Below are 93,424 nucleotides of genomic sequence, written 5' to 3'. Positions count from 1 at the left end.
TGCTGCCACTGGCGTCTTCGCAGCACAAGGCTGCTCCTACAGGTCCGTGCTGACCGACGGGATAACCGCCTTAAATATGCGGCGACTCATAGGCATTCAGCTGCTCCACAAACCGCCAATGGCTCTTCTTGTCAAAACCCATCCAGCGCTTCAGGCGGATGTCCCAGCGCATGTGATGGTTGGCAATCCACGGCAGGGCAAACAGGTGCGCCCCGCGCCAAGGGATGAACGGGTTGCGCCGCAAGCTGGCGTAAATTTCTACCCGGTGGCTGGCCTGGTGGCTGGCGCAGCGGGCGTGGAAGCCGGATGTATCGGCCACCACCAGGGTATTGGCGGGCACCGCAAAGCGGCGCGGCTGCGGCAGGCCCAGGGCGGCGAGGTCGGGGGTGTCGATACGGAACGAGCCCTCGCGGTGCATCTGCTCGGTCGAGCGGGCAGCACCCAGGCTTTGCTGATACTCCCACGCCAGGCGCTCGGGCGTCAGGCGGTGCGACCCCGGCACATAACTGAACGGCCCCTGGTCGTCGGCCACGTCATCCAGGAATAACCACGCCTTGGCGGTGGGGTGGAAGGTGTCTGCGTGCAGGCGAGTTTGCGGGTCTTGGTCGGCATTGGCAGCATCGATGATGATCGACTGCAGCTGATAGGTAATGCCGCCCGTGTTGGACGATGCATAGGCAATCAGGTCGCGTACCCCACGGTCCGCCACAAACGCCGCGCTGGCCGGGTTGCTGGCCAGCACATCCTGATCAAGGCTGACCCGGCGGGTAACCGCACGCCCTTGGCGCATCTCCCAACCCGTGCTGCGCAAGGCACCCAACTCGGCGCGCAACGCCGCGAACTGGTCAGCGGGCAGGGCGTTTTCGCGGATGAAAAACCCGTTTTTCTCAAAATGCGCACGCTCGCCGGCATCCAGGCGCGATGCCAGGGCCTGGCGACGGTAGCTGGCCATGGCCATCGCCAATTGGCGACGCTGCACATGCAGGCCAAGCGCGTTGAGCCGCGCACTGCCGAGCACCGGGTTGTTCTCGAACGATTTCGCGTGGGTGGCCAGTTGCATGCAATGCCAGGGGAGCGCCGCATAGCGGCCGATGTCCTTGATCGATACGGGCATGTTCTAGTCCTTTGATGGGGCCAGTGGCCGGCCGCAGCCGAGCATGGTCCGGGAGTAATTGAGCAGCGGCGCCACGCGCCGGTGTTCGGCCAACCGCGCAGCGCGCGGCATCGACAGGCAAGCGAGGGCGTGCCAGGCATCGCAGGGCAAGTCTTGCTGAACGTCGGCATAGCTCGCATAGCGCATCAAGGCGCCGGCTACCAACTGGTCCAGGGTCAGGCGCCGGGTGCGGCGCGGCAGCGGCTGGTGGTCGTGGGTCAACCCCCAGCCGGCGTAGAACGGTGTGCCGTAGGTCACCACCGGCACGCCGCGCAGCAGCGCTTCGAAGCCAGCGGTGGAGCTCAAGGTGTGCAGCGCATCGACCTGGCCGTAGAGGCTGGCGATATCGACACCGCCCAACACCTGGTCAGCCAGGCCCGTCAGTAGCGCCGGGGCAACCTGGCCCTGGCGCTTGCCGGCCTCGACGTCCGGGTGGGGTTTGTAGATGATCCAGGCGTCCGGCAACTGCGCGCGCACCCGTTGCAGCAGGCGCAGGTTGCAGCCTGCGCCGCCGCCACTGCACAGCGCCGAAGCGTCATCTTCGACCTGGCCCACCACCAACACCCGTGCTTGGCCCGGCTGGCCCAGCAACGGCGGCACTGGCCCGCTGCGCAGGTTGAACTTGCTGGTGCCGCTGGCGACGATCTGCGCCCTTAACTGCGCGGCTTCGGCCAGGCTGGCGTCGTCGAAGTCGGTATTGAGCAGCAGCCATTCCAGGTCACTGTCCGACGCGGCGTCATAGTGAATGCCGCCACGGTCCAGCACCAACGACAGGGCCGGGCTGTTACTCACCCCCAACCCCGTGGACCGCATGAAGCCGTCCTCGACCCGCCAGATCGGCACCCCCTGCTGGCGGGCGCGTTCAGCCAGGCTGGCGGGCTCCCGCGCCGCCCACACCAGCAGCCGGCCGTTTTCTGCCGCCACCTGCTGCACCAGTTGCGGGCTATCCACGGTAAAGCGCAGCTGGCCCCAGCGGCTGGCAAAGAAGCGGCGAATGTTGTGCTGCTTGTGGCGCTTGACCCCCAGCACTGTGGTAGGCCCGGCAAATTCAGTGTCGCGTGCCTTTTTGCGCGCCAGCTGGCGAGCGACGGTCAGCGCATCGGTCAGCTGGCCGGTGAGCGGGTCGACATAGCGGCAATAACGGATGTACGCCGCCGCCACCAATTGCTCCAGGCTCGGCCGCGCCTGGCGACGGGGGATGGGCATGCGGTCGTCGGTCAGGCCCCAGCCAGCGTAAAACGGCAGCCCGAAGCAGGTCACCGCCACGCCTTGAATCAACGCCTCGAGCCCAGCCTGGCTGGTGCCCACATACACCCGCTGCGCCCGCTTGGCCAGCGACGCCCACGCCACTGGCCGTGCCTCCAGCGGCACGCCCCGGGCTTGCGCGGCGGCCAGCAGGCAGCTGGGTTTCTGCCCGCCCAGGCAGTCCGGGTGAATACGCACCCGCACATCGGCATCAGGGTGCTCGGCCAAAGCGACATCGAGCATGCGCACGTAGTCCGCTTCGCACAAACCGCCACCGGGGATCGAATAGTCGCCCGCCGTCTGGTCAACCACCAGCACCAACGGCCGCTCACGGCCCAGCGGGTCGTCTGCGGGCAGGTCCTGGGCATTGTTGTACTTGCCGATGCCCGTGCTGCGCATCAGCGAGATCAGTGCGTGCGCGCATTCCAGCTCGTGCTCGGTCAGCGCCTCGGGCTGTTGCAGGATGTTCTCGAGCAGCGAAGGCCGGTCTGCCAGGTAGTGAATACCTATCGGGTCAACCACCATCGACATCGGCGTGTCGCCTTCGATGCCCAGCGACGAAGACCGTAAAAAACCATCCTCCAGCGCGATATAAGGCAGCCCCCAGCGCTGGCACAACACGCGCGCCTGCGCAGAAGACTGTTTGTAGCCGATGCCGGCAATCGCCTTGAGCCCCTTCGGTGCCTTGCTACCCCGGCGCCAGAGCCAGAAGGGCGGGCCCTCGGGCCCAAGAAACTGCGGCAGGTGCAACACCTTCCAGGCAACCCACTGCGACATGATGCCGACCCAACCCGGGCCGTCCACCAGTGCTTGCAAGGCCACTGCTGCCGGCGCTTCAATACGGTTCATGGCACCCCCCGCCACATGCCACGCACCGGCGGGAACGGCACCCAACGCTTGCGGCGCAGGGCAAAGCCATTGTGCAGGTACAGCCGTTTGGCCCGTGGGTTGTTCAGCGGCACTTCCAGTTCGACCTGGGTAAAGCCCAGCTTGGCCGCATGCGTACAGCACGCCTGCACCAACGCCGCCCCCATGCCTTGCTGGCGAGCTGCTTTGCTCACGCGCAGCCCATACAACAAGAACGGGTAACGCCACTCGCGCAGCTCGCTCAGGCAAAACCCGGCAAAGCGCACCCAGCCACTGATTAGCCCGAACTCGCGAATGAACGGCCGCCAGTGCAACGCAAATGGCCCACGGCCGTCATGCTTCAAGGCGGCAAAACCCAGCGCCTGCTCGCCTTCGAAGGCCAGCAGCACGCGGTCCCAGTGGATGGCCCCGCCCAGCAGGCGATAGCGGCAAGCAGGGTTACCGATCAGAAACGCCAGCGAACCGCGCCCCTGGGTCAGCAACTGGGCCAAGGCAGGGTCTGCGGCACGCTCCGGCGCCAGGTCCGATCCCAGAACAATGCGCACCACGTCGTCAGGCTACCCCAGCCACGGCACTGTGCGCCGCCTGGCCCTGTGCGGGCGCCTGGGCGTGTGCCAGCAGTGCGCTGGACAGCTTGTGTACAGCGATGGGGCACGCTTGGCTGCCAGGCTGGCGCCGGTTGGACCAGATCAGGTAGTCAGTGTCGCCGGCCGGCGCGCCGACTGCCTGGTAAACCTCGGGCAGGATCGGTACATGGTCACCAAAGAAGCACAGCAGCGCCTCGTTCGGCTGGCTCAGTAACGTTTCGCGCAGCATGCCAAGCATGCGATCGGCATTGCCGATATGCCGCAGGTAAGGCGCCAGGTCTTGCATGCCCGGTTGCAACGGGCGGTCGAACCAGGCCGGCAGCTCGTGCTCGGCCACGCTTTCCAGGTGCAGCGGCCCGTGGTTTTCCATGGTGACCGCGTGGATGAACAACGGCTGAGTACGCCCAGGCGCCTCCAGCAGTTCGCGAATCTTCTGCGCCACCGCGCAATCGCCAATGAACGGCCCAGCCTTTTGCGACGGGTTGAACGCGCGCACATCGATGAACTCATCGAAGCCCAACGCCGGCAGCACTTTATTGCGGCCGTAGAACCCCCCGTCATACGGGTGAATGCACACCGTGCGATAGCCCAGCGCCTTCAGCCGCGAAGCGATGCTCGGCAAGCCCCGGCGCGCCAGTACGCGATAAGGGTTGAAACGGTGCACGCCAAGCCGCTCGGACGGTATGCCCGTGAGGTAGGCGAACTCGGTACGTACCGTGTTGGCCCCCCACGCCGCCACCTGCAGCTTGCCGCGCGCAAGTGCCTGGCTGGCCAGCACGTCATACTCGCCCAGCACCTCAGCCCGCACGCCAGGCCACAAGCCACGCACATCAAAGAACGACTCGCTCTGCACCGACACCAAGTCCGCCAGCCCATTCCCCGTGGGAGCGGCTTTGCCCGCGAATGCACCAGCCGCCCTGACACTACCCTCACAGTCAACCGGCGACCCCACCCCACCCCCATTCCCTGTGGGAGCGGGTTTACCCGCGAATGCACCAGCCGCCCTGACACTACCCTCACAGGAAACCGGCGACCCCAACCCATCCCCATCCCCTGTGGGAGCGGGTTTACCCGCGAATGCGCCAGCCGCCCTGACACTACCCTCACAAGCAAACGGCGACCCCAACCCAGCCTGATCAACCGGCGCCCGCGCCGCCCAAAAATACCGCCACAAACTAGCCGCCAACCCCCAGCCCCGCACATCGCGCTCGGCATCAAAGCTCGGCACCACCCGACGATGCCCCAACCGCAGCAACCCCAGGCCAATCACCACTGGCAGCAACGCCTCAACCCGCGCCCCCGGCACCTCGAAGCGCAAGCCCGCCCACAGGTAAACCAGAAACCCGACCGCCAGCACTGCCGCTTTACCAAACCCAAAGAACGGCAAATACAACCGCGGAAACTTCACCGCATCGCTGAAGTACTCGAAATCCGCACACACAAACGGTTCGCGCAGCGAGTGGTACTTCGAGTTGCTCACCAGCACGATCAGCACCCACAGCAACAGCAGGTTCACACCGCTGAACAGCGGCCGCGCGGTCAGCGCATACAGCAACCCAAACCCCACGCACCACAACCCCACATGCAGCATCCAGCAGTCAGCCGGGCGGCGCAGGGCAGGGCGGGGTATCAACAAGCGTTCGACCAGCACGGTCAGCATCAGGCCGATCAACGCAACCGGCAGCAGAGAAACATCAATCACTGTACTTCAGCCCACGCAGGATCATCGAAGAAAGCCACTGCGGGATCAGCCCCAGCAGCCAGGTGCCCAGGTTGAGCGGGAACGGAAAACTGATACGCGCCTGGTTCGCAGCCAACCCACGCTTGATGCGCTTGGCCGCTTTTTCGGCGGTCCACAAAAACGGCTTGGGCCCCGGCATTTCGAAGCACATCTTCGATTCCACGTAGCCCGGCACGATCACATTCACCTTCACCCCTTCCGGCGCCAGCCAATCGCGGATCGCTTCGCCATACACCCGAATCGCCGCCTTGCTGGCACTGTAGGTAGGCGTCACCGGCAGCCCACGCCAGCCCGCCAGCGAGCTGAACAGCGCAATCTGCCCATGGCCCCGGCTGCGCATGGCCGGCAGCGCGGCTTCCACAGTGGCCAGCGCCGCCATCACATTCACCTCGAGCAACGCCCGGCTGTCGTCCCAGCACTCGGCCTCGCCATTGGCGCCCACTGCCGTGTTGAGCCCGGCACCAACCAGCACCAAGTCTGGCTGATGCGCCTCGCTGACCCGCCGCACCATCGCCCGCAGGCCATCCAGGTCGCGCACGTCGATGGCTTCCAGCAGTACCTCGGCGCCCAAAGCGCGGCACTGCTCGGCCATCTCATCCAGGCGGTCCAGGCGCCGGCCTTGCAGAATCAGCGTCACGCCCGGCGCAGCATAGGCAGGCGCCAGCGCGCCGCCGATGCCGCCGGTGGCGCCGGTGATGAGGATGCAGCGGGGTGAAGCGGTGTGGTTCATAGGTATTTTTCGATTCTTGAAGTTTTCGCCATCAGCACTTCGAGGCAATTGGTGACCGCCATGTCGATGCCGCAGCCGGTGTAGAAACCGCCGTTGACCTGGGTGGTGTGGATGACTGTGTTGCGAAAACGATGAAAGAGCTTGATGTCTGGCATGTCCGGGGATTGCCAGAAATCGGCCAGCGCGCCTTGGTGAGTCAGGCCGGGCATGGCGTAGATTGGGTCGGCCAGCGTGATGGTTGGGCGGCCGTGGAGGATGGCTGATGCGCCGGCGGTGCTGTTGATGGTAATCATGCCGGTGATGTGAGAGAGCAATGTCGGCATGTGCCCGCTCTCCATGAATACGACGCGGTCTGCCACATCGTACTCGCGCGCCAGCGCTTCGGTGACCTTGCGGTAGTTGACTAGCCCCGGTGTCAACGGGTGGTTTTTGATCAACAGGCGTGCGTTGAACGGCGCGTTCAGCGAAAACGAGTCGATCACATGCCTGATGACCTGGGTCATGTTGGAGAATGGCGAGTGATCGCGAATCTGCGCATCACTGTCCAGTTGCAGCGGTAGTAAGAACGTTGGTTGGCGCTCACGGGCAACATCGGCCACGAGTGCGTCGTCGCGGCTGCGAGCGAGCAAAAGACGCAAGCCCTGGCGAATGAACCCCGCGTATTCCACTGCAGCGTTAAACGGCGCGTGGGTCTGGTATTTCGGGTAGAACAGCGGGTTCAACGCTCCGCTGGCGTGATACAGCACGTCGTGTGCCGCGCGGGCGGCAAAAGACAGCTTGAACGCGTTGCCGTTCTGGTAGCGGGGGATGTACTTGCCCACTTCGCGGTACCAGTCGGGGTCCCTTGGCAAGCGCGAGTTGTTATTGACGCCATCGCGCTCCAGGGTGATCCAGTACGGGCGGAAGTAGCCTTCCTCGAACACGTGCACACGAATGCCCTGCAACCGGGCCAGCTTCACTGCGGTGCGGTGCACGGGGCGGCAATCGCCGAACAGCACCAGGTCGGTGATGTCGAGCTGGCGAAAGACATGGGAATACCAAGCATCCAGGTCTTCAGCCTTTTGCGGGCAACTCATGTTTGGGCCATCAGCACCGTAAAGTTCGTCACCGACATTGAAACGTACACTGTGCACAGTTTGGCCAATGTCACGCAGCCCTTTGGCCAGGCGGCTGAAGAAAGGCGAACTGACACCCTGCAGGAACAGAAAATTGTGCGTAGGGATGCGCAGCAGTGGACCACGCGTCGCCCTCGTATTCAGCCGGTCGGGCGCTTCATGCCCAACAAACTGCTCAAGCGTCGTTTCAAGTCCTGCCATCTGGAGATTGCTCCGAGCTGCGGTAGCCCATGCCAATGTTGTAATTCGTAGAGAGTCTGTTCAGCAGTGGTAAAACGATTGGTGATGCGACTGACATAGGTGGGGTAGAGCAAAAGTGTTCCCGCTACCAGTTGATCAAGTGTCAATTTTCGCGACCTTCGCGCTTGAACCTGCGGTTCCAGTTCACGATCGTCGGTTAGCCCCCAGCCGGCATAGAACGGCTGCCCGTAGGTCGTTACAGGTACGCCGCGCAACAGCGCTTCGAAACCCGACTGCGACGTCAGTACATGCAATTCGTCAACCACTTCCAGCAACTGCTGCAGCGGCGTGTTGCCAATCACCTCATTGCACCAGTGAACTGTTTGCGCTTCGTCATCGCCCTCGGGTCGTGTGCCGGCGAGTACCTCTGGGTGCGGCTTGTACAGCACCCAGGCCAAGGGATTGGCCTCACGCACTGCACGTAGCAGTTGGAGGTTGCTGCGAATGCGCGCGCTGCCGTAGCGAATGGAGGCATCTCCCTCGACCTGGCCGGTGACGAGAATGACGCGTTGCGCCGCTGGAGGACGCTGCCAGGCAGTACCGGGTAGATTGTATTTGGTCAGGCCAGCACTACAGATGGCCATCCGCAAGTCTGCGGCGCGACTCAGGAGGGCGTGATCAAAGCTGCCGCTGGCGAGAATCTGCTCCAAGCGAGAGGGGCGAGTAGCGTCGTAGTAGATACCCAGGTCATCAACCACCCATGACAATGGTCGTGCTTTACCTGCGCCCAAGCCAACAGAGCGCAGAAAACCGTCTTCAACACGGTTAACCTGTTGTGGGTGGGCATGGAGTTCGGCGTCGTGTTTACAGCCCCAAGAGACGACGGGTAGCGACGGCGAAAGAGGCTTCTTTGGTTTGATGAAGCGAATCGCGCTGCCGTCGAAAAACAGTTTAGCCAGTGGCATTTTCCAGCGACTGAAACCACAGATTTGTACTTGTGGGGGCATTAAGCTGCGGTGATGTCGCTGTAGGCCTAGCCAGTTAATGAGTGCTTCTGGCGTGCAAGAGTCGCCGCGCTCCGGACAGACATATCGCGGATAGCGCACCAAACTGGCATGGATCAACTGTGCCAGGCACACGGGTGTGCGTCGATGAGGGGCAGGGAGGCGATCATCTGTCAGCCCCCAGCCGGCATAGAAGGGCATGCCCCACGTGTGTACCTGCACGTTCCAGAGCAGGGCGTCGAAGCCCAGTTGCGAGGTCATTACGTAAACTGCTCGTACGCGCGGCATCAACTCAGCGGGATGAATGTTCTGAGCAAGGATCCGGACCCGCGGGTGCTTGGCCACTTCGGTCAAGTCAAAGTGTCCTGTTTTTCGGCGTGCGACGACGTCGGGATGCACTTTGAGCAAGATGGTGTGTAGGGGGTAGCGGGCTAACGCCGCATCGAGCATCGCCTTGAAGTCGGCGGGCCCAGCACCTTGAAGTGAGGCATCGCCCCGGGTTTGGTCGGCGACCAGTACACAGTCGTTGGGAAGTGTCGGTGTCTCGATTCTGGCGTCGTTGTATTTTGATACCCGATTTCGCTGCCATAGTGCCTGAAGCGAAAGTGCACGCGCATGTTCTTCGGGCGAGAGTGGCTTGACGATGAGTTGCTCCAGGCGAGAAGGGTGCCCGGAATCGTAATAAACACCGACGTCATCGACGATCAATGAGAGTGGTGGGTCGTCCGCACCCAAACCGACCGAGCGAAGGAAGCCATCCTCCAGAGTCAAGACAGGTTTGCCCGCTTTCTTAGCCTCAGCAATGGCCTGAAGTGCACTAGGTTTACGGCCCCATGCCATTACCCAGTCCGTTTTCACGACATCACCCACGACACCGCTCTGCAGCGAAAAATCAGGCAGCAACGAGGGCAAAGTAGTGATCTGCTGAGCTCCCTTTGAGAGGATCAGCAGGCGTGGGCGAGGCAGAGCATCATCCATAAACGTGGAGCGGCGTTCCATGCGTCGGACAGCTGAGGGCTAAAAGCCCTTAGGGTCCAGTGAATTTTGAGGTCGCGAATCTTAATACAAATTCACGTTCATAGGATGACCCAAGTCGAAAATTTCCGATGAAATCCGAAGATTCCTACAGTTCCCCACGGATGACATCAAAATGATATCTGTTCACAGCAGAGTCAGCAGGTACTCGTATTTTTCTAGCAGCAGCGGCATGCGATTCTGCTCTTGGTATTCCTTGATGGTTTCTGGGCGCAGGCAGTGGTAAAGCGCAGTCTGCAAGAAGACATAGCGCTGGTTGCGTAATGCGTCTTCCTGGTCGAAGTGGGGAGCCAGCGCTTCACGGTAGGCTTTTTCGAATTGGGCTTGAGCTAAAAGGAACTCTGACATCTCCTTACGTCGGAATAGGCTACCCAGATAGGCGCCGCCGTCGAACCCGATCCTTCCAATTTTGGCCTCACTCCAATCGATGAGATAAAGGCGACGCTTGCGTATGAACAGGTTTTTGCGCAAATAGTCCATGTGGCTTATGCATCGGGGGCTGCGCCTTGCCTGAGATGCCAGCGTGCGAATTACGGGGGCAAATGCTCTGAGACGCTGCGCCAGCCCAGTAAATCGGGAGTCTTCGCGAGCCAAACGCTCTAGCTCAGGCAGGCAGCGTGTGAAGTTGAAACGTGGGCGCAATAGGAACCAAGGACGGAAAAAGTCCATGCTCCATAAGAGCAGGGTCTGATTTCGTGGCATTGCCTCGATGTAGGCGCTACTTCGTTCCTCTTGCTCGGCGATGCCTCGCCCCAAATGGCGGCCGATGGATTGCATACGGGGAGGGCGCCCTCGAATGTAGCGAGTGAAGATCAGGCTTTCCCATGGTGTCTCGATCACGCCTAGGCAGGGCGGATAGCGGAAATAGACGCTGCCTTGGAGCATCCCCTCAGCGCGGTGGAATCGTGCTTCCTGACTGCCAATGAATGCCACCTTGCGTATCGATTTCTCCACTACATCCATCGGTTTGCCGGTGATGGGGTCAATCAGGCGATGGAACCGAACATAGTTGACGAATGAGGCATTCGACTCCAGGTCGCGGCTGTGAATTGTCAGGGGGAGCCCGCCCCACTGAGGCATCAAGGTGTGGATATGGTGCTCGAGTGAAGCTCGCTGCCAGCGGAAGAAGGTCTTATGTTGGGCAGAGGGCTGGGTAGGGGCAGTCATTAGCTGTAGTCAGGTATAGCCGGGGGTCCGACCTGTATTTTTAAGGGGGCGGTATGCTGCGTCATAAGAGAACCACGCACAACGAAAAGTTTCGCAGCGCGGTCAATTGCTTGATGGCACAAGGCTAGTCTTAATGCCTGATTTTTGGGCGAATAGGGCGTAGGATGAAGCCTGAAGCCCGGTAGTCTGATTCCGGATCGTTCAGGAGAGCTTATCTTTGCTTAATGTTGCAAACCCCTTAATATTCGTGCCCTTGCAAACCTGCAGCATTCAGGGACGGACATGAATCATCTCACCATTGCCAAAGAAGCCCTCATCGCTCAAGCCCAGGCTGTCAGTCAGCTGGCTGACCGAATCGACGGGGAGTTTCAGAGTGCTGTCGACCTCATTCTTGCCTGTAAAGGGCGTACGGTCGTCTGCGGTATGGGCAAGTCCGGGCTTATCGGTCAGAAGATGGTGGCCACCTTCGCGTCTACCGGGACGCCCAGTTTCTTCCTTCATCCGGCTGAGGCCTTCCATGGCGATTTGGGAATGCTCAAGCCAGTCGATGTGCTTATCCTGATTAGCTACAGCGGCGAGACCGAAGAATTAATTAAGCTGATTCCTAGCCTGAAGTCTTTTGGTAACAAATTTATTGCAATGACTGGCAATGGGCAGTCAACACTAGCTCGGCATGCTGACATCTGGCTGGATATCTCTGTCGAGCGAGAAGTATGTCCGAACAACCTTGCACCCACCACTTCCACCATCGCCACCATGGCCATGGGGGATGCATTGGCAGTTGCGTTGATCGAGGCCATCCAGTTCAAACCGATGGACTTTGCTCGTTATCACCCTGGCGGTAGCTTGGGCAGAAAGCTCTTGACTCGTGTGTCAGATGTTATGCACAGCCCGGCTCCCTTCGTCAGTCCGTCCACCAGCTTCCATGACTGTCTGCTGATGATGACGCAGGGCCGCCTTGGCCTCACGTTGGTGAGTGACGAAGGGCGTCTGGTAGGGATCGTCACTGACGGAGACCTGCGCCGCGCTTTGCTAGATAACCCGGGGGTGGTAGGGGAGAAGGTTTCGGCGTTCATGACGGCTACGCCACACGAGATTGCCTCTGATGCGTTGATATCTGAGGCTGAAGGATACATGCATGAAAACAAGATCCGCGCGTTGGCGGTGAGAGATGCTTTGACGGGCGAAGTGAGCGGGATTGTGGAGATTTTTGACTGATCCCGAGGTATCAAAGGGCGTGTTTCAGCGTGTTCGAGCGCGCCTTTCGTCTATGGTTGTGAGCTGTAGTATTGCGGTTGACCCTGATTTTTTGGAAGCAGTGCTTGCCTGATACATAAACTGAAATATTCGGTGCCCTATGATCAATTCAGCTCAGTGATGACTATAGATCTTAGAGTGTCGATATTCGGAGGGTCAGGATAATGTTTCTAGTTGCCTTATTCGCGATCGCAATGATTTTTCTCTGCTCCAGCCTTGGGTGGTTATTGCATTTGGATGACTGTGAGGACTTTTAATGTCCAGTCGAGGGGTGCCCTTGACTTGAGCTAGGCACGCCCTGATACTCGTAGCTTTGCGGGCTTCGAGGTTTGGGTTTGGTATGGCGGTGAAATCGAAAAAAGTTGTACTAGGCTGTAATGTGAGTGATGCATTGTCGGATATTGGTGCATACAACTACTTTATGGTTGATCATTCGGCCTATCCTTCCTGTGATAATCTACTACATGTAAGTCGAAAAGACCCTGGCGCTAAAGAGTTGGTAGTTGCACTCGCTAATGCGGGTTTTAGTCTTTATAAATCGGAAGAGCATGTTTCGAAATTTGTTAGGAATAGCGAAATCGCAAATTTCTGGCATCGAGTAAAGGAAGGTGACTTTCTAACCTCAGACGGTCTGGTTTATCAGGTCGATCTTCCGGCAAATCCAGCGGTTTCTAAACTTTTGGTTGTTTTTTCCTCCATTGGTGAGGACATATTTATGTCTAGCCTGATGAGGATGTTTACCTTTAATTTTAAATCTATTGCTAAGTACATTCCAGCCGATGCCGCTGTTCTGCGAATTGCTGATGTTGGATCTGTGGTGGGAAGCTTCTATCTGAATAATAATTCGGATCGGACGTTCGGTGATCGTGTGACGGCCTTGATTCACAAGGTGAGTGATGATCTGAGGGTCTCTGCGGAAAACGTGACGTTGTACGGAGCGTCCAAGGGCGGAACCGCTGCGCTATATCATGGCGTCACAGGTGGGTTTAATGCGGTTGTTGTAGATCCAATAGTCTCAGATGAGTATTATGAGAGAGTTTTTGCGGACTCACATTTTACGCAGGGCACTTTTCCAGAAACTAAACAACAAACGTTCTCAAGGATTCTTGAGTCGGACAGGCTGTTGAAGCAGAAGATTTCGATTGTCTATTCAGCTCGTTCGCCGCAGTACAGTTACATTGGTAGTATTGTTCGTGAGTCGAAGCTGGGGAGGCAGTTCAATTATTTGAATTCGTTGAACCCTTTGATTAATGACCATCCTGATGTGGGCGTGCAGACTGTGAATATTGCTGTAATGCTAATCAATATGTCCATGTATCACCTTAAGCCAGACACTTATAATATAGAGGTTGTTTGACGCCTATTGGCGACTGCGTTCATTGTATGGAGTGGGGCCATCGGTGATGGCCCCTGTTCTATTAGTAGGCCTTGCCTGCTTTGTAGTAGTTCTCGAAGCAGAAGTTTGTTGCGTCAATGTACCCCTCTGCGCCCCCGCAGTCGAAGCGTTTGCCCTTGAACTTGTAAGCGATTACGCAACCGTTTCGTGCCTGTTTCATCAGGGCGTCAGTAATCTGAATTTCGCCACCTTTTCCAGGTTCAGTATCTGCGATGATGTCGAAGATGTCTGGGGTGAGTATGTAGCGTCCGATAATCGCTAGGTTGGACGGTGCGTCCTCCGGTTTCGGTTTTTCGACCATATTGGTGACGCGGAAGATATCGTCACGGATCATGTCGCCAGCAATAACTCCGTATTTATGGGTCTCTTGCGGGTCGACTTCCTGAATCGCAACGATTGAGCAGCGGAACTGTTTGTACAGTTTAACCATTTGCGTTAAAACACCATCACCTTCAGGGTTGACGCACAGGTCATCTGCCAGCACGACGGCGAATGGCTCATCACCGATCAGTGGGCGGCCTGTCAAGATTGCATGGCCTAAGCCCTTCATCTCAGTCTGGCGAGTGTACGAGAAGCTGCACTCCGAAAGCAGCCGACGGATACCTACCAGGTATTTTTCCTTATCGGTACCCTTGATTTGATTTTCCAGCTCATAGCTGATGTCGAAATGGTCCTCAAGGGCACGCTTGCCGCGGCCAGTGACAATGGAAATTTCGCTTAAGCCAGCGTCCAGTGCTTCTTCTACGCCGTACTGGATGAGAGGTTTGTTTACAACCGGCAGCATTTCCTTAGGCATTGCTTTGGTGGCTGGCAAAAAACGAGTGCCATAACCAGCGGCCGGAAATAAGCATTTCTTGATCATGAGTAACCTTAAATTGAGTGGCGCGAAATCTCAATGACTAGAGTTTTCGGTGGAGTGAATCATTTGAAAATATCATTCAGTACGTTGCCGAGCCGCAGGCCAGCGGCCAATAGTCGCTCGTCAACGATTTCCATATTTTCCTTGTAGTAATCCTTATCCAAGGAAATGGGGCGTCTAGATTTAGCTAAAGCATAGTTATCTCCATATATTATGCGTTTGGCAATGTCATGGCTCTCCATTGCCCATTGTTCTGGGGTGCCTTGTTGCACGGTTTTGTGTTTGGCAAGTAGTCGTTTAGCTATGGACTCGGGGCTCTGCTTAGAGCTTCGTATGATGATGGTATCCCAAACTTTGTGGAGTTCCCATTTCTGTCGGCTGGGCTGGGTGCGCATCGCGCCGGTTTCTTGTATCCCATGCAAAGGTTGGTGAACGTCTCCAATGTAGTGGACGAGAAACTTCAGAGCGCGCTGTTGCTCTATGGGGTCGGAGTCTTCGCGTCTGCCATCCTTTAATTCGCTCTCGGCTTTCAGGATGCCATAGACAACACATTTGTACTTCCCAGAACAGTCGCGTTTAGCTGAGTAACTTGTAGCTTTGAATGGGATTTTAACAACGTGGCTGATCTGAGGGCCAGGCTCTTTACCGCGAATTTTGTCGGCCCATGATGCAATGTCGGATATTTTGCCATTGGCATCTCGATGCATGATGATATCAATGCCGGCCCTGGCTTCCGGGGTGAGTTGTTGCTCGGCGATTAGAGCCACGACTTTGTGTCCTTCGACACCCCACCCGAACGAATGCTGGCAATAGGCCATGGAGAGGAGTGCGATAAGGGCTATTTTAAATCGATTGAGCATTTGGCCTCCTTTGGGCTGCCCAGGAAAGTCAATAAGCAGGCGCCATTAAATTGACGCACATTATCCTTTCCTGTTTAATTCATTGCGTGGCTAGGGTATCATTCATCGAAGATGAAGCAAGTCCGAATGAGAAGGACATCACGTTTTGAAAATTTCAGGGCTTTTAGTTTTCGCCGCTTCATCGGGTTGGAGCGTTTAGTAGAAATGGATAGCAGGCGATAATTAGATTCTTCTGATATTGGATTCATGGATTTAAGCATTTTAAAAGGGTTTGGGATGACTGAAGTTGTGAGTGTCGACGATTCGTTGCGGCTGTCTGAAGTTCTTCGTGTGAGCGGGAAGAGAAAGGTTCAACTGCTGGGGCATGATTCGGATAATCTGAAGCTTCTCCGTACGCAAATTTTTTCCCAAATCAAGTCGACAGGCGGCCGTCAGGTCGAATGGTTCGAGGCTCTACCAGAAGCTCTAGAAGGGGCTCTACAAGAGGCCTTGCCAGACGGTTTGCAGGCTGAGGATGGCGCGTGCCTGACCGTTTCGTTGTTTGCAGGCATTCCTGCTGACGTTTTCCTGATGTTCGATCTGGCGGACCGACAGCACCTCAATCAAATCCAAGCTGATGGTAAGTCAGCCCTTAGCAACTTTAAGAAAATTCTTGTTCCAGGGCAGTGGATGGCGCGCAGTCTGCTGGGCGACAAAAGGCTCGGCTTAAAGGCCACAGATGTTTTGGTTGTGGGGGCTCCTAGGATTGACTATCTAAGATCGCTGGCTGAGCAAGCCGGCGAGACGGGTGAGAGAACGACTCCCCGTGTTCTTTTTGCCCCGATTCATAGTAACTGGTTTGACGCGGCCGGAAACCCTATGAGCTCTAGCTCGGGTCTCCAGGAATACCTAGAGGAGCTTGGGCAGCACTGCGAGCTAACCGTTTCCGAGGACCAGCGAAATAAGATCAATAAACGGCCAGTAACGCGTGAGCTGATAGACGCTGATATTGTTATAACTGACTACACCTCCGTCGCATATGAGGCGTGGGCCCTAGGTAAACCGGTGATTTTTCCACGGTGGATCCTCGGGGATGCCATCTTGGAAAAGGCGCCAAACTCTGCAGAGGCGGAAATCTATCGGCGAAAACTGGGCTACCATCCTGAGAGTTTTGATGCGTTGCTCGAACTGATAGTTGCTGGCAGCAAGCTTGAAGTGAGCGCCGAGGTCAAAGATTTTTGCCGCGAGTATTTGAGCAATTTTGAAGAGTCAAATAGCGCCAGTAAGATTTGTGCTCATCTGGAATACCTAAGTGATCCGCAGTGGGAAGAGCGTGAAGAGAAAACGCTTGCGGATATTGAGCGATATTTGAAAGAGCATCAGTGGGCACAGGCCGAGTCTGCGCTCATGAGCTTGGTTTCGGTTTATCCTGAGGATGCCAGCCTCAATAATAAATTGGCAATTGCTTACCAAGGGCAGCACAAGTGGTGGCAAGTAGTTGCGACACTGCAAGCTGTTGTTCGCGTAGTGCGCAATAGCGCAGACATTTATCATCGACTGGGTGTTGCTGAGAAAAAAATGGGGCATTTCCGCTCCGCTGCGAACGCCTATGAGCATGCTATTTTGCTGAGTAAGACAGTGCCTGCGGAGTGGTACTACCGCCTTGGCTACTGCTATGAAACACCATGTCATGAGGGGCCGGCTGACTTGCCTGCTGCTATCAATGCCTATCAAAAAGCCTGTGAGCTGGACAAAAAGCACAATGCAGGTAAGTTTGGTATAGGCGTGTTTCATGCCGCCGCCGGTCGTTGGTCCAGAGCAAATGCTTCGTTTACCGAGCAATTGAACTTGGTGAAATTTGACTTCGATCTGCATTTCCGCCTTGGTCGTGCCCAGGAACGATGCTATCTATGGGCTGACGCTGAAGTATCGTTCCGGAATGCCGTTGGATTGCGGATGAAATCGGCTGAATCGCATTTCCGACTTGGCTTTACTCTGGAGCGTCAGAATAAGTTCGAGGCAGCCCTTTCTTCGTATAAGTACGCGATTACGCTCGGCGGAAAAAATATTGCCGAGTGGCGTTATCGGGCTGGTATTCTGCTCATGGAGTTGGGTAGGTTAGACGAGGCCTGTAATCTGTTTATGTCGATGCAGGGTAGCGGGGCTCACCAAGACTTTGACAGAAAGCGATATGAAGCATCGCTAATGTCAAATCGTATCGATACCATCAAAGCCGAGTTGGCCGACAACGCGGAGAAGAGTAGTGTTTGGTATGAGTTTTATGAGGCTAATCTACAGCTTGGGATGGCCGGTGCGGCAAGAGATAGCTTGGCAAATGCAGTGCGTTTCGCCCAAGAAGAACAAGTTCAGAAGCTTGTCTCTCTTTCGGGTTCGTTAAACACGAAGCTCGCCGAAGTTCAGTTTATTGAAAGCCGTTTGGAGAGAGATTGCACCCAGCCGGCCACTTGGATCTCCTACAGCAAGGCCCTTGTAGTCGTCGGGCAACTGGCAGCCGCGGCTGAAGCGATCCAGCAGGCTATCTGGCGTACGAATCAGCATGAAGCTGGTCTGTATTATGAGCTCGGAAGATTGTTGGCTCTCTCTGGTGCGATTGACAAAGCTTGTGAAGCGTTCCGTTCGTACAAAATTATCCAGCGTCCGACCAGTGCTTATGAAGACAAGTTCCTCACCGACAGCACGCTCAACTTCCATGCTACGTATAAAGAGTATATCGAGCTACTGCCGGTAATGGATGATTGCATCCTCTATGAGGTGCATAATGGGTCATCAATGGCGTGTAACCCGCTTGCAATTTTTGAGCATGTTCTCGCTAGTGAGGAATATGCCAATCATAAGCATTTCTGGGTGATTAACGATCTTACTAAAGTTGAGCAAAGATTTAGAAATTTAAAGAATGTATTCTTTGTCAAGCGGGGCAGTGCACTCTACCTTCGTTTGATTGCTTCGTGTAAGTATCTGATTTGTAACGGTACCTTTGCAGAGTACTTTGTCCGGAAGCCAGGTCAGCAGTACCTGAATACCTGGCATGGAACTCCGCTGAAGACGCTTGGCCGCGCAATGAATACGCCACCGTACACGCGTGCCAATACGGCGCGTAACTTCCTGCACGCGACTCATTTGATTTTCCCTAATGAGCACACTCGCCTAACTCAGATTGAAGGTCATAGCATTGATCGGATTGTGAGCGGCGCTCAGTTGATTAGCGGTTATCCACGAAATGATCAGCTTTACAAGATTGACCAGGAAAAGTTGTACGAAGTTCGTCGGACTTTGGGTATTTCAAGTCGCAAACCAGTTGTCCTGTTTGCGCCTACTTATCGCGGTAGCTGGAATACGCCTGAGCTAGAAGCTGAGGTGCTGATCGAGCAGTTGAAGAGCATTATTTCGGATGATTACACTCTGCTTTTCCGAGGCCATCATTTGGTCGAAAAGCAGCTGGTTGAGATGAAGTTGCCAGTAAAGCTGGCGCCTCAATCGATTGATACTAATGCCTTGTTGCCAGTCGCAGATGTTCTGATTTCCGATTATTCGTCGATCATTATTGACTACATGACGCTTCAGCGTCCTATCCTGCACTTCATTCCTGACTGGGATGAGTATAAGTCCGAGCGCGGCCTGTACTTCGAGCGCAGTGACTTGCCGTGGCCACAATGCCAGACGACAGATGAGCTCCGCGGCTTGATTCATAGTGCGTTGAATGATCCAGGCTTGTATGTCAATGCAACCTATCGAGAGTTCCATGAGCGCTTCTGTGGTGTTGAAGATGGTCGTTCGACTCAGCGAGTGGTCGAGTTCTTCTTCCAAGAAAGGGGAGTAGCGTCTCCGCGTAACGATAAAAAGCCGATTGTTGTACGATCTGCGCTTGGTACTATCAATGGTGTTGCGACTTCTGCAATTTCATTAGTGCAGAATCTTGCTGCACAAGGCAAAGATGTAGTGCTCCTTCTCGATACGGTAGAGTTGCGTAAGGAGGAGGCTGGGTTTGACGCGATACGCAAACTCGAGGAAGTGGCGAATGTGATCTTCCGAAGTGGTCGGACTTCCATGAGTCTCGAGCAGCAATGGGTCTCTGATAAGTTCAACGCTGAAGGTGTCTTCTATTCGCAAACAATGCGCGATGTGTACGAATCTGCGATGCAGCAAGAAGTCTATCGTGTGGTCGCGGGCCTAGAGGCTGAGATCAGTGTTGATCACCAGGGCTATCACCCATTCTGGGCGGGTTTCATGGCGGCTATTCCAGCTAATCGTCATTTGATTTACCTCCATAATGATATGTTGGAGGAGTCAGAGAAGCGTCTTCCCAATTTGAGAAAAGTTTTTGAGTTTTATAGAGACTATGATGCTTTCCTTAATGTGTCTGAAAGCTCAATGCAAACCAATCGTGAGAGTTTCAAGGGTATAAATCCTGGTATCGTTGATCAGTTCCATCTCGTTAGAAACGGCTTGGATGTAAATCGAATTATCACTGATGCAGAATTGGAGCCTGATGACGCTGGTTATCATTTGCTTAAATCTGATCCGAGATTCAAGATTGTCAACGTGGCGCGCATGTGGCCCGAAAAAAACCAAGTAAGACTTATCGAGATGGTCAAGTTACTCGTGGAAGAAGGGCATGATGTTGCTCTTTATATACTTGGTACTGGCCCGCTTCACGCGGAGTTGGAAAATCTGATTAAAGAGCTTGAGCTGAAGGATCGAGTGATACTGCTTGGCGTTCAGCGCAATCCTTTCCCGTTCGTGAAGGCTTCGCAGTGTCACGTGCTGTCTTCAGATTACGAGGGGCAGGGTATAGTTTTGCTTGAGGCGATGACGTTGGGTGTTCCCTGTGTCTCCACTGATATTCCTGGCCCTGACAGTGTATTGGAGAACGGTTTGGGTATACTCACCCCGTTGACTCCTGAGGGCTTGGCTGAAGGTGTTAAACAAGTTATCAAAGGGGAGTTTATTCCGCGACCGTTTGATGCTCGCGAATATAACGCGGTCGCTTATGGGGACTTTGCACTCGCTGCCCAGTAACGAAAAAACGCCGGGTTTTGTCCCGGCGTTTTTTTTTGGGGGGGAGGGGCACCGAGCTTATTCTAAGTGCCCCTTCTGATGCTGGCTTATTTCACTTTTTGATCGCAGCGTTTGGGTTGGGTTGCAGTGTGAATGTCTTCGGTTTGAAAACTTCGATCTCTGCCGCGTCAATTGAGTGCTGTAACTCGGTGCAAAACCTCTCTGCATCTTTAAAGCCTATTTGGCATATCTTGCTGGGGTCGTAATTCCACCACTGCAGCCGGAGCAGTTCGGCAATTATTTCCTCCGAGAACCGATACTTCAGAACTTTTGCAGGATTACCACCCACAACCGCGTAGGGGGGGACGTCCTTTGTAACCAGTGCACCAGCGGCTATCACGGCCCCGTCGCCGATTGTAATACCCATCCTCAATGTTACATCGCGACCAATCCAGACATCATTTCCAATTTGCGGATAGGCCTTTCTGTCATATTTGTGCCAGTTGTACTGCTTTGTCTGCTCTTCGTTAGTGAAGTCGCGGACGAGATCGTTACCAGGCCTAAACGTGATGATAGAAGTAGTCACGAGGTCCATGGGGTGATGAGAGTCAAGTATGACGAGGCCAGTCGAGATTGAGCAGTATCGCCCTACCTTCATTGATTCAGCCAGGGCTGAATATGAGTATGAGAGTGAGCCGATGGAGCACAGGCCGGAGTACTTGCCTCCTCCTATGCTGCCTCTGTATGAGCCTTTGTAAAGAGCTGAGTGGCTCTCTATTGTCACTGCCCGCCAAGAAGGAATCGGTTGGTCAAGGGTCAGCCAGCCGTACTTTTTCTGCGACGGTTTCGGAGAGTTGAGTTTGAAAAGAATTCGGTTATTCCAAAACTCTTGTGCCAGGGCTTGAGTTATTATCATTTTACTTCCTACTCATGCTGCGCGCCGGCAAGTGGCAACGTGGCGCGGTGTGGGGCCCGGCCAGCGTAGCCGAGCGTAGAGGTCGCCCGATGATCGAGTGCCTTTATAACTATGTCAATTATTCTTCTTAGAGCTAGAGAAGCCTCCGCAGGAATTTCTCAAAGTCCCAAGCCTATAAGTACATTCAAAGTGCTTAAAGAGTGCAGCATGGTCACCCAGTGGGCAACCCAAACTTAATGCCCCACCTGTTCACAGGTGGGGCATTAAGTACTTTAAACAGCGACCAAGGGAGGTGCTCCGCGGCTCGGTGCAAGAACTTTTTTTGCGATCCTGAGATTGCCGGATTCCCAGACCTCGTCTACCGCTTCCGCAATTAGCTTGTAGGATGAGCCGAGTGTGCGCCGGGGTAAGTAGGACTCCATAAACTGTAGTGTGCGTGCATCTGGGCAGGTGACCTGGCGGATCATGTCCACCATCTCATCAAAGCTGTTGGCATGCAGTCCTAGACGCTCATGGAATATATGGCTTTCCGCCGAGCCGAGATCGTCATAAAGGTTGCCTTCACCAATAAGCCAAGACGGGAAGATTACAGGTTTACCCAGCGCCCACGCTTCATAAACAAGTGTGCCACGATCGGCGATAACAACATCCGCTTCGATGAGCTTTTCAAAAGTCGGTTTTTTGGACTCTCGTAGGTTTGGATGGAGCGAGACATCGTAATCGAAGAGCGTACGCAATCTATCTTCGTAGTGAAGAATGCCCGGATAGCTGGAAATCACGCCAGCTTTGCTTTCAGCGTTATGCGTCGGCGCCCACAAGACCTTAATCTTGCGGAAGGGGGAGAGTTTTCCGAGCTTCTCCGCCAGCGTTCGTTCTGACAAGTACTTACGCTGGGCAGCCAGCAGCGTATCGATTCGTGGCCAACCTACGACCTTAATCTGATTAGCCGACAATTCCACGCCACGGGTTGTGAGCAACTTACGCTTGAGCCAATCACCCGGCACGCAGACCGTTCGATACTTGTTGATCTCAAAGCCCCGTTGAGGGTCGCGTCGGGTCAGGTAATTCTTATCGGCAAGGCCATGAGACATCATGACGTGTGCACGTCGATAAATGAAAAACGTTACGTTCACCGCGCCTGCCCGTGTTACCACGGGCGCTTGCGTTGATTCCCAGTCGGGCAGCTGTGCGTCGATGCCCGCAGCAAATTCCTGCTCCAGCAAGCGGAGATTTTCGCTGGCAACGTAGGTGTAATGAACCTGTTTGCGGTCACTCATCGCATCCGACCTCAGGCGACCGCAGGGGTCGCTGGGTTTTTCAGGTGAGATTTGATCAAGCTGCTGGAGATCTCTGGAGTGCGAGACAGATATACGACTTCGCAAATGTCGTTAAGGAAGTCGAACTTGCCCTGCCAATCATCCCCCATCACAAAAATGTCAACATTATGCGCGATGATGTCTTCTCGCTTCTGCTCCCAAGTGAGTTCGGGGATGACGAGGTCTACGTGACGGCAGGCTGCTACGAGTTGGCTTCTGTCGGCGTAACTAGAGTACGATTTTTTGCCCTTGCCTTCGTTGAAGCTGTCCTCGGAGACGGCCACAATCAAGCGGTCGCCCAGGGAGCGTGCGCGCTCGAGCAAGCGAACGTGGCCGACATGGAACAAGTCAAAGGTGCCGTAGGTGATTACGGTTTTAGCACGAGTGCTCATGTGATCTTCCTGATTATGAGTCGATAAAATGTTATCGAATGGTTAATGGACGAAGTGCTTCAAAGACTGTTGATAAAGTCTTTACATTCCTCATCGACTTTGTAACGTGATCGCGACCACGTTACCCCGTGCTTAATGACTTTTGCCGGGATGCCGACCGCGAGTGTGCACGCGGGTACATCTTTCGTGACCACGGATGCCGCGCCTATTATCGCACCTTGGCAGATTCTATTGCCCGGCAGAACGATGACGCGCTTGCCAAGCCAGACGCGTGGTTCAATGATGGTCTGAGCGTCTTCAGAGTTGATCAGCTCGAGCGTGTCGATATCGACGATGCCATGGGCATCATGGCCTTGTATGACGACATCTTCACCAATCAGGCATTGCTTGCCAATACTGATACCGGTGCCATGCACAGCGATGTGCATACCCCGTGAGGTAACAGCATCGCCCACGCAAATTGTCGGCTTGAGGTTGTTAAGGCGAATGTCAAACTTTCCTTCGCATTTCGCCCCAATGAATACCTTTGCGTGGCTCTGACGGAACATCACCCGGATCTGGGCGGTGTCACTGAGGATGACGAGTGTGCAGTTGACAACTTTCTTCTTTCCCAAGAACTTGATTTCGACATTCTTCTTTCGTTGGAGAATATCGTTGTAGATCTTGGCTGTGGTGAATAGCTTGCAGCTCGGCTCGAAGAAGTCCGGCAGTATCTGCTTGGCCGCCAACTCGCTCAGGGCATACTCCTTGATCGGGAGTGTGCGTGTCTCTACGTCCAGCATCGTATCGATGCTGGTTTCGGGAAACATTGATTTAAATAGCTTCTCAATCACTGGATTTTTCCTTGATCCTGGTCGTCTAGGCAAGCTTACGCACTAGGTGAGGGGCTATGACGCTCCCACGGGGCGCTTTGGAATAGACGCTGATCGAAGAAAATCTGAGTCTGATTCTTATAGGTGGTGTCTTCTGCGCTGCCATTGCCATCGTTAAAGCAAATGAGCTTGTACTTGAAGCGCTCTTTGTTGACCACTCGGGAGATATTGGTGGGGCGAATGATGATACCTGGAGCATCTGCCTTGACCGCCAGGCCCGATGCGTAGGCAAAGTGGTGATAGAGGAATGATGTTAGGTTGATATCATCCGGGCTACGGCGTTTGGCCGATCGTGTCAAGGTGAAGACTTCTGGGAATAGCCCTTCGATCTTTTCTAATACCGACTTTTTCAAGCAATAGGGTACATGCCGATGGAGGTTTTTGGCTTCGTAACTCGGGAAAACAGTCCGTAGCAACTTGCGTGAGTTGCTAGCAGCAACCAAATAGTCTGGTGTCTCTTCGTTGATTGCGTCACCGGCCATTCCGTAAGGTTCGAAGTAGGCAAGTGAGCGCCCGATCTCATCGAAGAAATCAGTCGGCAGGCACGGCTGGCCTAGGACAAAATCATCGTTTAGGTAGATGAAGTTTTCGCTAAGTCCTGGTATCCGATGCAGGCATGCTTCGATGGCGTGCGAGTTGAAGTTCGGAAGCACATCGGTATCTGGGAAGATCTCGTTGTGATCAACCCATACTACCTTTTTGTCATCGCGCAGCCATTCTGGTTTCTGGCAGTTAGAGACAACATAGATCTTGTTCAACCAAGGTGCGTACTTATTCAGCGAGCGTAGCGAATAGCGGAGCTCGTCGTTATTGGTATAGCGGTCTGGATCGAAGCCTTCTTCCGGGAAGGACTCTGTCCATAAGGTTTGCCAGTTTTCGTCTGTGTGGTTTACCCAGGTGTAAACCGCGTCGATGGTCTGATAATCCACGCGCTTGGCTTTGGGGGCGTAGATTTCTTCAAACATATCTATTGGGAAGCGGCGCTGCCATGCCCGGCCCGAGCGCATGGTGGCTTCACCCGTAGCGGCGAGGTCGTAGAGGTAGAAGTGCAGAACATGGGTCTCGCCAAGGATATTGCACAGTTCGACGACAAAATCTGGACGTTGCGCTAGCGCTGAACAGACTGCTTTCACATCAAAGCGGTCATCTGCACGCGAGGCTAGATTGAATCCACCGCCTAGGGTGTAGATTGTTACATTGGTCGGTGTGGATTCTTTTAGTCCGGCGATGAAGCTGATCAGGCCGTTGAGATACCCGCTCCACAGTACCAAGCTGTTAGGGTTGACGCCGTCCTCGGCGCCTATTCCAGCATTGAGATACTTGCGAATGTACTCCGGCAGCCCCAGGCGATTCACCTCTAAAAGGTCGACACTGCGTGTCACCGTCTGAGGTTTTGCTTCGGTCTTGGTGATAGCTGCAGGTGGAGCATCCTTGAAGACACGTTTACGAAACATGTCATAGAAAAACATGTTTGGGTCACGAAGAAATTTCCGTATTTTTTTGTACTTCACTGGCTTTTTATTCATTTAATAAAAATCTCAAACGTCGCTTGAAAGTATCGAATCTGTCTATGTGGCCTGGTTTGTTCTCGAAGAGCGCTGAGTAGTCGTCGACGCTTCGATCAGACAGGCGACAGGCTTCGATAAATTCTTCCAATAGGCTTTTGGAAATGTCGTCGCCCCAGTTCCTGTTGTGAGTTTCCACGAATCTTGAGTAATTAGATTCCCGTCTCTCTTTGTGCGCGATTACATTAGGTCGTTCATGATAAAGATGGAAAACAAAATCTTTGTTTAATAGAGCATCAAGAGAAAGGCGGCCTAGCGCGCGCCTGAACCCCGAGGTGAACAATGGCGAGCGCGCACTCTTGTTAGACATCATTTCTCTGCAGGGCTGCAATGATCCATAATGCTGCGCCAAACGCATCATGAAGTCGAAGTCTTCGTAACCATGCCCGCTGTAGGATTCGTTGAACTGGCCGATGGCAGCGTAGTCATCACTTTTCATCAAAGTGACAGACGAGGGATTCGCCAGGTGCAGGAATTCTTTTCGAGAAAACGAGAAGTATTTTTCTTTCAGTAAAGCTGGGGTTGTTTTCCCCTTGCAAAGGTCTTTTGACCCTTTGGCCGTCAGATACATGCAGGGGAGGAAATAGAACGGGGAATGCTTGGCGGCTATAAGGTCTCTGTATTTTTCCAGGAGGGAAAAGTCGGGCCAAATGTCGACGTCCAGTAAGGCAATCAGCTCCGTGTTCACCACTTCGAATGCTCTGTTTCGGAGCAAAGATGGGTTCACTGAACCTGTATAGTGCTTTTTGGCCAGCAGCGTAGTATAGCGGTTGTTCTCTAGGCTTTTTTTGAGGCGCCGGTCATTGAGGCTGTTCTGATCGTTGAGCGAGAAAATCAGAGGTATGCGCGCGCTCTCGGCAGCGTCCGACATCCGGACTGCTTTTCGCAGAATATCCAGCGGACGTTGTGATAAGTCGAGAGGTACGATAATCGAGATGTCATTCATCGTTCAGGTTGCTGTTTACTCAGGACTGACGGTTATGCCGGTGTATTCAAGAGTCGGTGACGATGAGGTGGTCCATCTGACTCGCTGCGCGTAATCATGCCCGGCTGCCCGGGCATGTTTACGCCAGCTATCAATTCACACCAGTCGCGCGTCCCAGAACCATGGTTTGCACGATCGGGGAGATGACTTTTTGCCACTCATACACGGCTGCGTTTGTTACGTAGATCGTATCGTCTGGTTTAACCATCACCTGGCGGGCATAGAAAATGGCCGCAGGGTCTCGCATGTTCAGGCGCAGGACGACAGGTTTCGGTTTGCCGGCCTCCATGCGGAAGACGAAGACGCCTTCTGCGTTGGCGCTGCCTTCGCGCAGGCCACCTACGCTGCCCAATGCATCGAGCAGGCTAGTATTGCGGTCGGGCAAGTCTTTCAGCCCTGGCGATGTTACAGCGCCCATGGCGACGAAGCGCTGTCGTGCCCTGTCAAGCACTACTTCAGAGTTCGGGCGCAAAACCATGTTGTTGCCTGCCAAAACTTCTTCATAGTTGAACTGTTGGACTTGGCTGCCGTTGCGCACAGTCACGTTAACCAAGTGAGGCTCGAGTACCGGGCCTCCCGCCTGGTTGACAGCGTCGAGCAGGGTCAGCGGACCCTGGAGGGTGCTGAAACGTCCTGGGGTTTTAACCGCGCCAGCAACCAGTACCGAGCCCGACAGGTCACCTACCAGCTCGACGTGAGTCTGCACGTCTGTAGTAATGCCTTTCAATTGACGATGGATCATGTTTTCAACTTGATTCAATGTCATGCCGGCGACGAATTGGCGGCCCACATAAGGGAGAGATAGCTTCCCTTCAGAGTCAATACGAGACTTGAGCTGTGTGCCGCCCGTAGCCAGCGGGGCGAACAGAGACGAGCCTTCCGGTGCGGTGTCAGCGATCAATACATTGAGTGTGTCACCTGCCATTAGCCGTACTTCCGGCGGCACGGGCTTGGTGACCGTTGCCAGCACCGGTGGAACAGCACCTCGCATGTAGGGCGCGATGGTCTTCGCGTCAATGTCGACGAGGGTGTAGGCCTCGGTTTTACTTTCGATCGCGCCTTTGTAAGGGCCTGCGCCGGAAATCGTACCGCCGCAACCGGCCAGGCTCAGGCTTGCCAGGGCCAGTGCTGCCAGCTTCAGGTTGAAGGTGCGAGAGACAGCCAGGGATTTAATCACGATGATCCTCGATCGAAGCCAGAATGAAGCGGGTGATGCCGTAGAGCATCAACAGGCCAAGCAAAATGGTCGCCAGGTTGTACCAACGTTCTGGGTACAGGGCGAGTTGTGGGGTATTTGGGCTAACAACTGTTACTAGCGTCCGAATTTTCTTACTAGCTTCGATGCGGGCGTTGTCAACAGCGGCAACAGCAGTCTTGTAGCTTTCTTCAGCGATCCCGGCATCCAGCGTCAGTTGTTGGAAGCGCGAGGCCACTACGTTCAACTGTGTACCTTGTGGGGAGGAGACCAAAAGGCGTTTTTCTTTACTCAGCTGTTGAGTAATCGATTCAACCTTCTGACGCTGCTGCCTGACCTGAGGGGCATCATTGCGCAGTTTGAAGGTCATCTCGGTAAGGAGGGCCTGCTCCTTCGTGTATTGGCTCTCGAGGTCGGCAATGATAGTTGCCCGACTTTGGGCTGTGGTGCCGCCGTCAAGAACCTTGTTCTCGTTCTGGAACGTCAGCAGTTGAGTTTTGCGTTTGGCGTAGTTCAGCCGTGCGGTTTCCAGTTCGCCTTGGGCGAACTTCATTTGTTCGCGTGCAATCTTATGGCTGACTTCGTTGACGAAGTGTTCGCTGGCTTGCAGGATGGTGCGAAGCATCTTCTCGGAAAGCTCAGGCGTGAAGGCCTGGACTTCTACGCGCAGCAGGCCAGTCGTTTCGTCGTAGTGGGCTGAAACCATGCGCTGGTAGTACTTGAGCAGGTCTTCACGTTCGGCATTCTCATCCAGCCAGAAGAAAATGTCGCTGCGCTGGGCGGCATACTGCTCAATCCAGTGCACGCGCTCTTCCAGTAGCAACATCATGTCTGTCGACGTTATGTACTCACGAAGGTAAAGCGTTTCCTCTCGCGACGCCGGGTTGGTCCCGGTCAAAAGAGTCGCGAGACCTGGGACCTGCGCTGCCTGGTTATTGCCGTCTTGACGCACCACCACTTGGGAAGAGCTGACAAAGCGGTCAACGGCGAACGCACCGTAGTAGACGACCGCCAGGACCATTGGTAGGGCGACCATTGCGATTGCTAGGCCCCAGCCCTTGAATTTACCCGTGCTGCTCATAATGTGATGCATCCTTGAATGGAACAGTCTTGCAAAAAAATATTATTAGGCGCTATAAGCTTTGATGCCTTCGATCACGTCTTCGTAAATCTCTATTTCGCCATCTTTCACGAGCAAAACGATATCGCAGAGTTTGCTGATTTCTGACATCGAGTGTGACACGAGTACAACATTGGAGGTCTTTAGCTTCTCGCGAAAAATCTTCCTGCACTTACGTTTGAACTGAGCGTCACCCACCGACATGACTTCGTCGATTAAGTAGTAATCGAAGTCAAACGCCATGCTTAGGCCAAAGGCAACGCGAGAGCGCATACCGGACGAGTATGTTTTAATCGGTTCGTCTATCCAGGTGCCAATTTCGGCGAACTCTTGGACAAAGCGAATCTTCTCGCGCATTGCTTCGCCTTCTGCGCCATAGACTCGGCAGACGAATTTGATGTTGTCCCTACCGGACATACTGCCTTGGAACCCACCCGTCAAACCAACCGGCCAGGAGATACTTCTGTCGGTGACAATCGTGCCCGAGTCAGGCACGTCGGCCCCACCTAGGAGCCGCATGAGTGTTGACTTGCCAGCGCCGTTACGGCCGATAAGGCCGATGTTCTTCCCAGGTGGAATAGCTAGCGACAGATTCCGAAAGACATATCGGCGCCCCTTGGGCGTCAGATATGACTTGGTGACGTTTCTCAATTCGAACACGGTAGCCGGGCCTTATCCATTCTTGGTGGAAATCAAATGCAGCCTGCGTGCCCTGTAGCTGCCCAGCGAAATGAACAACAGCACCAGGGTGAAGCCAGTCACGTAACCGATTGAGATGCCGTCGACCATTGCGTAATGCGGCAGTACCTCGCCGCGAATCAGTTCGGTCAAGTGAAGAAACGGGTTGAGCAGCAGGATCGGCATCAATGCGTGTGGCAGGTACGCCGCAGGGATGAGTACCCCTGATATGAAATAGAGGGGGAAGAAAACCATGCGTATGACCAGCTTCAGGCTAGGTAAGGCATGCGTGATCAGCGCCAATACCATGCCGAGACTGAATGCAAAAAGCAGGCCAAGCGCCAGTGTCATGAACCACATCAGTGGGTTGTTGATGGACATATCGAACCCCCACCAGGCAAAGCCGAACACGATAAGGGCGTAGACAAGCCCGCTGATGCAGGCTTCGACGATTACGCGTGCTATGTAGGTGTCGAGGGGTTTGATCTGTTTGTAGCCGAACAGGGATCGGTTCTCCCGTAGGCTGTCCATCAACCTGAGTGCCGTGTTGCGGTAGAGCAAAAACGGAGCCATGCCCACCAGCACGAAAACGGGATACTCGACCCCGGAGATCGTCCGGCCACGAATCATGGTGTACAGCAGTGAGAAAATCAGCAGATGGCAAATTGGCTCGATCAGGATCCAGACCGCGCCCATGCGTCGATCCCCAATGCGGGCTCGTGCCTCGCGCAGGACTAGGGCAAAGATGACTGATTTCTGAATCTGCAGCGACGAACGAGGCTTCAAGATGGTTACCGCAAAGCAAAGCAGCGCGCCTAAGCACGCCGGAATTCATCTTCACGAAAGGCCCGATTCCCTTGGCGGGTAGGCTGGGGATTTCCCGGATACTTCCATGTTCTAAGGTGCGCGAGGGTAATTCGATGAGACGCAAGCGTCAAGAAAATTGAGCGAATTTGCAATCTTAAGCCTGCTCGATTCACTCGATCTGTGGTGATAGCGACACAGTCACCTCTCTGCACATCTCAATAGTTGGCTGCAAGATCCGTATGTCGGCAGGGGCTAGATGGTTAGGAGCTGTAGCCCAAGAGCTGCATAGTTATGAGTGATGTCAAAAAGATATCACCTCGGGAGGTGCCAGCTTAAACGGTGGGTCCGTCTTGGCCCTTATAACGTCGATATCCACCGATTGCGCTGCCAATGCGATCTGCTCAATCGACTGTTATCTCAGCACAATTGCTACAAAATAGGACTCAATGCTGGCTAAAATTTATCCATTATGGCTATAGAATTCAGATGCTTACGGGCTCAGATGGTTCTTTGAGGCCTGTATGATTGGTTCGAAAGGCATCAATTGCGTCAGGTTTGAATAGGGCACGCGATGTCCCAGCTGTCTCTCCACAGGCAGATCGGCATTTTTTGGGGGCGATTGAGATCTGAAAGGAGGCTGACTAATAGAGTCAGTGTCACGATGGCGGCCAAGCTTACAATTTATCCCGCCAGCCATTCCCCTAGCGAGCACAGTGCCTATAATGCCCGCCGAAATTGGCAGCAGCTGGCTGTTGTTCATGGACAGATTATGCATCAAGGAAATCATTCGCAATGCCGTACTACCGTAACCCCCGTGATGTGACGGCCCTCCCTGCCTGGCAGGCGCTTCAGCACCACCGTGAGGCCATGCAGAACTTCAGCATGCGCGAAGCCTTCGCCGCCGATGCCAAGCGTTTTGTTCAGTTCTCCCTGAGCAGCTGCGGCCTGTTCCTCGACTACTCGAAAAACCTGATCACCGAGCAAAGCCGCGACCTGCTGGTGAACCTGGCCAACGAAGTCGGCCTGCAGGATGCGATCAAGTCGATGTTCAGCGGCGAGATCATCAACGCCTCCGAAGGCCGTCCGGTGCTGCACACCGCCCTGCGCCGCCCGGTGGGCGACAAGCTCAGCGTCAACGGCGTCAACGTGATGCCGGAAGTGCACAAAGTGCTTAACCAGATCACCGAACTGGTCGGACGCATTCATAACGGTCTGTGGCGCGGTTACAGCGAAAAGCCGATCACCGACGTGGTCAACATCGGTATCGGCGGTTCGTTCCTCGGCCCTGAACTGGTCTCCGAAGCGCTGCTGCCCTACGCACAACGCGGCGTACGCTGCCATTACTTGGCTAACATCGACGGCAGTGAGTTCCACGAACTGTCGGCCAACCTGCGCGCCGAAACCACCCTGTTCATTGTCTCGTCGAAGTCGTTCAACACGTTAGAGACGTTGAAGAACGCCATGGCTGCGCGCACCTGGTACTTGGCCCATGGCGGGGCTGAATCCGAGTTGTACCGGCACTTCATTGCCGTCTCCAGCAACAAGGCTGCCGCCGTCGCCTTCGGTATCCGTGAAGAGAACATCTTCCCGATGTGGGACTGGGTCGGTGGGCGCTATTCGCTGTGGTCGGCCATTGGCCTGCCGATCGCCTTGGCCATCGGTACCGCCAACTTCAAGGAGCTGTTGTCTGGTGCCTACACCATGGACCAGCACTTCCAGACCGCGCCGTTCGATCAGAACATGCCGGTGCTGCTGGCCCTGCTGGGCGTGTGGTATGGCAATTTCTGGGGCGCCCGCAGCCATGCGATCCTGCCGTATGACCACTACCTGCGAAACATCACCAAGCATTTGCAACAGCTGGACATGGAGTCCAATGGCAAGAGCGTCCTGCAGGATGGAACGCCGGTGAAGACCGAAACCGGCCCGGTGATCTGGGGCGGCGTTGGCTGCAACGGGCAACATGCTTATCACCAGCTCTTGCACCAGGGCACCCACCATATCCCTGCTGACTTCATCGTACCGGTAGTGAGTTTCAACCCAGTGGTTGACCATCATCAATGGCTGTACGCCAACTGCCTTTCGCAGAGTCAGGCGTTGATGCTGGGCAAGACCCGCGATGAGGCAGAAAGCGAGCTGCGGGAAAAAGGCCTGAATGAAGCAGATATCGAGAAGCTGGCCCCGCATAAAGTGATCCCGGGTAACCGCCCAAGTAACACCTTGGTTGTCGAACGCATTAACCCGCGCCGTCTTGGTGCACTGGTTGCAATGTACGAGCATAAAGTCTTCGTGCAGAGCGTGATCTGGGGTGTGAATGCCTTCGATCAGTGGGGGGTCGAGCTGGGTAAGGAGCTGGGCAACGGCGTATACGGGCGTTTAGTCGGGAGTAACGATGAGGCTGCTGAAGATGGCTCAACGCAAGGTCTGATCAATTACTTCCGTGGTCGCCACCGCGGCTGATTGTTTTTGCCGAGAAGTCATAAACGAATCGCTCGTGCCCATTGCTGAGAAGCAATGGGCACGAGCGATTTACGAATGCGGCCCCGCAAGTGCGCGTCCTATATCTACCCTAGTTAGGTGTCGAGTCTCGCTTTAAGGGGCGAACTACTTTGCTTGCGTTTTTGTAGGAATGTTCACAGTCAGAAGTCCGAATGTAAGTATTACCTTAAGGTACTTTTCGTGCAGGTTATAAAATATTTGGATTAAGGCTAGTCATCATGTGAAGTGTGGGGCCATGGCGCTTTATATGGGTATACGAAGCTCCGCTATTTGCTGTCCCATTTGGTAACGATTCATCGAGCCGCCTGTCTAGTTAGAACAATGGAATACCGCTAGGGTTGATTGCGCAGCCAAAGGAAAGCTGCTGCTAGATAAGACCAACCCAAGGAGTGATCCCTAATGCGCAATACCGTTCTGTCCTACCTGCTTCTGCCCCTGTTCGCCAGCCTGTCCTTCTCGGTCAGCGCCGCCCCCGCCAGCACCACCGCCATGCAGGAACCAGTGCCAATCGTCACCCACATGGAAGCTCAGACCACCCGCCTAGACCTGAACAAGGCCGATGCCCCAACCCTGCAAAAAGAACTGAACGGCATCGGCAAGGCCAAGGCTGAAGCGATCGTCGCCTACCGGGAAGCCAACGGCCCATTCGCGTCGGTGGATGAGCTGCTGGAGATCAAGGGAATCGGCAATGCGTTGCTGGAGCGTAATCGGGACAAGGTAATGGTGGAGTAATCAGCAGTCGGGCTGGGCAGGCGATGCTTGGCTCAGCCCGTTTATGGACGTATGCATCACTTGACCATGGAGAGGTATAGGTAAAGCCAGCTGGAACTCGAGCGAAGAGTGTGTTGGATTCTTCGCGGGCAAGCCCGCTCCCACAAGTCCAGCTGCCACAGGTTGAGAGGGGGCGGACTAAGGCCTTTGCAGTTGGCATGACAGCGACGTCGAATGGACGTTGCTGTCTTCTACAGATAATGGGGTAGGGGATTTAGCGGTCCTGCGCGTCCTTCGCATCAGCCTCAGCATTGCGCTCATGCACCTTGCGCAGTTGCTCATCCGTCAGCGGCAGTTTCTTCGCCGTATCTCGCAGCATCATCAGGCCGCCGACAATCGAGCCGAGGGCTATGATGAGTATCAGCCAGGCATACCAGGGCATTGTCGTTCTCCTTTGATCATCATGGGGCGGCGCTTGTATGAAATTTGAGCAATTGCCGGTTCCTTTGGTTCAATTATAGAAGTCAGGCCTTGCAGGGCCAATTCCGTGACCCGCGGCCCCCAAAGCCTGCGTCACTTCGTTTACAATGCGCGCCGTTTTCGACTTGCCAAGAGACCCTGACCATGTCCGCCTGCCAGACGCCCCTGATCGTCGCCCTCGACTTCCCTACCCGTGAGGCCGCTCTGAAGCTGGCTGACCAGCTTGACCCTGCGCTGTGCCGGGTAAAGGTTGGCAAGGAGCTGTTCACCAGCAGTGCCTCGGGCATCGTCGAAACCTTGTGTGCCAAGGGCTTCGAAGTATTCCTCGACCTCAAGTTCCACGATATCCCCAACACCACGGCCATGGCCGTCAAGGCTGCCGCCGAGATGGGCGTGTGGATGGTCAACGTGCATTGCTCCGGTGGCCTGCGCATGATGTCGGCCTGCCGTGAAGTGCTGGCCAAGCGCAGCGGCCCGCAGCCGTTACTGATTGGCGTGACCGTGCTGACCAGCATGGAGCGTGAAGACCTGGCGGGTATCGGCCTGGATGTTGACCCGCAAGAACAAGTGCTGCGCCTGGCGGCCTTGGCCGAGAAGGCGGGCATGGACGGGCTGGTGTGCTCGGCGCTGGAGGCAACGGCACTGAAGGCTGCGCACCCTTCGCTGCAACTGGTGACCCCGGGTATTCGCCCGGCAGGTAGTGCCCAGGATGACCAGCGCCGCATTTTGACCCCGCGCCAGGCGTTGGATGCTGGCTCGGATTACTTGGTGATCGGGCGGCCGATCAGCCAGGCGGCGGACCCGGCACAGGCTTTGGCTGCGGTGGTTGCGGAAATTCGCGGATAAGGTGTTGGGTTGGGCTTGAGCCGAACCTGATCAAAAAAGGCCAGCACGTGTGTGCTGGCCTTTTTTTGTGCAGTTTGTTAGCGCGTGGTGCGCTGTCAGACCTTCAACACCAACTTGCCAAAATTCTCGCCGCTGAACAGCTTGAGCAGCGTCTCTGGGAAGGTCTCCAACCCTTCCACCACATCTTCCTTACTCTTCACTTTGCCAGCGGCCAGCCAGCCGGCGATTTCCTGCGCGGCTTTGCCGTAATCCTTGGCATGGTCAAACACCACAAAGCCTTCCATGCGTGCGCGGTTCACCAGCAGCGACAGGTAGTTGGCCGGGCCTTTGACGGCTTCTTTGTTGTTGTACTGGCTGATGGCGCCGCAGATGACGATGCGGGCCTTGAGGTTGATGCGGGTGAGCACGGCATCGAGGATCTCGCCGCCGACGTTGTCGAAGTACACGTCTACCCCTTTCGGGCATTCGCGCTTGAGGCCGGCCAGCACGTCTTCGGCCTTGTAGTCGATGACGCCGTCGAAGCCGAGTTCGTCCTTGAGGTATTGGCATTTTTTGGCGCCGCCGGCGATGCCGACCACATGGCAGCCTTTGAGCTTGGCGATCTGCCCGACGATGCTGCCGACTGCGCCGGCGGCGCCGGAGATGACCACGGTGTCACCGGCTTTGGGCTGGCCGACTTCGAGCAGGGCGAAGTAGGCGGTCATGCCGGTCATGCCCAGGGCCGAGAGGTAGCGGGGCAGGGGTGCGAGGCTGGGGTCGATCTTGTGCAGGCCTTGGGGCTCGCCGGTGAAGTAGTCCTGCACGCCGAGCGGGCCGCTGACGTGGTCGCCGGGTTTGTAGTCGGGGTGGTTGGAGGCCACCACTTCGCCGACGCCGAGGGCGCGCATCACTTGGCCGAGGGCGACCGGGGGGATATAGGACTTGCCTTCGTTCATCCAGCCACGCATGGCGGGGTCGAGGGACAGGTACAGGTTGCGCACTAGAATCTGGCCTTCGCCGGGCTGTTCGGCGGGTACTGCCTCGAAGCTGAAGTCGTCACGGCGCACGGCGCCGACCGGGCGTTTGGCAAGCAGGAAGCGGCGGTTGGTCTGGGTCATGGCGGGTCCTTGTGGGCAGTTGATCGGTGTAAGGGCAATTTACCTTGCTGATGCAGGTTGTAGCGCAAAATCACTGGTAGGCATGGTAGCTCAACCGTGGGTGTGATGATGCTGCACTGGGGGGGAGGGGGTGACTATGCTCTGGGGCAGAGGGTGGGTGATGGTGGGTGGGTGTTTGGCGCGGCATTGGGTAATGGCCGGCAGGTGTTCGGCGGAAGAGGTTTGGTGGCCGGGAGATCGAGCGCCGCCCCCTCCAGCCCCGCACCTAGCGGCCCTGATGCAATCCCCCAAAAAACAACCAGGAGCAAACGATGAGCATGACCTTTTCCGGCCAGGTAGCCCTGGTCACCGGTGGCGCCGCAGGTATCGGCCGGGCAACGGCGCTGGCCTTCGCCCGTGAAGGCTTGAAGGTGGTGGTGGCCGACCTCGACCCAGTCGGCGGTGAGGCCACGGTGGCGTTGACTCACGAGGCTGGCGGTGATGCGATGTTCATCGCCTGCGACGTCACTCGGGAGGCGGATGTGCGCCAGCTGCATGAGCAGCTCATCGCCGCCTATGGCCGCTTGGACTATGCCTACAACAATGCCGGTATCGAGATCGAGCAGGGCCGTTTGGCCGAGGGCAGCGAGGCGCAGTTCGACGCCATCATGGGCGTCAACGTCAAAGGGGTGTGGCTGTGCATGAAGTATCAGTTGCCATTGCTGCTGGCCCAGGGCGGTGGGGCGATCGTCAATACTGCGTCGGTGGCGGGGCTGGGGGCGGCGCCGAAGATGAGCATCTACAGTGCCTCCAAGCACGCGGTCATCGGCCTGACCAAGTCGGCGGCCATCGAGTATGCGAAGAAGGGCATCCGGGTTAACGCGGTGTGCCCGGCGGTGATCGATACCGACATGTTCCGCCGTGCCTATGAAGCGGACCCGCGCAAGGCGGAATTCGCGGCGGCGATGCACCCGGTGGGGCGCATCGGCAAGGTGGAGGAGATTGCCAGCGCGGTGCTGTACCTGTGCAGCGATGGGGCAGCCTTCACCACAGGGCACAGCCTGACAGTGGATGGTGGAGCTACGGCGATCTGACCCGCTTTCAGGGTATTGCTCAGTCATCCCCGGCCCTATCGCCGACAAGCCGGCGCCCACAGGTCACCTGGTGCTTGCGGGTCACCGCACCTCCTGTGGGAGCCGGCTTGCCGGCGATAGGGCCCGCGCAGACAACCACAACGCCAACCCAACCAGCACGCACCCCAGCAGCAGCACCCCACCAAACACCAGCAAGGCCATCCGTGACCCCAAGCGGTCGCTCAGCAACCCGGTAAAGATCACCGGCAAGCTGAAGCCCAGGTACGCCAGTAGGAAGAACCCGGCACTGGCCCGGGTTTTTTCTGTGCCGGCCAGTTGGTTCACCGCCGCCAACCCGCCCAGGTAGATAAACCCGTAACACGCACTGCTGGCCGCCACCGCGCCCAGCAACACGGCCCCCAGTTGCCCAGCATCGGCCCCCCAGGCCAGCACCGCGTAACTGCACGGCAGAATCAGCAGCCCCAGCAGCGTGGCCTTGAGGCTCGACAGGCGACGTGCCATCGGCTGGAACAACAAGCCGCAGCTGATCACGCAGAAGGTCGAAAAGCCTGACCAGGCACTCAAGCCATGCTGGCGCAAAATCCCCGGCAGCAGGGCGATGACCAAGCCAACGCAGGCCCAGGCCAGCAAGATGGCCAGGCCGTAGGCAACGCTGCCGCGGGGGTAGCACGGCAGCCGCAGCATGGCGCTGCGCTGTGTCGGGCGCGGGTCGGGCAGGCGCCAGACCAGCACCAGGGCAACGGCGGCGAGTAGCAGCTGCAGGTTGAAGCTGCCTGGGGTCAGGCTCGGGCCGCGCAGCAAGAACAGGCTGGTAAGCGCGGCGCCCAGGCCAAAGCCCAGCGAGGTGCTGGCGGTGACCCAGTTGGCGGCACGGGGGCTGCCGTCACTGCCCATCAGCTCGCCCATGTAGGCGGTTGCCGTGGCCGAGGCAAGGCCGGTGCCCAGGCCCAGGAACAGCCGCGCCAGGCCAAGGGTTTGCAGGCTGGGGGCGAGTAGCATGAGCACGGTGGCAATCATCGACAGGATCAGCGCGGCGATGATCAATGGGCGGCGGCCAACCCGGTCGGCTAGCCCGCCGAGGGCCAGGAGTACCGGGAGTACGCCCAGCACGTAGCCGGAGAAGGCCACGGCGGTGGCGGCGGCCCCCTGGCCGGAGAGGTCGGCGTAGGTGATGTAGAGCGGGGCCTGGAGGTTGACGGCTAGGGTGATCAGGCACAGGGCGAAGGCCAGTCTGGCGGGGGCGCGGGGCATCGGTAAGATCCTGGGTTTTAAGAGGGCAGTGCCGGCCTCTTCGCAGTTCAATGGGCTGTGAAAACCCCTGTAGGAGCAGCCTTGTGCTGCGAAGAGGCCGGTGACAACACCGGAAATCTTGGCTGTTTTTACCGGCCTCTTCCCAGCACAAGGCTGCTCCTACACGAAGCGCGTGCGATGTGAGGGCCGTGCTGGTGTGGCAACAATGATTCCAATCAGCCCCGGCAACCAGGCACACCGCCACCCCATTTATGCTTAACTGTTCGCTCAAAACCTGCGAACACTTACCATGCACTTCCCTCTAGACCGCACCAGCACCACGCCCTTGGTGCAGCAGCTCACCAACCACCTGCAAACCTGGATCGGCCACCAACGCCTGCGCCCCGGCGCCCGTCTGCCGTCGATCCGTGCGTTGGCGCGCAGCCAGGCGGTCAGCGCGTCTTGTGTGATCGAGGCCTATGATCGCCTGGTCGCCAGCGGCTGGCTGGAGGCGCGGCATGGCACCGGCTTTTTCGTCGCCGAGCGCAAACCGGTGGGCGAGGCGGACGATGGCTTGCCTTGGGGCGAGGCTGGCGATGGCCACTGGCGGCAGTTTCGCGAGGGCCATGACGAGCTGCTCAAGCTCGGCTGTGGCTGGTTGCCCAACAGCTGGCGTGCGGCCACCGAGCTGGCCCAGGCGGTGCGCCAGGTCAGCCGCGGCAACCCGCAAGACCTGTTCGACTACTGCCCACCGCTGGGCCTGGCCAGCCTGCGTCAGCAACTGCACAAGCGCCTGGCGCGCCAGGGCATCGCCGCCGGCCCCGAACGCATCCTCACCACTCAAGGCGCCAGCCATGGCCTCGACCTGCTGGTGCGCACCTTGCTGCGCCCTGGCGATACGGTGCTGGTGGAAAACCCCGGTTACTACAACCTGTACAACCTGCTGCGCCAACACCAGGTGCGCATGTTGCCCGTGCCCCGCCTGGCCGAAGGCCCAGACCTGGCGGCGCTGGAGCGCTTGCTGGCCGAACACCGCCCGCGTTGCCTGTTCATCAACAGCCTGTACCACAACCCGACCGGCACCAGCCTGACCCCCAAGGTTGCCTACCGCCTGCTGGAACTGGCCCGCGAGCACGACCTGCGCATCATCGAAGACGATATCTACGCCGACTTCCAGGAAGGCCCGGCCACGCGCCTGGCCACGCTAGACAGCGAACAGCGGGTCATCTACATGGCCAGCTTCTCCAAAACCCTCAGCAGCTCGCTGCGGGTCGGCTACCTGGTCGCCGACCCGGCCCTGCTGGCGCGGCTGGCCGAGCTGAAGATGGTCAGTGGCATCGGCACGTCGCGCTTCGCCGAGCAGGTGGTGGGGCAGATGCTTGCCAACGGCAGCTACCGCAAAAGCGTGCAACGCCTGCGGGTGCGCCTGGGCCAGCACATGGCCAAATTGCTCGGGCAGTTGGAGCAGGCGGGGTGGGAGGTGTTCTGTGAGCCTTACGGCGGTATGTTCGTGTGGGCGCGGGTACCTGGGCGTGACGTTGCCAGCCTGGAGCGGCTGGCCCTGGAGCATGCGGTGCTGCTCACCCCTGGCAGCGCCTTCGATTACCAGGGCGCGAGCAGCGATTGGCTGCGCATCAATGTCGCTTACGGGCAGGATTCCCGCGCCCAGGCCTTCTTCAAACACGCAGGGCGACCTCCAGCACACTGAAAGCGACACGCTCATAGCTATTTGACACTATTCTGGCGTCAGGCCCTTGTGAGTGCACGGGTATCGTTGCCACGCTTGGCCTTCGGCAAAACCTGACAAGGTGAAGGGGAATCGGCGATGGGCGCGACCAAGCACGGTGTTCTGGCCAACCTGGGCATGGCCCGCAAGCTCGGCCTGGGCTTTACTCTGGTGCTGTTGTTGACGCTGGCGGTGGCGGCCATCGGCATCGCCGCGTTGCACAGCGTGGGCCAACGCTTCGACGGCTTGCGCCAGCTGGCCCAGTTCAATACCGACCTGCTCAGGTTGCGCCAGCACGAACAAACCTTTGCCATGAGTTCCGACATCAAGCAGGCCGAGGCCTTGCGCACGGGCCTGCAGGGCTTGGCTGAACGTGCCCGTGGCTTGCCGGCGCTGGCGGCGGCCGAGGCTGAGCTAAGCGCCTATGGCCAGGCGTTCGAGGCCTTTGTCGAAGCGGTGCAGGCCAAGGAGCTGGCGCTGGACATGGCCAGTTGGTCGGTGTCCAGCGTGGCCAACAACCTGGATGTGCTGCAGGCCGGGCTGGCCGACGACGGCACCTACACCCTCAAACAATCCCAGGGCCAGCAGGGCGGCGAGTTTCTGGAGCAGGCCGCGCAGGTGGCGCAGGTGTCGCGGCTGATGCTGCAAGCGATGGACGAAGCCCGCGTGCGCCTGGACAAGAGCCGCAAGGGTGAAGAAGGCACGGGCCAGACGCGCATCGCCCAGACCCTCGAAGCCGCAAGCCTGGTCGAGCAGCTCAAGGCCGCCGTCAGTGATGCCGGGTACCAGAGTGTGCTGGGCGAAGTGGCTGGGCACATCGGCAGTTTCTCCGACAAACTTAACGAATACACCGACCTGCTGGCCAAGGAGCAGGGCCTGAAGGCGCAGCTGCAGGCGCGGGCCGAGCAGGTCACCGGCCGGGTCGACCAGGCCTACCTGGCGCAGGAGCAGGCCCTGCAAGGTGAGTTGTCGCGCAATGCCCTGGCCATCGCCCTGGCCACGGGGCTGGCGCTGTTGGTGGGTGTGCTGGCTGCCTGGCTGATCACCCGTGCGGTGGTCGGGCCGCTCAAGCGCGTCATCGCCCGTGCCCAGCGCATTGCCGCGGGCGAGTTGAGCCTGGAAGCAGAAGCGCCGCGCCGCGACGAGGTGGGGCAGTTGATGCAGGCCATGCAGCAGATGGCGGCCGGGCTGTCGGGCATTGTCAGCGGGCTGCAGCAGGGAATCGAGCAACTGGCCGGCAGTGCGCAGGCGCTGTCGGCGGTGACCGAGCAGACCAACCGCGAGGTGGGCAGCCAGAAGGAGGAGACCGAACAGGTGGCCACCGCCATGCAGCAGATGACGGCCACCGTGCACGATGTGGCGCGCAATGCCGAGGAAGCGGCGCAGGCGGCCCAGTCTGCCGATGACAAGGTCGAGTCTGGGCAAGTGGTGGTGCGTCAGAGCATGCAGCGTATCGAGCAGTTGGCGTCGGCTGCCGAGACGGCCAGTGCCGGCATCGACAGCCTCAGTGCCGAGATCCACACCATCGGCGATGTACTGGAAGTGATCAAGAGCGTCGCCGAGCAGACCAACCTGCTGGCGCTCAATGCCGCGATCGAAGCGGCGCGTGCGGGCGAGCAGGGGCGTGGTTTTGCGGTGGTGGCCGATGAGGTGCGGGCCTTGGCTCGGCGTACCCGGCAATCGACCGAGCAGATCGAGACCCTGGTGGGGAGCTTGCGCGGCAACGCCCAGCAGTCGGTGGCGCAGATCCGCGGCAGTACCGAGCTGGTGCGTTTGGCGGTGGCGGATGTGTTGCAGACTGAAAGTGCGCTGGGCAGCATTGCCTCGGCGGTTTCAATGATCCAGCAGATGAACCAGCAGATTGCCGCCGCGGCCGAGCAGCAGAGCTCGGTGGCCGAAGAGATCAGCCGCAGCGTTGCGCAGATCCGCGGCAGTGCTGATCAGGCGGCGTTCGCGATGCAGGACAATGCCAGGTCGAGTGTCGAGCTGGCGCAGTTGGGCACGGACTTGAAGGGGATGGTCGGGCATTTCAGGCTTTGAGCTTTGTGTAGCCTGCACCGGCCTCTTCGCGGTCCGACTTGCCCCGCGAAGAGGCCGGTGCAGCTACAACACCTTAGATCCTGCGCGGATTGAGGATCATCAACGTCAAAACCCCCGCCACAATCCCCCAGAACGCCGACCCGATCGAGAACAGCGTCAACCCCGACGCCGTCACCATAAAGGTAATCAACGCCGCCTCACGCTCGCGCGCCTCGCCCATGGCCACGGTCAGCCCGTTCATGATCGAGCCAAACAACGCCAAGGCCGCAATCGACAGCACCAGCTCTTTCGGCAACGCCGCAAACAGCGCCGCCAACGTTGCCCCGAACACCCCGGCAATGCCATAGAAAATCCCGCACCACACCGCCGCGGTGTAGCGCTTGCTCGGGTCTTCATGGGCATGTGGCCCGGTGCAGATCGCTGCGCTGATCGCCGCCAGGTTCACCCCGTGCGAGCCAAACGGTGCCAGCAGCAACGAGGCAAACCCGGTCGCCGAAATCAACGGTGAAGCCGGGACCTGGTAGCCATCTGCCCGCAGCACGGCCACGCCGGGCATGTTCTGCGAGGTCATCGCCACCACGAACAGCGGAATCCCAATGCTGATGGTCGCCCCTAGCGAGAAGCTCGGCGTGGTCCACACCGGCGTGGCCACTTCCAGGCGGAAGCCGCTGAAGTCCAGCAGGCCAAGGGCGCCAGACAGCGCCGTACCGACCAGCAACGCGGCCAGCACGCAGTAACGCGGCGACAGGCGCTTGACCAGCAGGTAGCTGAAGAACATGCCCAGCACCAGCACGGTGCGATGCTGCGCGGCGACGAAGATCTCGCTGCCGATCTTGAACAAGATACCCGCCAGCAGCGCCGAGGCCAGCGAGGCCGGAATACGTTTGACCAGGCGCTCGAAGCTGCCGGTCAGGCCGCAGATCAGCACCAGCACGGCGCAGGTGATGTACGCCCCGATGGCCTCGCCATAGCTGACGCCGCCCAGGCTGGTAATCAGCAGCGCAGCGCCTGGGGTCGACCAGGCCACGGTGATCGGCGTGCGGTAGCGCAGCGACAGGCCAATGCTGCACACCGCCATGCCGATCGACAGCGCCCAGATCCAGGACGAAATCTGCGCAGTGGTCAGCCCGGCCGCCTGGCCGGCCTGAAACATCAGCACCAGTGAGCTGGTATAGCCGGTGAGCATGGCAATGAAGCCGGCGACCACCGCCGACGGGGAGCTGTCTGCCAGGGGCCGCAGGCGTGCGGAAGTGGCATCGGTCATGAACAAAATCCTTGTAAAGGTGTAAGCAGTTTTTTCAGACTAACGCGAGCAAGGTTGATCCTTGCCATACAGCGGCCATTGCTTTTAGCCGTACAGTCGCCAACTATTGGGCACGAATGCGCAACTGCATGGGAGGGGAGGGGTGATGTACAAGGTCTATGGCGATTACCAGTCGGGCAACTGTTACAAGGTCAAGCTGATGCTGAGCCTGCTGGGCCGGCCGTATGAGTGGCACCCGGTGGATATTCTAAAAGGCGAAACCGAGACGCCTGAATTTCTGGCGATGAACCCCAATGGCAAGGTGCCGGTGCTGGAGCTGGAAGACGGCACGTACCTGTGGGAATCCAATGCCATCCTCAACTTCCTCGCCGACGGCAGCGAGTTCCTGCCCACTGAGCCGCGGTTGCGCACGCAGGTCTTGCAGTGGCAGTTTTTCGAGCAGTACAGCCATGAGCCGTATATTGCCGTGGCGCGGTTCATCCAGTTTTACCTGGGGTTGCCGGATGATCGGCTGGAGGAGTACCGCAAGCTGCACAAGGGCGGGTACAAGGCGCTGAAGGTGATGGAGCGGCAGTTGCAGATGACGCCGTACCTGGTGGGGCAGCAGTATTCGATTGCCGACGTGGCGTTGTATGCCTACACCCATGTGGCGCAGCAGGGTGGGTTCGACCTGACGGATTACCCGGCGGTCAGGGCCTGGCTGGAGCGCGTGGCCAGCCATCCACGGCATGTGCCGATGGTGGGCTGAGCCTATTCGACTAGCCCGGGCGCGATTCCCCGCCTGGGCGCGATTCCTTGCCTGGCGCAATTCCCCGCCTGGGCGCAATTCCTTGCCTGGCGCAATTCCCTGCCCGGGCGCAATTTCTTGCCTTGGCACAATGCCCTGCCCGGGCGCAATTTCTTGCCTTGGCACAATTCATTGTAGGAGCAGCCTTGTGCTGCGAAGAGGCCGGTGCAAGCCACAGAGATATCCTCAGCCTGCACCGGCCTCTTCGCAGCACAAGGCTGCTCCTACAAGTACAAGGTCAGCCGAAGAAGTACAACGTCAGCCAGAGAAGTACAAGGTCAGCCGAAGAGGTACAAGGTCAGCCGAAGAAGTACAAGGTCAGCCGAAGAAGTAAAAGGTCAGCCGAAGAAGTACAAGGCCAGCCGAAGAAGTACAAGGCCAGCCGAAGAAGTACAAGGTCAGCCGAAGAAGTACAAGGTCAGCCCAAGCGGTGCCAGGTCAGGCGAAACGCTTGTCCAGGTAGGCAATGATGGCCTTGGACTCATACATCCAGCTCACCTTGCCTTCTTCCTCGATGCGCAGGCATGGCACTTTCACGCGGCCACCACCTTCCAGCAGCGCCTGGCGATGCTCTGAGTCGTTCTTGGCGTCACGCAGCGCCACTGGCACGTTCAAGCGGTGCAGGGTGCGGCGGGTTTTGACGCAGAACGGGCAGGCATGGAACTGGTACAGCGCAAGGCCACTGGCCGCTTGCTCGACACGCGCCTGGGCGGCGGCATCGCGCTTGCGCTTGGCCGGGCGGCTGATCCAGTCGCCGAACACGATGAGCTGGCCGAGGCCAACCCGCAGGGCTTTGACGATCATGGGCAACTCCTGAAAAGAAAAAGCCGACCCAGCAGGGTCGGCTCAGGGTAACCAGCCAATCACTTGATCAGGCTGAGGAACTCACTGCGGGTGGCGGCGTTGGCGCGGAATTCGCCCAGCATCACCGAGGTGATCATGCTCGAATTCTGCTTCTCGACACCGCGCATCATCATGCACATGTGCTTGGCTTCGATGACCACGGCCACGCCAGCAGCGCCTGTTACCTTCTCGACCGCTTCGGCGATCTGGCGGCTGAGGTTTTCCTGAATCTGCAGGCGGCGTGCGTACATGTCGACGATGCGTGCCACCTTCGACAGGCCCAGCACCTTGCCCTTGGGCAGGTAGGCCACGTGCGCCTTGCCGATGAAGGGCAGCATGTGGTGCTCGCACATCGAGTACAGCTCGATGTCCCGGACCAGTACCATCTCGCTGTTGTCGGAGGTGAACAGCGCGCCGTTGGTGACTTCTTCCAGCGTCTGCTCATAACCGCGGCAAAGGTACTTCATGGCCTTTGCAGCCCGCTTGGGCGTGTCGAGCAGGCCCTCACGGGAGACGTCCTCGCCGATCTGGCTGAGAATCTCGGTGTAGTTCTGTTCCAGGGACATGTATCTACCTGTGGGAAAAATCGCAAAAACGAAGGGTACGGCGGCAAGGGCGGCGCTGCAAGCGCGGCGTTACTCGTCGCGTCCTTCGAGCATGGTTCGTTTAAGCATCACATACACCGCGCCGGTGCCGCCATGGCGCGGGTTGCACGAGGCAAAACCGAGCACTTGCGGGTGCTGGCGCAGCCAGGTGTTGACGTGACTCTTGATCATCGGGCGCTTGCCGTCGAGGCGCGCGGCCTTGCCGTGGGTGACGCGGACACAGCGCACTTCCAGCTTGGTGGCCTCGGCGATGAAGTCCCAGAGTGTTTCACGGGCTTTCTCGACGGTCATGCCGTGCAGGTCGAGGCTGCCCTCGAAGGCAATCTGGCCGAGCTTGAGTTTGCGCAGCTGGGTTTCCTGCACGCCGTCACGGCGCCACATCAGTTCGTCTTCGGCGCCAACGTCGATGACGAACTGGTCGGACATGCCGTCGATCACCAGTGCCTTGTCGCTGCGCACGGTAGCCGCCTGCCGCAGGCCGGCCAGCTGCTTGCGGTCGGCCTTGGGTTTGCCGACCTCGGCACGGTCGTGCTTGATCGGCTTGACGCCGCGCACTTCGGCATGGAACAGGGAAAAGTCGTCGTCTTGCATGATGCCTCCACGTGGGCGGCGTAGTTTACGCGACTGTGGGGCTGTGTGCAGCCTGTGCGGGCCTCTTCGCGGGTAAACCCGCTCCCACAGGTTAGGTGAAGGCCCTGAGGGCAGCACAGTACCTGTGGGAGCGGGTTTACCCGCGAAGAGGCCCGCACAGGCGATACAAAAGAGTCAGTCGTGTTTTTTCATCAAGTGCGGCGACAGGTTCAATTCCCGCCCGCGACGCAGGCGAATACGGCTGCGCCGCCAGAAGCGCACGCCCAGCCACAGCAACAGCAAGCCAGCCCCGGTGAGGATGCTGGCCAGCGGTTTGTTGGCATTGAGTTCTTGCAGGGCCGGGTAATTGCCCAGCAGGCCGGCGATGCCGGCCATGGCCAGCAGCACACCCAGCGTTGCCAGCAAGGCGGACAGGCCGGCAGCCAGGCGTGCGCCCCAATTGCGCGGTTCGCGCGTGCGCAGGCGTTTGGCGTCGAAACTGCCTTTGAGCTTCATTCCGATTTCCTCTGTGGATATCCGGAATTCGACCTGCGCTCGCCCTTTGGGTTCCGCCCGGCTGCCGGGCGGTCGTTACCCGCCCTGAATCAGATCAGGCTGGCGGTAGGGGCGACACAGGCGAAGTTGTCGGCCATCACGGCCATTTCACACTGGTGAATCTGTGCGGCCGGGATGACCCCGTCCTTGAACGCCAGGTCGCGGGTCGCCGAGGCGTCTTCCACCAGGGTGCACCGATAACCATAGTCCTTGGCGCGGCGCACGGTGGTGCTGACGCTGGAGTGGCTCATGAAACCGCAGACGATCAGGTCCAGGTGGCCCAGCGCCTGCAGGGTGTCGTGCAGCTTGGTGTTCTTGAACGCGTTAGGCATGCGCTTTTCGATGACAGTTTCGCCTTCGAGTGGCTCCAGCCCAGGGATGAACTGGCCACCGCTGCCTTGTGGGTCGAAACGGCCACCGACAGTGCCCAGGTGACGGACGTGGATGATCGGACGGCCGCTCTTGCGCGCGGCATCGAGCAACCGGGCGATGTTGGCCACGGCCTCGTCCATGCCCGACAGTGCCAGGGGACCACTGAGGTACTCCTTTTGCGCATCGATGATGATCAGGCTGGCGTGGCTCAGCTTGGCCGGCGGGTAGTCGCGGCCAGTGAGGCGGAACATCGTGGTTGGAACGGACATCAAGGGCTCCTTGGAAGGGCTTTTGTATACCTATTGTCCCTTGCCTTGGCGTCAATGGGAATGGTTGACATCGCAAACAGCGTGGTTACTGGCCTGTGGCTACCCTTTGGGGAACGCCAAGGAACAAATGTGCGGGTTGGGCTGTTAGACTTTTGTACGGTCTGAATTAGGAGTACCCCCGTGATCACATCCCGTCTGCGCACGCTGCGCGACTACATTCGCTGGGCGGTCAGCCGCTTCCACGAGCGCGAGCTGTTCTTCGGCCACGGTGCCGACAACGCCTGGGACGAAGCCCGCCTGCTGGTGCTGGGCGCCGTGCACTTGCCATGGGAGGTGGCCGACAGCTACCTGGACTGCATGCTCGAGGACGACGAACGCGTGCGCCTGCAGCACCTGCTCAAGCGGCGCATCGAAGAACGCGTGCCCACCGCCTACCTGCTGGGCGAGGCGTGGTTCTGTGGCATGTCGTTCATTGTCGACGAGCGCGTGCTGGTGCCCCGTTCGCCGATTGGCGAGCTGATCGAAAAACGTTTCGAGCCGTGGCTGGCGGCAGAGCCTGCGCGCATTCTGGACCTGTGCACCGGGTCTGGTTGCATCGGCATCGTCGCGGCCGAAGTGTTCCCCGAGGCCGAAGTGGTGCTGGGCGATCTGTCGTTCGATGCCCTTGAAGTGGCGAACCAGAACATCGAGCGTCACGGCCTGGACATGCGCGTCTACACCGTGCAGGGCGATGGTTTCGATGGCCTGCCAGGGCAGCGCTTCGACCTGATCCTGTCCAACCCGCCGTATGTCGATGCCGAAGATTTTGGCGACATGCCGGCCGAGTATCACCACGAGCCTGAGCTGGGCCTGGCCTGCGGTAACGATGGCCTGGACCTGGTGCGGCGGATGTTGGCCGAGGCGGCTGACCACCTGACCGACAAAGGGTTGCTGATTGTCGAAGTGGGCAACAGCCAGGTGCATGTCGAGTCGCTGTACCCCGAGGTGGATTTCGCCTGGCTGGAATTCGAGCGGGGCGGGCATGGGGTGTTCATGCTGACGGCTGAGCAGTGCCGGCAGCATCAAGAGCTGTTCAAAGCCCGGGTTTGAGTGGGGGCTGCTTTGCAGCCCATCGCCGGCAAGCCGGCTCCCACAGGTACAGCGCCGTTCTCAAGGCCAGTGCTGCACCTGTGTGGCTTGCCGGCGATGTGGCCGGAACAAGCAACACAAGCAGTTGTTCCCACAGGTACAGCGCCGTTCTCAAGGCCAGTGCTGCACCTGTGGGAGCGGGTTTACCCGCGAAGCAGGCGCCACGGTCTCAGCGGGTAGCAATCCAGATCAGCAGCCCCGCCTGAAACATCGCAAACGCCACCAGGCAGGTGATGGTAAAGCGCAACCCGCCATCTTCACGCCGGTACTTGGCCACCCGCTCATCCCGTTCGCGCAGTTGGCCTTCCATTTCCTGCAGCTGTTGATCGGCCTGCTGCAGCAAGTTGGCCGCATCGAGAATTTCCACCCGCTGCAGACGCTCGCTGCTCCAGGCGCCTTTCAGCTGGCCCACCGTGGCTTCAACGGTACGGCCTTTGAGGTGCTGAGGGTCTTCGTACTCCACTTCGATACCCACCCCGCGCAAGAATTGGTCCCGGCGCAGGCGTGAATCCTCGCTCAGGGCATCCTTGCTCGGCAGTGCCATGCCTTCGACCCGGTAATGCGACCACCTGCGCTGCAACCATTGCACGGCCTGGGCCAGCATGAAGCGGCCGATACCGCGGTTCAGGGGTTCCAGCTGCAGGCCCTGGTCGCTGCCAATGCGCACCAGGCGTTCGGCGTGGTCGACGCGGATATCCAAGTGGTTCTGCTCTTTACGCACCTTTTGCCCTGGCAGCTGGATTTCCATGCGCAGCAGGCTGTGGGCTTTGTCGTGGCGCTCGGCGTAGCCGAACTGCACAAAGCGCAGGGGGCGGGCGCCGGTGGCGCGGTCGGTGGGCAAGGGGGCCAGGCGCAACAGCTGGAAGTGTTCGGCGGCAAGGTCGGCCCAAGGCAGCGCGGCGCCGTCCTGGGGTTGTGGCTCGTCGGCCGGCTCTTGGGCGGCGGGGGCAATTGTCATGGGGGCTGTCCTTAGGTTCGGGCATGCGACAAATGGGGCTGCTGCGCAGCCCATCGCTGGCAAGCCAGCTCCCACCAAGGGCGCGCTGCTCTCAAGGGCACTGCTGCACCTGTGGGAGCCGGCTTGCCGGCGATGGGCCGCCAACGCGGCCCCGGATTCGCCGCCAATACCGCCTTATCGGCAGCCCCGGCCAAGACCTGAGGGTCAGGCCGATGGCAAATGCTGGATGAACGTGACGATCCGCTCCCCCAGCTCACGGGCCAGTGGCAGCTCGGGGTTGAGGTAGCTGTCACGCTGTTCGCTCATGGCCTTGGGGCTGATGCGCAGCATGTGGTTCATGCCATCGATCAGCACCAGTTGCGCATCCGGTTTTGCAGCCTTGAGGCGCTCGGCATCCGTTACGTCGACCTGCACGTCGTTGCGGCCCTGGACGATCAGCGCCGGCATCGGCAATTGCGCGAACGCCGCCGCTGGGTTCTGCCGGAACAGCGAAATCAGGTACGGCTGCACGCTGGGGCGGAACACCTGGCGCAGCGGCGCGGGCACATCCAGGCTGGTCTGCCCAGCCTGCAGGCGGTCGAGCAAGTCACTGCCACGGGCCAATTGGGCGGGCGGCAGGCGCTGGGCCAGCTGCTCGCGCAGTACGTCGGCCAACGGGCGGCCGACGCCGGCCAAGGTGATCACCGCGCTGGCACCTGCCTGTTCGGCGGCGAGGCTGGCGATCAGCGCGCCTTCGCTGTGGCCCACCAGAATCAGCGGGCCGAACCGCGGGTCGGCCTTGAGCTTGTGGCTCCAGGCAACCACATCGGCGACATAGCGCTCGACGCTGAGGTCACGCTCATCGGGCGTGGCCGGCTGGCTCGCGGCCACGCCGCGCTTGTCATAGCGCACGCTGGCAATGTGGTCGTTGGCCAGCACCAGGGCCAGCCGCTTGAGGTTGTCGACACGCCCCGTGGCCGGGTTGTTGCCGTCTCGGTCGGTGGGGCCGGAGCCCGCAATGATCAACACCACCGGGGGCGGCGTGGCCTGTTGTGGCAGCAGCAAGCTGCCGTGCAGCACGCCCTGGCCGGTGTCGAGGTCGATGGGGCGCTGCAAGACGGTGGGGGAGGCGGCCTGGGCGAGGCCAGCACAGAGCATGAACAACAAGGCGACGAGGCGCGGCATCATGGGGTACTACGGTGGGGAGATGTCGGTTTGACCCAATGTTTGTGGGAAGGTTCGGTGGGTAGTTGCCTGTGCTGGCCTCTTCGCGGGTAAACCCGCTCCCACAGGAACATCTCTGCTTTCAGGCTAGGGGCCACCCTGTGGGAGCGGGTTTACCCGCGAAGAGGCCCGCACAGACAACCAATCCCTCGGTATTTTTCCGTATACTGCCGCTTTCGTTCACCTCAGGCAGACTCGCGGAGCGTCCATGTCCGGCAATACCTACGGCAAGCTGTTCACTGTCACCACCGCAGGCGAAAGCCATGGCCCGGCGTTGGTCGCCATTGTCGATGGATGCCCGCCGGGCCTGGAGATCTCCCTGGCCGACCTGCAGCACGACCTCGACCGGCGCAAGCCTGGCACCAGCCGGCACACCACCCAGCGCCAGGAGCCGGACGAGGTCGAGATCCTCTCCGGTGTGTTCGAAGGCCGCACCACCGGCTGCTCGATCGGCCTGCTGATCCGCAACACCGACCAGAAGTCCAAGGACTACTCGGCGATCAAGGACCTGTTCCGCCCGGCGCACGCCGACTACACCTACCACCACAAGTACGGTGAGCGTGACTACCGCGGCGGCGGCCGCAGCTCGGCCCGCGAAACGGCCATGCGTGTCGCGGCAGGGGCCATCGCCAAGAAGTACCTGGCCACCCAGGGCATCACCGTGCGTGGCTACATGAGCCAGCTGGGCCCAATCGAGATTCCGTTCAAGACCTGGGAGTCGGTCGAGCACAACGCCTTCTTCAGCCCCGACCCGGACAAGGTGCCGGAACTCGAGGCCTACATGGACCAACTGCGCCGCGACCAGGATTCGGTCGGGGCGAAGATCACCGTCGTGGCCGAAGGCGTGATGCCAGGCCTGGGCGAGCCGATCTTCGACCGCCTCGACGCGGAACTGGCCCATGCGCTGATGAGCATCAACGCGGTCAAGGGCGTCGAGATTGGCGCTGGCTTTGCCAGTGTCGCCCAGCGCGGTACCGAGCACCGTGACGAGCTGACCCCGGAAGGGTTCCTCAGCAACAACGCCGGCGGCATCCTGGGGGGAATTTCCTCGGGCCAGCCGATCGTTGCGCACCTGGCGCTGAAGCCGACCTCCAGCATCACCACGCCGGGCCGTTCCATCGATGTGGAGGGCAACCCGGTGGACGTGATCACCAAGGGCCGTCATGACCCCTGTGTCGGCATCCGTGCCACGCCGATCGCCGAAGCGATGATGGCCATCGCCCTGATGGACCACCTGCTGCGCCACCGCGCACAGAATGCCGACGTGAAGGTCAGTACGCCGGTGCTGGGCCAGCTTTGATTCGTCAGTGCCGGCCTCTTCGCGGGTAAACCCGCTCCCACAGGTACTGTGCTGCCCTCAGGGCCTGCACCTAACCTGTGGGAGCGGGTTTACCCGCGAAGAGGCCGGCACAGGCAACAACCAATCTGGCTGAGCCCCCATGCCCCCAATCCCCTACTGGCGCCTGTCCAGCTTCTACCTCTTCTACTTCGCCCTGCTGGGCTCCACAGCCCCTTTCCTGGCGCTGTACTTCGACCACTTGGGTTTCTCCCCGGCGCGCATCGGCGAGCTGGTGGCCATCCCCATGCTGATGCGCTGCGTCGCCCCCAACCTGTGGGGTTGGTTGGGCGACCGCACCGGCCAGCGCCTGCTGATCGTGCGCCTGGGCGCGTTGTGCACGCTGGCCAGCTTCGCCCTGATCTTCTTCGGCAAGAGCTACGCCTGGCTGGCGCTGGTCATGGCCCTGCACGCGTTCTTCTGGCACGCGGTGCTGCCGCAATTCGAAGTCATCACCCTGGCGCACCTGCACGGGCAAACCGCCCGCTACAGCCAGGTCCGCCTGTGGGGTTCGATCGGTTTCATCCTCACGGTGGTGGGCTTGGGGCGCTTGTTCGAATGGCTCAGCCTGGACATCTACCCGGTCGCCCTGGTGACGATCATGGCGGGCATCGTCCTCGCCAGCCTGTGGGTGCCCAATGCCCAGCCGCTGGAGCAGGGCGAGCGCAGCGGGGCGGGCGGCTTTTTACAGCAACTGCGGGCACCTGGGGTTATCGCGTTTTATGCGTGCGTGGCGCTGATGCAGCTCAGCCACGGGCCGTACTACACCTTCCTTACCCTGCACCTGGAACACCTGGGCTACAGCCGCGGCGCCATCGGCCTTTTATGGGCGCTGGGGGTGGTGGCCGAGGTGCTGGTGTTCATGGCCATGAGCCGCATTTTTGCGCGGTTTTCCGTGCAGCGGGTGTTGCTGGCCAGTTTCCTGCTGGCGTCTTTGCGCTGGCTGCTGCTCGGCAACCTGGCCGATGACCCGGCGGTGCTGGTGCTGGCCCAGGTGATGCACGCGGCCACCTTTGGCTGCTTCCATGCCGCCTGCATCGCGTTCGTCCAGGCCAGCTTCGGCGCTCGCCAGCAAGGCCAGGGCCAGGCGTTGTACGCGGCGTTATCTGGCACCGGCGGTGCGCTGGGCGCCTTGTACTCGGGCTACAGCTGGAAACTGCTGGGGCCGACCTTCACCTTTGGTATGGCCAGCGCCGCAGCCTTGGCCGCAGCCGTTATCATTGCCCTTTGTTCGCAATCGACCAGGACCCGCCACTGATGAGTACCCTCAGCGTTTTCCACCCGTCCAGCCCAGGCCTGCCGAACAAGCTGCTGACCCACCACGACGACATTGCCGCGACACTGGCCGAGCAGGGCGTGCGTTTTGTTCATCACCCGCTTGCGCTGCGGGTTCGCCCTGGCAGTGCGGAGGACGAGGTGATGGCAGCTTGCAGGGAGCACCTCGACCGGTTGATGACCGGCCACGGCAGTGCGGCCTTCACACTGCTCAACCGTGACGGGGTGGACCCGGCACAGGCGGATGTACGTGACGAGCATGTGCATGACGCCGAAGAGGTGTTCGCTGTGGTTAGCGGGCGGGCGCAAGTGGGTTTGCGCTTGGGCGAGTTCGTGTATTCGGTGCTGTGCGAGAAGGGCGATCAGCTGGTGGTGCCGGCAGGCACGCGGCGTTGGGTTGAGCTGGGCGAGACGCCGTTCTGCCTGGCGCTGCGGTTGTTTGGCAGTGAGCAGGGGCTGCAGGCGCGGTTGACCGGGGATGAGACTGCCCGGGCGTTTTTAGGGATCGACGAGCTGTAATGCTTCGGCGCGCCTCTTCGCGGGGCAAGTCGGACCGCCGCACCGCCGCTCCTACAGGTCAGTGGTATTCCTGTGGGAGCGGCGGTGCGGCGGTCCGACTTGCCCGCGAAAAGGCCGGTGCTGGCAATCAACGATAGGTCGGCAAGGCAAACCGCTGCTGGCTCTGCAGCATCGAAATCACCGGCAGCTCGCTGGCCTGTTCAGCCAGGTCACGGCGGATGGCGCTGATCGCCCAGGACAGCTGCTCGGCGCTGTGCAGTTGGCCGTAGGTCAACACGCGGCGGGTAACCTTGCCATCAGCGGCGCGCAGGGTGAGCAAGACACCACCATCGGGGCGGGGCTGGGTTGCGACCTGGTAGGCCGAAAACACCGAGACGAACTTTTCCTGGATGAGGTCCATATCAACTCCTGACTGTTGTGTGGCAGACGTGAGTTGATGGTTGCAGTGACCGTGCCAGAAACTGATTAAGTCAAAAATCCTTTGAATTCAATGGCTTGCGATGATGTCGTAAGGATCTCTTCGTGCAACCTGCAAGGTCGTGCATTTTGCACAGTGCATTTTGCACGGCCTGCCGGCCACCTATCGGCCCGATAGAATCTGAACCTTTGACCGCATGGCCTTGCCTGACAAAGACTTGGGCAACCATTTTTGCCAGGAGGTTCAACATGTCCACCGTCCAACCCTCGCCTGCCGCCATGACCGATGACGAAACCGCCGCCTTCGCCGAGCAGGTGTTCGAACGCGCCCGCCAAGGTGACGCCCCGATGCTTGAGCGGTTGCTTGCCAGTGGCCTGCCTGCCAACCTGCGCAACCACAAGGGCGACACCTTGTTGATGCTGGCCTGCTACCACGGCCACCATGACGCGGTGCGCGTGCTGCTGGAGCACGGCGCCGACCCATTGATGGCTAATGACAATGGCCAACTGCCAATCGCTGGCGCCGCGTTCAAAGGCGACCTGGCCATGATCCGCTTGCTGCTGGAGCATGGGGTGCCGGTCGATGCCGCCGCGCAGGACGGGCGCACCGCGCTGATGCTGGCGGCGATGTTCAACCGCAGCGAGATCCTCGACTACCTGCTGGCCCAAGGTGCCGACCCGGCACACCAGGATGCTCGCGGCGCCACCGCGCTGATGGCCGCGCAAACCATGGGCGCGGCAGACGCCGTAGCGCGCCTGCAGGCGCTGGCCGGCTAACTGTTCGGGGGCGTTTGCGGCTATCCTTGGCGACTTTTCACCGGTCGCAGGCCCCCTTCATGAAAAACCAATTGCTCGAACTCATCACCCTCATCGGCGCCGGTTGCATGCGCGATGAAGACATCGAGCGCATCGCCGACGAGGCCGCCCAGGCCTACGCCGACCCCGTCGCCTTCCTGGCGGCCAACCCGGACATCAACTACGACGACACTTTCCCTATCCCGCTGGGAGAGTGGATCGTGCTGGGCAGCCTGCCGGACACCGTGCTGTTCCAGGCTGACAGCTATCAGGACCTGTTCCAGAACATCGCCGACTCGTTCGACAAGAGCGTGCCGTTCACCCTCAAACCCAAGCAGCTGGCGCGCACCGAGCCACTGACCGCGCTCAATCGCATCCAGGTGCAGATGGGGGCGTTGAACAAGGAGGCGGGGGGGTATGTGCTGCTGAACTTCAGCCAGTTGCTGGATGATGAATTGCAGATGGTGATGGTCGGCCAGCATGACCTGGCACGGGTGCTGGAGCTGGGGGCTGAGGTGGGGATCAAGACCGAGCCGGCTTTGGAGGCTTTGAAGGTCGCGGTTCACGTCTGATTTGTCGGTTGGCTGTACCGGCCTCTTCGCGGGGCAAGTCGGACCGCGAAGAGGCCGCTACAGGCAGTCGAAGAACTCAGCCCAGCGCCGTATCCAGAAACATCATCACCCCGAACCCACCCATCAACCCCAGGGTCGCCGCCGTCTGGTGGCCATTGCGATGGGTCTCGGGAATCACCTCGTGGGACACCACAAAAATCATCGCCCCCGCCGCCAACCCCATGCTTATCGGGTAAGCCAAGGCAAAACCAGTGGAAATCCCCAGGCCGATCACCGCACCCAGCGGCTCCATCAGCCCTGAACCCACCGCTACCAACGCCGCCTTCATGTTCGACAGCCCCGTGGCGCGCAACGCCAAGGCCACGGCCAGGCCTTCAGGGATGTCCTGGATGGCGATCGCGCTGGTCAGCGGCAGGCCGATGTTCATGTCGCCATTGGCGAAACTCACCCCAATCGCCATGCCTTCGGGCAGGTTGTGCAGGGTAATCGCCAACACGAACAGCCACACCCGGTTGATGCGCTCTGCCTCTGGGCCGCAAGGGCCTGTGCTCTCGTGCTCGTGTGGGGTGAAGCGGTCCAGGCCCAGCATCAGCAATACCCCAAGGCCCATGCCCAGCACCACGGTAAACGCCGCCGCCGGGCCGTTGCCGGTGATCTCGCGGGCGGCATCCAAGCCCGGCAGAATCAACGAAAACGAACTGGCGGCCAGCATCATGCCGGCGGCAAAGCCGAGCATCACATCCTGGGTGCGCGCACTCACATCACGCAGCACCACCGCCAGTACCGCGCCCAGGGCCGTGGCGCCAAAGCCGGACAAACCGCCCAGCAGCGCCAGGTGCAGGTTGTCGGCATGGTCGCCGTTGACCGCGTTCCACAGGCTTGCCGCCAATAGCACGATCACCGCCAGCAGGCTCAACCCCAGGCCGGCGCTGAGCCAGGGGGTCGTCAGCACCTGTTGCCGCCAGGCGCTCAGCAGCGAGGGTGGGGTGGCGGTTTCGGAATGGGCTGGGGGCATGTGAACCTCGAATCAATGAATACAGGCAGTCTAAGCAAGGACCTGCACGATCGGCCAAGGATTCCCTTCTATCGACGTGATAGCTGGCTATGCTGTGCTGCAACGTCTTTGCAAGGGAGTAGCGGCATGGGGTCTACATTCAATAGCCTGGTTGGCCTGATCATTCTGGCCCTGGACATCTGGGCGATCCTCAATGTGATCAAAAGTGGCAGCGAAGTGGGCATCAAGGTGTTGTGGATTCTGCTGATCGCGCTGCTGCCGGTGATAGGGCTGGTGATCTGGGCAATTGCTGGGCCCAGGGGCAATGTGCGGATCTGATAGCGGACATAAGCAGAAATGCGGCCGTGACAAAATTTTCACATTGGTTTAAACAGAATCCGCACCCGCACAATGCTGCGTTGGTATTAACCTTCGCCATCTCCGCAAACCCGCAATCCTAGGACTTTCCCATTCATGGCTAACACGGATGCCTTGAAACAGGGCGCGCGAGCGTCGTTCGCGCCGACCCTGAAATCCCACCTGGCCTACACGCTGCTCAGCGGCCTGGTCATCATGCTGATGCTCAGCCTCGTGCGCCTGGCGCTGTTGGTCTACAACAGCGACATGATCGGCGATACGCCCTATGCGACTGTCGCTGAAGGCTTCCTCAACGGGTTGCGCTTCGACCTGCGGGTGGTGGTGTACATCAGCATTCCGCTGCTGTTGGCCATTCTCAGCCCTTGGGCCATGGCCCGGCGTGGCGTGTTCCGGCTGTGGCTGACCCTCGCCTCCAGCGTGGTGATGTTCCTCGGCCTGATGGAGATGGACTTCTACCGCGAGTTCCACCAGCGCCTCAACGGCCTGGTGTTCCAGTACATCAAGGAAGACCCCAAGACCGTCATGAGCATGCTCTGGTACGGCTTCCCGGTGGTCCGTTACCTGTTGGCCTGGGTCGTTGGCACCTGGCTGCTGAGCCTGCTGTTCAAGGGCGTCGACCGCATGACCCGCGGCGGCCAGCCGGCCGGCGCCACCCCGCAGCGCAGCGTAGCGCCGTGGTACAACCGCCTGGCGGTGTTCATGGTGATCCTGCTGGTGGCCGTGGTCGCCGCCCGTGGCACCCTGCGCCAGGGCCCGCCGATGCGTTGGGGTGATGCCTTCACCACCGACTCCAACTTCGTCAACCAGCTGGGCCTGAACGGCACCCTGACGTTGATCGATGCTGCCAAGAGCCGCTTCGGCGAAGACCGCGCCAACATCTGGAAGCCGGTGCTGGACCAGCCGCTGGCCACGCAGACCGTGCGTGAGCAACTGCTGACCGCCCACGACACCCTGGTCGACGCCGACGAAGCGGCAATCCGCCGTGACTTCGTGCCACCGGCCGACCGTACCCTGCCGATCAAGAACGTCGTGGTGATCCTCATGGAGAGCTTCGCCGGCCACTCGGTGGGCGCCCTGGGCAGCCCTAACAACATCACCCCGTACTTCGACAAACTGGCCAAGGAAGGCTTGCTGTTCGACCGCTTCTTCTCCAACGGCACCCATACCCACCAGGGCATGTTCGCCACCATGGCCTGCTTCCCCAACCTGCCAGGCTTCGAATACCTGATGCAGACCCCGGAAGGCGGGCACAAGCTGTCGGGCTTGCCAGCATTGCTCAGCGCCCGCGATTACGACGACGTGTACGTCTACAACGGTGACTTCGCCTGGGACAACCAGTCCGGTTTCTTCGGCAACCAAGGCATGACCACGTTCATTGGCCGCAATGACTTCGTCAACCCTGTGTTCTCCGACCCGACCTGGGGTGTGTCCGACCAGGACATGTTCGACCGTGGCGCTGAGGAGCTGGCCAAGCACGACGGCAAGAAGCCGATCTATGCGCTGCTGCAGACCTTGTCCAACCACACGCCGTACGCGTTGCCCAAGGACCTGCCAGTGGCGCCTGTGACCGGCCAGGGCCGCCTGGACGAGCACCTGACGGCCATGCGTTATTCCGACTGGGCGTTGGGCCAGTTCTTCGAGAAGGCGCGCAAAGAGCCGTACTTCAAGGAGACCCTGTTCGTCATCGTCGGCGACCACGGCTTCGGCAACCACCAGCAGGTCACCGAGCTGGACCTGGGCCGCTTCAACGTACCGCTGCTGCTGATTGCCCCGGGCATCCAGGAGAAGTTCGGTGCGGTCGACCACACCGTCGGTACCCAGGTCGACATCGTGCCGACCATCATGGGCCGTCTGGGTGGCCAGACCCGCCATCAGTGCTGGGGCCGCGACCTGCTCAACCTGCCTGAGGGCGACCAGGGCGTGGGCATGATCAAGCCGTCGGGCAGCGAGCAGATCGTGGGTTTGGTGCAGGGTGACCGCATCCTCATCGAGTCCAAGGACATGAGCCCGCGCATGTATCGCTACCAGTTGGGCAGCGAGTTCAAGGCCGAGCTGATCGAAAGCCCGGACCAGCCGGAAATGCTGAAAAAACTTGAAGCGTACATCCAGACGGCGACCAAGAGCCTCCTGGACAACACCGCTGGCGTCGTGCACGGCACGCCGAAGTAACCCCCAGCAGGCGCGCCTAGTGTCCCCGTCAGGCGCGTCCGCTGTCCCCGGCACGCGCGCCTGTCATCGCCGGCTGCCGCGTCTATCATCACCGGCTGCCGCGTCCGTTGTAGGAGCAGCCTTGTGCTGCGAAGAGGCCAGTGAAAGCACCGTAGATCTTTGGTGTTTACACTGGCCTCTTCGCAGCACAAGGCTGCTCCTACAAGGGCCACCGCAAAACCCTGCCAATTGAAGGGCCACCGCAAAACCCTGCCAATTCAAGGACCACCGCAAAGCCCTGCCAACTGAACAAATCCCCCCGCCCAAGGTCAAGCTATACAGGCGCCACACACCCGGCGTTCTTCAGACCGAGGGCTCGTTCCATGAAAGAGTGGGAAGTCATCTTTGCCGACCAGAAAGGCGAACCGACGTCATTGCGGCTGCGGGCTGAACATTGCCCCAGCGAAGAAGACGCGGCCCGTGCCATTCGCTCGCACTTGTTTCCGGTCATGGATGAATTGGACCTCAACGACTTCCAGGACCGTGCACCATCCCCCACGGCGCGCTGGCTCAAAGAGCAAAATGGCGTCACCATCACCCGTATCCAGGAAGCGCCCTGAAGCTTGCGTTGACGTGGTGCCCACGCAGGCACTACGCTGGACCCAGGTGCCGGCCTATTCTGCGGGTCGGCACCCATAACATTCGCGTCTTGCATCAGCTCTATACAACTCGATCTGTCCGGCACCGCCGGCAGGTACGTAGTGCCCGGAAAGTCTATCCATTGCATTGCAGGAGGACGATTCATGAGCAGCCAGAACGACGATATCAGCAGCAATGTCCTGCGCCAGATGAAAGCTGGCGGTTTTGACTTCACCCGCATCCACCCTATCGAGTTCTACGCAGTATTCCCTGATGAAGCCGGCGCGCGACGGGCAGCCGGGCAATTTCGTGGCGAGTCCCTCAACGCCCAGGTACGCGAACGCAAAGACGGCGCCTGGCACCTTGAACTGAGCAAGGTCATGTATGCCACTTATGGAGGGATTGGCGACTTCGAAGAAACGTTCGAGCAACTCGTTTCACCGTACGGTGGCGAGGTCGAAGGATGGGGCGTCAAGCAAGAGCGACTGTGCGCCTGACCCTGACTCACCCACTGCCGCTCCACAGGCTTATGCACCTCCCTGTAGGAGCGGCCTTGTGCCGCGAAGGGCCGCCAAGCGGCCCCAACCTCTCAGGGCTTACGCCCCGCCATATGCCCCAGATAAGCCAGTAGCGCATCCAGCTCCTGCTCGCTGAGCACCGCCTCTGTAAACCCCGGCATCTTCGCCTGCGGCCACATTCGAAGGCTTTGCGGGTCACGGATCAGCTTGCGCAAAAATGCCGGCTGGAAGTACTCGGTAGGGTTGTGCGGCAGGTTCAAGTCTGGCCCAAATTGGGCATCACCCGCGCCATTGAGGCGGTGGCAGGCCAGGCAGTTCTGCTGGAACAACGCAAACCCCTGGCGCACCGGGTCATTGGCCGAGAGCTTCGGGTCTGGCAGCAGTGCCGGAAAACGCTGCTCCACCGAGGCCAGGCGGCGGATGCTGGCGATCTGGAACGGCCACTGCTCTGGGCGGATGCCGCTGGCCTGCGGTGCCGTCCAGACCAGGTAGAACGGCCCGGCGCTCGGCTTGCCGTTGCCCAACGCGGGCCACGGTTTGGCCGGGTCTTCGACGGCCAGCCAGGCACGCGCCGGCCCTTGCTGCAGCAGCGGCGCGGCAGGCATTTCGGCAGCAAAACCATCCAGCGCCACGGCTTGCAGGTGGTCGTTCGCACCCACGCCCTGCAGCAGCACAGCCAAGGGGACGGCGCGATACTGCATGGGGCGCTTATAGGAAACGTCCTGCTCGATGCTGATGTCGCGCGCCTGCGGGAGGGCAAGCAGCTCGGCGCTGCTCCACTGGCGCGACGTGTCACTCAGCTCAAGGTGCAGCTGCGCCGCCGACAGTGGCAGGCTCAAAAGCAGGGCGAGTAGGGCAAGGCAATGGCGCATGGGGAATCTCCGGCCTTCAAGGCCGGCAGATTACATGCGCGCTGCCTGTTGACGCCACAGCCACCGTCAGCCGAACAAACGTGTCAGGTTCGGCAGTATCAGCAGTAGAGTCGTGGCGAAGAGAATGAGCCCTGCTTGGCGTATTTTCGATTGTCTGAACATGGCGGACCGCCTTCTTGTTGTTATTCCTGAATACCCGTTGGCTTCCCTGTCGCGTTTCGGGTCGATCGCAGTGGCGTAAGTTGACGCCTGTTCTGCTTGCCTCTTGAAAGTCGATATACAACCAACAGTAGGGTGTGCGTCATCCATGTTTGAGAACCCTTTGTTCTAATTGTAAGGCTGGTTAATTTCATTGGGTTATGAGGCCAATGGCCAGCTGGCTGGCATGCTCTCGCTAGACAGTGGCGTTACTGCAAACGACACGCCGGCGAAATATGACCGTTCGTCAGTGCAGCCTACTTGCTTGTACGTGCCTTTCGCGGCAGTCTCTACAGCAGATTCCCACCCATGTCGTTCAGGACTATTTCTATGTCGTTACGCATCTGCATCCTGGAAACCGATGTCCTGCGACCGGAGTTGACGGCGCAGTACCACGGCTATGGCAGGATGTTCGAGCAGCTGTTCTCGCGTCAGCCGATCGCCGCCGAGTTTCGCGTGTACAACGTGATGAACGGCGACTATCCCGCCGACGATGAAGTGTTCGATGCCTACCTTGTGACGGGCAGCAAGGCCGATTCGTTCGGTTCCGACCCTTGGATCCAGACGCTCAAGGCTTACTTGTTGAAACTCTACGCACGGGGCGAGAAGCTGCTGGGCGTGTGTTTTGGCCATCAACTGCTGGCCTTGACCCTGGGTGGCAAGGCCGAGCGCGCCGAGAAGGGCTGGGGTGTGGGCATCCACCGTTATTCACTGGCGGCGCATGCGCCCTGGATGGACCCGGAGGTTTCAGAGCTGACCCTGCTGATCAGCCACCAGGACCAGGTCACCGAGCTGCCGGAAGGCGCTACCGTAATTGCCTCCAGCGACTTCTGCCCGAATGCCGCCTACCACATTCGTGACCAGGTGCTGTGCTTCCAGGGGCACCCGGAGTTCGTGCATGACTACTCCCGCGCGTTGCTGGATGCGCGGCAGACGTCATTGGGGGATGAGGTGTACCACAAGGCCATTGCCAGCCTGGCCACCGAGCACCAGGGCGACCTGGTGGGCGAGTGGATGTTGCGGTTCATTGGGCAGTCGGTGAGTAAAGACAGCGTGGCGTGATGGCGGGGGGCCGCACAGCGGCCCCAACATCAGTGCTGTACCTGTAGGAGCTGGCTTGCCTGCGATGGGCCGCACAGCGGCCCCAACATCTCAAAGCCAACCCGACTTCTTGAAGCTGGCATACAACCCCGCACACCCCAACCCAATCACCCCTAACACACCAAAATACCCGTACTGCCACGCCAGCTCCGGCATGTTCTGAAAGTTCATCCCATAAATCCCGGCAATCGCCGTGGGGAAGGCCAGAATCGCCGCCCAGGCCGCGAACTTGCGTTGCACGATGCTTTGGCGCGACGACTCCAGCAACATGCCGATCTCGATGGTCTGGCTGGCGATATCGCGAATGCCGACCAGGTCTTCCATCTGCCGCGTGACATGAATCTGCACATCGCGAAAATACGGTCGCATGTTCTTGTCGATGAACGGAAAGCTCAGGCGCTGCAGTTCTTCGCTCACCTCCAGCATCGGCGCCACGTACCGGCGCAGGCGCAAGATGTCGCGCCGCAGGCTGTGCAGCCGGCGGATGTCATCCTCTTGCAGCGAACCGCCCAGCACGCTCTGCTCTAACTCTTCGATTTCGCCATGGATCGCTTCGCTGACCGGCTGGTAGTTCTCGGTCACGAAGTCGAGCAGCGCATACAGCACGAAGTCCTCGCCATGCTCCAGCAGCAGCGGCCGTGCTTCGCAGCGTTGGCGCACCAGGGCGTAGGATTTCGAGTGGCCGTTGCGGCAGGTGATGATGTAGCCATTGCCAGCAAAGATATGGGTTTCGATGAACTCCAGCTTGCCTTCATGACGTACCGGCGAATAGGTGACGATGAACAGCGCATCACCGAAGGTTTCAAGCTTGGGCCGGCTGTGCTTTTCCAGCGCGTCTTCAATGGCCAGCTCGTGCAGGTTGAACTGCCGCTGCAGGTTGGCCAACTCCTCGGCGTTGGGTTCTTCGAGGCCGATCCAGACGAAGTGGCCGGGCTTGCGCGCCCATTCGCTGCCTTCGTCGATGCTGATGTTAGTGACCTTTCTGCCGGCGCTGTACACCGCCGACGCCACGACTCGACCCATGGTTGTCCACTTATTCGATTGAACACCCTTACAGCTTGGGCTGTAAGGGCCCAGAGGGCAACCTAGCGGCGTGCGAGTTCATCTTCCATGCGGTCGATGCACTGCTGCATCTGGCTGCGGCACTGTTCGACCAGGGCGGGGATGTCGCGCTGGCTCAAGCCCGCCGTGGCAATCGGCGGCAGCGAGCGCACGATCACCGTCCGCTGCCGCCAGCTGTTCAGGTTCAAACGCCGGGCATAGCGGCTGACGCACACCGGCACGATTGGTACACCGGCTTCGATGGCCATGTGAAAGGCGCCTTTCTTGAACGCCAACAGGTGGTCTGCCGGGTTGCGGGTGCCCTCGGGGAAAATCCAGATCGATGTATCGTCCTGCAGCACCCGCGTGGTCTTTTGCAGCGCCTTGCGCGCCTGGTAGGCATTCTTGCGGTCGATCAGCACATTGCCGCCCAGCCAGAACAGCTGGCCGAACAACGGGATCCAGCCCAGGCTTTTCTTGCCAATAGCCACGGTGCGCGGCGGCACTGCCTGGCCAATGAGGAACAGGTCGAAGTTGGACTGATGGTTGGCGATGATGACGCAACCGGGCGGGTGATCGAACAATGGGCCGACTTCGGCCTTGACCTTGACGCGCATCAGCCAGGCGGCCGGCACGCTGTAAAGCCGGGCAAATACCCGGCTGTTGTCGGGGTTGAAGGGGCGGCACAGGCCGATTATCAGGCCTACAGCGCCAACCAGCAGAAAATGCAGGGCCAGCAGGAGCATGCGCAACGAATAAAGCATGGGATGACTCACACCAGATAGTCGCATTCCAGTGTACGACTGTGCACTCAAAGAGGCAAACCTGGGGTGAGTCTGTCGACCTGCAGGGTTAGCCCATGTGGCTCTGATCCAGCTCGATAGCCTTGTCCAGAGCCTCCAGCAGGCCCTTGCGCACCTTCAGCTTGGTGTTTTTGTGCGCCAGCATGTTCAGCTTCTTCAGTTCACGGGCCGCAGCCAGGGCCGCCTCGTGCAGTTGCTCGGCCGGCACCACCTTGTCGAGGAAGCCGGCGTCCAGTGCGCCTTGCGGGTCGAAGATCTCGGCGTTGATCACCGAGCGGTGGAAGGCCGAGCGGCGCAGGCGGTCGCGGGCCAGTTCGATGCCGGCATGGTGCATGGTCATGCCGATCTGCACTTCGTTCAGGCAGACCTTATAGGGCCCGTCGACACCAATGCGGTAGTCGGCCGACAGCAGCAGGAAGGCTCCTTTGGCCACGGCGTTACCGGGGCAGGCGACGATCACCGGGAACGGGTGCGACAGCAGGCGGCGGGCGAGGGTGGAGCCGGCGGTAACCAGGCCTATCGCCTCCTTGGGGCCACTGGTCATGACCTTGAGGTCGTAGCCGCCCGACAGAATGCCCGGCTGCCCGGTGATGATCACCACGGCACGTTCCTGTTCGGCGCGGTCGAGGGCGGCGTTGAAGGCGGTGATGACATCCGGCGAGATGGCATTGACCTTGCCGTTGTTTAGGGTCAGGGTGGCGATGCCGTCTTCGGCGTGGTAGGTAATCAGCTCGCTCATGGCAGAGTCCTTTTGTTGGCGTGGCGACGACGTTACCCAGCGCCGTGGGCCAGGTAAAGCAGCAAGGCTGACTGGCCGGTCAGCGTTTACCAGGCCTCAAATGCAAATGCATGAAAAATTTGAAAAAAATGCTTGCCAAAGGAAAGGCCTTCCACTAAATTAGCGCGCCTCGACAGGCTGAAAGGCTTGAAGAGAAAACGGTGAAGTGTCCGAGTGGTCGAAGGAGCACGCCTGGAAAGTGTGTATACGAGAAATCGTATCAAGGGTTCAAATCCCTTCTTCACCGCCACATTCTACAAAAAGCCCCCGCGCTGAAAAGCTCGGGGGCTTTTTGTTTTCGCAGTGCTTATGGGGCTGCTGTGCAGCCCATCGCCGGCAAGCCAGCTCCCACAAGAACTTTGCAGACTCCAAGGTTGGCGCCACGCCTGTGGGAGCCGGCTTGCCGGCGATGGGCCGCGCAGCGGCCCCGGGTTCATCAGAAACTCACAGACGCCGACAACCGTGCCGTCCGCGGCGCACCCTGGAACAGGTAGTTGTCCCCCAGGTAATCCCCCACATCGCGCCAGTAGCGCTTGTCGAACACGTTATCCACGGTCAACCGCAGCACCGTGTCATACCCCCCAATGCGGGTGCGGTAGCGGCTGCCGACGTCGAACACGGTATAACCCCCCACCTCGACATTACCCGCCTGGCTGGCATATTTGCTGGCGCTGTAGCGCGCACCGCCCAGCAGCGCCAGGCCTGGTACCGGCAGGCTGTATTCGGCCTGCAACGCCGCACGCAGTTTGGGCACATTGATTGCCTGATGCCCTTCGTAGTCCTCGGTCCCGCTGTTTTTTACCCGCGCGCGAATGGCTGCGGCACTCGCCTGCACTTGCAGGTTCGAGGTCATCCAGCCACTGGCGCCCAGCTCCAGGCCGGTGTTTTTCTGTTGGCCTTGCTGGACATAGGTGAAGGTGCCTTGGCCATCGGGGCGTGCGTATTGATACGCCTGGCGGATCTGGAACAGTGCGGCACTGAAGCTGATGCCTTGCCAGTCGCGTTTGATGCCCAACTCCAGCTGGCGTGACAGGGTGGGGGCGAGGATTTCAGCCGCGTTGCTGGCAAACCACGGTGCAGTACCGCCAGCCGACAGGCCTTTGGCATAGCTGGCGTACAGCGTGGTGTCTGGGCGTGGCTTGTAGATGAGCGCAGCATTGGGCAGCAACTGGTACTGGCGGGTGTGGCGCCCGGCAACACCGGTCTCGTCCCAGGTCTGCTCGTCCAGGCGCACTTCGCGAGCGCCGATCACGGTTTGCCACTGCTCGTTGAAGCTGATGCGATCACTCACGAACACGCCGTACTGGCGGCTGTCGAGGCGGCGCTCGCTGGCGCCGATCGGCTTGTCAGACGGGGCGAGTGCTGGCGCACCGGTGTAGATACTGCCGGTACCCAGCCATTCGTTGTAATAGGGGCGTTGATCCACCGTGCGGCGTTGCGCGCTGCTGCCAATTGTCAGGTCGTGCCCTACGCCCAGCGCATCGAAGCGGCCGTTGAGCGTGGCCTGTGCCTCGTCGGTGCGGCGGGTGTCATCCGGGCTGCGGTAGTCATAGATGTCATAGTCGCCATTGCTGCCGAAAAAAGCCCCCTCGCTCGAGCCCCAGGCAAACGCACTGTAATCGTCGATCACCACCTTGCTACGCGACGCACTCAACGTGCCGGTCCAGGCCTCGTTGAAGCGGTACTCGAAACGCCCGCCCAGGTTCAGCGAATCGTTCTGCACCGGCTTGGCCCACTGCTGGTAGGCCAGGCGATCATGCGGGTCGATACCGTGTGGCACCTCGGTGCCGCCGAGCAACTGGTAACCAGGCACTGAGCGCTGTTCGCGGTGCTGGTACTCGGCATCCAGCTGCAGCGTGGCATCCGGGTTGATCTGCCAGTCGAAGGCCAGCGAGGCGAAGTCGCGCTTGCCGTCGGCATGGTCGACATAGCTGCGGATGTCTTCATGGGCCAGGTTGGTGCGCAGGCCGAACTGCCGCTCGCTGCCGAACCAGCCGCCCAGGTCGGTGGCCAGGTAACGTTCGCCTTGTTCGTTGGTCGATACCGTCACGCTGCGCACGTCTTCGGCGCGCTTGGTCACGTAATTGATCAGGCCGCCGGGCTCCGAAACGCCGCTTTGCAGCCCGGACAAGCCCTTGAGCAATTCCACTTGCTGTTTGTTTTCCAGGGCCACGTTCTGCTCGCCGGCGAGGGTCTGGCCATTGATCCGGTAGCTGCTGGCGGCATTCAGCTCGAAGCCGCGCACGTTGAAGTTTTCGTAATAGCCGATGGGCGCATAGCTTTCCCCCACCGAGGCATCGCTTTGCAGCACTTCGCTGAGCTTGCGCACCTGGCGGTCCTCCAGCAATTGTTGGCTGAACACGCTGACCGAGGCTGGGGTGTCGAGCAGCGGCGCGGGCTGGAAGCCACCCACCGAGGCTTCGCGCACCTGGTAGCCGTCGTTGCCATAGCTGTCGGAGACCCGCAGCGGGTCCAGCACGATGCTGTCTTCGGCAAGCAAATGAGGGCAATGCAGGGCCAGGCCCAGGCTGAGCAAGCTCAGGGGCAGGCGGGGGCGAAGCGGGGGCATGCGGAGGCTCCTGGATACGCGACACCAGTGCCGGCCTCTTCGCGGGGCAAGCCCGCTCCTACAGGATTTTGCGCAACCCTTGTAGGAGCGGGCTTGCCCCGCGAAGAGGCCGGCACAGGCCATGAAAAAGGCGGCATCTTAACAGCCACCTTCAACATTGGACGATCAGGCCCGCGCGATATTCAGTCGTTGCTGGCCGGGCGCTTGTGCTGGCGCCAGCTGTCGTCGATCTTCGACCAGGTCTTGCCATCGGTCACGGCCAGCAGTTTGCGCCCGTCCTTGAAGGTGGCAAGGAAGGTGGCTTCTTCTTCCTTGCCACCGAGCCAGAGCCCGGCCAGCAGCCCCACCGGCCCGGCCACCAAGGCCCCAGCTACACCCCAGCCAAGGGCGGTACCCAGGCTGCGGCTGGACTCCAAACTGGACAGCTTGAGGTCACTGATGCGTGCGAGTGAGATCCGCTCGCCAGGCGAGGGGCTACGCGGGGTCTTGAGTGTGAGCGATCCGTTGCGATACTCGCCTTCACCTTGCAAGAAATCGCCGGATCGAACCGTGAGTCTTGTCATAAAGTCGTCCTTCAGGGAGGGGGCATTGTCCAGCGCTTACTTGAGCCCTCCCGAGGCAGGCAGTCAACGCTCAGGCGACGGAGGGTAGTGCGTTGCAATGTCGCGGCTGATGCGCTTGCGCTCGGCCAGCGCCCAGGCCAACAGTGCCAGCGTACCGATCACCAAGCCGGCCACGACAATGCCCATCCAGCCCTGACGCTGGAACAACTGCGTCCCCAGCAGCGACCCCAGCGCACCGCCGATGAAGTAGCAAGTGATATAGCCTGCATTCAGCCGTGTGCGCGCCTCTGGCCGCAGCGCGATCACCGCGTTTTGGTTGCTCACGTGTACCAGCTGTACGGCCAGGTCGAGCATCAATACCCCCAGCAGCAACGCCAGCAGCGAGTACTCGGCAAAACCAAGCGGCACCCACGACAGCAGCAGTACGATCAGCCCGACCGTGGTGCCTAACGCCCCTTTGCCTCGGTCGGCCAGGCGCCCAGCCCAGTTGGCCGACAGCGCCCCCGCCGCGCCTGCCAGGCCGAACAGGCCGATTACGGCGTCCGAGTAGTGGTAGGGCTCTTGCGCCAGCAGGAAGGCCAGTGGTGTCCAGAACAGCGCGAACAGGCTGAACGCCAGCAAGCCCAGCAGCGAGCGCAAGCGCAGCACGGGCTCTTCGATGAACAGGCGGAACACCGAGCCGATCAAGGCCGGGTATTTCAAGCCGGCATGGCTGTGGTGCTGCGGCAAGCTGCGGTACAGGGCCAGAGCGGTGATGGCCATCAGTACTGCGGCCAGCACATAGATACTGCGCCAGCCACCCAGCTCCGCCATGAAACCGGCCGCCGTACGCGCCAGCAGAATGCCCAGCAACAGGCCGCTCATCAGTGTGCCCACTGCGCGCCCGCGCTGGTGCGGCTCACTCAGGCTCGCGGCCATCGGCACCAGGATTTGCGCCACCACCGAGAACAGGCCGGTCAGCGCGGTGCCGAGCAGCAACCACGGCAGGCTCGGTGCGCAGGCGCTGATGACCAGGCCGAGGGTCGAAATGGCGGTCATCACCGTGATCAGGCGGCGTTGCTCGAACAGGTCGCCCAGGGGCGCCAGCAGCAACAGGCCAGCGCCATAGCTGAGCTGGGCGGCGATGACGATGCTGCCGGCGCCGGCGGTGCTCAGGCCGAACTGCAGGGCGATGCTGTGCAGCAACGGTTGCGCGTAGTAGTTGCTGGCCACGGCCAGGCCGGTGGCGGTGGCCATCAGCAGGATCAGGGCGCGACTGAGGGTGGGGGCGTTCATGGGGATCTCGGGGGGCAGGGAGCTGTATTCTAGGGGCGTTGAGGGTTTGACGGGGAGTTTTAGGCGCCGCTCGCGCGGCGCTTCGCAGCACAAGGCTGCTCCTACAGGAGGCGGGCACCAAAAGGTCGAGCGCCCATGTCACAGGAATAACTGGCCCGAAACGGATGTAGTAGGAGCAGCCTTGTGCTGCGAAGCGCCGCGTGGGCGGCGCTCGATCTCACAGGCGCTAATACCCCCACCTCAAGCCGCAAACCCACCATCCGCCGTCAAACTGGCCCCAGTGATGTACCCCGCCTCTGGCCCCGCCAGGTAGGCCACGAAGCTGGCAATCTCATCCACCTGCCCATAGCGCCCAATGGCCATCAGCGGTATCAGGCTGTCGGCAAACTCACCGCTGGCCGGGTTCATGTCGGTGTCTACCGGGCCGGGCTGCACGTTGTTGACGGTGATGCCCTGGGGGCCGAGGTCGCGTGCCATGCCGCGGGTCAGGCCCACCAGCGCCGATTTGCTCATGGCGTAGGGGGCGCCACCGGCAAAGGGCATCCGCTCGGCGTTGGTGCTGCCGATGTTGATGATGCGCCCGCCCTGGCCCATGTAGCGCACGGCCGCTTGGCTGGCGACGAACACACTGCGCACGTTCACCGCCAGCATGCGGTCGAAGTCCCCCAGGTCGAACTCGGCGATCGGCGCCACCGTCAGCACGCCGGCGTTGTTCACCAGAATGTCCAGCCCACCAAAGGCCTTCGCGGTGTCATCCACCGCCAATTGCACGGCTGCGGCGTCGGCGCTGTCGGCGCGCAGGGCGAGGGCTTGGCCGCCGTTGCCGATGATTTCCTGGGCCAGCTGTTCTGCCGGGCCGGCGGAGCTGACGTAGGTGAAGGCAACCCGAGCACCGTCGCGGGCCAGGCGGCGCACGATGGCCGCACCAATGCCGCGGGAGCCGCCCTGGACCAGGGCTACCTTACCGTCGAGTGGAAGTTGTTTGGACATGCTGATCTCCTGCTGGGAAGCAAGGCCGAATGCCTTGGATGGGCGCAGTATCGGTGGCTAATTACCTGCTGATAAGATGGCAATCACTATTAGCAGAGTAAACCTTTGGTTGTTAATTATGGCCGTGGAGTCGTTCAACGCCCTCGAATGCTTTATCCGCAGCGCCGAGGTCGGCAGCTTCGCCGAGGCTGCTCGCCGCTTGAGCCTCACCCCCGCCGCAGTGGGCAAGCATGTGGCTCAGCTGGAAGCCCGGTTGGGCGTGCGACTGTTCCAGCGTAGTACCCGCAAGCTGACCTTGACCGAAGCAGGCCAGCGTTTTCTGGGTGAAGTGAGTGACAGCTTTCGTACCATCCAGTACGCCGTGGCTAACCTGGCCAGTGCCGAAGGCCAGCCGGCCGGGCTGCTGCGGGTCAGCATGGGCACGGTGTTCGGGCGGTTGTACGTGTTACCCCTGTTGGGAGAATTCTTACGCCGTTACCCGGCGATTACCCCGGATTGGCATTTTGACAATCGCCAGGTCGACCTGATCGGCCAGGGCTTCGATGCTGCCATCGGTGGCGGTTTTGATTTGCCGCCGGGGGTGGTGGCGCGCAAGCTGACCCCGGCGCACCGGGTGCTGGTGGCAGCGCCTGCCTACCTGGACCAACAAGCGCCGATTGAGGACCCACAGGCGCTGCAGCGCCACGCCGGCATTCTGATTCGCTCACCGCAGACCGGCCGGGTGCGCTCCTGGCCGCTGACCAGTCGCTGGCAGGAGCAGCAGCCGTTGGTGCTGCGCCAAGCAATGACCATGAGCGATTCGGATGCGGCCTGCGCGGTGGCGCAGCAGGGGTTGGGGGTTGCCTTGGTCAGTCTGCCGTTTGCCGTGCCTTACCTGCAGGCCGGGCGGCTGCGGCGGGTGTTGCCGGATTGGTATGTGGACGATGGGCATATCAGCGTGTACTACGCCCAGCACAAACTGTTGCCCGGGAAGACGCGGGCGTTTATCGATTTTGTCGTGGAGCAGTTCGCGCAGCAGGGGTTGGCGGGGCAGTTCGATGCGCTGCAGGGCCTTTAGATTGATGCTGCCTGATGCGGCCTCTTCGCGGGTAAACCCGCTCCCACAGGGATGGCGCAATACCTGGGCACAGATTTCAGGCCTGCAGTGATCCTGTGGGAGCGGGTTTACCCGCGAAGAGGCCTGTTCAGACAACATCAACAATGAAGAATACCTGCGCCCCCAAGCTCACCTCGTCATCCACCCGCTTGCCCACCAGCTGCTGCCCCAGCGGCGAGCGCGGTGTGATCACGGTCACCAGTTCATCTCCTTCACCCACTTTCAACCCCGCCGCCTCAGGCCCGAGGAACAGCCTACGTTGCTGGCCATCCTCGTCCTCAAGGGTCACCAGGTTACTCACCTGCACGCCACGCGCAGGGTCGTAGTCACGCAACAGCAGTTGCTGGTAAATCTGCAACGCCTGGCGAATCTCGGCAGTACGCCGCGCCTGGCCGGTGGCCAGGTACGAAGCTTCAAGGCCCAAGGTGTCATACTTGTTTTCGGCGATGTTCTCTTCCGCGGTGGCGGCTTCGTACGCGGTCTGGGCGGCGCGGCTCAGCACGTCTACGTCATGTTCGAGGGTCGCGACGATGCGCGTGAGTAGCAGGGGCTTGTCCATCTTCAGTAACAGAACTCCAGCACATGGGCCTGGCTTTTTTCGGTGGGCGCGGTGCGGTTCTGTTGCAGCCAGAACTGGCACTTGGGGCTGTTGAGGTTGCGAGGGTTGCCTTGGGCAGCCTCGGCGGCCTGTTGCAGTTGCTGCTGGTGCAGGATGTCCTTGTAGCGCTCGAACATTTCGCCCTGGGCATCTACCGGTGGCGGCGCGGCGGGTTGGCTGCGGGCAGGGGCCACGGCCTGGGCGACCGGCTGCACCTGCTCTGGCCACAGCTGCAACGCCAACCACAGGCTCATGGCGATGGCCACGGCGCCCAGCCACAGGCCAAAGGCCACGCAGAGGATCAGTTGCAACGGCTTGAGGGTGATTTTCAGTTCACGGTGGCGGGGCATGGCAGCCTCCTGGCAGGGCAGTTCGAGGTGCATTGTCGCACGCTGTCGGCGAATTTTACCCGTGGGTGCTTTTGTCCACGGCAATTAATCCGCAGAATTCGCGGTTTTGGGCACCATGAGGGGGAGGGCACATGAAGGCCACCTGGGACATCTTTTGCACCGTCGTCGACAATTATGGCGACATCGGCGTCACCTGGCGCCTGGCGCGGCAACTGGTGGACGAGCACGATCTGGCGGTGCGCCTGTGGGTGGACGACCTGAACGCCTTCGTGCCGATGTGCCCCGGCGCCGATGCCACGGCGCTGCAACAATGGCAGCACGGTGTCGATGTGCGCCAGTGGCCTGCCGAGTGGCTGCCGGTGGAGCCTGCCGAGGTGGTGATCGGCGCGTTCGCCTGCCAGCTGCCGGCGCACTATGTCGAGGCCATGCGTGCGCAGCCCAAGCCGCCGCTGTGGCTGAACCTCGACTACCTCAGCGCCGAGGACTGGGTTGAGGGTTGCCACGGTTTGCCGTCGCCCCAGCCCAACGGCTTGCGCAAAGTGTTCTTCTTCCCAGGCTTTACCGAAAAAACCGGTGGCCTGTTGCGTGAGGGCGATTTGCTGGCGCGGCGCGAAGCCTTCGCGCAATCTGCCCAAGCCCGGCAGGCGTTCTTGCAGCGCCTGGGTGTACACCCCGAGGCGCAAGCGCGGCTGATCTCGCTGTTCGCCTATGAGAACACCCAGCTGGGCAACTGGCTGGATGCGTTGGCAGCAGATACCCAGCCGACCCACCTGCTGGTACCGCAAGGGCGCATCCTGGCTGACGTCGCCCATTGGCTGGGCGAGCCGGGGCTGGCGGTGGGCGATGTGCGCCTGCGCGGGTCGCTGACGGTGCAAATTTTGCCGTTCGTCAGCCAGGACGATTATGATCGCCTGCTGTGGGCCTGCGACTTCAATGCCGTGCGCGGCGAAGACTCGTTCGTGCGTGCGCAGTGGGCCGGGCGGCCGATGCTGTGGCACATCTACGTGCAGGACGAGAACGCCCACTGGGAAAAACTCGAAGCGTTCCTTGCGCATTATCGACAAGGCCTGTCAGACGATGCCGCTGACGCACTGGTTGCGTTGTGGCGTGCCTGGAACATGGACAACGACGTCGGCCAGGCGTGGCAAGCGGCCCAGCGGCACTGGCCAGAACTGCAGCAGCATGCCCGAGATTGGGCGGCCCGGCAGGCCACTCGGCCGGACCTTGCCATGACGCTGGTACAGTTTTACCGAAATTGGCTATGATATGCGGCCTCGATTTTTATAAATCCATCCAGATTCGGATACTTCGTAATGAAAACTGGTAAAGAACTGAAACCCGGTACCGTACTGCGGATCGACAACGACCCGTGGCTGGTTCAAAAAGCTGAGTTCACCAAATCGGGCCGTAACAGCGCGATCATGAAAACCAAGCTGAAGAACCTGCTGACCGGCTACAAGACCGAAACCGTCTACGGTGCGGACGACAAGCTGGACGACGTGATCCTGGATCGCAAAGAAGCGACCCTGTCGTTCATCAGCGGTGACTCGTACACCTTCATGGACACCACCGACTACACCATGTACGAACTGAACGCCGAAGACATCGACGCCGTTCTGCCGTACATCGAAGAAGGCATGGATGACATCTGCGAAGCCGTCTTCTTCGAAGGCCGCCTGGTCTCGGTAGAACTGCCGACCACCATCAGCCGTCAAGTTTCCTACACCGAAAACGCTGCCCGCGGCGACACTTCGGGCAAGGTCATGAAGCCTGCCAAACTGAAGAACGGTACCGAGATTCAGGTTGCCGACTTCATCCAGATCGACGAGTGGATCGACATCGACACTCGCGACAACAGCTTCAAAGGCCGTTCCAAGAAGTAATTCTTCTTGTGATGCGCACAAAAAACCCGGCCTCGGCCGGGTTTTTTTATGCCTGCATTCAGACCGTCACGTGCAGCCTTACATCCACATTGCCGCGGGTGGCGTTGGAGTAAGGGCAGACCTTGTGCGCCTTCTCCACCAAACCTTCGGCATCGGCCTGGGCCAGGCCCGGCAGGTTGATGTGCAGGTCGATGTCCAGGCCGAAACCACCCGGGATCTGGCCAATGCCCACGTTTGCAGTGATCGAGGCATCGGCCGGCAGGGCTTTTTTCTCTTGCCCGGCGACAAATTTCAGTGCGCCGATGAAGCAGGCCGAGTAACCGGCCGCGAACATCTGTTCAGGGTTGGTGCCGTCACCGCCCGCGCCGCCCAGTTCTTTGGGGGTGCTCAGCTTGACTTCCAGCTTGCCGTCGCTGGAGCGGGATTTACCGTCGCGCCCGCCAGTGGAGGTGGCTTCTGCGATGTACAGCGGAGTGACCTTTTGCATCTTGAGCCTCGCTAATGTGCTGTGCGCAACCGGGTGTCGGTGGCGCTGGGTAGGTGTGGGATTTAAATTAGCGCGCAATTAGTTTGCGCGCAAGATAAATCATCACCGTTCATCCGAACGGCCATCACACAGCATAGCGCTCAGAGGTTTTTCTGCAGGTTATTGCGCAGTTCGAGCAGGTCGGCTTGCAGCTGTTTCAGGCGTTCCAGGCTGCGCCCGCTGGCCTTGAGGATGCACGGGGGCACCTGTTTGGCCTGTTGTTGCAAATCACGGCCCTTGTCGGTCAGTTGCACCAGTACCACCCGTTCGTCCTCGCGGCTGCGGGTGCGCTTGAGCAGGCCTTCGCTTTCCAGGCGCTTGAGCAGCGGGGTCAGCGAGCCAGGGTCGGTGAGCAGGTGCTGGCTGATCTCGCCCACGGTCAGGCCATCCCGCTCCCACAGCACCAGCATGGCCAGGTACTGCGGGTAGGTCAGGCCCAGCGCTTGCAGCAGCGGCTTGTAGACCTTGGTCATCAGCAACGAGGTCGAATGCAGGGCGAAGCAGACCTGGTTGTCCAGCAGCAGCTCGTCACAGGAGGCTTGGGTGTCGGCGTTCATGCAGGTCCTTGAAATAATCAATGGGGAAATCTAGCACGCTGATCATTAGTGCGTTCATTGCCAGCGCAGTTCACTGCGCAGGGCCAGGTCCCAGGGTGGAATGGGGCTGAAACGGCTCTTGAGAAATTCGAGCAGCAAACGGCTGCGAGAGTTCGTTTCATGTGCCAGGCGTAACGCATAAATGCCACTGGACTCGGCGGCTGGCAGGCCACCTTCGCAAAACAGCGGGACCAGTTCGCCGCGCAGCAGGTAGTCGCTGATCAGCCAGGTGGGCAGGTGGGCAATGCCCAAACCTGCCAGGGCGCCGAACAGCAGGGTTTCGGCGTTGTTGGCGGCCATGCGCATGCGCGATGGCCGGTACAGGCGGGCCTGGCCGGCCACGCTGAAGCGCCAGGCAAACGGCGGCGCCAGGCCGTCCCAGTCGAGGCCGTCGTGCGCAGGCAACTCGCTGGGGCACGCCGGTACGCCTCGGCTGGCCAGGTAGGCCGGGCTGGCGCAGGCGATGCGGACCATGTAGGCCAGCGGTGTGGCGACCAGGCGCGTGTCGGCCAGGGGGCCTGCACGCAATACCAGGTCGACTTCGCCGAGGTGGCTGCCTTGCAAGTCGACGAAGCTGTCGATCAGGCGCAGGTGCACGTCAAGCCCGGGGTAGGCCACGAGGAAGTCGGCGATGGCCGGGGCGAGGTGGCGGCGGCCAAACGCGGCGGGGGCGTCGATGCGGATGAGGCCTTCTGGGGCGCTGCTCAACGAGACGGCTTCGGCGCGGGCCAGGCGCAGCTCCTCGATGATGCGTCGTGCGCGTTCGGCAAAGGCGTTGCCGGCCGGGGTGGCACGCACAGCGTGGGTGCTGCGGGTGAACAGCCGGCTGCCCACGGCGCTTTCGAGGTTGTCGATGCGCCGGGCCACGGCCGAGGGCGTCAACGGGTGGCGCCGCGCGGCGGCAGAGAAGCTGCCGGTTTCCAGCACGTCGAGAAACAGGCTGAGTTGGTCGGTGAGGATATCGGGGTTCATGGTGGCTCGGCTTTGCATAAAACGCACAGCCATTGTGCGCTGCTGTGCGTTTCCCCACCAGCCCCGACTCGGTAGCATGCCCACCATTGCAAGCGAGAGGCGCAGAGGCCCCTGATGATTGAGTGGTTGTTGTATATCGCGTTGGGCGCTGCCCTGGGCACCATGGGTGGTTTGTTCGGCATAGGCGGCGGGTTGATTGCAATCCCGGCGCTGGGGGTGTTGTTCGGCTTGGACCAACAGCTGGCGCAGGGCACTGCGTTGGTGATGGTCGTGCCGAATGTGTTGCTGGCGCTGTGGCGCTACCACCAGCGCAACCGCATCGAGCTGCGCCATGCGCTGCCGTTGGCACTGTGCAGTTTCCTGTTCGCCTGGCTGGGGTCGATTTGGGCGGTGGGCATCGATGCCCAGTCCATGCGGCTGGGCTTTGTCGGCTTTCTGGTGGCGCTGGCGGTGTGGAACGTGGCGCGGATGTTCCTCAAGGTCGCGCCGCCCAGCCCTGAACTGCGTTACGCCTGGCCGTGGCTGGGCGTGCTGGGCAGTTTTGCCGGGACCATGGGTGGGTTGTTCGGGGTAGGGGGCGCGGTGGTCGCCACGCCTATTCTGACCAGTGTGTTCGGGACCACGCAGGTGGTGGCGCAGGGGTTGTCGCTGGCGTTGGCGGCGCCCAGTACGACGGTGACCTTGTTGACCTATGGCGTGCACCAGAGTGTTGACTGGGGGATAGGGATCCCCTTGGCGGTGGGTGGGCTGCTCAGCATCAGCTGGGGGGTGAAGTTGGCGCATGCCCTGCCAGAGAAGGTGCTGCGGGCGATGTTTTGTGCGTTTCTGGTGGTGTGTGCGGTGATGTTGGGGTTTGAGCTTTAAGCGCACATGCAGCAGCCGTCTCCCTGTAGGAGCAGCCTTGCGCTGCGAAGAGGCCCGTTCAAGCTTCGCAAAATGTCGCTGAAATCACCGGCCTTTTCGCAGCACAAGGCTGCTCCTACACAAAGCGATGGCTGCCACTGATCTATTTGAACCCTTCGACGATGTAGTCGGCCATGCAATCGGTGATCGGGGACGGGTGCTGCGTGCTGCGCACCAGCATCACATTGGCCACCGGCAACTGCGGCAGCCCGTCGCTCTCGCCCAAAATCCGTATGTTGCCGCCGATCAGGCTCTGCAACTGTGCCGTCACCGCCAACCCGGCAGTGACGATGGCAAAGATCGCCGCCAGGCTTGGGCTGGTGTAGGCAATGCGGTAGTCGATGCCTTGCGCTTCTAGCGCATTGCAGGTCCAGGCGCGGCAAAAGCAGTCGGTGTTGAACAGCGCCACCGGCATGGGCCGTTGCTCCTGCGGGCAAAACCCTTCGGCGGCAGCCCACACCAGCCGTTCCTGGCGCAACAGCTGGCCGACTTCGTTGCCCGGTTCGCGGGTGACGATGGTCAGGTCCAGGTCCTGGCGCAGCATCAATTGCTTTGACGAATCGCAATGCACCTCCACCTGCACCAGCGGGTAAGCCTGGGCAAAACTCGACAGGATGGTCGGCAGAAAGCGCATGGCGTAATCGTCGGGTGTGCCGATGCGTACCACCCCGACCATGTGCGGCATGCGCAAGGTATTGAACACTTCGCCGTGCAGCTTGAGGATGCGCCGGGCATAGCCAAGCAGTACCTGCCCTTCAGCGGTGAGGCGTACCTGGCGGCCCTCGCGCTCGAACAGCTGGCGCTGCAGGATGTCTTCCTCCAGGCGTTTCATTTGCATGCTGACCGCCGACTGGGTGCGGTTGACCACCTCGCCGGCGCGGGTGAAACCGCCTTGCTCGGCAATGGCGACGAAGGTGCGCAATACGTCGGCATCAAGGCTTTGATACTGGGACATTGCATCAATCTCCGAGATGCATGGCATCAGAAACATTCGTTGGATTGATCTTAAGCCCGGCGCGAGACTGGAGCCATCAACACGGAGGGCTTCACGATGAAAGGTCATGTCAGCAGCATCCAGCAACCTGCCTTTTCCCTGAACCACCTGTGGCACGCAGCCCTGCAGCGCCCGGCGCGTTGGTGGGAGCTGTACCGTCAGCGCCAGGAGCTGGCCAGCCTCAGCGATGCGACATTGCACGACCTGGGCTTGAGCCGGGCGGATATCCAGCAAGAGGCCGAGCGGCACTTCTGGGATGATCCGCTGCGCAAATAGGCCGTTTTTTGTAGGTGCGGCGGTTTAGCGGCGCACCTGCTTGAGGGTTTCGGCAATCAGAAACGCCAGTTCCAGCGACTGATCGGCATTCATGCGTGGGTCGCAGTGGGTGTGGTAACGGTCCGACAGGCCGTCTTCGGTGATCGGGCGGGCGCCGCCGATGCATTCGGTGACGTTCTGCCCGGTCATCTCGATGTGGATCCCGCCCGCATGGCTGCCTTCGGCCTGGTGCACCTGGAAGAATTGCTTCACCTCATCGAGGATCTGCGCAAAGTCACGGGTCTTGTAGCCGCTGCTGGCCTTGATGGTGTTGCCGTGCATGGGGTCGGAGCTCCACAGCACCTTGCGCCCCTCGCGCTCGACAGTGCGGATCAACCCTGGCAGGTGGTCGCCGACCTTGTTGGCGCCCATGCGCACGATCAGGTTGAGGCGGCCGGGGTCGTTGCTCGGGTTGAGGGTGTCGATCAGGCGGATCAGTTCTTCGGGGTTCATGCTGGGGCCGACCTTGACCCCGATCGGGTTGTGCACGCCGCGCAGGAACTCGACATGGGCGCCGTCGAGCTGGCGCGTGCGGTCGCCGATCCACAGCATGTGCGCCGAGCAATCGTAGTAGTCGCCGGTCAGGCTGTCCTGGCGCACGAAGGCTTCTTCATAGTTGAGCAGCAGCGCTTCGTGGGCGGTGAAGAAGCTGGTCTCGCGCAGTTGCGGCGCGCTGTCCAGCCCGCAGGCACGCATGAAGGCCAGGGTCTCGTCGATACGGTTGGCCAATTGATGGTACTTGTCGGCCAGCGCCGAGTTGGCGATGAAGTCCAGGTTCCACTTGTGCACCTGGTGCAGGTCGGCAAAGCCACCTTGGGCAAAGGCGCGCAGCAGGTTGAGGCTAGCGGTGGCCTGGTGGTAGGCCTGCAGCAGGCGGTCCGGGTCGGGGATGCGGCTTTTTTCGTCAAAACCGATGCCGTTGACGATATCGCCACGGTAGGCGGGCAGGGTGACGTTGCCGATGGTCTCGTCGCCCGCGGAGCGCGGCTTGGCAAATTGCCCGGCCATGCGACCGACCTTGACCACCGGGCAGCCGGCAGCAAAGGTCATGACGATGGCCATCTGCAGCAGCACCTTGAACGTGTCGCGGATCTTCGCGGCGGAAAACTCGGCAAAGCTCTCGGCGCAGTCGCCGCCCTGCAACAGGAACGCGCGGCCTTCGGTGACTTCGGCGAACTGCCGGCGCAGCTCGCGGGCCTCGCCCGCGAACACCAGCGGCGGGTAGCTGGCCAAGGTCTGTTCGACCTTGAGCAGGTGCGCGGCGTCGGGGTAAGTCGGTTGCTGCTGGATAGGCAGGGCACGCCAGCTGTCAGGGCTCCACGGTGCGTTCATTTCGGGCTCGATCTTGTGGGTTGTAGGCTTTGGGTCATGGTAACAGTTGCCGCCGCGCTTGTTGCATCGGGGGTGTTGGCGGACAATGCGCGTTTTTGCACGGGCGAGTGGCGAACATGACGGCGGAACGGGAAGAGCGGCTACTGGCACGGGTCGAAGATGCCTTTGGCGTCATCAGCGTGTACGAGGTGGACGACTACCGTTTTCTCGAATTCGGCGATGCGATCGAGCAGAGCTGCGTATTCACTGCCGACCCCAGCTGGCTGGAATATGACTACACCCGCGCCATGCTGCTCGGCGCCTTGTGCCACGCGCAGCCCGAGAGTGCGCTGTTTCTGGGCCTGGGCGCCGGCACGCTGACCCAGGCCTGCATGAAGTTTCTGCCGCTGGACGATATCGAAGCCATCGAGCTGCGCCCGGACGTGCCGCGCCTGGCCATGGAATACCTGGGCCTGGACGATGACCCGCGCCTGTATGTGCGGGTGGGCGATGCCATTGAGCTGCTGCCCAGCGCAGAAAAGGCCGACCTGGTCTTCGTCGACCTGTACACCGACTTTGGCCCGGGTGTCGGGCATTTGGCCTGGGGGTTTCTGGACAACTGCCAGAAGCAGCTAAACCCTGGGGGGTGGCTGGTGATCAACCAGTGGGCCAGCGATGACGGCAGGCCGCTGGGCGCGGCGCTGCTGCGCGGCTTGTACCACCGGCATTATTGGGAGTTGCCGGTGAAGGAGGGCAACGTGATCCTCTTGGTGCCGTCGGACCTTGAGCAAACGCTGGACATGCAAGGGCTGCGGGCGCGGGCTGAGGCGCTGGCGCCGCAGTTGGGGTATAGCCTTGACGGGCTGATCAAAGAAATTCGGCCTGCTACCTGAGCTGCTGACATCCCCTTGTAGGAGCAGCCTTGTGCTGCGAAGAGGCCATTGCAGGCAGCGTAGATGCTTGCTGCTTTCACCGGCCTCTTCGCAGCGCAAGGCTGCTCCTACAAGGGGATGTGAATTAACGATTCAGCCCGTCGTCGCTAGTGGCTACCTGATGGCTCCGGTCTACCGAAAATTTTCCTCACGTAACCCGTTAATTCGGGTATAGTACGCGCCGGTCTTTTAGCGGACCTCAAAATCAGGTGGTGCAAATCCTCCGAGTCCAGCTTCGGCTGCACGTCCGCTAGGCGGACCTTCCCAAGTTTTTCTTTTTCAATCGTTTTCGCAAATCCCCGCCGCCAAAGCTGCCTGGGTGACCTTCTGGTCTTTCAAGGCATGTGCAGCTTTGGAGCATGGGTCTTTGCGGATGCACCTAGAGGCAGACCCATGACCCAGGAAACCGGCGGATTCGCCGCTCTCGATCTCAATCCGAATATTGTTGCTGCTGTACTGGCTACCGGCTATGAAGAGCCGTCCGCCATTCAGCATCAGTCGATCCCGATCATCCTCGCCGGTCACGACATGATCGGCCAGGCGCAGACTGGCACCGGCAAGACCGCTGCCTTCGCCCTGCCGATCCTCAACAAGATCGACGTGAGCAAGCGCGAACCGCAAGCCCTGATCCTGGCGCCAACCCGTGAGTTGGCGCTGCAAGTTGCTACCGCTTTCGAAACCTACGCCAAGCAGATGCCGGGCGTTAACGTGGTCGCTGTTTACGGTGGTGCCCCGATGGGCCCACAGCTGCGTGCCATCCGTAACGGCGCGCAAATCGTCGTCGCTACCCCAGGCCGTCTGTGCGACCACCTGCGTCGTGACGAAAAAGTCCTGTCGACCGTACAGTACCTGGTACTGGACGAAGCCGACGAGATGCTCAAGCTGGGCTTCATGGATGACCTCGAAGTGATCTTCGACGCAATCCCAGCTAGCCGTCAGACCGTTCTGTTCTCCGCAACCCTGCCGTCGTCGATCCGCTCGATCGCTGAACGTCACCTGCGTGAACCCAAGCACGTCAAGATCCAGAGCAAGACCCAGACCGTTACCGCGATCGACCAGGCTCACCTGATGGTCCATGCCGACCAGAAGATCCCGGCTGTTCTGCGTCTGCTGGAAGTTGAAGAGTTCGACGCGCTGATCGCCTTCGTGCGTACCAAGCAAGCCACCCTGGACCTGGCCGCCGCGCTGGAAGCCAAGGGCTACAAGGCTGCTGCGCTGAACGGCGACATCGCCCAGAACCAGCGTGAGCGCGTTATCGACTCGCTCAAGGATGGCCGCCTGGACATCGTCGTCGCCACCGACGTCGCTGCCCGTGGTCTGGACGTACCGCGCATCACGCACGTGTTCAACGTTGACATGCCGTACGACCCAGAGTCCTACGTTCACCGTATCGGCCGTACCGGCCGTGCCGGTCGCGAAGGCCGTGCACTGCTGCTGGTCACCCCGCGTGAGCGCCGCATGCTGCAAGTGATCGAGCGTGTTACCGGGCAGAAAGTTGCCGAAGCACGCCTGCCGAATGCCCAGGCCGTTCTGGATGCTCGCATCAAGAAACTGACCTCGAGCCTGGCGCCGCTGGTGGCCGAATCGGAAGCCAGCCATGGCGACCTGCTCGACCGTCTGACCACCGACCTGGGTTGCAGCCCGCGTGCCCTGGCTTCGGCCTTGCTGCGCAAAGCCACCAATGGTCAGGCGCTGGACCTGGCTGCCGTAGAGCGCGAGCAGCCGCTGGTACCGGGCGTTGGTGCACCGCGTGAGCGTACCGGTGAGCGTGCCGAGCGTGGCGAGCGCAGTGACCGTGGTGACCGTGAGCGTCGTGCGCCAATGCCGCTGGCTGAAGGCCGCGTGCGTTGCCGTACTGCCCTGGGTGCCCGTGACGGCATTGCTGCCAAGAACCTGTTGGGTGCCATCCTCAACGAAGGCGGCCTGGCCCGTGACGCTATCGGCCGTATCCAGGTACGCGACAGCTTCAGCCTGGTTGAGCTGCCGGAAGATGGCCTGGAGCGTCTGCTGTCCAAGCTCAAGGACACCCGCGTGGCTGGCAAGCAGCTGAAGCTGCGTCGCTACCGCGAAGATTGATCCTGGCGGAATAAAAAAATCCCCGGCCTGAGCTGGGGATTTTTTTTGCCTGGGTGAAGCGCACACGGCCCCTTGTAGGAGCAGCCTTGCGCTGCGAAGAGGCCAGTGCAAGCAGCGAGCATTCACTGTGCTTGCACCGGCCTCTTCGCAGCACAAGGCTGCTCCTACAGGGGATCGGTGTTTCAGTCGAACCTGTAGATATCCATCCCCAGTGCGCCCAAGGTGAACCCCTGGTGGACGATGCTGAACGTGCCCCCAGCCCCGAGGGCAAAAAACAGCGGTAGCAAATGCTCATCACTGGGATGGTTACGCACCGCAAACGGTGCCGCTTGCCGGTAACCCACCAGCGCATCCCGGTCATCCTCCTGCAGCCGCGCCACCACCCAATCCCGAAACGCCAGCGCCCAAGGCTCGATCACGTCCGGCCCGGCGTGCCAGTCCAGTTCGCCCAGGTTATGGGTAATGCTCCCCGAGCCCACCAGCAGTACCCCCTGCGCGCGCAACCCTGCCAGTGCCTGGCCAACCTTGAGCTGCAAGGCAGGCCCCAACTGACTGGGTAGCGACACCTGGAGTACCGGGATGTTGGCGCCCGGGTACATCAGCGATAACGGCACCCACGCGCCATGGTCGAACGGCCGGTGCGCATCGGTGCGCGCCGGCAAGCCGGCAGCGCCCAGCAACGCGCACACCTGCTCGGCCAGCGCAGGGGCACCCGGTGCCGGGTACTGCACGGCATACAGCGCCTGGGGGAAACCGTGGAAGTCGTGCCAGGTCTCGGGCTGCTGGCTGCCGGTCACCAGCAGCTCACGGCTTTCCCAGTGCGCCGACACCACCACGATCGCCTTGGGGTGCGGCAGGGCGTTGGCCAACCCGGCCAAGGCCGGCCCGCTGGCGCCTGGCTGTAGGGCGAGCATGGGGGAACCATGGGAAATGAACAGGCTGGGCAGCATGGTGATGTCCTGAGGGTTAAGATGCAGTCATCTTCGATCAGTTACCGATCGAAATCCAAACCAAGTTTTCTGCGCTATGTATCGAAGCGCTTGATAAGTACAGGAGCAACCATGGAGCCAGCGTTCTGGCACAAACGATGGGCCGACAACCAGATCGGCTTCCATCAAGCGCAGGTCAACCCCTACCTGCAAGCGCACTGGCCAGCGCTGGCGCTGCCGGCTGGCAGCCGTGTGCTGGTGCCGTTGTGTGGCAAGAGCCTGGACCTGGCCTGGCTGGCAGGGCAGGGGCATCGGGTGCTGGGGGTGGAGCTGTCGCGGCGGGCAGTAGAGGGCTTTTTCCTAGAGCACGGGCTTGAGCCTGAAGTCTCGCAGAAGGGCGCGTTCGAGGTTTGGAGAAGCGCCGAGGTAGAGCTGTGGTGCGGCGACTTCTTTGCCTTGCAGGCCCAGGATGTAGCCGATTGCGCGGGGTTCTATGACCGTGCGGCGTTGATTGCTTTACCGCCCCAGATGCGCCTGCGCTACATGCGGCTGTTGGCTGACATGCTGCCAGCGGGGTGCCAAGGGCTGTTGGTGACGCTGGATTATGACCAGGCGCTGTTGGCTGGCCCGCCGTTTTCGGTCGCCGATGATGAGGTGCGGCACGGCTTTGCCGGTCGGCAGGTGGAGCCGCTGGAGGTGCTGGAAATCATTGAGCAGAGCCCGAAGTTTGCCCAGGCCGGTGCTACCAGCCTGCTCGAGCGGGTGTATCGCATAGGCCTCTGAAGGGGACCACCCACAAAAAAGGGCGACCGAAGTCGCCCTTTTTTGTTTTTGCTGGGTGGATCAACCGCGACGGCGCAGCGCCTCGATACGGTCTTCCAGCGGCGGGTGGCTCATCAGCAGCCCGGCCAGGCCGTGCTTGAGGCCGCCATTGATGCCGAAGGCCTTCATGGTGTCCGGCATATGGACTGGCAGGCCTTGCTCCACACGCAGGCGCTGCAGGGCGCCGATCATCGCGGCCGTGCCGGCCAGTTGTGCGCCGGCTTCGTCGGCACGGTACTCGCGGCGGCGCGAGAACCACATGACGATCATGCTGGCCAGGATGCCCAGGATCAGCTCGGCAACGATGGTCGCGACGTAGTAGGCAATACCCTGGCCTTCTTCGTTCTTGAAGATGACCTTGTCGACGAAGTTGCCGATGATGCGGGCAAAGAACATCACGAAGGTGTTCACCACGCCCTGCACCAGCGCCAGGGTGACCATGTCACCGTTGGCCACGTGGCCGATCTCGTGGGCCAGCACCGCACGCACTTCATCGGGCGAGAAACGCTCCAGCAGGCCTTGGGACACCGCTACCAGGGCATCGTTGCGGTTCCAGCCGGTGGCGAAGGCGTTGGCCTCGTAGGCCGGGAAGATACCCACTTCGGGCATCTTGATGCCGGCCTCGCGCGACAGCTCCTCGACCGTTTGCAACAGCCATTGTTCGTGGCGGGTGCGCGGCTGGGAGATGATCTGGGTGCCGGTGCTCATCTTCGCCATCCACTTGGAGATGAACAGCGAGACAAGGGAGCCGGCAAAGCCGAACACGGCGCAGAACACCAGCAGGCTGCTGAGGTTGAGGTCGACCCCGTTGGCGGCCATGAACCCGTTGAAACCGAACAGGCTCAGGGTAATGCTTGCAACCAGCACCACCGCGAGGTTGGTGGCTACAAACAACAGAATGCGCATCATGGTTGTTACGTTCTCCTGACGGATGAGTGTGTTGCTTACTGCGGGGTATATAAGGTGCAAGCCGTGCCGATTCAATCGGGCGACTATTTCAAACTGTGTACGGCGGAGTATGGCAGAGGATGCGGTGGGGGCTGTGAGGTAGAGCGTTGCAGGATGTAAGAAACATTTGGGGCTGCTTTGCAGCCCATTCGCAGCGCAAGGCTGCTCCTACAGGAGAACGCGTACACCTGTAGGAGCAGCCTTGTGTTGCGAAGAGGCCTTCAGTTACTGCGAATAAGTCCGCAGGAAATTCCCGATCCGCCCGATCGCCGCTTCCAGGTCGTCCACCCGCGGCAAGGTCACCACGCGGAAGTGGTCCGGCCATGGCCAGTTGAACGCTGTACCTTGCACGATCAGCAGTTTTTCCGACAGCAGCAGGTCTAGCGCGAACTTCTCGTCATTGAGGATCGGGCAGACCTTCGGGTCGATCCGCGGGAACGCATACAGCGCGCCCATCGGCTTCACGCAGCTCACGCCCGGGATGTCGTTGAGCAGCTCGTAGGTGCGGTTGCGCTGCTCCAGCAGGCGGCCTTGTGGCAGCACCAGGTCGTTGATGCTCTGGTAGCCGCCCAGGGCGGTCTGGATGGCATGCTGGGCCGGCACGTTGGCGCACAGGCGCATGTTGGCCAGCATGTCGATGCCTTCGATGTAGCTCTGGGCGTGGTGCTTGGGCCCCGAGATGATCAGCCAGCCGGAACGGAAGCCCGCCACCCGGTACGACTTGGACAGGCCGTTGAAGGTCAGGCACAGCAGGTCGGGGGCCAGCGAGGCGGTGCTGATGTGCACGGCTTCGTCGTAGAGGATCTTGTCGTAGATCTCGTCGGAGAACACCACCAGGTTGTGCTGGCGCGCCAGCTCCAGCATGCCCAGCAGCAGCTCCTTGGAGTACACCGCGCCGGTCGGGTTGTTCGGGTTGATGATCACCAGGGCCTTGGTGTTCGGGGTGATCTTGGCCTTGATGTCTTCAAGGTCAGGGAACCAGTCGGCCTGTTCGTCGCACAGGTAGTGCACCGGCTTGCCGCCAGCCAGGCTCACTGCAGCGGTCCACAGCGGGTAGTCGGGGGCCGGGATCAGCACTTCGTCGCCGTTGTTGAGCAGCGCCTGCATCGACATGACGATCAGCTCGGACACGCCGTTACCGAGGTAGATGTCCTCGATGGTGACGCCTTCGATTTCCTTCTGCTGGCAGTACTGCATCACCGCCTTGCGCGCGCTGAACAGCCCTTTGGAGTCGCTGTAGCCCTGCGCGGTGGGCAGGTTGCGGATCACATCCTGGAGAATTTCGTCCGGCGCCTCGAAGCCAAACGGCGCCGGGTTGCCGATGTTCAGCTTGAGGATGCGGTGGCCTTCCTCCTCCAGGCGTTTGGCGTGCTTGAGCACTGGGCCGCGAATGTCGTAGCAGACATTGGCGAGCTTGTTCGATTTGCTGAACTGCATGATGGGGTCCCGGTTGAGAATACGCACCGCGCCCTTTCGAAAGGTTTGAAAGGGCAGGAAGCGGGTGCCAGACTGAACGCCTGGCACACGAAGCCAACTAATATACGTGCCACCCGCGTTACGGAAAAGACGGCGCGGGGTGAAATTAAGCCTGTCGAGGTCCCTACATGCAAAAGATCGAGAAGACACTTGAACAATGGCGGTCGATGCTCGACCCCGAGCAGTACCAGGTGTGCCGCCTCAAAGGCACCGAGCGGCCGTTCAGCGGCAAGTACAACAGCGAACGCCGTGATGGTATCTACCATTGCATCTGCTGCAGCCTGCCGCTGTTCGATGCGCAAACCAAGTTCGATTCTGGCTGCGGCTGGCCGAGCTTCTACGCGCCGATCGAAGACAGCGCGATGATCGAGATTCGCGACACCACCCACGGCATGATCCGCACCGAAGTCACCTGCGCCCGCTGCGATGCGCACCTGGGCCACGTGTTCCCCGACGGGCCACCCCCGACCGGCCTGCGCTATTGCATCAACTCGGTGTGCATCGACCTTCGACCACGTGACTGACCGGAGCCTGAACATGGCTGGATCGATGCTGGACATCCCCTGCGTGACCCTGGGTGGCGAGCACAAGAAGCTCGGTGACTTCCCGGGCAAAGTCCTGTTGGTGGTCAACACCGCCAGCCAGTGCGGCTTTACCCCGCAATATAAAGGCCTGGAGCAGTTGTGGCAGGCCTACCGCGAGCGCGGCCTGGTGGTGCTGGGCTTCCCTTGCAACCAGTTTGGCAAGCAAGAGCCGGGCGAAGCGCGGGACATCGCGCAGTTTTGCGAGCGCAATTTCGGCGTGAGCTTCCCGCTGTTTCGCAAGGTCGAGGTCAACGGGCCGGGTGCTCACCCGCTGTTCGTCGAGCTCAAGCAGCGCGCCCCCGGCCTGCTGGGCAGCCAGAAGATCAAGTGGAATTTCACCAAGTTCCTGGTCGACCCGGCCAGCGGCCAGGTCACGCGCTATGCGCCGACCACCAAGCCGCAGGCACTGGAAGCAGACATCGAGCGCCTGCTCAGCCGCTGATCGGCACCCAGTGCTCGACCAGCGCCAGCAGCTCTTCGCGGCGGAACGGCTTGGCCAGGTAGTCGTTCATGCCCGCCGCCCGGCAGCGTTCGCGCTCTTCGGGCATGGCATTGGCGGTGAGCGCGACGATTGGCAAGTCTGGCCAGCGGCCGCTCTGGCGGATACGCCGGCTGGCTTCGTAGCCGTCCATCACCGGCATGTTGCAGTCCATCAGCACCAGGTCGAAATCCTCTTGTTCTAGCCACGCCAGGGCTTCGGCGCCCTGGGTGGCCAGCTGTACCTGGCAGCCGAGCTTGGCCAGCATGCCCTTGGCCACCAGTTGGTTCACCGGGTTGTCCTCCACCAGCAGAATCCGTGCACGGCCTTGTTCCGGGGGGGTGTGCGGGTTGGCCAGCGGGTGCTCGGGCTCGTGGCCTTGCAGGATGCGCCGTAGCGTCTGGTACAGCGCATTGCGCGCCAGTGGCCGGGCCAGTTGGTGCAGCGGCGCAAGGTTGATGGATTGCTCATTGGGCAGGAAATTGCCGTAGGCCGTCACCAGCAGGATGGGCGTTTTCAGTGCAGGGCGCAGCGCCAGCAGGTGCTCCAGGTCGTCGGTGATCAGCAGGTCGAACGTCGCAGTGTGCAGGCCTGCGCTGCTGTCGTGGCGTTGGTACGCCAGGCCCCAGGCGGGCAGCAGGTCTTGCAGCAGCTCATGCAGCCCGCTGCTGGCATCGCTCAGGGCCACCACGCGGCCCTGCAGCGGCGCCGGCGGGATGGCTTCAGTGTGCACGGCCAGTGGCAGCTCTGCGCTGAAGCGGCTGCCAAAGCCTGGTTCGGACTGGATATGCAGGTGCCCCTGCATCGCCTTGCACAGGTTGCGCGTCAGTGCCAGGCCCAGGCCGGTGCCGCCGTACTGGCGGGTGATGCCAGCGCCAGCCTGGGTGAAGGGTTGAAAAATCCTCGCCTGCGCCTCCTCGGGGATGCCGATGCCGGTATCGCGCACTTCCAGGCGTACACCGCCGACAATCGTCACCAGGCGAATGTCGACGCGGCCGAAGCGGGTGAACTTGAGCGCGTTGGACAACAGGTTGCTGACGATCTGGCGCACCCGTGTCGGGTCGCCGAGCACGCTGCTGGGGAAGTCACGGGCGATAAGGCAGGTCAGCTCGACGCTTTGCGCGGTGTTCTGCGACAGCAGGTTGGCGGTGTCCTCGACCAGCGAGCCCATGTCGAAGGCAATGCGTTCGAGCTCCAGCTGGCCGGCATCGAACTTGGACAGGTCGAGAATATCGTTCAGCAGCTCCACCAGTACCTTGCCTGAGTCGTGGGCGATGGTCATCTGCTGGCGCTGTTCGCTGGGCAGCGGGCTGTCCAGGGCCAGGGCGATCATGCCGAGCATGCCGTTGAGCGGGGTGCGGATTTCGTGACTCATGTTGGCCAGGAAGGCCGCGCGCGCCTGGGCCATGTCCAGGGCCCGGCGCCGGGCTTCTTCGAGCTCTTGGTTGGACAGGCTCAAGCTGCTGTTGCTGGCCTTGAGCTGGTCGGTGCGCGCCGACACGATGTCTTCCAGCTCGTTCAGGTACTGGGTCAGGCGGTTTTCGGCGTTACGCCGCTGCTCGATCTCGGTGGCCATGCTGACGAACTGCTGGTTGGCGACTTTGACCAGCACGCCGATCTCGTCGTGTTCGTGGCCGTGGGGGCATTCCAGCCGGGTTTGCCGCGGCTTGCGCGGGTCGCTGCCGCTGAGCGCGCCAATCACGGTCACCAGCGGTTTGGTCAGCATCATGTAGAACAGCGCCAGCAGGATCCCGGTCAGCACCAGGCTGCGGGCGAAGCCGTTGAACAGGGTGATGCCGGCGCGGTCGAGGAAGCGGCTGCCGAAGGCGTAGGTGTCGACGTCCAGGTACAGGGTGCCCAGATATTCATTGGGCATATGGGCGAGAAACAGGCGGTCTTGAAGCTGGCGCTGCTCGCCGAACAGGAAGTCGCTGAGCGGGCGGTAGCGGTCTTCAAGGCGTGGGCGCTCGACGTCGGCCAGCACGGTATCGTTGTTGTCGATCAGCCGGGCGCGGATCACCGCTGGCGATTGCAGCAGGCCGCGGGTCAGCTCCAGGGCCAGTTCGGCATCGATGTTGTAGGCGATGCGCGAAGCCGGGTTGTGGCTGATTTGCAGCAGTGCACGCACTTCACGGTTGATGGATGCGTCTTCGCTGGCATAATCGATGCCGATCTGGATGAGACTGAGCAATGTTCCCAGGATGAAGCCGACCAGGACTGTCAGCCGGGCTTGCTTGTATGACAGGCGATTGGTGAACTTGATATCCATGAGTCCCGAGCCGGTTTCACGTCCCTTGCGCTGCGCAAGCATAGCCGAATAGCCCCGGCTGCTGGCGGGTCTGTCACACATTCAACCTTGATTGCTTGTATGCAGTGCCGGCCTCTTCGCGGGTAAACCCGCTCCCACAGGTTATTTCGCAGCCTTCAGCGCTGTGCAGTACCTGTGGGAGCGGGTTTACCCGCGAAGAGGCCGGCACTGCATCCCAGAATCTGAATTTGTAGGAGTCGTCATGGACGCTCGCTTGATTGCTTTTCTGGACCGCGCCGAATCGGTACTGGCGCGCCTTGAGCCGCTGTTGCCCGCACCACGCCCGGACATCGACTGGCACACCACCTTGGCCGCCCGCTGGCAGCGCGATGGCCGCACCGGTTACCTGATGCCCCTTGAAGTCAGCCTGGACATCCGCCTGAGCGACTTGATCGGGGTCGACCAGCAACGTGACCAGCTGGGCCGCAACACCCACCAGTTCATCAATGGCCTGCCCGCTAACCACGCCTTGCTGTGGGGCTCGCGTGGCACCGGCAAGTCGTCGCTGGTGCGCGCCTTGCTGGCCGAGCACGAAGGTGCCGGCCTGCGCCTCATCGAAATCGAGCGCGACCACCTGGCCGACCTGCCGCGGGTGGTCGAGCAACTGCAAAAACTGCCACAACGCTTCATCCTGTTCTGCGACGACCTGTCGTTCGAAGCCGGGGAGGGCGACTACCGGGTGCTCAAGAGCGTGCTCGACGGTTCGCTGGAGCAAGCCCCCGACAATGTCTTGCTGTACGCCACCTCCAACCGTCGCCACCTGGTGCCGGAAAAAGAGAGCGACAACGAGAACTGGAAACGCGTCGATGGCGAGCTGCATCCCAGCGAAGCCGTGGAAGACAAGATCGCCCTGTCAGACCGCTTTGGCCTGTGGCTGTCGTTCTACCCCTTCACCCAGGACCACTTCCTTAATGTGGTCGAACACTGGATCGGCCAGTTGGCGCGCCCTGCCGGGTTGAACTGGCAGCGTGACGAAGCCCTGGACATCCTCGCCGTGCGCTGGGCCACTGGCCGCGGCAACCGTAATGGCCGTTGTGCCTATCAGTTCGCCCGCTACTGGGTCGGGCTGCAATTGCTGGAGCAAAAGTAAATGATCGACCTCAATGCCAGTGGCGCCGGCCTCGATGGCTATAACCTGCTGGCCGCGCAAGTGCAGGCGCTGTTTGCCGACGAGCGTGACTTCATCGCCAACGCCGCGCAGTTTTCGGCGTTTCTTTATAACCAGGTGGACGACCTGAACTGGGCGGGGTTTTACCTGAACCGCAACGAAGAGCTGGTGCTCGGGCCGTTTCAGGGGCAGGTGGCGTGTGTGCGTATTCCGTTCAGCAAGGGTGTGTGTGGCGCGGCTGCGGCCACGCGGCAAACCCAGCGGGTGGAAGACGTGCATGCGTTCCCGGGGCATATCGCTTGTGACAGCGCGTCCAACAGCGAGCTGGTGATTCCGTTGGTGAAGGCGGGCAGGTTGATTGGAGTGCTGGACCTGGACAGCCCGAAGGTGGGGCGCTTCAGTGAGGCGGACCAGGTGGGGTTGGAGCGGTTGGCGGCGATCTTTCTGGAACTGACTGACTGCTGATAATTGGGTTGCCTGTTCCGGCCTCTTCGCGGGCAAGCCCGCTCCCACAGGGTGCGGCGCGGTCCCTGTGGGAGCGGGCTTGCCCGCGAAGAGGCCAGTGCAGGTTTAGCAATCAGTCGTACATCGCCTTCTTCTTCCAGGTCTCTTCCTCGTCGGTCTTGAGGCCATCGGTCAGTTCGTTGTGCTCGTCCTCCGCCGGCGCCATGCGGTCCATCACTTGGGCGTTGGCCCGTGCCAGCAGTTTCTCCAAGTAGGTCAGCTGCTCTTCATACACCTTCGGCTCTGGCTGCTTGCGCAAATACTGCACACCCCGCTCGAAGGCGAGGCGTGCCTGGCCCGGCTGAGCTTTCTGCAAGGCCAGCTGGCCAAGGTTGTTGAAGAACTCGATGTGCAGCAGCACCAGGATATGACGGATCTCCTTGACCCACTGCTTGGCCTCGTTGGCAGGCAGGAAGCCCTCCTGTGCGGCGCGGGCGACCTGCGTGTGCAGCGCTTCGAGCAGAAAACGCACGTCCTTGGCCTTGGCCTCTGTCTGGATCGGGTTAGGCGGGTTGTTCACCGGGATCTTTTCGCCCAGGGCGATCTGGCCTTCCAGCTCGGCAATGCGCGCTTTGAGTTCAGCATTGTGTTTGTCCACCGTCAGCTGGCGCTGGTTGAGGTTCAGCTCCAGGCGGGCCAGCAGCAGCTTGAGGGCCGGGGTCATGAACTGGCCGGGGAAGGTCTCGGTGATTTCGCCGCAGCGGCGCAAGCGGTCGGCCAGCTCGATCTTCAACCGTGCACGTTCCAGCTTGCTGTTCTCGACCACATTGTTGAGGTAGCCGATCACGATCAGCAACGCGATACCCGCCACGATGAGCAGAGTGATCAGAAGTGGTGTCACCGTTAATGCCTCATGAATAGGTTTGCATTATTGAGTGTAGGCGCGAGCTTGCTCGCGAGAGGCCCTGACAGGCATTCTCTTTCTATCGGCAAACTGTGCCATGGCTGGATGCTGGCACATTAATGCTGACTTGACGCCAGAAAATCAACGCCAAACCCCTGCGGGCTGCCTGAAACAGCGCTCGGCACACCCGGAAGTCATTGATTTAAATAAATTTCTACAAAGGGGTTGACGCATCTTCGAAGCATCCATAGAATGCGCGCCACTTGCAGCGTAAAGCACACAGCGAAACGCGGCAGGGAGTGAAAGCAGCATGTAAGTGCTTGCAGCGTGTCCCCTTCGTCTAGTGGCCTAGGACACCGCCCTTTCACGGCGGTAACAGGGGTTCGAGTCCCCTAGGGGACGCCATATTGCGGGAATAGCTCAGTTGGTAGAGCACGACCTTGCCAAGGTCGGGGTCGCGAGTTCGAGTCTCGTTTCCCGCTCCAGTTTCTCCGGCAACGCTTAATGGCGGGGCAGGAAAAGAAAGCCCAGGTTGAATCGTGAGGTTCAATATCTGGCGCACTGAAAAGTGTTGTGTGTCCCCTTCGTCTAGTGGCCTAGGACACCGCCCTTTCACGGCGGTAACAGGGGTTCGAGTCCCCTAGGGGACGCCATTTGCGGGAATAGCTCAGTTGGTAGAGCACGACCTTGCCAAGGTCGGGGTCGCGAGTTCGAGTCTCGTTTCCCGCTCCAGTTTAAATACTGTGGCGTCTATGCGGTGCAGTGGTGGTGAAGGTCGTTAAGGCGCTTCACGCCGGTTA

General features: G+C 60.2%; 86 protein-coding genes, 5 tRNA genes and 1 pseudogene. 39 read left to right on the top strand and 53 right to left on the bottom strand.

Annotated elements, in window-relative coordinates; translation table 11 throughout:
* Positions 1-70: 70 nt before the first annotated feature.
* The 8 genes from QOS90_RS22110 to QOS90_RS22075 all read right to left on the bottom strand — a co-directional run bounded on the left by QOS90_RS22110 (position 71) and on the right by QOS90_RS22075 (position 10,824).
* A complete protein-coding gene (locus QOS90_RS22110) occupies positions 71-1,114 on the bottom strand; it encodes a phytanoyl-CoA dioxygenase family protein (protein WP_085273752.1) in 1,044 nt (347 codons plus the stop codon).
* A gap of 3 nt (positions 1,115-1,117) precedes the next feature.
* Complete coding sequence (locus QOS90_RS22105) at positions 1,118-3,247, bottom strand: capsule polysaccharide biogenesis protein (protein WP_085273751.1); 2,130 nt, start codon at positions 3,245-3,247, stop codon at positions 1,118-1,120.
* Positions 3,244-3,813, bottom strand: coding sequence for a GNAT family N-acetyltransferase (locus tag QOS90_RS22100; RefSeq protein ID WP_085273750.1), 570 nt, complete (start codon positions 3,811-3,813; stop codon positions 3,244-3,246). Before QOS90_RS22100 ends, QOS90_RS22105 begins: the two co-directional genes overlap by 4 nt.
* A 4-nt stretch (positions 3,814-3,817) precedes the next feature.
* A complete protein-coding gene (locus QOS90_RS22095) occupies positions 3,818-5,539 on the bottom strand; it encodes an LTA synthase family protein (RefSeq protein WP_256577478.1) in 1,722 nt (573 codons plus the stop codon).
* Between the two features lie 7 nt (positions 5,540-5,546).
* On the bottom strand, positions 5,547-6,323 hold the full coding sequence (locus tag QOS90_RS22090; RefSeq protein ID WP_027595982.1) for an SDR family NAD(P)-dependent oxidoreductase: 777 nt from the start codon (positions 6,321-6,323) through the stop codon (positions 5,547-5,549).
* Positions 6,320-7,639 carry a capsule polysaccharide biogenesis protein gene (locus QOS90_RS22085; RefSeq protein ID WP_085273749.1) on the bottom strand — a complete coding sequence of 440 codons (1,320 nt, stop codon included), beginning with the start codon at positions 7,637-7,639 and terminating at the stop codon, positions 6,320-6,322. Before QOS90_RS22085 ends, QOS90_RS22090 begins: the two co-directional genes overlap by 4 nt.
* Entirely contained in the window at positions 7,579-9,600 is a 2,022-nt protein-coding gene (locus QOS90_RS22080; RefSeq protein ID WP_085273758.1) for a capsule polysaccharide biogenesis protein, read from the bottom strand. Before QOS90_RS22080 ends, QOS90_RS22085 begins: the two co-directional genes overlap by 61 nt.
* A gap of 183 nt (positions 9,601-9,783) precedes the next feature.
* Positions 9,784-10,824 carry a phosphotransferase gene (locus QOS90_RS22075; RefSeq protein WP_085273748.1) on the bottom strand — a complete coding sequence of 347 codons (1,041 nt, stop codon included), beginning with the start codon at positions 10,822-10,824 and terminating at the stop codon, positions 9,784-9,786.
* 282 nt (positions 10,825-11,106) lie between these two features.
* On the opposite strand from QOS90_RS22075, the gene QOS90_RS22070 reads away from it, so the two are divergent.
* Positions 11,107-12,042, top strand: a complete 936-nt coding sequence (locus QOS90_RS22070; RefSeq protein WP_085273747.1) for a KpsF/GutQ family sugar-phosphate isomerase — start codon at positions 11,107-11,109, stop codon at positions 12,040-12,042.
* A gap of 379 nt (positions 12,043-12,421) precedes the next feature.
* On the top strand, positions 12,422-13,438 hold the full coding sequence (locus tag QOS90_RS22065) for an XcbB/CpsF family capsular polysaccharide biosynthesis protein (protein ID WP_143491084.1): 1,017 nt from the start codon (positions 12,422-12,424) through the stop codon (positions 13,436-13,438).
* A 61-nt stretch (positions 13,439-13,499) separates the two neighbouring features.
* On the opposite strand, the gene galU is transcribed toward QOS90_RS22065, so the two are convergent.
* Together galU and QOS90_RS22055 are read right to left on the bottom strand one after the other, a co-directional pair.
* The gene (gene galU, locus QOS90_RS22060) at positions 13,500-14,339 is read right to left on the bottom strand and encodes a UTP--glucose-1-phosphate uridylyltransferase GalU (RefSeq protein ID WP_085273745.1); all 840 of its coding nucleotides are present in this window, start codon (positions 14,337-14,339) and stop codon (positions 13,500-13,502) included.
* A gap of 59 nt (positions 14,340-14,398) precedes the next feature.
* A complete protein-coding gene (locus tag QOS90_RS22055) occupies positions 14,399-15,196 on the bottom strand; it encodes a S1/P1 nuclease (protein ID WP_085273744.1) in 798 nt (265 codons plus the stop codon).
* A 276-nt stretch (positions 15,197-15,472) separates the two neighbouring features.
* Between QOS90_RS22055 and QOS90_RS22050 the strand changes: the two genes are divergently transcribed.
* Entirely contained in the window at positions 15,473-20,212 is a 4,740-nt protein-coding gene (locus QOS90_RS22050; protein ID WP_159455784.1) for a CDP-glycerol glycerophosphotransferase family protein, read from the top strand.
* A gap of 91 nt (positions 20,213-20,303) precedes the next feature.
* On the opposite strand, the gene QOS90_RS22045 is transcribed toward QOS90_RS22050, so the two are convergent.
* The 10 genes from QOS90_RS22045 to QOS90_RS22000 form a co-directional block, all read right to left on the bottom strand.
* Complete coding sequence (locus QOS90_RS22045) at positions 20,304-21,107, bottom strand: CatB-related O-acetyltransferase (protein ID WP_085273742.1); 804 nt, start codon at positions 21,105-21,107, stop codon at positions 20,304-20,306.
* Positions 21,108-21,379: 272 nt separating this feature from the next.
* Positions 21,380-22,384, bottom strand: coding sequence for a CDP-glycerol glycerophosphotransferase family protein (locus QOS90_RS22040; RefSeq protein ID WP_085273741.1), 1,005 nt, complete (start codon positions 22,382-22,384; stop codon positions 21,380-21,382).
* Positions 22,385-22,395: 11 nt separating this feature from the next.
* Entirely contained in the window at positions 22,396-22,815 is a 420-nt protein-coding gene (gene tagD, locus QOS90_RS22035; protein WP_085273740.1) for a glycerol-3-phosphate cytidylyltransferase, read from the bottom strand.
* A gap of 59 nt (positions 22,816-22,874) precedes the next feature.
* A complete protein-coding gene (locus QOS90_RS22030) occupies positions 22,875-23,648 on the bottom strand; it encodes a hypothetical protein (RefSeq protein ID WP_085273739.1) in 774 nt (257 codons plus the stop codon).
* 35 nt (positions 23,649-23,683) lie between these two features.
* Positions 23,684-25,213, bottom strand: a complete 1,530-nt coding sequence (locus tag QOS90_RS22025) for a stealth family protein (RefSeq protein ID WP_085273738.1) — start codon at positions 25,211-25,213, stop codon at positions 23,684-23,686.
* Positions 25,206-26,198, bottom strand: a complete 993-nt coding sequence (locus QOS90_RS22020) for a capsular biosynthesis protein (protein ID WP_085273737.1) — start codon at positions 26,196-26,198, stop codon at positions 25,206-25,208. Before QOS90_RS22020 ends, QOS90_RS22025 begins: the two co-directional genes overlap by 8 nt.
* A 130-nt stretch (positions 26,199-26,328) precedes the next feature.
* Complete coding sequence (locus QOS90_RS22015; protein WP_085273736.1) at positions 26,329-27,414, bottom strand: polysaccharide biosynthesis/export family protein; 1,086 nt, start codon at positions 27,412-27,414, stop codon at positions 26,329-26,331.
* The gene (locus tag QOS90_RS22010; RefSeq protein WP_085273735.1) at positions 27,407-28,513 is read right to left on the bottom strand and encodes a KpsE/RkpR family capsule polysaccharide export protein; all 1,107 of its coding nucleotides are present in this window, start codon (positions 28,511-28,513) and stop codon (positions 27,407-27,409) included. Before QOS90_RS22010 ends, QOS90_RS22015 begins: the two co-directional genes overlap by 8 nt.
* A 45-nt stretch (positions 28,514-28,558) precedes the next feature.
* Entirely contained in the window at positions 28,559-29,212 is a 654-nt protein-coding gene (locus tag QOS90_RS22005) for an ABC transporter ATP-binding protein (RefSeq protein ID WP_085273734.1), read from the bottom strand.
* A 12-nt stretch (positions 29,213-29,224) separates the two neighbouring features.
* Positions 29,225-30,016 (bottom strand): ABC transporter permease, encoded by a 792-nt coding sequence (locus tag QOS90_RS22000; RefSeq protein ID WP_085273733.1) that lies wholly within the window; start codon positions 30,014-30,016, stop codon positions 29,225-29,227.
* Positions 30,017-30,829: 813 nt separating this feature from the next.
* On the opposite strand from QOS90_RS22000, the gene pgi reads away from it, so the two are divergent.
* Complete coding sequence (pgi, locus tag QOS90_RS21995) at positions 30,830-32,494, top strand: glucose-6-phosphate isomerase (protein WP_085273732.1); 1,665 nt, start codon at positions 30,830-30,832, stop codon at positions 32,492-32,494.
* Positions 32,495-32,932: 438 nt separating this feature from the next.
* Positions 32,933-33,265, top strand: a complete 333-nt coding sequence (locus tag QOS90_RS21990) for a ComEA family DNA-binding protein (RefSeq protein ID WP_085273731.1) — start codon at positions 32,933-32,935, stop codon at positions 33,263-33,265.
* 253 nt (positions 33,266-33,518) lie between these two features.
* Here QOS90_RS21990 and QOS90_RS21985 read toward each other — a convergent pair whose 3' ends face one another.
* Positions 33,519-33,686 (bottom strand): DUF2897 family protein, encoded by a 168-nt coding sequence (locus QOS90_RS21985; protein WP_016500979.1) that lies wholly within the window; start codon positions 33,684-33,686, stop codon positions 33,519-33,521.
* Positions 33,687-33,868: 182 nt separating this feature from the next.
* On the opposite strand from QOS90_RS21985, the gene pyrF reads away from it, so the two are divergent.
* Positions 33,869-34,570 carry an orotidine-5'-phosphate decarboxylase gene (gene pyrF / locus QOS90_RS21980; RefSeq protein WP_027595997.1) on the top strand — a complete coding sequence of 234 codons (702 nt, stop codon included), beginning with the start codon at positions 33,869-33,871 and terminating at the stop codon, positions 34,568-34,570.
* A gap of 95 nt (positions 34,571-34,665) precedes the next feature.
* On the opposite strand, the gene QOS90_RS21975 is transcribed toward pyrF, so the two are convergent.
* Complete coding sequence (locus tag QOS90_RS21975) at positions 34,666-35,667, bottom strand: NADP-dependent oxidoreductase (protein WP_085273730.1); 1,002 nt, start codon at positions 35,665-35,667, stop codon at positions 34,666-34,668.
* Between the two features lie 311 nt (positions 35,668-35,978).
* Between QOS90_RS21975 and QOS90_RS21970 the strand changes: the two genes are divergently transcribed.
* The gene (locus QOS90_RS21970) at positions 35,979-36,740 is read left to right on the top strand and encodes an SDR family oxidoreductase (protein WP_085273729.1); all 762 of its coding nucleotides are present in this window, start codon (positions 35,979-35,981) and stop codon (positions 36,738-36,740) included.
* Positions 36,741-36,821: 81 nt separating this feature from the next.
* Here QOS90_RS21970 and QOS90_RS21965 read toward each other — a convergent pair whose 3' ends face one another.
* The gene (locus QOS90_RS21965) at positions 36,822-37,991 is read right to left on the bottom strand and encodes an MFS transporter (RefSeq protein ID WP_085273728.1); all 1,170 of its coding nucleotides are present in this window, start codon (positions 37,989-37,991) and stop codon (positions 36,822-36,824) included.
* 289 nt (positions 37,992-38,280) lie between these two features.
* Here QOS90_RS21965 and QOS90_RS21960 point away from each other — a divergent pair, with 289 nt between their 5' ends.
* From QOS90_RS21960 to QOS90_RS27695, 3 genes and pseudogenes are all read left to right on the top strand, one after another.
* Positions 38,281-39,678: an aminotransferase-like domain-containing protein gene (locus tag QOS90_RS21960; protein WP_085273727.1), complete on the top strand. Its 1,398-nt coding sequence runs from the start codon at positions 38,281-38,283 to the stop codon at positions 39,676-39,678.
* 117 nt (positions 39,679-39,795) lie between these two features.
* Positions 39,796-40,875: pseudogene (locus tag QOS90_RS27700) on the top strand (HAMP domain-containing protein); the annotation flags it as partial.
* Positions 40,855-41,736 (top strand): methyl-accepting chemotaxis protein, encoded by an 882-nt coding sequence (locus tag QOS90_RS27695; RefSeq protein ID WP_371918156.1) that lies wholly within the window; start codon positions 40,855-40,857, stop codon positions 41,734-41,736. The pseudogene QOS90_RS27700 and the gene QOS90_RS27695, both read left to right, overlap by 21 nt.
* Before the next feature lie 73 nt (positions 41,737-41,809).
* Here the strand turns inward: QOS90_RS27695 and QOS90_RS21950 are convergent, their stop codons facing one another.
* Entirely contained in the window at positions 41,810-43,000 is a 1,191-nt protein-coding gene (locus tag QOS90_RS21950; RefSeq protein WP_085273725.1) for a benzoate/H(+) symporter BenE family transporter, read from the bottom strand.
* Between the two features lie 145 nt (positions 43,001-43,145).
* On the opposite strand from QOS90_RS21950, the gene QOS90_RS21945 reads away from it, so the two are divergent.
* Positions 43,146-43,748 (top strand): glutathione S-transferase family protein, encoded by a 603-nt coding sequence (locus QOS90_RS21945; protein ID WP_085273724.1) that lies wholly within the window; start codon positions 43,146-43,148, stop codon positions 43,746-43,748.
* A 477-nt stretch (positions 43,749-44,225) separates the two neighbouring features.
* Here QOS90_RS21945 and QOS90_RS21940 read toward each other — a convergent pair whose 3' ends face one another.
* From QOS90_RS21940 to QOS90_RS21920, 5 genes are all read right to left on the bottom strand, one after another.
* A complete protein-coding gene (locus QOS90_RS21940; RefSeq protein ID WP_085273723.1) occupies positions 44,226-44,591 on the bottom strand; it encodes a glutaredoxin in 366 nt (121 codons plus the stop codon).
* A gap of 59 nt (positions 44,592-44,650) precedes the next feature.
* The gene (gene folE, locus QOS90_RS21935) at positions 44,651-45,196 is read right to left on the bottom strand and encodes a GTP cyclohydrolase I FolE (RefSeq protein WP_027596006.1); all 546 of its coding nucleotides are present in this window, start codon (positions 45,194-45,196) and stop codon (positions 44,651-44,653) included.
* A gap of 69 nt (positions 45,197-45,265) precedes the next feature.
* Positions 45,266-45,826 carry a Smr/MutS family protein gene (locus tag QOS90_RS21930; protein WP_027596007.1) on the bottom strand — a complete coding sequence of 187 codons (561 nt, stop codon included), beginning with the start codon at positions 45,824-45,826 and terminating at the stop codon, positions 45,266-45,268.
* 174 nt (positions 45,827-46,000) lie between these two features.
* Complete coding sequence (locus QOS90_RS21925; RefSeq protein ID WP_027596008.1) at positions 46,001-46,321, bottom strand: hypothetical protein; 321 nt, start codon at positions 46,319-46,321, stop codon at positions 46,001-46,003.
* Between the two features lie 89 nt (positions 46,322-46,410).
* The gene (locus QOS90_RS21920; RefSeq protein WP_085273722.1) at positions 46,411-47,001 is read right to left on the bottom strand and encodes a cysteine hydrolase family protein; all 591 of its coding nucleotides are present in this window, start codon (positions 46,999-47,001) and stop codon (positions 46,411-46,413) included.
* Positions 47,002-47,181: 180 nt separating this feature from the next.
* Here QOS90_RS21920 and prmB point away from each other — a divergent pair, with 180 nt between their 5' ends.
* Complete coding sequence (gene prmB, locus QOS90_RS21915) at positions 47,182-48,090, top strand: 50S ribosomal protein L3 N(5)-glutamine methyltransferase (protein ID WP_085273721.1); 909 nt, start codon at positions 47,182-47,184, stop codon at positions 48,088-48,090.
* Between the two features lie 208 nt (positions 48,091-48,298).
* On the opposite strand, the gene QOS90_RS21910 is transcribed toward prmB, so the two are convergent.
* Positions 48,299-49,087 (bottom strand): hypothetical protein, encoded by a 789-nt coding sequence (locus QOS90_RS21910; protein ID WP_027596011.1) that lies wholly within the window; start codon positions 49,085-49,087, stop codon positions 48,299-48,301.
* A 204-nt stretch (positions 49,088-49,291) separates the two neighbouring features.
* Positions 49,292-50,254 carry an alpha/beta hydrolase gene (locus QOS90_RS21905; RefSeq protein ID WP_085273720.1) on the bottom strand — a complete coding sequence of 321 codons (963 nt, stop codon included), beginning with the start codon at positions 50,252-50,254 and terminating at the stop codon, positions 49,292-49,294.
* Positions 50,255-50,498: 244 nt separating this feature from the next.
* On the opposite strand from QOS90_RS21905, the gene aroC reads away from it, so the two are divergent.
* The 3 genes from aroC to QOS90_RS21890 all read left to right on the top strand — a co-directional run bounded on the left by aroC (position 50,499) and on the right by QOS90_RS21890 (position 53,420).
* On the top strand, positions 50,499-51,590 hold the full coding sequence (gene aroC, locus QOS90_RS21900; protein ID WP_027596013.1) for a chorismate synthase: 1,092 nt from the start codon (positions 50,499-50,501) through the stop codon (positions 51,588-51,590).
* A 139-nt stretch (positions 51,591-51,729) separates the two neighbouring features.
* On the top strand, positions 51,730-52,884 hold the full coding sequence (locus QOS90_RS21895; RefSeq protein WP_085273719.1) for an MFS transporter: 1,155 nt from the start codon (positions 51,730-51,732) through the stop codon (positions 52,882-52,884).
* Entirely contained in the window at positions 52,884-53,420 is a 537-nt protein-coding gene (locus QOS90_RS21890) for an oxidase (RefSeq protein WP_085273718.1), read from the top strand. The genes QOS90_RS21895 and QOS90_RS21890 overlap by 1 nt, the downstream gene beginning before the upstream one ends.
* 127 nt (positions 53,421-53,547) lie before the next feature.
* Here the strand turns inward: QOS90_RS21890 and QOS90_RS21885 are convergent, their stop codons facing one another.
* Positions 53,548-53,820 carry a DUF3509 domain-containing protein gene (locus QOS90_RS21885; RefSeq protein WP_027596016.1) on the bottom strand — a complete coding sequence of 91 codons (273 nt, stop codon included), beginning with the start codon at positions 53,818-53,820 and terminating at the stop codon, positions 53,548-53,550.
* A gap of 266 nt (positions 53,821-54,086) precedes the next feature.
* On the opposite strand from QOS90_RS21885, the gene QOS90_RS21880 reads away from it, so the two are divergent.
* Positions 54,087-54,614 carry an ankyrin repeat domain-containing protein gene (locus QOS90_RS21880; protein ID WP_027596017.1) on the top strand — a complete coding sequence of 176 codons (528 nt, stop codon included), beginning with the start codon at positions 54,087-54,089 and terminating at the stop codon, positions 54,612-54,614.
* Between the two features lie 59 nt (positions 54,615-54,673).
* The gene (locus tag QOS90_RS21875; RefSeq protein ID WP_027596018.1) at positions 54,674-55,204 is read left to right on the top strand and encodes a hypothetical protein; all 531 of its coding nucleotides are present in this window, start codon (positions 54,674-54,676) and stop codon (positions 55,202-55,204) included.
* A gap of 76 nt (positions 55,205-55,280) precedes the next feature.
* On the opposite strand, the gene QOS90_RS21870 is transcribed toward QOS90_RS21875, so the two are convergent.
* Complete coding sequence (locus QOS90_RS21870; protein WP_027596019.1) at positions 55,281-56,219, bottom strand: ZIP family metal transporter; 939 nt, start codon at positions 56,217-56,219, stop codon at positions 55,281-55,283.
* Between the two features lie 126 nt (positions 56,220-56,345).
* Between QOS90_RS21870 and QOS90_RS21865 the strand changes: the two genes are divergently transcribed.
* The 4 genes from QOS90_RS21865 to QOS90_RS21850 all read left to right on the top strand — a co-directional run bounded on the left by QOS90_RS21865 (position 56,346) and on the right by QOS90_RS21850 (position 59,860).
* Positions 56,346-56,537 (top strand): PLDc N-terminal domain-containing protein, encoded by a 192-nt coding sequence (locus QOS90_RS21865; protein WP_027596020.1) that lies wholly within the window; start codon positions 56,346-56,348, stop codon positions 56,535-56,537.
* 135 nt (positions 56,538-56,672) lie between these two features.
* Entirely contained in the window at positions 56,673-58,745 is a 2,073-nt protein-coding gene (locus tag QOS90_RS21860; protein ID WP_085273717.1) for an LTA synthase family protein, read from the top strand.
* A gap of 362 nt (positions 58,746-59,107) precedes the next feature.
* The gene (locus QOS90_RS21855) at positions 59,108-59,344 is read left to right on the top strand and encodes a hypothetical protein (protein WP_027596022.1); all 237 of its coding nucleotides are present in this window, start codon (positions 59,108-59,110) and stop codon (positions 59,342-59,344) included.
* A gap of 183 nt (positions 59,345-59,527) precedes the next feature.
* Complete coding sequence (locus tag QOS90_RS21850) at positions 59,528-59,860, top strand: ribonuclease E inhibitor RraB (protein ID WP_027596023.1); 333 nt, start codon at positions 59,528-59,530, stop codon at positions 59,858-59,860.
* A 92-nt stretch (positions 59,861-59,952) separates the two neighbouring features.
* On the opposite strand, the gene QOS90_RS21845 is transcribed toward QOS90_RS21850, so the two are convergent.
* Positions 59,953-60,753, bottom strand: a complete 801-nt coding sequence (locus tag QOS90_RS21845; RefSeq protein WP_085273716.1) for a cytochrome c — start codon at positions 60,751-60,753, stop codon at positions 59,953-59,955.
* A 528-nt stretch (positions 60,754-61,281) separates the two neighbouring features.
* Between QOS90_RS21845 and QOS90_RS21840 the strand changes: the two genes are divergently transcribed.
* Positions 61,282-62,013, top strand: a complete 732-nt coding sequence (locus QOS90_RS21840) for an amidotransferase (protein ID WP_027596025.1) — start codon at positions 61,282-61,284, stop codon at positions 62,011-62,013.
* A gap of 90 nt (positions 62,014-62,103) precedes the next feature.
* Here the strand turns inward: QOS90_RS21840 and QOS90_RS21835 are convergent, their stop codons facing one another.
* The 3 genes from QOS90_RS21835 to QOS90_RS21825 form a co-directional block, all read right to left on the bottom strand.
* The gene (locus QOS90_RS21835) at positions 62,104-63,075 is read right to left on the bottom strand and encodes a magnesium and cobalt transport protein CorA (protein WP_027596026.1); all 972 of its coding nucleotides are present in this window, start codon (positions 63,073-63,075) and stop codon (positions 62,104-62,106) included.
* A gap of 62 nt (positions 63,076-63,137) precedes the next feature.
* Positions 63,138-63,857, bottom strand: a complete 720-nt coding sequence (locus QOS90_RS21830; protein ID WP_085273715.1) for a lysophospholipid acyltransferase family protein — start codon at positions 63,855-63,857, stop codon at positions 63,138-63,140.
* 88 nt (positions 63,858-63,945) lie between these two features.
* On the bottom strand, positions 63,946-64,635 hold the full coding sequence (locus QOS90_RS21825; RefSeq protein WP_027596028.1) for a crotonase/enoyl-CoA hydratase family protein: 690 nt from the start codon (positions 64,633-64,635) through the stop codon (positions 63,946-63,948).
* 199 nt (positions 64,636-64,834) lie between these two features.
* Between QOS90_RS21825 and QOS90_RS21820 the strand changes: the two genes are divergently transcribed.
* Positions 64,835-64,924 (top strand) — tRNA-Ser (locus tag QOS90_RS21820).
* Between the two features lie 186 nt (positions 64,925-65,110).
* On the opposite strand, the gene QOS90_RS21815 is transcribed toward QOS90_RS21820, so the two are convergent.
* The 4 genes from QOS90_RS21815 to QOS90_RS21800 form a co-directional block, all read right to left on the bottom strand.
* Positions 65,111-67,243 carry a TonB-dependent siderophore receptor gene (locus QOS90_RS21815; RefSeq protein ID WP_085273714.1) on the bottom strand — a complete coding sequence of 711 codons (2,133 nt, stop codon included), beginning with the start codon at positions 67,241-67,243 and terminating at the stop codon, positions 65,111-65,113.
* A 182-nt stretch (positions 67,244-67,425) separates the two neighbouring features.
* Positions 67,426-67,806, bottom strand: a complete 381-nt coding sequence (locus QOS90_RS21810; RefSeq protein ID WP_027596030.1) for a hypothetical protein — start codon at positions 67,804-67,806, stop codon at positions 67,426-67,428.
* 63 nt (positions 67,807-67,869) lie between these two features.
* Entirely contained in the window at positions 67,870-69,081 is a 1,212-nt protein-coding gene (locus tag QOS90_RS21805) for an MFS transporter (protein WP_027596031.1), read from the bottom strand.
* 240 nt (positions 69,082-69,321) lie between these two features.
* Complete coding sequence (locus tag QOS90_RS21800) at positions 69,322-70,071, bottom strand: 3-oxoacyl-ACP reductase family protein (protein WP_085273713.1); 750 nt, start codon at positions 70,069-70,071, stop codon at positions 69,322-69,324.
* 118 nt (positions 70,072-70,189) lie between these two features.
* Here QOS90_RS21800 and QOS90_RS21795 point away from each other — a divergent pair, with 118 nt between their 5' ends.
* Positions 70,190-71,128: a LysR family transcriptional regulator gene (locus QOS90_RS21795; protein WP_027596033.1), complete on the top strand. Its 939-nt coding sequence runs from the start codon at positions 70,190-70,192 to the stop codon at positions 71,126-71,128.
* A gap of 127 nt (positions 71,129-71,255) precedes the next feature.
* On the opposite strand, the gene QOS90_RS21790 is transcribed toward QOS90_RS21795, so the two are convergent.
* Together QOS90_RS21790 and QOS90_RS21785 are read right to left on the bottom strand one after the other, a co-directional pair.
* Positions 71,256-71,726: a GreA/GreB family elongation factor gene (locus tag QOS90_RS21790; RefSeq protein WP_085273712.1), complete on the bottom strand. Its 471-nt coding sequence runs from the start codon at positions 71,724-71,726 to the stop codon at positions 71,256-71,258.
* Positions 71,727-71,728: 2 nt separating this feature from the next.
* Entirely contained in the window at positions 71,729-72,115 is a 387-nt protein-coding gene (locus QOS90_RS21785) for a hypothetical protein (RefSeq protein ID WP_027596035.1), read from the bottom strand.
* A gap of 131 nt (positions 72,116-72,246) precedes the next feature.
* On the opposite strand from QOS90_RS21785, the gene earP reads away from it, so the two are divergent.
* Positions 72,247-73,380, top strand: a complete 1,134-nt coding sequence (gene earP / locus QOS90_RS21780; RefSeq protein ID WP_085273711.1) for an elongation factor P maturation arginine rhamnosyltransferase EarP — start codon at positions 72,247-72,249, stop codon at positions 73,378-73,380.
* A 48-nt stretch (positions 73,381-73,428) separates the two neighbouring features.
* Positions 73,429-73,998: an elongation factor P gene (gene efp / locus QOS90_RS21775; protein WP_027596037.1), complete on the top strand. Its 570-nt coding sequence runs from the start codon at positions 73,429-73,431 to the stop codon at positions 73,996-73,998.
* Between the two features lie 58 nt (positions 73,999-74,056).
* Here efp and QOS90_RS21770 read toward each other — a convergent pair whose 3' ends face one another.
* The 3 genes from QOS90_RS21770 to QOS90_RS21760 form a co-directional block, all read right to left on the bottom strand.
* Positions 74,057-74,485, bottom strand: a complete 429-nt coding sequence (locus tag QOS90_RS21770) for an organic hydroperoxide resistance protein (protein WP_027596038.1) — start codon at positions 74,483-74,485, stop codon at positions 74,057-74,059.
* Positions 74,486-74,625: 140 nt separating this feature from the next.
* Positions 74,626-75,081, bottom strand: a complete 456-nt coding sequence (locus tag QOS90_RS21765; protein ID WP_085273710.1) for a MarR family winged helix-turn-helix transcriptional regulator — start codon at positions 75,079-75,081, stop codon at positions 74,626-74,628.
* 54 nt (positions 75,082-75,135) lie between these two features.
* Positions 75,136-76,092 (bottom strand): LysR family transcriptional regulator, encoded by a 957-nt coding sequence (locus QOS90_RS21760; RefSeq protein WP_027596040.1) that lies wholly within the window; start codon positions 76,090-76,092, stop codon positions 75,136-75,138.
* A gap of 114 nt (positions 76,093-76,206) precedes the next feature.
* Here QOS90_RS21760 and QOS90_RS21755 point away from each other — a divergent pair, with 114 nt between their 5' ends.
* The gene (locus QOS90_RS21755; RefSeq protein ID WP_027596041.1) at positions 76,207-76,956 is read left to right on the top strand and encodes a sulfite exporter TauE/SafE family protein; all 750 of its coding nucleotides are present in this window, start codon (positions 76,207-76,209) and stop codon (positions 76,954-76,956) included.
* A 142-nt stretch (positions 76,957-77,098) separates the two neighbouring features.
* Here the strand turns inward: QOS90_RS21755 and QOS90_RS21750 are convergent, their stop codons facing one another.
* Positions 77,099-77,950 carry a LysR substrate-binding domain-containing protein gene (locus QOS90_RS21750; protein ID WP_027596042.1) on the bottom strand — a complete coding sequence of 284 codons (852 nt, stop codon included), beginning with the start codon at positions 77,948-77,950 and terminating at the stop codon, positions 77,099-77,101.
* A 96-nt stretch (positions 77,951-78,046) separates the two neighbouring features.
* On the opposite strand from QOS90_RS21750, the gene QOS90_RS21745 reads away from it, so the two are divergent.
* The gene (locus QOS90_RS21745; RefSeq protein WP_027596043.1) at positions 78,047-78,265 is read left to right on the top strand and encodes a DUF1127 domain-containing protein; all 219 of its coding nucleotides are present in this window, start codon (positions 78,047-78,049) and stop codon (positions 78,263-78,265) included.
* A 24-nt stretch (positions 78,266-78,289) separates the two neighbouring features.
* Here QOS90_RS21745 and QOS90_RS21740 read toward each other — a convergent pair whose 3' ends face one another.
* A complete protein-coding gene (locus QOS90_RS21740; protein ID WP_027596044.1) occupies positions 78,290-79,636 on the bottom strand; it encodes a class II 3-deoxy-7-phosphoheptulonate synthase in 1,347 nt (448 codons plus the stop codon).
* Positions 79,637-79,752: 116 nt separating this feature from the next.
* Here QOS90_RS21740 and QOS90_RS21735 point away from each other — a divergent pair, with 116 nt between their 5' ends.
* Together QOS90_RS21735 and QOS90_RS21730 are read left to right on the top strand one after the other, a co-directional pair.
* The gene (locus QOS90_RS21735) at positions 79,753-80,508 is read left to right on the top strand and encodes a spermidine synthase (protein ID WP_085273709.1); all 756 of its coding nucleotides are present in this window, start codon (positions 79,753-79,755) and stop codon (positions 80,506-80,508) included.
* A gap of 432 nt (positions 80,509-80,940) precedes the next feature.
* On the top strand, positions 80,941-82,623 hold the full coding sequence (locus QOS90_RS21730) for a DEAD/DEAH box helicase (protein WP_027596046.1): 1,683 nt from the start codon (positions 80,941-80,943) through the stop codon (positions 82,621-82,623).
* Between the two features lie 182 nt (positions 82,624-82,805).
* On the opposite strand, the gene QOS90_RS21725 is transcribed toward QOS90_RS21730, so the two are convergent.
* Positions 82,806-83,573, bottom strand: a complete 768-nt coding sequence (locus QOS90_RS21725) for a DODA-type extradiol aromatic ring-opening family dioxygenase (protein ID WP_085273708.1) — start codon at positions 83,571-83,573, stop codon at positions 82,806-82,808.
* Between the two features lie 111 nt (positions 83,574-83,684).
* On the opposite strand from QOS90_RS21725, the gene QOS90_RS21720 reads away from it, so the two are divergent.
* Positions 83,685-84,335: a thiopurine S-methyltransferase gene (locus QOS90_RS21720; RefSeq protein ID WP_085273707.1), complete on the top strand. Its 651-nt coding sequence runs from the start codon at positions 83,685-83,687 to the stop codon at positions 84,333-84,335.
* A gap of 60 nt (positions 84,336-84,395) precedes the next feature.
* Here QOS90_RS21720 and htpX read toward each other — a convergent pair whose 3' ends face one another.
* Positions 84,396-85,283 (bottom strand): protease HtpX, encoded by an 888-nt coding sequence (gene htpX / locus QOS90_RS21715; RefSeq protein WP_016715101.1) that lies wholly within the window; start codon positions 85,281-85,283, stop codon positions 84,396-84,398.
* 264 nt (positions 85,284-85,547) lie between these two features.
* Positions 85,548-86,759, bottom strand: a complete 1,212-nt coding sequence (locus QOS90_RS21710) for a pyridoxal phosphate-dependent aminotransferase (RefSeq protein ID WP_085273706.1) — start codon at positions 86,757-86,759, stop codon at positions 85,548-85,550.
* A 167-nt stretch (positions 86,760-86,926) separates the two neighbouring features.
* On the opposite strand from QOS90_RS21710, the gene msrB reads away from it, so the two are divergent.
* On the top strand, positions 86,927-87,322 hold the full coding sequence (msrB, locus tag QOS90_RS21705) for a peptide-methionine (R)-S-oxide reductase MsrB (protein ID WP_027596050.1): 396 nt from the start codon (positions 86,927-86,929) through the stop codon (positions 87,320-87,322).
* Positions 87,323-87,335: 13 nt separating this feature from the next.
* A complete protein-coding gene (locus QOS90_RS21700) occupies positions 87,336-87,824 on the top strand; it encodes a glutathione peroxidase (protein WP_027596051.1) in 489 nt (162 codons plus the stop codon).
* On the opposite strand, the gene QOS90_RS21695 is transcribed toward QOS90_RS21700, so the two are convergent.
* Positions 87,814-90,171 carry a hybrid sensor histidine kinase/response regulator gene (locus QOS90_RS21695; RefSeq protein WP_085273705.1) on the bottom strand — a complete coding sequence of 786 codons (2,358 nt, stop codon included), beginning with the start codon at positions 90,169-90,171 and terminating at the stop codon, positions 87,814-87,816. The genes QOS90_RS21700 and QOS90_RS21695 overlap by 11 nt on opposite strands.
* A gap of 199 nt (positions 90,172-90,370) precedes the next feature.
* On the opposite strand from QOS90_RS21695, the gene QOS90_RS21690 reads away from it, so the two are divergent.
* A complete protein-coding gene (locus QOS90_RS21690; protein WP_027596053.1) occupies positions 90,371-91,258 on the top strand; it encodes an ATP-binding protein in 888 nt (295 codons plus the stop codon).
* Positions 91,259-91,741, top strand: coding sequence for a free L-methionine (R)-S-oxide reductase MsrC (msrC, locus tag QOS90_RS21685; RefSeq protein WP_027596054.1), 483 nt, complete (start codon positions 91,259-91,261; stop codon positions 91,739-91,741).
* Between the two features lie 112 nt (positions 91,742-91,853).
* Here msrC and QOS90_RS21680 read toward each other — a convergent pair whose 3' ends face one another.
* Entirely contained in the window at positions 91,854-92,621 is a 768-nt protein-coding gene (locus tag QOS90_RS21680) for a hypothetical protein (protein WP_027596055.1), read from the bottom strand.
* A 332-nt stretch (positions 92,622-92,953) separates the two neighbouring features.
* On the opposite strand from QOS90_RS21680, the gene QOS90_RS21675 reads away from it, so the two are divergent.
* From QOS90_RS21675 to QOS90_RS21660, 4 genes are all read left to right on the top strand, one after another.
* Positions 92,954-93,029 (top strand) — tRNA-Glu (locus QOS90_RS21675).
* A gap of 4 nt (positions 93,030-93,033) precedes the next feature.
* Positions 93,034-93,109, top strand: a tRNA-Gly gene (locus QOS90_RS21670).
* A gap of 92 nt (positions 93,110-93,201) precedes the next feature.
* Positions 93,202-93,277, top strand: a tRNA-Glu gene (locus QOS90_RS21665).
* Positions 93,278-93,280: 3 nt separating this feature from the next.
* Positions 93,281-93,356 (top strand) — tRNA-Gly (locus tag QOS90_RS21660).
* The last annotated feature ends 68 nt before the right edge of the window (positions 93,357-93,424 follow it).

This window comes from Pseudomonas sp. LAIL14HWK12:I10, assembly GCF_900184205.1.
GTDB lineage: Bacteria > Pseudomonadota > Gammaproteobacteria > Pseudomonadales > Pseudomonadaceae > Aquipseudomonas > Aquipseudomonas kermanshahensis.
The sequence above is the reverse complement of the archived record's forward strand: the minus strand, read 5'-3'. Positions and strand labels throughout refer to the sequence as shown.

Coding starts and splice junctions, on each gene's coding strand:
- QOS90_RS21990 (WP_085273731.1), top strand. CDS start 32,933: ATGCGCAATACCGTTCTGTCCTACCTGCTTCTGCCCCTGTTCGCCAGC.
- QOS90_RS21785 (WP_027596035.1), bottom strand. CDS start 72,115: ATGCCCCGCCACCGTGAACTGAAAATCACCCTCAAGCCGTTGCAACTG.
- QOS90_RS22020 (WP_085273737.1), bottom strand. CDS start 26,198: ATGAATGACATCTCGATTATCGTACCTCTCGACTTATCACAACGTCCG.
- QOS90_RS22050 (WP_159455784.1), top strand. CDS start 15,473: ATGACTGAAGTTGTGAGTGTCGACGATTCGTTGCGGCTGTCTGAAGTT.
- QOS90_RS21890 (WP_085273718.1), top strand. CDS start 52,884: ATGAGTACCCTCAGCGTTTTCCACCCGTCCAGCCCAGGCCTGCCGAAC.
- QOS90_RS21730 (WP_027596046.1), top strand. CDS start 80,941: ATGACCCAGGAAACCGGCGGATTCGCCGCTCTCGATCTCAATCCGAAT.
- QOS90_RS22045 (WP_085273742.1), bottom strand. CDS start 21,107: ATGATAATAACTCAAGCCCTGGCACAAGAGTTTTGGAATAACCGAATT.
- QOS90_RS21910 (WP_027596011.1), bottom strand. CDS start 49,087: ATGACAATTGCCCCCGCCGCCCAAGAGCCGGCCGACGAGCCACAACCC.
- QOS90_RS21880 (WP_027596017.1), top strand. CDS start 54,087: ATGTCCACCGTCCAACCCTCGCCTGCCGCCATGACCGATGACGAAACC.
- QOS90_RS21745 (WP_027596043.1), top strand. CDS start 78,047: ATGAAAGGTCATGTCAGCAGCATCCAGCAACCTGCCTTTTCCCTGAAC.
- QOS90_RS22055 (WP_085273744.1), bottom strand. CDS start 15,196: ATGCTCAATCGATTTAAAATAGCCCTTATCGCACTCCTCTCCATGGCC.
- QOS90_RS21875 (WP_027596018.1), top strand. CDS start 54,674: ATGAAAAACCAATTGCTCGAACTCATCACCCTCATCGGCGCCGGTTGC.
- QOS90_RS22070 (WP_085273747.1), top strand. CDS start 11,107: ATGAATCATCTCACCATTGCCAAAGAAGCCCTCATCGCTCAAGCCCAG.
- QOS90_RS21895 (WP_085273719.1), top strand. CDS start 51,730: ATGCCCCCAATCCCCTACTGGCGCCTGTCCAGCTTCTACCTCTTCTAC.
- galU (WP_085273745.1), bottom strand. CDS start 14,339: ATGATCAAGAAATGCTTATTTCCGGCCGCTGGTTATGGCACTCGTTTT.
- QOS90_RS22010 (WP_085273735.1), bottom strand. CDS start 28,513: ATGAGCAGCACGGGTAAATTCAAGGGCTGGGGCCTAGCAATCGCAATG.
- QOS90_RS21930 (WP_027596007.1), bottom strand. CDS start 45,826: ATGCAAGACGACGACTTTTCCCTGTTCCATGCCGAAGTGCGCGGCGTC.
- QOS90_RS21845 (WP_085273716.1), bottom strand. CDS start 60,753: ATGCGCCATTGCCTTGCCCTACTCGCCCTGCTTTTGAGCCTGCCACTG.
- htpX (WP_016715101.1), bottom strand. CDS start 85,283: ATGATGCGCATTCTGTTGTTTGTAGCCACCAACCTCGCGGTGGTGCTG.
- QOS90_RS21690 (WP_027596053.1), top strand. CDS start 90,371: ATGGACGCTCGCTTGATTGCTTTTCTGGACCGCGCCGAATCGGTACTG.
- QOS90_RS21735 (WP_085273709.1), top strand. CDS start 79,753: ATGACGGCGGAACGGGAAGAGCGGCTACTGGCACGGGTCGAAGATGCC.
- QOS90_RS21985 (WP_016500979.1), bottom strand. CDS start 33,686: ATGCCCTGGTATGCCTGGCTGATACTCATCATAGCCCTCGGCTCGATT.
- tagD (WP_085273740.1), bottom strand. CDS start 22,815: ATGAGCACTCGTGCTAAAACCGTAATCACCTACGGCACCTTTGACTTG.
- QOS90_RS22110 (WP_085273752.1), bottom strand. CDS start 1,114: ATGCCCGTATCGATCAAGGACATCGGCCGCTATGCGGCGCTCCCCTGG.
- QOS90_RS21870 (WP_027596019.1), bottom strand. CDS start 56,219: ATGCCCCCAGCCCATTCCGAAACCGCCACCCCACCCTCGCTGCTGAGC.
- QOS90_RS21710 (WP_085273706.1), bottom strand. CDS start 86,759: ATGCAGTTCAGCAAATCGAACAAGCTCGCCAATGTCTGCTACGACATT.
- QOS90_RS21885 (WP_027596016.1), bottom strand. CDS start 53,820: ATGGACCTCATCCAGGAAAAGTTCGTCTCGGTGTTTTCGGCCTACCAG.
- QOS90_RS21740 (WP_027596044.1), bottom strand. CDS start 79,636: ATGAACGCACCGTGGAGCCCTGACAGCTGGCGTGCCCTGCCTATCCAG.
- QOS90_RS22025 (WP_085273738.1), bottom strand. CDS start 25,213: ATGAATAAAAAGCCAGTGAAGTACAAAAAAATACGGAAATTTCTTCGT.
- QOS90_RS22040 (WP_085273741.1), bottom strand. CDS start 22,384: ATGAGTGACCGCAAACAGGTTCATTACACCTACGTTGCCAGCGAAAAT.
- aroC (WP_027596013.1), top strand. CDS start 50,499: ATGTCCGGCAATACCTACGGCAAGCTGTTCACTGTCACCACCGCAGGC.
- QOS90_RS21805 (WP_027596031.1), bottom strand. CDS start 69,081: ATGAACGCCCCCACCCTCAGTCGCGCCCTGATCCTGCTGATGGCCACC.
- QOS90_RS21725 (WP_085273708.1), bottom strand. CDS start 83,573: ATGCTGCCCAGCCTGTTCATTTCCCATGGTTCCCCCATGCTCGCCCTA.
- QOS90_RS21800 (WP_085273713.1), bottom strand. CDS start 70,071: ATGTCCAAACAACTTCCACTCGACGGTAAGGTAGCCCTGGTCCAGGGC.
- QOS90_RS21960 (WP_085273727.1), top strand. CDS start 38,281: ATGCACTTCCCTCTAGACCGCACCAGCACCACGCCCTTGGTGCAGCAG.
- QOS90_RS21790 (WP_085273712.1), bottom strand. CDS start 71,726: ATGGACAAGCCCCTGCTACTCACGCGCATCGTCGCGACCCTCGAACAT.
- QOS90_RS22085 (WP_085273749.1), bottom strand. CDS start 7,639: ATGGCAGGACTTGAAACGACGCTTGAGCAGTTTGTTGGGCATGAAGCG.
- pgi (WP_085273732.1), top strand. CDS start 30,830: ATGCCGTACTACCGTAACCCCCGTGATGTGACGGCCCTCCCTGCCTGG.
- QOS90_RS21925 (WP_027596008.1), bottom strand. CDS start 46,321: ATGAAGCTCAAAGGCAGTTTCGACGCCAAACGCCTGCGCACGCGCGAA.
- QOS90_RS21700 (WP_027596051.1), top strand. CDS start 87,336: ATGGCTGGATCGATGCTGGACATCCCCTGCGTGACCCTGGGTGGCGAG.
- earP (WP_085273711.1), top strand. CDS start 72,247: ATGAAGGCCACCTGGGACATCTTTTGCACCGTCGTCGACAATTATGGC.
- QOS90_RS21855 (WP_027596022.1), top strand. CDS start 59,108: ATGAAAGAGTGGGAAGTCATCTTTGCCGACCAGAAAGGCGAACCGACG.
- QOS90_RS21765 (WP_085273710.1), bottom strand. CDS start 75,081: ATGAACGCCGACACCCAAGCCTCCTGTGACGAGCTGCTGCTGGACAAC.
- QOS90_RS21920 (WP_085273722.1), bottom strand. CDS start 47,001: ATGTCCGTTCCAACCACGATGTTCCGCCTCACTGGCCGCGACTACCCG.
- folE (WP_027596006.1), bottom strand. CDS start 45,196: ATGTCCCTGGAACAGAACTACACCGAGATTCTCAGCCAGATCGGCGAG.
- QOS90_RS21850 (WP_027596023.1), top strand. CDS start 59,528: ATGAGCAGCCAGAACGACGATATCAGCAGCAATGTCCTGCGCCAGATG.
- QOS90_RS21940 (WP_085273723.1), bottom strand. CDS start 44,591: ATGATCGTCAAAGCCCTGCGGGTTGGCCTCGGCCAGCTCATCGTGTTC.
- QOS90_RS21970 (WP_085273729.1), top strand. CDS start 35,979: ATGAGCATGACCTTTTCCGGCCAGGTAGCCCTGGTCACCGGTGGCGCC.
- QOS90_RS27695 (WP_371918156.1), top strand. CDS start 40,855: ATGCAGGCCATGCAGCAGATGGCGGCCGGGCTGTCGGGCATTGTCAGC.
- QOS90_RS21840 (WP_027596025.1), top strand. CDS start 61,282: ATGTCGTTACGCATCTGCATCCTGGAAACCGATGTCCTGCGACCGGAG.
- QOS90_RS21750 (WP_027596042.1), bottom strand. CDS start 77,950: ATGTCCCAGTATCAAAGCCTTGATGCCGACGTATTGCGCACCTTCGTC.
- QOS90_RS21860 (WP_085273717.1), top strand. CDS start 56,673: ATGGCTAACACGGATGCCTTGAAACAGGGCGCGCGAGCGTCGTTCGCG.
- QOS90_RS22065 (WP_143491084.1), top strand. CDS start 12,422: ATGGCGGTGAAATCGAAAAAAGTTGTACTAGGCTGTAATGTGAGTGAT.
- QOS90_RS21755 (WP_027596041.1), top strand. CDS start 76,207: ATGATTGAGTGGTTGTTGTATATCGCGTTGGGCGCTGCCCTGGGCACC.
- QOS90_RS21965 (WP_085273728.1), bottom strand. CDS start 37,991: ATGCCCCGCGCCCCCGCCAGACTGGCCTTCGCCCTGTGCCTGATCACC.
- QOS90_RS21835 (WP_027596026.1), bottom strand. CDS start 63,075: ATGGGTCGAGTCGTGGCGTCGGCGGTGTACAGCGCCGGCAGAAAGGTC.
- QOS90_RS21945 (WP_085273724.1), top strand. CDS start 43,146: ATGTACAAGGTCTATGGCGATTACCAGTCGGGCAACTGTTACAAGGTC.
- QOS90_RS21815 (WP_085273714.1), bottom strand. CDS start 67,243: ATGCCCCCGCTTCGCCCCCGCCTGCCCCTGAGCTTGCTCAGCCTGGGC.
- QOS90_RS21770 (WP_027596038.1), bottom strand. CDS start 74,485: ATGCAAAAGGTCACTCCGCTGTACATCGCAGAAGCCACCTCCACTGGC.
- QOS90_RS21825 (WP_027596028.1), bottom strand. CDS start 64,635: ATGAGCGAGCTGATTACCTACCACGCCGAAGACGGCATCGCCACCCTG.
- QOS90_RS22080 (WP_085273758.1), bottom strand. CDS start 9,600: ATGGATGATGCTCTGCCTCGCCCACGCCTGCTGATCCTCTCAAAGGGA.
- QOS90_RS22075 (WP_085273748.1), bottom strand. CDS start 10,824: ATGACTGCCCCTACCCAGCCCTCTGCCCAACATAAGACCTTCTTCCGC.
- msrC (WP_027596054.1), top strand. CDS start 91,259: ATGATCGACCTCAATGCCAGTGGCGCCGGCCTCGATGGCTATAACCTG.
- QOS90_RS21720 (WP_085273707.1), top strand. CDS start 83,685: ATGGAGCCAGCGTTCTGGCACAAACGATGGGCCGACAACCAGATCGGC.
- QOS90_RS21830 (WP_085273715.1), bottom strand. CDS start 63,857: ATGCTTTATTCGTTGCGCATGCTCCTGCTGGCCCTGCATTTTCTGCTG.
- QOS90_RS21975 (WP_085273730.1), bottom strand. CDS start 35,667: ATGACCCAGACCAACCGCCGCTTCCTGCTTGCCAAACGCCCGGTCGGC.
- QOS90_RS21760 (WP_027596040.1), bottom strand. CDS start 76,092: ATGAACCCCGATATCCTCACCGACCAACTCAGCCTGTTTCTCGACGTG.
- QOS90_RS21950 (WP_085273725.1), bottom strand. CDS start 43,000: ATGACCGATGCCACTTCCGCACGCCTGCGGCCCCTGGCAGACAGCTCC.
- QOS90_RS22105 (WP_085273751.1), bottom strand. CDS start 3,247: ATGAACCGTATTGAAGCGCCGGCAGCAGTGGCCTTGCAAGCACTGGTG.
- QOS90_RS22090 (WP_027595982.1), bottom strand. CDS start 6,323: ATGAACCACACCGCTTCACCCCGCTGCATCCTCATCACCGGCGCCACC.
- QOS90_RS21865 (WP_027596020.1), top strand. CDS start 56,346: ATGGGGTCTACATTCAATAGCCTGGTTGGCCTGATCATTCTGGCCCTG.
- QOS90_RS21695 (WP_085273705.1), bottom strand. CDS start 90,171: ATGCTTGCGCAGCGCAAGGGACGTGAAACCGGCTCGGGACTCATGGAT.
- QOS90_RS21795 (WP_027596033.1), top strand. CDS start 70,190: ATGGCCGTGGAGTCGTTCAACGCCCTCGAATGCTTTATCCGCAGCGCC.
- msrB (WP_027596050.1), top strand. CDS start 86,927: ATGCAAAAGATCGAGAAGACACTTGAACAATGGCGGTCGATGCTCGAC.
- pyrF (WP_027595997.1), top strand. CDS start 33,869: ATGTCCGCCTGCCAGACGCCCCTGATCGTCGCCCTCGACTTCCCTACC.
- QOS90_RS21810 (WP_027596030.1), bottom strand. CDS start 67,806: ATGACAAGACTCACGGTTCGATCCGGCGATTTCTTGCAAGGTGAAGGC.
- QOS90_RS21905 (WP_085273720.1), bottom strand. CDS start 50,254: ATGATGCCGCGCCTCGTCGCCTTGTTGTTCATGCTCTGTGCTGGCCTC.
- efp (WP_027596037.1), top strand. CDS start 73,429: ATGAAAACTGGTAAAGAACTGAAACCCGGTACCGTACTGCGGATCGAC.